The organism is Nocardia sp. NPDC050378, from assembly GCF_040655675.1.
GTDB classification, from domain to species: domain Bacteria; phylum Actinomycetota; class Actinomycetes; order Mycobacteriales; family Mycobacteriaceae; genus Nocardia; species Nocardia coubleae.
In genome coordinates this window covers 570,901-686,243 of record NZ_JBFAKI010000002.1, presented here as the reverse complement: position 1 = coordinate 686,243, position 115,343 = coordinate 570,901, and the positions used below count along the sequence as shown (strand labels likewise).

Annotated in this window: 89 protein-coding genes and 4 pseudogenes; 63 read left to right on the top strand and 30 right to left on the bottom strand. The window is 69.1% G+C overall.

Features of this window, described 5'->3' with window-relative positions:
- Positions 1-139 precede the first annotated feature (139 nt).
- Together AB0I35_RS07080 and AB0I35_RS07075 are read right to left on the bottom strand one after the other, a co-directional pair.
- The gene (locus AB0I35_RS07080) at positions 140-745 is read right to left on the bottom strand and encodes a hypothetical protein (RefSeq protein WP_357394862.1); all 606 of its coding nucleotides are present in this window, start codon (positions 743-745) and stop codon (positions 140-142) included.
- A 370-nt stretch (positions 746-1,115) separates the two neighbouring features.
- Positions 1,116-1,577, bottom strand: a complete 462-nt coding sequence (locus AB0I35_RS07075; protein ID WP_357394861.1) for a nuclear transport factor 2 family protein — start codon at positions 1,575-1,577, stop codon at positions 1,116-1,118.
- Between the two features lie 184 nt (positions 1,578-1,761).
- Between AB0I35_RS07075 and AB0I35_RS07070 the strand changes: the two genes are divergently transcribed.
- Positions 1,762-2,349, top strand: a complete 588-nt coding sequence (locus AB0I35_RS07070) for a hypothetical protein (RefSeq protein WP_357394860.1) — start codon at positions 1,762-1,764, stop codon at positions 2,347-2,349.
- A 316-nt stretch (positions 2,350-2,665) separates the two neighbouring features.
- Here the strand turns inward: AB0I35_RS07070 and AB0I35_RS07065 are convergent.
- Both AB0I35_RS07065 and AB0I35_RS07060 read right to left on the bottom strand, forming a co-directional pair.
- A pseudogene (locus tag AB0I35_RS07065) lies at positions 2,666-2,824 on the bottom strand (transcriptional regulator); the annotation flags it as partial.
- Between the two features lie 72 nt (positions 2,825-2,896).
- Positions 2,897-3,424 carry a hypothetical protein gene (locus tag AB0I35_RS07060; RefSeq protein ID WP_357394858.1) on the bottom strand — a complete coding sequence of 176 codons (528 nt, stop codon included), beginning with the start codon at positions 3,422-3,424 and terminating at the stop codon, positions 2,897-2,899.
- 403 nt (positions 3,425-3,827) lie between these two features.
- On the opposite strand from AB0I35_RS07060, the gene AB0I35_RS07055 reads away from it, so the two are divergent.
- On the top strand, positions 3,828-4,490 hold the full coding sequence (locus tag AB0I35_RS07055) for a hypothetical protein (protein ID WP_357395033.1): 663 nt from the start codon (positions 3,828-3,830) through the stop codon (positions 4,488-4,490).
- Here the strand turns inward: AB0I35_RS07055 and AB0I35_RS07050 are convergent.
- Positions 4,449-4,796: pseudogene (locus AB0I35_RS07050) on the bottom strand (Rid family hydrolase); the annotation flags it as partial. The gene AB0I35_RS07055 and the pseudogene AB0I35_RS07050 overlap by 42 nt on opposite strands.
- A gap of 78 nt (positions 4,797-4,874) precedes the next feature.
- Here AB0I35_RS07050 and AB0I35_RS07045 point away from each other — a divergent pair.
- The gene (locus AB0I35_RS07045; RefSeq protein ID WP_357394857.1) at positions 4,875-5,474 is read left to right on the top strand and encodes a DUF4126 domain-containing protein; all 600 of its coding nucleotides are present in this window, start codon (positions 4,875-4,877) and stop codon (positions 5,472-5,474) included.
- An 11-nt stretch (positions 5,475-5,485) separates the two neighbouring features.
- Here the strand turns inward: AB0I35_RS07045 and AB0I35_RS07040 are convergent, their stop codons facing one another.
- Positions 5,486-6,496, bottom strand: a complete 1,011-nt coding sequence (locus AB0I35_RS07040; RefSeq protein ID WP_357394855.1) for an Atu2307/SP_0267 family LLM class monooxygenase — start codon at positions 6,494-6,496, stop codon at positions 5,486-5,488.
- A gap of 80 nt (positions 6,497-6,576) precedes the next feature.
- Between AB0I35_RS07040 and AB0I35_RS07035 the strand changes: the two genes are divergently transcribed.
- The 3 genes from AB0I35_RS07035 to AB0I35_RS07025 are packed head-to-tail and all read left to right on the top strand — an operon-like array spanning position 6,577 to position 11,433.
- A complete protein-coding gene (locus AB0I35_RS07035; RefSeq protein WP_357394854.1) occupies positions 6,577-8,862 on the top strand; it encodes an FdhF/YdeP family oxidoreductase in 2,286 nt (761 codons plus the stop codon).
- A 13-nt stretch (positions 8,863-8,875) separates the two neighbouring features.
- On the top strand, positions 8,876-9,739 hold the full coding sequence (map, locus tag AB0I35_RS07030; RefSeq protein WP_181696858.1) for a type I methionyl aminopeptidase: 864 nt from the start codon (positions 8,876-8,878) through the stop codon (positions 9,737-9,739).
- Positions 9,736-11,433, top strand: coding sequence for a cobyric acid synthase (locus tag AB0I35_RS07025; RefSeq protein WP_357394853.1), 1,698 nt, complete (start codon positions 9,736-9,738; stop codon positions 11,431-11,433). The genes map and AB0I35_RS07025 overlap by 4 nt, the downstream gene beginning before the upstream one ends.
- Before the next feature lie 6 nt (positions 11,434-11,439).
- Here AB0I35_RS07025 and AB0I35_RS07020 read toward each other — a convergent pair whose 3' ends face one another.
- Positions 11,440-11,883 carry a hypothetical protein gene (locus AB0I35_RS07020; RefSeq protein WP_357394852.1) on the bottom strand — a complete coding sequence of 148 codons (444 nt, stop codon included), beginning with the start codon at positions 11,881-11,883 and terminating at the stop codon, positions 11,440-11,442.
- 248 nt (positions 11,884-12,131) lie between these two features.
- Between AB0I35_RS07020 and AB0I35_RS07015 the strand changes: the two genes are divergently transcribed.
- Positions 12,132-12,695 (top strand): alpha/beta hydrolase, encoded by a 564-nt coding sequence (locus AB0I35_RS07015; RefSeq protein ID WP_357394850.1) that lies wholly within the window; start codon positions 12,132-12,134, stop codon positions 12,693-12,695.
- A 7-nt stretch (positions 12,696-12,702) separates the two neighbouring features.
- Here AB0I35_RS07015 and AB0I35_RS07010 read toward each other — a convergent pair whose 3' ends face one another.
- Positions 12,703-13,734 carry an alpha/beta hydrolase gene (locus AB0I35_RS07010; protein ID WP_357394849.1) on the bottom strand — a complete coding sequence of 344 codons (1,032 nt, stop codon included), beginning with the start codon at positions 13,732-13,734 and terminating at the stop codon, positions 12,703-12,705.
- Between the two features lie 232 nt (positions 13,735-13,966).
- Here AB0I35_RS07010 and mqo point away from each other — a divergent pair, with 232 nt between their 5' ends.
- The 7 genes from mqo to AB0I35_RS06975 all read left to right on the top strand — a co-directional run bounded on the left by mqo (position 13,967) and on the right by AB0I35_RS06975 (position 23,335).
- Positions 13,967-15,499 (top strand): malate dehydrogenase (quinone), encoded by a 1,533-nt coding sequence (gene mqo, locus AB0I35_RS07005; RefSeq protein WP_357394847.1) that lies wholly within the window; start codon positions 13,967-13,969, stop codon positions 15,497-15,499.
- Between the two features lie 6 nt (positions 15,500-15,505).
- Positions 15,506-15,937 carry a GNAT family N-acetyltransferase gene (locus AB0I35_RS07000; RefSeq protein WP_357394846.1) on the top strand — a complete coding sequence of 144 codons (432 nt, stop codon included), beginning with the start codon at positions 15,506-15,508 and terminating at the stop codon, positions 15,935-15,937.
- Positions 15,938-16,298: 361 nt separating this feature from the next.
- Entirely contained in the window at positions 16,299-18,455 is a 2,157-nt protein-coding gene (locus AB0I35_RS06995; RefSeq protein ID WP_357395022.1) for a magnesium chelatase subunit D family protein, read from the top strand.
- A gap of 32 nt (positions 18,456-18,487) precedes the next feature.
- Positions 18,488-19,102: a cob(I)yrinic acid a,c-diamide adenosyltransferase gene (cobO, locus tag AB0I35_RS06990; RefSeq protein WP_357394844.1), complete on the top strand. Its 615-nt coding sequence runs from the start codon at positions 18,488-18,490 to the stop codon at positions 19,100-19,102.
- An 88-nt stretch (positions 19,103-19,190) separates the two neighbouring features.
- Positions 19,191-20,744, top strand: a complete 1,554-nt coding sequence (locus tag AB0I35_RS06985; protein ID WP_357394842.1) for a cobyrinate a,c-diamide synthase — start codon at positions 19,191-19,193, stop codon at positions 20,742-20,744.
- A gap of 260 nt (positions 20,745-21,004) precedes the next feature.
- On the top strand, positions 21,005-21,355 hold the full coding sequence (locus AB0I35_RS06980; RefSeq protein ID WP_357394840.1) for a cobalamin biosynthesis protein: 351 nt from the start codon (positions 21,005-21,007) through the stop codon (positions 21,353-21,355).
- A gap of 381 nt (positions 21,356-21,736) precedes the next feature.
- Entirely contained in the window at positions 21,737-23,335 is a 1,599-nt protein-coding gene (locus AB0I35_RS06975; RefSeq protein WP_357394839.1) for a TROVE domain-containing protein, read from the top strand.
- A gap of 84 nt (positions 23,336-23,419) precedes the next feature.
- Here AB0I35_RS06975 and AB0I35_RS06970 read toward each other — a convergent pair whose 3' ends face one another.
- Positions 23,420-24,511: a hypothetical protein gene (locus AB0I35_RS06970; RefSeq protein ID WP_357394837.1), complete on the bottom strand. Its 1,092-nt coding sequence runs from the start codon at positions 24,509-24,511 to the stop codon at positions 23,420-23,422.
- A gap of 14 nt (positions 24,512-24,525) precedes the next feature.
- Positions 24,526-25,656, bottom strand: a complete 1,131-nt coding sequence (locus tag AB0I35_RS06965; RefSeq protein ID WP_357394836.1) for a phosphotransferase family protein — start codon at positions 25,654-25,656, stop codon at positions 24,526-24,528.
- Positions 25,657-25,849: 193 nt separating this feature from the next.
- Here AB0I35_RS06965 and AB0I35_RS06960 point away from each other — a divergent pair, with 193 nt between their 5' ends.
- From AB0I35_RS06960 to AB0I35_RS06950, 3 genes are all read left to right on the top strand, one after another.
- Positions 25,850-27,193, top strand: a complete 1,344-nt coding sequence (locus AB0I35_RS06960; RefSeq protein ID WP_357394835.1) for a DoxX family protein — start codon at positions 25,850-25,852, stop codon at positions 27,191-27,193.
- A gap of 170 nt (positions 27,194-27,363) precedes the next feature.
- The gene (gene cobA / locus AB0I35_RS06955) at positions 27,364-28,620 is read left to right on the top strand and encodes a uroporphyrinogen-III C-methyltransferase (RefSeq protein ID WP_357394833.1); all 1,257 of its coding nucleotides are present in this window, start codon (positions 27,364-27,366) and stop codon (positions 28,618-28,620) included.
- A 117-nt stretch (positions 28,621-28,737) separates the two neighbouring features.
- Positions 28,738-30,225, top strand: coding sequence for an MFS transporter (locus tag AB0I35_RS06950; protein ID WP_357394832.1), 1,488 nt, complete (start codon positions 28,738-28,740; stop codon positions 30,223-30,225).
- Positions 30,226-30,227: 2 nt separating this feature from the next.
- On the opposite strand, the gene AB0I35_RS06945 is transcribed toward AB0I35_RS06950, so the two are convergent.
- Positions 30,228-30,641, bottom strand: a complete 414-nt coding sequence (locus AB0I35_RS06945; protein ID WP_357394830.1) for a PPOX class F420-dependent oxidoreductase — start codon at positions 30,639-30,641, stop codon at positions 30,228-30,230.
- A gap of 118 nt (positions 30,642-30,759) precedes the next feature.
- On the opposite strand from AB0I35_RS06945, the gene AB0I35_RS06940 reads away from it, so the two are divergent.
- On the top strand, positions 30,760-31,383 hold the full coding sequence (locus tag AB0I35_RS06940; protein ID WP_357394828.1) for a metal-dependent phosphohydrolase: 624 nt from the start codon (positions 30,760-30,762) through the stop codon (positions 31,381-31,383).
- On the opposite strand, the gene AB0I35_RS06935 is transcribed toward AB0I35_RS06940, so the two are convergent.
- Both AB0I35_RS06935 and AB0I35_RS06930 read right to left on the bottom strand, forming a co-directional pair.
- On the bottom strand, positions 31,380-32,024 hold the full coding sequence (locus tag AB0I35_RS06935; protein ID WP_357394826.1) for a LysE family translocator: 645 nt from the start codon (positions 32,022-32,024) through the stop codon (positions 31,380-31,382). The genes AB0I35_RS06940 and AB0I35_RS06935 overlap by 4 nt on opposite strands.
- A gap of 25 nt (positions 32,025-32,049) precedes the next feature.
- Positions 32,050-32,190, bottom strand: a complete 141-nt coding sequence (locus AB0I35_RS06930; protein WP_357394824.1) for a hypothetical protein — start codon at positions 32,188-32,190, stop codon at positions 32,050-32,052.
- Positions 32,191-32,387: 197 nt separating this feature from the next.
- Here AB0I35_RS06930 and AB0I35_RS06925 point away from each other — a divergent pair, with 197 nt between their 5' ends.
- From AB0I35_RS06925 to AB0I35_RS06915, 3 genes are all read left to right on the top strand, one after another.
- Positions 32,388-32,669, top strand: a complete 282-nt coding sequence (locus tag AB0I35_RS06925; RefSeq protein WP_357394823.1) for a helix-turn-helix domain-containing protein — start codon at positions 32,388-32,390, stop codon at positions 32,667-32,669.
- Entirely contained in the window at positions 32,669-33,061 is a 393-nt protein-coding gene (locus AB0I35_RS06920; RefSeq protein WP_357395021.1) for a VOC family protein, read from the top strand. Before AB0I35_RS06925 ends, AB0I35_RS06920 begins: the two co-directional genes overlap by 1 nt.
- A 66-nt stretch (positions 33,062-33,127) precedes the next feature.
- Positions 33,128-33,802: an NAD(P)-binding domain-containing protein gene (locus tag AB0I35_RS06915; RefSeq protein ID WP_357394822.1), complete on the top strand. Its 675-nt coding sequence runs from the start codon at positions 33,128-33,130 to the stop codon at positions 33,800-33,802.
- On the opposite strand, the gene AB0I35_RS06910 is transcribed toward AB0I35_RS06915, so the two are convergent.
- Positions 33,799-34,569 carry a hypothetical protein gene (locus tag AB0I35_RS06910; RefSeq protein WP_357394821.1) on the bottom strand — a complete coding sequence of 257 codons (771 nt, stop codon included), beginning with the start codon at positions 34,567-34,569 and terminating at the stop codon, positions 33,799-33,801. The genes AB0I35_RS06915 and AB0I35_RS06910 overlap by 4 nt on opposite strands.
- Positions 34,570-34,579: 10 nt before the next feature.
- Here AB0I35_RS06910 and AB0I35_RS06905 point away from each other — a divergent pair, with 10 nt between their 5' ends.
- Positions 34,580-34,999: a hypothetical protein gene (locus AB0I35_RS06905; RefSeq protein ID WP_357394820.1), complete on the top strand. Its 420-nt coding sequence runs from the start codon at positions 34,580-34,582 to the stop codon at positions 34,997-34,999.
- Between the two features lie 84 nt (positions 35,000-35,083).
- Here AB0I35_RS06905 and yaaA read toward each other — a convergent pair whose 3' ends face one another.
- On the bottom strand, positions 35,084-35,827 hold the full coding sequence (yaaA, locus tag AB0I35_RS06900) for a peroxide stress protein YaaA (protein WP_357395020.1): 744 nt from the start codon (positions 35,825-35,827) through the stop codon (positions 35,084-35,086).
- A gap of 260 nt (positions 35,828-36,087) precedes the next feature.
- On the opposite strand from yaaA, the gene AB0I35_RS06895 reads away from it, so the two are divergent.
- Together AB0I35_RS06895 and AB0I35_RS06890 are read left to right on the top strand one after the other, a co-directional pair.
- Positions 36,088-37,836 (top strand): proline--tRNA ligase, encoded by a 1,749-nt coding sequence (locus tag AB0I35_RS06895; RefSeq protein ID WP_357394819.1) that lies wholly within the window; start codon positions 36,088-36,090, stop codon positions 37,834-37,836.
- Positions 37,837-37,978: 142 nt separating this feature from the next.
- Positions 37,979-39,730, top strand: a complete 1,752-nt coding sequence (locus tag AB0I35_RS06890; protein ID WP_357394818.1) for an acyl-CoA dehydrogenase family protein — start codon at positions 37,979-37,981, stop codon at positions 39,728-39,730.
- Between the two features lie 98 nt (positions 39,731-39,828).
- On the opposite strand, the gene AB0I35_RS06885 is transcribed toward AB0I35_RS06890, so the two are convergent.
- Together AB0I35_RS06885 and AB0I35_RS06880 are read right to left on the bottom strand one after the other, a co-directional pair.
- A complete protein-coding gene (locus AB0I35_RS06885; RefSeq protein ID WP_357394817.1) occupies positions 39,829-40,260 on the bottom strand; it encodes a ferritin-like domain-containing protein in 432 nt (143 codons plus the stop codon).
- Positions 40,257-40,862 carry a hypothetical protein gene (locus AB0I35_RS06880; RefSeq protein ID WP_357394816.1) on the bottom strand — a complete coding sequence of 202 codons (606 nt, stop codon included), beginning with the start codon at positions 40,860-40,862 and terminating at the stop codon, positions 40,257-40,259. Before AB0I35_RS06880 ends, AB0I35_RS06885 begins: the two co-directional genes overlap by 4 nt.
- Before the next feature lie 229 nt (positions 40,863-41,091).
- Here AB0I35_RS06880 and rimP point away from each other — a divergent pair, with 229 nt between their 5' ends.
- The 9 genes from rimP (at position 41,092) to AB0I35_RS06835 (ending at position 51,223) form a co-directional block, all read left to right on the top strand.
- Positions 41,092-41,721, top strand: coding sequence for a ribosome maturation factor RimP (gene rimP / locus AB0I35_RS06875; RefSeq protein WP_357394815.1), 630 nt, complete (start codon positions 41,092-41,094; stop codon positions 41,719-41,721).
- Entirely contained in the window at positions 41,718-42,746 is a 1,029-nt protein-coding gene (nusA, locus tag AB0I35_RS06870) for a transcription termination factor NusA (protein ID WP_357394814.1), read from the top strand. Before rimP ends, nusA begins: the two co-directional genes overlap by 4 nt.
- Before the next feature lie 70 nt (positions 42,747-42,816).
- A complete protein-coding gene (locus tag AB0I35_RS06865; RefSeq protein ID WP_357394813.1) occupies positions 42,817-43,146 on the top strand; it encodes a YlxR family protein in 330 nt (109 codons plus the stop codon).
- A gap of 108 nt (positions 43,147-43,254) precedes the next feature.
- Positions 43,255-46,230: a translation initiation factor IF-2 gene (infB, locus tag AB0I35_RS06860; protein WP_357394812.1), complete on the top strand. Its 2,976-nt coding sequence runs from the start codon at positions 43,255-43,257 to the stop codon at positions 46,228-46,230.
- An 89-nt stretch (positions 46,231-46,319) separates the two neighbouring features.
- Entirely contained in the window at positions 46,320-46,613 is a 294-nt protein-coding gene (locus AB0I35_RS06855) for a DUF503 domain-containing protein (RefSeq protein WP_357395019.1), read from the top strand.
- Between the two features lie 54 nt (positions 46,614-46,667).
- Positions 46,668-47,114 (top strand): 30S ribosome-binding factor RbfA, encoded by a 447-nt coding sequence (gene rbfA / locus AB0I35_RS06850; RefSeq protein ID WP_357394811.1) that lies wholly within the window; start codon positions 46,668-46,670, stop codon positions 47,112-47,114.
- 9 nt (positions 47,115-47,123) lie between these two features.
- Positions 47,124-48,122, top strand: a complete 999-nt coding sequence (locus tag AB0I35_RS06845) for a bifunctional oligoribonuclease/PAP phosphatase NrnA (protein WP_357394810.1) — start codon at positions 47,124-47,126, stop codon at positions 48,120-48,122.
- A gap of 480 nt (positions 48,123-48,602) precedes the next feature.
- The gene (locus AB0I35_RS06840; protein WP_357394809.1) at positions 48,603-49,946 is read left to right on the top strand and encodes an MATE family efflux transporter; all 1,344 of its coding nucleotides are present in this window, start codon (positions 48,603-48,605) and stop codon (positions 49,944-49,946) included.
- Between the two features lie 122 nt (positions 49,947-50,068).
- The gene (locus tag AB0I35_RS06835) at positions 50,069-51,223 is read left to right on the top strand and encodes a lipase family protein (protein ID WP_357394808.1); all 1,155 of its coding nucleotides are present in this window, start codon (positions 50,069-50,071) and stop codon (positions 51,221-51,223) included.
- Positions 51,224-51,259: 36 nt separating this feature from the next.
- On the opposite strand, the gene AB0I35_RS06830 is transcribed toward AB0I35_RS06835, so the two are convergent.
- The gene (locus AB0I35_RS06830) at positions 51,260-52,150 is read right to left on the bottom strand and encodes a TerD family protein (RefSeq protein WP_357394807.1); all 891 of its coding nucleotides are present in this window, start codon (positions 52,148-52,150) and stop codon (positions 51,260-51,262) included.
- 151 nt (positions 52,151-52,301) lie between these two features.
- On the opposite strand from AB0I35_RS06830, the gene AB0I35_RS06825 reads away from it, so the two are divergent.
- From AB0I35_RS06825 to truB, 3 genes are all read left to right on the top strand, one after another.
- Positions 52,302-53,258: a metallophosphoesterase gene (locus AB0I35_RS06825; protein ID WP_357394806.1), complete on the top strand. Its 957-nt coding sequence runs from the start codon at positions 52,302-52,304 to the stop codon at positions 53,256-53,258.
- 158 nt (positions 53,259-53,416) lie between these two features.
- Complete coding sequence (gene npt / locus AB0I35_RS06820; RefSeq protein WP_357394805.1) at positions 53,417-54,088, top strand: 4'-phosphopantetheinyl transferase Npt; 672 nt, start codon at positions 53,417-53,419, stop codon at positions 54,086-54,088.
- Positions 54,088-55,014: a tRNA pseudouridine(55) synthase TruB gene (truB, locus tag AB0I35_RS06815; protein WP_357394804.1), complete on the top strand. Its 927-nt coding sequence runs from the start codon at positions 54,088-54,090 to the stop codon at positions 55,012-55,014. Before npt ends, truB begins: the two co-directional genes overlap by 1 nt.
- A 27-nt stretch (positions 55,015-55,041) precedes the next feature.
- On the opposite strand, the gene AB0I35_RS06810 is transcribed toward truB, so the two are convergent.
- Entirely contained in the window at positions 55,042-55,464 is a 423-nt protein-coding gene (locus tag AB0I35_RS06810; RefSeq protein ID WP_357394803.1) for a nitroreductase/quinone reductase family protein, read from the bottom strand.
- Between the two features lie 81 nt (positions 55,465-55,545).
- On the opposite strand from AB0I35_RS06810, the gene AB0I35_RS06805 reads away from it, so the two are divergent.
- Both AB0I35_RS06805 and AB0I35_RS06800 read left to right on the top strand, forming a co-directional pair.
- Positions 55,546-56,136 carry a TetR/AcrR family transcriptional regulator C-terminal ligand-binding domain-containing protein gene (locus tag AB0I35_RS06805; RefSeq protein WP_357394802.1) on the top strand — a complete coding sequence of 197 codons (591 nt, stop codon included), beginning with the start codon at positions 55,546-55,548 and terminating at the stop codon, positions 56,134-56,136.
- A gap of 169 nt (positions 56,137-56,305) precedes the next feature.
- On the top strand, positions 56,306-57,100 hold the full coding sequence (locus AB0I35_RS06800; RefSeq protein WP_357394801.1) for a hypothetical protein: 795 nt from the start codon (positions 56,306-56,308) through the stop codon (positions 57,098-57,100).
- Here AB0I35_RS06800 and AB0I35_RS06795 read toward each other — a convergent pair whose 3' ends face one another.
- Positions 57,101-57,829: a metal-dependent transcriptional regulator gene (locus AB0I35_RS06795; RefSeq protein WP_357394800.1), complete on the bottom strand. Its 729-nt coding sequence runs from the start codon at positions 57,827-57,829 to the stop codon at positions 57,101-57,103.
- Between the two features lie 89 nt (positions 57,830-57,918).
- On the opposite strand from AB0I35_RS06795, the gene AB0I35_RS06790 reads away from it, so the two are divergent.
- The 5 genes from AB0I35_RS06790 (at position 57,919) to AB0I35_RS06770 (ending at position 87,159) form a co-directional block, all read left to right on the top strand.
- Positions 57,919-58,887, top strand: coding sequence for a bifunctional riboflavin kinase/FAD synthetase (locus AB0I35_RS06790; protein WP_357394799.1), 969 nt, complete (start codon positions 57,919-57,921; stop codon positions 58,885-58,887).
- A 150-nt stretch (positions 58,888-59,037) separates the two neighbouring features.
- Complete coding sequence (gene rpsO / locus AB0I35_RS06785; RefSeq protein WP_067492627.1) at positions 59,038-59,307, top strand: 30S ribosomal protein S15; 270 nt, start codon at positions 59,038-59,040, stop codon at positions 59,305-59,307.
- 392 nt (positions 59,308-59,699) lie between these two features.
- Entirely contained in the window at positions 59,700-61,973 is a 2,274-nt protein-coding gene (locus AB0I35_RS06780; protein ID WP_357394798.1) for a polyribonucleotide nucleotidyltransferase, read from the top strand.
- Positions 61,974-62,555: 582 nt separating this feature from the next.
- Positions 62,556-85,691: a non-ribosomal peptide synthase/polyketide synthase gene (locus AB0I35_RS06775; protein WP_357394797.1), complete on the top strand. Its 23,136-nt coding sequence runs from the start codon at positions 62,556-62,558 to the stop codon at positions 85,689-85,691.
- Positions 85,692-85,827: 136 nt separating this feature from the next.
- The gene (locus AB0I35_RS06770; protein WP_357394796.1) at positions 85,828-87,159 is read left to right on the top strand and encodes a pitrilysin family protein; all 1,332 of its coding nucleotides are present in this window, start codon (positions 85,828-85,830) and stop codon (positions 87,157-87,159) included.
- Positions 87,160-87,550: 391 nt separating this feature from the next.
- On the opposite strand, the pseudogene AB0I35_RS06765 reads toward AB0I35_RS06770, so the two are convergent.
- Positions 87,551-88,003, bottom strand: a pseudogene (locus tag AB0I35_RS06765) (ATP-binding cassette domain-containing protein); the annotation flags it as partial.
- On the opposite strand from AB0I35_RS06765, the pseudogene AB0I35_RS06760 reads away from it, so the two are divergent.
- A pseudogene (locus tag AB0I35_RS06760) lies at positions 87,992-88,093 on the top strand (DNA-binding response regulator); the annotation flags it as partial. The pseudogenes AB0I35_RS06765 and AB0I35_RS06760 overlap by 12 nt on opposite strands.
- Positions 88,094-88,311: 218 nt before the next feature.
- Positions 88,312-89,814, top strand: a complete 1,503-nt coding sequence (locus AB0I35_RS06755) for a tetratricopeptide repeat protein (protein ID WP_357394795.1) — start codon at positions 88,312-88,314, stop codon at positions 89,812-89,814.
- A gap of 142 nt (positions 89,815-89,956) precedes the next feature.
- Here AB0I35_RS06755 and AB0I35_RS06750 read toward each other — a convergent pair whose 3' ends face one another.
- The gene (locus AB0I35_RS06750; protein ID WP_357394794.1) at positions 89,957-90,289 is read right to left on the bottom strand and encodes a helix-turn-helix domain-containing protein; all 333 of its coding nucleotides are present in this window, start codon (positions 90,287-90,289) and stop codon (positions 89,957-89,959) included.
- A 92-nt stretch (positions 90,290-90,381) separates the two neighbouring features.
- On the opposite strand from AB0I35_RS06750, the gene AB0I35_RS06745 reads away from it, so the two are divergent.
- Positions 90,382-91,581, top strand: coding sequence for an MFS transporter (locus tag AB0I35_RS06745; protein WP_357394793.1), 1,200 nt, complete (start codon positions 90,382-90,384; stop codon positions 91,579-91,581).
- Positions 91,582-91,630: 49 nt separating this feature from the next.
- Here the strand turns inward: AB0I35_RS06745 and AB0I35_RS06740 are convergent, their stop codons facing one another.
- Positions 91,631-92,026 (bottom strand): VOC family protein, encoded by a 396-nt coding sequence (locus AB0I35_RS06740; protein WP_067492972.1) that lies wholly within the window; start codon positions 92,024-92,026, stop codon positions 91,631-91,633.
- A gap of 135 nt (positions 92,027-92,161) precedes the next feature.
- Between AB0I35_RS06740 and AB0I35_RS06735 the strand changes: the two genes are divergently transcribed.
- The 8 genes from AB0I35_RS06735 to AB0I35_RS06700 all read left to right on the top strand — a co-directional run bounded on the left by AB0I35_RS06735 (position 92,162) and on the right by AB0I35_RS06700 (position 99,282).
- Positions 92,162-93,268: a zinc-binding dehydrogenase gene (locus AB0I35_RS06735; protein WP_357394792.1), complete on the top strand. Its 1,107-nt coding sequence runs from the start codon at positions 92,162-92,164 to the stop codon at positions 93,266-93,268.
- A 70-nt stretch (positions 93,269-93,338) separates the two neighbouring features.
- Positions 93,339-94,085: a 4-hydroxy-tetrahydrodipicolinate reductase gene (dapB, locus tag AB0I35_RS06730; RefSeq protein WP_357394791.1), complete on the top strand. Its 747-nt coding sequence runs from the start codon at positions 93,339-93,341 to the stop codon at positions 94,083-94,085.
- A complete protein-coding gene (locus AB0I35_RS06725) occupies positions 94,082-94,582 on the top strand; it encodes a hypothetical protein (protein ID WP_357394790.1) in 501 nt (166 codons plus the stop codon). The genes dapB and AB0I35_RS06725 overlap by 4 nt, the downstream gene beginning before the upstream one ends.
- Before the next feature lie 3 nt (positions 94,583-94,585).
- A complete protein-coding gene (locus tag AB0I35_RS06720) occupies positions 94,586-95,038 on the top strand; it encodes a flavodoxin family protein (protein WP_357394789.1) in 453 nt (150 codons plus the stop codon).
- 86 nt (positions 95,039-95,124) lie between these two features.
- Complete coding sequence (locus AB0I35_RS06715; RefSeq protein WP_357394788.1) at positions 95,125-95,817, top strand: response regulator transcription factor; 693 nt, start codon at positions 95,125-95,127, stop codon at positions 95,815-95,817.
- The gene (locus AB0I35_RS06710; protein ID WP_357394787.1) at positions 95,814-97,028 is read left to right on the top strand and encodes an ATP-binding protein; all 1,215 of its coding nucleotides are present in this window, start codon (positions 95,814-95,816) and stop codon (positions 97,026-97,028) included. The genes AB0I35_RS06715 and AB0I35_RS06710 overlap by 4 nt, the downstream gene beginning before the upstream one ends.
- The gene (locus AB0I35_RS06705; protein ID WP_357394786.1) at positions 97,021-98,046 is read left to right on the top strand and encodes a hypothetical protein; all 1,026 of its coding nucleotides are present in this window, start codon (positions 97,021-97,023) and stop codon (positions 98,044-98,046) included. Before AB0I35_RS06710 ends, AB0I35_RS06705 begins: the two co-directional genes overlap by 8 nt.
- A gap of 36 nt (positions 98,047-98,082) precedes the next feature.
- Positions 98,083-99,282 carry a crosslink repair DNA glycosylase YcaQ family protein gene (locus tag AB0I35_RS06700; RefSeq protein ID WP_357394785.1) on the top strand — a complete coding sequence of 400 codons (1,200 nt, stop codon included), beginning with the start codon at positions 98,083-98,085 and terminating at the stop codon, positions 99,280-99,282.
- A gap of 11 nt (positions 99,283-99,293) precedes the next feature.
- Here AB0I35_RS06700 and AB0I35_RS06695 read toward each other — a convergent pair whose 3' ends face one another.
- Positions 99,294-99,731 (bottom strand): hypothetical protein, encoded by a 438-nt coding sequence (locus AB0I35_RS06695; RefSeq protein ID WP_357394784.1) that lies wholly within the window; start codon positions 99,729-99,731, stop codon positions 99,294-99,296.
- A gap of 114 nt (positions 99,732-99,845) precedes the next feature.
- Between AB0I35_RS06695 and dapA the strand changes: the two genes are divergently transcribed.
- Together dapA and AB0I35_RS06685 are read left to right on the top strand one after the other, a co-directional pair.
- Positions 99,846-100,754, top strand: coding sequence for a 4-hydroxy-tetrahydrodipicolinate synthase (dapA, locus tag AB0I35_RS06690; RefSeq protein WP_357394782.1), 909 nt, complete (start codon positions 99,846-99,848; stop codon positions 100,752-100,754).
- Positions 100,751-102,826, top strand: coding sequence for a ribonuclease J (locus tag AB0I35_RS06685; protein WP_357394780.1), 2,076 nt, complete (start codon positions 100,751-100,753; stop codon positions 102,824-102,826). Before dapA ends, AB0I35_RS06685 begins: the two co-directional genes overlap by 4 nt.
- A 58-nt stretch (positions 102,827-102,884) precedes the next feature.
- Here AB0I35_RS06685 and AB0I35_RS06680 read toward each other — a convergent pair whose 3' ends face one another.
- Both AB0I35_RS06680 and AB0I35_RS06675 read right to left on the bottom strand, forming a co-directional pair.
- Positions 102,885-103,433: a hypothetical protein gene (locus tag AB0I35_RS06680; RefSeq protein ID WP_357394779.1), complete on the bottom strand. Its 549-nt coding sequence runs from the start codon at positions 103,431-103,433 to the stop codon at positions 102,885-102,887.
- A gap of 34 nt (positions 103,434-103,467) precedes the next feature.
- Complete coding sequence (locus tag AB0I35_RS06675; RefSeq protein WP_067492712.1) at positions 103,468-103,851, bottom strand: DUF4189 domain-containing protein; 384 nt, start codon at positions 103,849-103,851, stop codon at positions 103,468-103,470.
- A 293-nt stretch (positions 103,852-104,144) separates the two neighbouring features.
- Between AB0I35_RS06675 and AB0I35_RS06670 the strand changes: the two genes are divergently transcribed.
- Complete coding sequence (locus AB0I35_RS06670; RefSeq protein WP_357394778.1) at positions 104,145-106,682, top strand: DNA translocase FtsK; 2,538 nt, start codon at positions 104,145-104,147, stop codon at positions 106,680-106,682.
- Positions 106,683-107,096: 414 nt separating this feature from the next.
- Entirely contained in the window at positions 107,097-108,074 is a 978-nt protein-coding gene (locus AB0I35_RS06665) for a TerC family protein (protein WP_357145493.1), read from the top strand.
- Positions 108,075-108,128: 54 nt separating this feature from the next.
- Here the strand turns inward: AB0I35_RS06665 and AB0I35_RS06660 are convergent, their stop codons facing one another.
- Together AB0I35_RS06660 and AB0I35_RS06655 are read right to left on the bottom strand one after the other, a co-directional pair.
- Entirely contained in the window at positions 108,129-108,413 is a 285-nt protein-coding gene (locus tag AB0I35_RS06660; protein WP_357394777.1) for a YciI family protein, read from the bottom strand.
- A 38-nt stretch (positions 108,414-108,451) separates the two neighbouring features.
- The gene (locus AB0I35_RS06655) at positions 108,452-109,018 is read right to left on the bottom strand and encodes an amino-acid N-acetyltransferase (protein WP_357394776.1); all 567 of its coding nucleotides are present in this window, start codon (positions 109,016-109,018) and stop codon (positions 108,452-108,454) included.
- Positions 109,019-109,275: 257 nt separating this feature from the next.
- On the opposite strand from AB0I35_RS06655, the gene pgsA reads away from it, so the two are divergent.
- The 5 genes from pgsA to AB0I35_RS06630 all read left to right on the top strand — a co-directional run bounded on the left by pgsA (position 109,276) and on the right by AB0I35_RS06630 (position 112,948).
- Positions 109,276-109,914 (top strand): CDP-diacylglycerol--glycerol-3-phosphate 3-phosphatidyltransferase, encoded by a 639-nt coding sequence (gene pgsA / locus AB0I35_RS06650; RefSeq protein ID WP_357394775.1) that lies wholly within the window; start codon positions 109,276-109,278, stop codon positions 109,912-109,914.
- On the top strand, positions 109,911-110,420 hold the full coding sequence (locus AB0I35_RS06645; protein ID WP_357394773.1) for a CinA family protein: 510 nt from the start codon (positions 109,911-109,913) through the stop codon (positions 110,418-110,420). Before pgsA ends, AB0I35_RS06645 begins: the two co-directional genes overlap by 4 nt.
- A 92-nt stretch (positions 110,421-110,512) precedes the next feature.
- Complete coding sequence (locus AB0I35_RS06640; protein ID WP_357394772.1) at positions 110,513-110,938, top strand: helix-turn-helix transcriptional regulator; 426 nt, start codon at positions 110,513-110,515, stop codon at positions 110,936-110,938.
- 183 nt (positions 110,939-111,121) lie between these two features.
- Positions 111,122-111,943 carry a PspA/IM30 family protein gene (locus AB0I35_RS06635; protein ID WP_357394771.1) on the top strand — a complete coding sequence of 274 codons (822 nt, stop codon included), beginning with the start codon at positions 111,122-111,124 and terminating at the stop codon, positions 111,941-111,943.
- Between the two features lie 138 nt (positions 111,944-112,081).
- Positions 112,082-112,948 (top strand): hypothetical protein, encoded by an 867-nt coding sequence (locus AB0I35_RS06630; RefSeq protein WP_357394770.1) that lies wholly within the window; start codon positions 112,082-112,084, stop codon positions 112,946-112,948.
- A gap of 19 nt (positions 112,949-112,967) precedes the next feature.
- On the opposite strand, the gene AB0I35_RS06625 is transcribed toward AB0I35_RS06630, so the two are convergent.
- Complete coding sequence (locus tag AB0I35_RS06625) at positions 112,968-114,458, bottom strand: carboxylesterase family protein (protein ID WP_357394769.1); 1,491 nt, start codon at positions 114,456-114,458, stop codon at positions 112,968-112,970.
- A 56-nt stretch (positions 114,459-114,514) separates the two neighbouring features.
- Positions 114,515-115,210, bottom strand: coding sequence for a maleylpyruvate isomerase family mycothiol-dependent enzyme (locus AB0I35_RS06620; protein WP_357394768.1), 696 nt, complete (start codon positions 115,208-115,210; stop codon positions 114,515-114,517).
- Between the last annotated feature and the right edge of the window lie 133 nt (positions 115,211-115,343).

The following is a 115,343-nucleotide window of genomic DNA, read 5'->3' as shown; positions in this document are numbered from 1 at the left end:
CCATGCTTCATACCGATCACCGATCACGCTGGGCGAGTGTTACAGGAAGACTGTAGCGTCCAGGTTTTTGCGCCGGATCGACTGGCCGCGTTGGTCTTTCGCACTGTGCCTGCCGCACCGAAGAAATTGCCCGGGCAGTTCAACCGATCATCTGGCCTACCACCAGCCCTGGACCCAGGACTCGCACTACGGCATCCGCAATCGCCGGGCAAGGGTAGCGGCCTCCGCCGAGCTTGTAACCGACCGACACGAATGCTTGTACCGGGTGTGCAGGGCCGTCGTCCGGATCAGCGAGCGTATCGGCGAACAACGGCCGGTGTTGCGGGTGGGCGAGTGCGAAACAGGTCAACTGGATTCGACTGTCTTCCCATTGGAAATGGCTCTGGATCTCGTGATTGCTGAAGTCGAGCTGGTCGAAGACGATAGCGATGTCCTCTTGCCCGTACGGGGCGGCGGCGAGTGCGGTCGCGATATCCGCCGGGTTGCTTCCTGTAGCCAGCACCCGGCCCGACTCCTCGGGCTCACCCCACGGCGGCAATTGGTCCGCCTCCCATTCGATGCGTTCGGTTGCCCGCGCGCCGCCCACAGTCAGCGAACCGTCGCGGACACTCCATCGGATATCGCCGAGGATCCCGACACAGGGCAGTGCGGCATTGGCGGACAGTTCCCCCGCGACCAACGTCCAGGGCGCGCACGCCACACCGTGTCGAATCATGCCAGCTGACAGCTCGGCGAAGTCCGCCACCTGCGGCAGGTATGCCTCGTACGGGGCGAGGAATTGGTCCGTCCAGCTACCCATTCACAAGACCATGCCAGTCGCTGGGTTCCCGCGGAACTCGGCATTACAAGGTGCTCAGACCCACTCCCTGTAGCTATGTGGTTGAAGACCGATCCGCGGGCGCGATAGGTGACCTTGTAGTCGCTTTCCCGCAAGCGGACATTCTTGGGAGTACGTAATCAACATGTCGCCCCAGCCAGATGCGCACCCTGCGTAACTCACGTCGACTGAGCAGCGCAAAGAACAGTTCGGAATTTCTCGCTCAGCGACCACCGGAGCCGGTCAGCCGATCAGGGCTGGCGTACGGAGAGGCTGGCCGGTAACACGGTAGGCGGCATTACAGTGCGTCTGGCGCTTGAACCCGCGAGCAAGCGTCGGCGACAGCGGCGGTGTCCCAGTAGAACGGGCGAATCTCGCTGATCCGTCCAGCATCGACGGTGATCGTCTGCAAGATCGGGAAGTCGAGGTCGCGGCCGGTGCTGCGAGCGCGGGCTCGCACGTGTGTGAGAACAACGAGCGGACTCTCATCAGCCAGGAAGGTTTGCTCGGCCATCTCGAAGCGATCCCACACCTCACTCATCGCGAGGAAGAAGCGCTCCAAACCGTCGTGGCCGCGCCAGGTTCCGCCATAGGGAAGATTGTCGGCCTGGTACAGCACGACATCCGGTGCGAAGAATGGCGCCAGCAAGGAGAACGATGCCGAGCCGGGACCGCCGCTCGCGAGGTACGCCGCCTCGGCCACGTACATGTTTTGCAGGACGGACTTGGCTGTCGTTGCCGATGGAGTCATGACGGTCATGATGGTGCCGAGACCTTACCGTGTGCTGGCGGGAACCAGCCGTGGCGCTCGGTGCCCGTTTCGGTGCCGACGCCAGAAGTCCTCGACCTGTTGATTTTCCACGCGCCCGCCCTGGCCGGTTCGAAACGCGCGGGTCGCGGCATTACAGTGCGCGGCTGGTGATGCGAAGTCAGAGGTCGGCTGTATGGTCCGGTTCCTGTCTACGAGTATCAGTGTTTGTTTCATGGCCCGTGGTCTGGGTCCCGCTCAGGCGGATGCGGTGGCGGCGTTGTTCGGGCAAGTGGTGCGGGACGAGGGACTGCATTATGAGGTCGCGCTGGCGCGAAACAACAACGAAGACGGAACCGTCGACGTGGGAGTCAGCTCGCCGGAGCCGGTGAGCTTCAGCCGCTTCTATTCCTGGCGGGAGAGCTTCGAGGAGCGGTTGCAGGATCAGATAGCCGAGTTGGCGGCGGGTGCAACGGTGTCGTTCGAATGGGGCTTCCCCGATCAGGAAGCGGAGCAAGCCTCGGCTGCCGCTGCGGTGCCTGTCTCGGTGCCGGGGGACTGGGCGGAGTTCACCCCGCGGCTAGCGACGGTGTTGATCGGGATGCCCGAGGGCGCGGTCGTCACCTTGGCTGCTGGCGCGAATCAGTGCTTGCAGTTTCTGCAGGGATGGATCTGCTCTGTCGGTGGGTCGATGACTCCCGAGCAGGAGCGGTTGTTGGTGGCCGCAGGTTGGCATCCCCCCGTCGACAGCGCCGAATTGGCACTGCGAATTCCCGATCGGTAGGTCGGCCTGTGAGCAGACCGCGAGCCGTGCCACCGAGGTGATGCGAAATGTGCTGGGAATCAACTCGCCTTCGGAGTTGACCGTCGAGGTTTGGAACGATCAACTCGACGGCCGTAACCCCGAAGTGGCCGTCCTCGGTCTGAGCAGCCCTCCGATATGACAGCACCGGCCGGGCGCGTTGAGGCAGTGCACTCATCGGCGTTCAGGATGCTCAGACCGGCTCAGCGGTAGCGATGTGGTCGAAGACCGATTCGCGGGCGGAGAGAGAGATGATGTTGTCTCTCGTGCGGATTTGAGGAGTGCGTAACGAGCATCTCACCCCCGCCAGCATCGCGACCTCCTCGCGCCGCAACCCGGGCGTCCGCCGCCGCCCACCCACGGGCAACCCCACCTCACCGGGAGATATCCGCTCCCGCCGAGCCCGCAGAAACTCGCGCAATTGTTCTCGCCGCCGAACCGATGCCGCACCGACCATCACTCCAACGTAGTCACCTGCGCCGGTGCCGCGCTGACCGCGGAGCCGAGGTCGGACTGCGGGAGTGCGGTGTCATCTGAGGACGCGCACACACAACGTCGTTCTGCTGAAGGACGTCATCGGGCCGGTGTGATCGATGTGGATGACGGCGTCGGCGGTGGGAAAGTCCGGCTGGCATCCGAGGAACGAGGCGGTTCCCAAGACCTCGACCTGAGCTCTCGGATCGGTGCACGCGGCCGGTTGGAGGTCGGGGTTCGGGTCGTCGCCCCAGGTTTCGGACTTCGTGTTGTACACGCATTCCCCCGCCTTCGCGCTGCCCACCCACCACGCCGGTGGTGCCGAGGTCGTTGTCGGTCCGAGCGCCCATGCCGGAATGGGCTCTTTGGGTGGCGCGGGCAGCTGCGGATCGATACCGATCGTGATCGCCGAGATCACGAACGCCGTGACGGCGACCGGGACCGCGAAGCCGACGATCTGCCAGCGTCGATAGAGCGGTTTTCCCGGTGACATCGGCGGCCACGGATGATCCGCGGGTGCGTCGAGCGTACCGATCCTGATCCGGTGGTACAGATTCGCGAGCATCATGACCGGGTTGATCACCAACTAGTATTTGCCCCACCATCCGCGCCACAGACTGTCCGCAATGAGATCACGACAAGTGCTCACTCCACAGTCTCGGCAGAACGGACCGTCGACCTTGATGTTGTGCGACGCGAGGAGCATCCCGCGGTGCCCGCGTAGCGTGGCCCGCACAGCCGGAACCGCGCCGCAATGACGGCAGCGGATCGGCGGTTTGAGAAGTTGAAAACCGGTCGAGGGCAACGGGTCCCGATCTGAGAATGGCGAACTGGGTGTGCCGCGATGTGCACGGCCAGGCGATCCTAGCGTCACCTCTGTGTTGTCCGCGAGATCGAACCATGATCATCCGAGCGCTCGATCGACGGCGTCGCGAGAGGCGATTGCGCTGTGTGCCACGGAAGTATCGTCGCTGGAGGGGCAAGTTATGACATCGGAGAAGACCACCGACGGGGTCTACGCCGAATCGCCGGACAACAGCTGGCGATTCACCGACGGTGTGCTGCACACCGGAACCACGCGAGCAGTTGTTCCCGACGTCGATTGGTTCGAAAGGTGGACCTACGCCGAGTTTCTCGGCAACGACCAGCTCGTGCTCGCCTTGAATACCGGTCAGCCCTACGACGATTACGGTTCCCTCGGCAGCAGACAAGGATTTGTCATGGTGCTGCAACTGGACGCGCACCAGCGGTGGGAGCTTGTCGCCTTCGAGTGGGGGCTCAGCAGCCGTGACCACGATGAAGCTTTCGTGCCCGACGCGATCGTATGGCACCGGCGTGGAGTGCTGGCGTGGCTGTACAAGGGGAACCTCGAATGGCATGTCCGAAAGGCGGAGCAGGACGGGGCGATCCGCGTGGAACCGCTGTACCTCGGTGACCGCGACTTCGAGCTCGGTCTCACCGCGTATTCGGGTGAGCTGTACGACGTCGGGCATGAGATGTCGCTCGATGGCGGGCGGATACTCACTGTCGGTTGTGGTGAGGGAAACCGTCTGATCGACGTCGACGCGAAGGCGCAGTCCACCGACGGACACACCTGGACACCTATACATCATGTCCACCTCGAACAGCGCGTCCACGCCGATGAGTGAAGCGGGCGGCATCGGGTCCGGCAGGCCGATTTCAGTGGTGACCGATTCCACGCCGGACATGAAGGCGCTCGCCCTGTCTGGGGTCCATCCGGTGACGTAGAAGGTCAGGCGGAGCACGTCGGCGAAGGTGGCACCTGCTCCGGCCAGACCGACGGCGGTATTGCGGAAGGCTTGGGCGACCTGTCCGGCGAGGTCGCCCGGTGCGACGGGCGTTCCGTCGGCGAGACGGGCGACCTGCCCGCTGACGTGTACGCGCCGCGATCCGGTGCCCACAGCCACGTGGGGGTAGGGCGCGGGCTGCAGCATTCCGGCGGGGGTGAGGTGCTCTCGGCATGACCCTGCGGCGTCCCGGTCCGCCCCAGCGTATGGGCTTAGGCTGATGACGTGTCGGTGCTGCCTCTGATTTTCACCGCTGGCTGGGCCAGCGGGATCAACGCGTACGCGGTGGTGTTCCTGCTCGGCTTGTTCGGGCGGATCGGGTGGACCGACGACGTGCCCGCGGGCTTGGAGCGCACCGATGTGCTCGTCGCGGCGGGCGTGCTGTTCCTCATCGAAGCCGTGGCCGACAAGATCCCGTACCTGGATTCCTTCTGGGATGCGGTGCACACGGTCGTGCGTCCGGCCTCCGGTGCGGTGGTGTCGGCTCTGATCGCCGGACAAGACGATTCGCTGCCGACGCTGTTCGCCGCCGCCGTGGGCGGCACGACCGCGCTGGCCAGTCACATCGTCAAAGCTGGTACCCGGATGGCCATCAATACCTCACCGGAACCGGTCACCAATATCGCGATGAGTACCGCCGAGGACTTGAGCGTCGGCGGCATCATCACGCTCGCGGTGTTCTTTCCGGTCTTGGCGGCCGTCATCGCCGCGATCCTGCTGGCGATCGGGTTGTGGGTCGTGTACCTGTGCGCCAGCCGGATCCGCCGCTACCTGCGCCGGCGAAGAGAACGGCGCGAGACGCGGGCGGTCGACGGACTCGAGTAGGACCCCGCTGATCACCGCACCTGCGGCGCCACCTTCGAACCGAGCAGATCGATGGTGTGCAGCACCTTCTCCGGCGGTAGTGTGCCCACGCTGGTGTGCAGCATGAACCGGTCCAGGCCGAGGGTGTCGCGGACGTCGGCGATCTTGGCGCCCACGTAGTCGGGGGTGCCGACGAACAACGACCCGCTCTGGGAACGCAGCGCGTCGAACTGCTGGCGCGTCATCGGGCCCCAACCACGCTCGCGTCCGATCACCGACATCGCCATCGCGTACGGCTCGTAGAAATCGGCGACGGCCTGCTCGTCGGTGTCGGCGATGTACCCGTGCGCGTGCACCGCGACCGGCTGCTTCTCGTGCCCACCTTCGGCCAGCGCCCGGTGATACAGCTCCACCAGCGGCTTGAACCGCGCGGGCTGCCCCCCGATGATCGCGATCGCCAGCGGCAGGCCGAGCAGTCCGGCACGGATCACCGATTCGGGGCTACCGCCGACCGCGATCCACACCGGCAGCGGCCGGTCATCGGTGCGCGGGTAGACGGTGGCCTCGTGCAGCGGTGCGCGGAACCGGCCCGACCAGGTGACCGGCTCTTCCTCGCGCAGCCGAAGCAGCAGGCCGAGTTTCTCCTCGAAGAGCGCGTCGTAGTCGCCCAGGTCGTAACCGAACAGCGGGAAGGATTCGGTGAAAGACCCACGCCCGGCCATCAATTCGGCCCGCCCGTTCGACAGGCCGTCCAGTGTCGCGAAGTCCTGATACACGCGCACCGGGTCGTCGGAGCTGAGCACGGTCACCGCGCTGGTGAGCTGGATCCGTTCGGTGCGGGCAGCGGCCGCGGCCAGGACGACGGCGGGTGCGGAGGCGGCGAAATCCTGGCGGTGGTGCTCGCCGACGCCGTACACATCCAGACCGGCGGCCTCGGTGGCCACTGCCTCGTCGACCACCTGACGCAGCCGCTCGGCGGCCGTCGGCGCGGGCCGATCGCCCGTGGGGTACCGCTCGGCGAAGGTGGTGAGCCCCAGTTCCATGTGAACCTCGTTTCCAGGTCGCGTTCTGTTCCCAGTCCAAACGGACCGTGGTCCGATATCATTCCCGTTATGCTGGCCTCATGATCGAGGACCCCGCCGACGACCTGACGGTCACGCCACCGAAGCAGTGGGCGGTCGGTGTCCCCGCCGTGGCCAACGCGCTGAAGTACTCCCTGTCGCAGAGCACGCTGCCGCGCACCGCGCTCACCTTGCTGAACATCAATCAGACCGACGGTTTCGACTGTCCCGGTTGCGCGTGGCCGGAGCCGAAGCATCGGACCACCAACGAGTACTGCGAGAACGGCGCACGCCACATCGCCGACGAGTCGACCACACGTCGCGTCACCGCCGATTTCTTCCGCGAGCACCCGGTCGCCGAACTCGACACGATGTCGGACTACTGGCTCAACCAGCAGGGCCGCCTCACCGAACCGATGGTCAAACGACCCGGCGCCACCCATTACGAACCCATCGGCTGGGACGACGCCCTCGACCTCGTCGCCACCACCCTGCGCGGCCTCGACTCGCCGGACGAAGCCGTGTTCTACACCTCGGGCAGACTCGGCAACGAGGCCGCGTTCCTACTGCAACTGTTCGTGCGCGCCTACGGCACCAACAACCTGCCCGACTGCTCGAACATGTGCCACGAATCCAGCGGGTCGGCGCTCACCGAAACCCTCGGTGTCGGCAAGGGCAGCGTGTCGCTGGACGACATCTACCAGGCCGACCTGATCTTCGTCGTCGGCCAGAACCCCGGCACCAACCATCCGCGCATGCTCTCGGCGCTGGAGCAGACCAAACGCAACGGCGGCACGATCATCGCGGTCAACCCGCTGCCCGAGGCCGGACTCATCCGGTTCAAGAATCCGCAGAAGCCGCGCGGCGTGCTCGGGCGCGGCACCACCATCGCCGACCAGTTCCTCAAGATCCGCCCCGGCGGCGACCTCGCCCTGTTCCGCATGCTGAACCGGCTGCTGCTCGACGCCGAGGACGCCGCCCCCGGCACCGTGCTCGACCACGACTTCATCGCCGAGAACACGAGCGGTTTCGCGGAGTTCGCGGAGCAGGCGCGCGGAATCAGCTGGGACACCGCGCTCGCGGCCACCGGGCTCACCCGCGCGGAGATCGAGCAGGCGCACCAGCGCGTGCTGGCGAGCAAGAAGATCATCGTGTGCTGGGCGATGGGGCTCACCCAGCACAAACACGGCGTGCCGACCATCCGCGAGATCGTCGACTTCCTGTTGCTGCGCGGCAATATCGGCCGCCCCGGTGCGGGGGTGTGTCCGGTGCGCGGGCACAGCAACGTTCAGGGTGACCGCACGATGGGCATCTGGGAACGGCCGCCGCAGGCGTTCCTCGACGCGCTCGGCGCGGAGTTCGCCTTCACCCCACCCGCCGAGCACGGCTTGGATTCGGTCGGCGCCATCCGTGCCATGCGCGACGGGCAGGCGAAGGTATTCGTCGGTGTCGCAGGCAATTTCGTGCGCGCGACCCCCGACAGCGAGGTCACCGAGGCGGCATTGCGTCGCTGTGCGCTCACCGTGCAGATCTCCACCAAACTCAACCGCTCGCACACGGTGTGCGGCGACACCGCGCTGATCCTGCCGACGCTCGGCCGCAGCGACCGCGATATCCAGGCCACCGGCGAACAGTTCGTCACCGTCGAGGACTCGATGAGTGAGGTGCACGCCTCGCGCGGCCGCCTCGACCCGGCCTCACCGCATCTGCTCAGCGAGGTGGCCATCATCTCCCGGCTCGCGCGGCGCACACTGGTCGATTCGGCGATTCCGTGGGAGGAGTTCGTCGACGATTACGGCACCATCCGTGAGCGGATCTCGCGAGTGGTGCCCGGGTTCGAGAACTTCAACGAACGGGTGGCGCGACCGGGCGGGTTGCGGCTGGTCAACCCGGTCAACGAAGGTGTCTTCCGCACCGCGACGGGCAAAGCGCGGTTCACCCGCAACGAGGTGACCGCGCTCGATGTGCCACCGGGATATCTTGTGCTGCAATCACTCCGGTCCCACGACCAGTGGAACACCATCCCCTACGGCAACGACGACCGCTATCGCGGCATCCACAACGCGCGCCGGGTGGTCTTGGTCAACCCCGACGACCTCGCCGAACGCGGCCTGGCCGACGGCGACACCGTCGACATCGTCAGCGTGTGGCACGACGGCAGCGAACGGCGCGCCGAGCGGTTCGTCGTCGTCGCCTACCCGGCGAGCCGGGGTTCGGCAGCGGCCTACTACCCGGAGACCAACGTCCTGGTCCCCCTCGACAGCGTCGCCGACATCAGCAACACCCCGACCTCGAAGGGGATCGTCGTCCGCCTCGAACCCGTAGCGGCCGATCCCGACGTCGGCTAAGTACACTTCCGGTATGTCCGTGCGCACCCGTCAGCCACTCGTCCCCGGCACCCAATCGCCGATCCGGGATGTCCCGCGTTCCATCGAGCGCCCCGAATACGTGTGGAAACCGACGGTCAACGAGGGCAAAGAGCCGTGGGTGCAGACGGCCGAGACCATCGAGAAGATGCGGATCGCGGGCAAGATCGCCGCCCAGGCACTCGAGGAGGCGGGCAAGGCGGTGGCGCCCGGCGTCACCACCGACGAACTCGACCGCATCGCCCACGAATACATGTGCGACCACGGCGCCTACCCCTCCACCCTGGGCTACAAGGGCTTCCCCAAGTCCTGCTGCACCTCGCTCAACGAGGTGATCTGCCACGGCATCCCCGACTCCACCGTGATCGAGGACGGTGACATCGTCAATATCGACGTCACCGCCTACATCCACGGCGTGCACGGCGACACCAACAAGACCTACCTCGCCGGTGATGTCGACGAGGAGGTGCGCCTGCTGGTCGAGCGCACCGAGGAGGCGACCAACCGGGCCATCAAGGCGGTCAAGCCGGGCCGTGCGCTCAATGTCATCGGCCGTGTCATCGAGGCCTACGCCAACCGCTTCGGCTACGGCGTGGTCCGCGACTTCACCGGTCACGGTGTCGGCCCCACCTTCCACAGCGGCCTGGTGATCCTGCATTACGACCAGCCGAGCATCGACTCGGTCATCGAACCGGGCATGACCTTCACCATCGAGCCGATGATCAACCTCGGCGGCATCGACTACGACATCTGGGACGACGGCTGGACCGTGGTCACCAAGGACCGTAAGTGGACCGCGCAGTTCGAGCACACCCTGGTGGTCACCGAGACGGGCGCGGAAATCCTGACCCTGCCGTGAGCGGTGCGCTGCGCGGGGCACTGCTGATCGCCGGGACGACCTCCGACGCGGGCAAAAGCGTTGTGGTGGCGGGGATCTGCCGGATGCTGGCGCGGCGCGGGGTGCGGGTCGCGCCGTTCAAGGCGCAGAACATGTCGAACAATTCCGTCGTCACGCTCGACGGTGGGGAGATCGGGCGCGCCCAGGCTCTGCAGGCGCGCGCGTGTGGGCTCGAACCGAGTGTGCGGTTCAACCCCGTGCTGTTGAAGCCCGGCAGTGATCGCCGTTCCCAATTGGTGGTGCGTGGGAAGGCGATCGGAACAGTCGGTGCGCGAGACTATTTCACGCGTCGTCAGCAATTGCGTGAAGTGGTGGCGGACGAACTCGCCTCGCTGCGTGCGGAATTCGATGTGGTGATCTGTGAGGGCGCTGGATCTCCTGCCGAAATCAACCTGCGCGCGACCGATCTGGCGAACATGGGTCTGGCGCGTGCGGCGGATCTTCCGGTTCTCGTCGTCGGTGATATCGACCGGGGCGGAGTGCTCGCCCACCTGTTCGGCACCGTCGCCGTCCTGGAACCCGAAGACCAGCGACTCATCGCGGGGTTCGTCGTCAACAAATTCCGCGGCGATGTGACCCTGCTCCAGCCCGGCCTCGACCAGCTCACCGCCCTCACCGGCCGCCCCACCCTCGGCGTCCTGCCCTTCGCCGAGGACCTCTGGCTCGACGCCGAAGACTCCCTCGGCACCGTCGCCGGTACCCCCGTCGGCCGTCCCGCCCCACCCCACGGCACCGACTGGCTCACCGTCGCCGCCATCCGCCTGCCCCGCATCTCCAACTCCACCGACATCGAAGCCCTGGCCTGCGAACCCGGCGTCTCGGTCCACTGGGCCGACAGTCCCCACCAACTGACCACCGCCGACCTCGTGGTCGTCCCCGGTTCCAAGTCCACCGTCTCCGACCTGGAATGGTTGCGCGCCAAGGGAATCGACAAGGCACTGCGCACCCGTGCCGCCACCGGACGCCCCATCCTCGGCATCTGCGGCGGCTACCAAATGCTCGGCCGCCGCATCGTCGACGGAGTGGAATACGCGGGCGGAGGTCGCATTCCGTCGCCCACGGCTGCTGTTCCCGAGCGCGGCGCCGCCCCGGCAGGCTTGCCCGAGCGCGGTGTGGCTTCGGTGGGTGCGGCCGAGTTCGACGCTGCCCCGGGAGGTGCGCCTGCAGACGAGGGGATTCCGTCCGGGAGTCCCTGGGTGGGCGACGGCCTCGGGCTGTTCGACTTGGACATCGAGTTCGCGGAGCCGAAGATCGCACAGCAGGTAGCCGGGACCGCCGCAGGCATCCCTGTCCACGGCTACGAAATCCATCACGGCCGGGTGCGGCGTACCGGCGATCCTGCCTGGCTCAGCATCGGCGGTGCTCCGGAAGGCAGTGCACGAGAAGCGATCTGGGGCACGCACGTGCACGGCGTGCTCGAGTCCGACGAGTTCCGCCGCGCCTGGCTGACCGAAGTCGCCACTCGAGCGGGACGCACCGGCTTCACCGTCGCCCCCGACACGTCCGTCGCCGCCGTGCGGGAATCCCAGCTCGACCTACTCGCCGACCTGATCGAGAAGCACGTCGACATCCCCGCCCTGGAGGAACTGATAGCGCGCGGCGCGAACGGCCTCCCGATCATCCGAAGTGGAATCCTCGCCGTACCTGACGAGTAGGAGGGTTCACACCGTGGATTCGGCGGTGGTGTTGCCCGGTTTCGGTCGGCCACGGCCGAGCACGTATGCGGCGAAGCCGAACACGAGGGCCGGGGCGCCGAGTACGACGACGCCGAAGATCCAGATGTAGTCCTTGGCGGCGGTGGCAGGAGTGGTGTAGGCCCGGGTGTCTTTGCCGATATCGATGAGAACCATTCGAGCGTCGACTGTTTCGCCCGCGGTGACGTCGAAGAGTCGGACTCTGCGCCCGTCCTCGATGGTCGTTCCGACGCCCGCGTGGCCGCTGCTCATCCCCGAGGTGGAGCTTTCCTCGATTCGGACGGTGACGGTTTCACCGAAGCCGACGAGGTAGGCGGTGGCGTTGACCAGATAGACGACGCCCGTCAGTGCCCCTGCCCCGAAGACGACGGCGCCTGCCGCGCACAGCACAGCCTGAATGATCCTTTTCACATGCCCCCCATGATGTCGATAGAACTCGATGGCCATCCTATGGCGAGTGGCACGGCCGTGCCTCAGGTCGCGGGGCCGCGCGGGTGTGGGACCGATCTCGTCCTCACCGCAAAGGCGCTCCTCTTGTGACAGGTTTGGCAATTCGGTGGTTCCGGGCAGTGAAAGCCCAGTACACGGGCCTCGGCCGGGCGGAGCGCCGGAGCCGAACGGCAGGTGGTGTTCAGGGTGGGCGTGTACCGTAAACCGGCATGAAATCTCGGCAGATCACGGTCGGTGACCAGGCCTGGACAGTGCGGGTCGACGGGCCCTCCTCGCGGCACAATGTGCTGTTGCTTCCCGATGCGGACGACCCTGCTGACGTGTTCGACAAGGTGTGCGCGCGGCTGCACGAATCCGATCTGCAGACCGTCGTCGTGGAATCCGTCGCAGGGCTCGAGCCCGCGGGGGTGCACGCCATTCTCGACGAACTCGAACTGCCCTACGTGAACGTGGCCGGACGCGGTGCGGGGGCGGTGCTCGCGTGGCGGGTGTGCGCGGGCCGCTTCGGCCGGTTCATGAGTCTCGTCGTCGCCGACCACGGCCACCCCGCCGTGCCCGGCGCCGACGGCACGATCCCCGACCCGGCCTGTCCGCCCCTCGAACTCCCGGTGACGATGATGGTCACCAAGAGCCTGCCCCGCGCCACCGCCGACGCCTCCGGCCGCTTCGTCTACGGCGAATTCCGTGTGGTCCCTTTGGAAGTCGACAACATCGCCACCGAAGCGGGCCACGAACTCGCCACCGAGATCGTGTTGCGCACCAGCCTCTGGTGAACCGGGCTCAGGACTTGCGGTAGGCGGCGAGCCAGTCGAGCCAGCTGTCGGTCTCGGCGAACGCGACCGCGCGGACGGCCTCCGAGGACAGGAACACGTCGTGGCGGGCGCCGTCGATGGGAACGATGGTGGTGCGTTCGCCCAGGCAGCCGGCCCAGCGCTGGATCTGTTTGACGTCGAGCACGGCATCGGCCACGTCGACGGCGGCACTGTGCTGTCGCGCGAACTTGGTGACCCGCGAACGCAGGATCAGCGCGGGGACCCCGATGGTGAGCCCCTGCTGCAGCCGTGCCTGGCCCTGCCGGATCGCCCGCAACCAGCCCAGACGCACCGGTTCGCCGGTCAACGGCTTCCAGTCCAGGTTGTAGTCCCACTCGCCCGAGCGGGTGCGGTGCAGGCTGTCGCCGTAGGCGGTGCTCACACCCATGCCCGGGATCTGCGCGAACGCCCGGAACCGGCCGACGGCGTTGATGATGGGTGTGCCGACGGTGCGGTAGTACGACGGTCCCTGCAGGTCGAACCAGGGGCTGTTGAGCACCACACCAGCCACACCCGCCGCCGCACTGCCACCCGCGGCTTCGAGCCGGTCGAGCCACAGCGGCACGATGAGGCCACCGGTCGAATGCGCGACGACCAGCACATCGTTGCCGGTCTCCGCACGGGCGATCCGCAGCGCCTCGCTGAGTTCCGCGTCGTAGAGCGCCAGGTCGCTGACGTAGTGCGCGCTCTGCCCTTCGCGCCGCGAGCGGCCGCATTTGCGCAGGTCGAGCGCGTAGAAGCGGTGGCCGCGTGCGGCGAAATGCTCGGCCAGGTGCTCCTGGAAGAAGTAGTCGGTGAAGCCGTGCACGTAGAGCACGGTCGGCTCGTGTGCCGGGGCGGTGGCGTCGGGCAGGTAGCGAACCAGGGTGGCGACGATCTCGCCCTCGCCGTCGGGGTCGGTGCCGAGCGGCAGGGTTCGCTGCTGGTACGCCGTGCCGAGGATGTCGGCCTGCCACTGCTCGTCGGTCCGGTCGGCGATCCCTTGCGTTTCGTTCGTCACACACGCCAATCTATCGCGGGGTCACGGCGACGTGCAGGGTTGGTTTACATCACATTCGGCAGGTCGGGTGCAGTGAGGCGATCTGCTGAGGTGCACAATTGAGTTCAGGTGAACGACGGGTAACCTACCCCCGGCGATTCACTGCGAGTCGCATCAACACTGCCAAGCGCCCGCGCCAAGCGAACTCACCCGCCGGTGGTTAGCTGAGAAGGACAAGGAAGTCGATCTACCCGTGCCGAACGCTGCGAAGATTGAAAAGACCGATGTAGTTCTCATCGGCGCAGGCATCATGAGTGCCACGCTGGGCGCGCTGCTGCGGCAGCTGCAGCCGGACTGGACGGTTTCGGTGTTCGAACGGCTCGACGCCGCCGCCGCCGAGAGCAGCGACCCGTGGAACAACGCGGGTACCGGTCACTCGGCGCTGTGCGAGCTGAACTACAGCCCGCAGAACGCCGACGGCTCGGTCGATGTCAGCAAGGCGATCGACATCAACGAACGCTTCCAGGTCTCGCGCCAGTTCTGGGCGTCGGCGGTCGACGCGGGCGTTCTCGGTGACCCGTCGCGCTTCATCAACCCCATTCCGCACGTCAGCTTCGTGCACGGTGCCGACAACGTCGAGTACCTGCGTAAGCGCTACGAGGCGCTGGCGCCGCACCCGCTGTTCCGCGGCATGGAGTTCATCGACAGCCCCGACGAGTTCGCCGCGCGGCTGCCGCTGATGGCCAAGGGCCGTGACTTCTCCGACCCCATCGCGCTGAACTGGACCGACGGCGGCACCGATATCGACTTCGGCGCGCTCACCAAGCAGCTGCTGGCCTACGTCGGCTACTCCGGCGGCGAGATCGCCTTCGGCACCGAGGTCCGCGACCTCGACAAGCAGTCCGACGGCTCCTGGAATGTCACCGTGCGCAATCTGCGCACCTACCGGTCGCGCACGCTCAACGCGAAGTTCGTGTTCGTCGGCGCCGGTGGTGGCGCGCTGCCGCTGCTGCAGAAGTCGGGCATCAAGGAGGCCAAGGGCTTCGGCGGGTTCCCGATCAGCGGCCAGTTCCTGCGCTCGACCAACCCCGACCTGATCGCCGCGCACGAGGCCAAGGTGTACGGCAAGGCCGCCGTCGGCGCGCCGCCGATGTCGGTGCCGCACTTGGACACTCGCGTCATCAACGGCAAGAAGGGCCTGCTGTTCGGCCCCTACGCGGGCTGGACTCCCAAGTTCCTCAAGGACGGCTCCAACGCCGACCTGTTCAAGTCGATCAAGCCGAACAACATCGGTTCGCTCGTCGGCGTCGGTCTCACCGAGATGGGTCTCACCAAGTACCTGATCAGCGAGCTGTTGAAGTCGCAGAACGGCAAGGTGGGTGTGCTCGAGGAGTTCCTGCCGCGGGCCGACGGCCGCGACTGGGAGCTCATCACCGCCGGTCAGCGCGTGCAGGTGATCCGGCGCAAGGGTGCCGGTGGCGTGCTCGAGTTCGGTACCGCGGTCATCTCCGCCCAGGACGGCAGCATCGCCGGTCTGCTCGGTGCCTCGCCCGGCGCGTCGACCTGTGTCACCGCCATGCTCGATGTGATGCAGCGTTGCTTCCCGCGTGAATACGCCGAGTGGACCCCGCAGTTGCAGCAGATGATCCCCTCGCTCGGCCAGAAGCTGTCGGAGAACCAGGCCCTGTTCCAGGAAGTGTGGGACTGGACCAACAAGACGCTCAAGCTCGACGAGGTCAGCGCCACCACCCAGGAAGACGCGCTCGGCTTCGCCCAGGTGCGCTAGCCCGCCGTGCCGGTCGTGCTGAAACGGTCGTGGGCGGCGGACCTCGATTCCGCCACCCTGTACCGGCTGCTGACGTTGCGCGTCGCCGTGTTCGTCGTGGAGCAGGAATGCGCCTACCCCGAACTGGACGGGCGTGACCTGCTGCCCGGCACCCGGCACCTGTGGATCGATGACGACGGCGAGATCGCCGCGACGCTGCGCCTGCTCGAGGAACCGGACGGGTTCCGCATCGGCCGGGTCTGCGTCGCGGCGGATGCGCGCAAGCGCGGCTACACGACCCGGCTGATGCAGGCCGCGCTGGCCGAAACCGGTTCGGCGACAGTGCGATTGGATGCCCAATCGCATCTGGTCGACATGTACGCCAAGTTCGGCTTCACCGTCGACGGGCCGGAATACGACGACGACGGCATCATGCACGTGCCGATGCGTCGCGGCTGATCCTCCCGCAGTCGCGCGCGAGGCCAGGCGGTCGAGCCAACCGCGACACGAACCGGATCTCATCTGGCGCCGACTCGCCGACCATCAGGTGGCCGGGCGGCGACGTTCCCGATTTGCGCCGCCGGGTGCGTTCTGTGGCTTGTTCGCGAACAGTGTGTTGGCTCATGCCGCTGGCGGCGGCGGGCACGGTGCCGTTCTTCGTCGTATTCCGGTCCGTCGGGAGACGCGCGCGCCACTAGGGCGGGGCGCCGCTCGTCGGGCAGTGATGCCCGGGGATCAGGGGCGAACGGGCCGCGCATACAGTGGGGGCGTGCCTGGTTTTGCTGATGTTGCCGCTGGTCCGCACACCGCTGCGCGGGGAGTGGGTGAGGCGGGGTTCCCGTTCTCCGCTGTGGTGGGGCAGGAGCGGTTGCAGCTGGCGTTGATCTTGTCGGCGGTGCACCCGGGAATCGGCGGGGTGCTGGTGCGTGGCGAGAAGGGCACCGCGAAGTCGACTGTGGTGCGTGCGCTGGCGCAGTTGCTGCCGCCGGTGGTCGACGAGACCGGTGCGCGACCGGCCCGGCTGGTCGAGTTGCCGGTCGGCGCCACCGAGGACCGGGTGGTCGGTTCGCTGGATCTCGAGCGGGTGCTGCGCGACGGAGAGCAGGCGTTCCGTCCCGGCCTGCTGGCCGCGGCCCATCACGGCGTGCTCTACGTCGACGAAGTGAATCTGCTGCACGACCACCTGGTCGACGTGCTGCTCGATGCCGCCGCCATGGGCCGCGTGCACGTGGAACGCGACGGGGTGTCGCATTCGCATCCGGCGCGGTTCGTGCTCGTCGGCACCATGAATCCCGAAGAGGGAGAACTGCGCCCGCAGTTGCTCGACCGGTTCGGCCTCACCGTCGACGTGGCGGCCTCGCGTGACGTGTCGACCCGGATGGCCGTCGTGCGCCGCCGCCTCGACTACGAAGCCGATCCCGCCGCCTTCGCCGCCCGCTACTCCGGCGCCGATCAGGTTGTCGCCGAACGCATTCTGACCGCTCGCGACCGGCTGCCCGATGTGGTGCTCGACAATGCCGAGTTGCGCCGGATCGCGGCGCTGTGTGCGGCGTTCGATGTCGACGGGATGCGGGCGGACCTGGTCGTCGCCCGGACCGCGGCCGCGCATGCCGCCTGGCGTGGCCGCGACCGGGTCACCGAGGACGATGTGCGGATCGCCGCCGAGCTGGCCCTGCCGCATCGGCGGCGGCGCGATCCGTTCGACGAGCCGGGGATCAGTGAGCAACAGCTCGACGAGGCGATGCGGGCGGCGGCCGATGAGGTCGAAAACGCCCCCGACGACGACGAATTCGACGATTCGTTCGGGTCGGCCGATGACCGGGCGCCCGACGGGCGGAACGCGGACGGCCGCAACGACGAGCAGGCCGTCGATGATCGCGCGAGTGGCGAGTCGGGTGCTGATCCGGACGGCCCCATCGGCGACAGGTCCGAGGATCGGCTCGGAAGTGACAACGACCCGCGCGAGGACGGCCCTGACGACAGCGACGGGCCGGATGACGACGGCCCGGACGGTGGGCCGGGTGGCCCGAACGACAGTGGTCCGGACGGCGGGCCCGGTGGTGGCCCGAATGGCAACCGCCCGAACGATACCGGTTCGAACAACAGCGACCCCGGCGACAAAGGTTCTCGGCCGACCGCTGAAAGCCTTTCCGGCACACCAGGTTCCACTTCCAAGCCTGCCCCCCGCTGGGAAGTCCCCGGCATCGGTGAAGGCGCCCCCGGCCGCCGCTCCCGCGCCCAGACCCGCACCGGTCGCATGGTTCGCCCCCACACCGACACCTCCACCGGCCTGCACCTGCTCGGCACCGTCTTCGCCGCCGCACCGAAACAGGTCGAGCGCGGCCGCTTCGCCGGACCGCTCGCCCTGGCGATCGAAGACCTGCGTGGCGCGTATCGCGAAGGGCGCGAAGGCAATCTGGTCGTCTTCGTCGTCGACACCTCCGGTTCGATGGCCGCCCGCGACCGGCTCACCGCCGTCACCGGCGCCGTCGTCACCCTGCTGCGCGACGCCTACCAGCGCCGCGACAAAGTGGCGGTGATCAGCGTGCGCGGCAGCGAGGCCGAGCTGGTCCTGCCGCCGACCTCCTCGGTCGACATCGCCGTGCGCCGCCTGGCCGGTCTGCGCACCGGCGGCAAGACACCTCTCGCGGCCGGTTTGCTGAAGGCCCGCGAGGTGATCGCCCGCGAACACGTGCGCGACCCGCGCCGCCGCCCGATGCTCGTGCTGCTCACCGACGGCCGCGCCACCGGCGGCACCGACCCCCTCCCGCGTGCCCGCACCGCCGCCCGCCTCCTCGCGGGCGAAGGCCACACCACCATGGTCATCGACTGCGAAGGCGGCATGATCCGCCTCGGCCTCGCCGCCGAACTGGCCCGCGACCTGCGCGCCCGCTACCTGCGCCTCGACGAGCTCACCGGTGAATCCGTCGCCGACGTCGTCCGCGCGTCCGGCCACCCAACGAACCGCGCGGCCTGAGCATCAGCCGAGCGTGAAAGAAGGAGATTGCTGTGCCCAAGGGTGTTCCCGAGGTCGTCCCCGCGGACGGACTGACCACGCGGCAGCGGCGTAATCAGCCCGTGCTCGCCGTGCACACCGGGCCGGGCAAGGGGAAGTCGACGGCCGCGTTCGGGATGGCGTTGCGGGCCTGGAATCAGGGTTTCGACGTTGCCGTGTTCCAGTTCGTGAAGAGCGCGAAGTGGAAGGTCGGCGAGGAAGCGGCGTTTCGAACCCTCGGCACCCTGCACGAGGAGACCGGCGCGGGCGGCGCGGTGGAGTGGCACAAGATGGGGGAGGGGTGGTCGTGGACCCGCAAGCACGGGACCGAGGAAGACCACGCCGCCGCCGCCCTCGCGGGCTGGCAGGAGATCGCCCGGCGGCTCGCCGCCGAGCAGCACCGCTTCTACGTGCTCGACGAGTTCACCTACCCACTCAAGTGGGGCTGGGTCGATATCGACGAGGTCGTCGAGACACTCACCAACCGGCCGGGTAACCAGCACGTTGTCATCACCGGACGCGACGCACCGCAGGCGCTCGTCGACGCCGCCGACCTGGTCACCGAGATGACCAAGGTGAAGCACCCGATGGACGCGGGCCGCAAGGGTCAGCGCGGTATCGAATGGTGACTGGCTCGACAGCCGTGCGGAATCCGATGGGTATCGCCCAGGCGGCCGTGATGGATCGAACGGCGAGTGGCCCGTTAGTTGTGCGGAAGTGCCGGCTGTGAGCGCCCCGGCGATCGTGATCGCGGCGCCCGCGTCGGGTAGCGGTAAGACGACGCTGGCCACCGGGCTCATCGGCGCGTTGCGGCGGGCTGGGCACCAGGTGGCGCCGTTCAAGGTCGGCCCCGATTACATCGATCCCGGATATCACGGGCTCGCCGCCGGGCGCCCCGGCCGGAACCTCGATCCTGTTCTGGTCGGCGAGGATCGGGTGGTCCCGCTGTACCGGCACGGTGCCCACGGGTGCGATATCGCGGTGGTCGAGGGCGTGATGGGCTTGTTCGACGGTCGCATCGACGAGCATCGGGCGGATGCGGTGGCAGAGGGTTCCACTGCGCAGGTCGCGGGCCTGCTCGGCGCACCAGTCGTGCTGGTCGTCGACGCGCGGGGGCATTCGCAAAGCCTGGCCGCTCTGCTCCACGGCTTCGCCACCTTCGACTCCTCGGTGCGCCTGGGTGGGGTGATCCTCAACCGCGTCGGCAGCGAACGTCACGAACAGGTCCTGCGCTCGGCGTGTGACCGCGTGGGCATCCCCGTCCTCGGCGTGCTGCCCCGGATGACCGAATTGGAAGTCCCCTCACGCCATCTCGGCCTCATCCCCGCCGTCGAACACGGCACCGCCGCCACCCGCGCGGTCGACGCGATGACCACCCTGGTCGCCGCCCACGTCGACCTCCCGGCGATCGTCGCCCTGGCCGGTGGATCGGTGTGGGGCGCCGCCTGGGATCCGCTGACCGAACTGGCCGCAGCCACCTTGTCCGGCCGAGCGTTGCACTCGTCGACCGACCCCGGAGTGTCAGCAGGGATGGCCCAGCTCGCGCACGTCGCGGATCGGCCGGTCGAACCGGCGCCGCCTGTTGGAACCGGGCTGAGCACCACGATCACCGACGCGACCGCCGGCGAGCGCCCCGCCCGGAACGGGGGGCCCGTTATCGCGATGGCCGGCGGCGCTGCCTTCACATTCGGCTACGCCGAGCATCGGGAGCTGCTCCTGGCAGCGGGTGCACAGGTCGTGGTCTTCGATCCGCTGACCGACGAATTGCCCGAGGGCACAGCGGGTCTGGTGCTTCCCGGTGGCTTCCCGGAGGAACACGCCGCGCAGCTGTCGGCGAACGTACGCCTGCGCAGCGCGATCGCCGACGGCGCCACCCACGGCCTCCCGATCCACGCGGAGTGCGCCGGACTGCTCTACCTCACCCGCTCCCTCGACGGACACCCCATGGCGGGAGTGATCGACGCCGACGCCGAATTCGGCCCCCGCCTCACCCTCGGCTACCGCGACGCCGTCGCCCTGCACGACTCTGTGCTGTGGCAGGCGGGCGCCCGAGTACGCGGTCACGAATTCCACCGCACCCGGCTTATTCGTACAGAGGTGGCGAATGCCGCTTGGGGTTGGCGTACAACAGGTCCCGTCTCCGAGGGGGCTGTGACGGGCCAGCTCCATGCCTCCTATTTGCACACCCACCCCGCGGGCAACCCTGACGCGATCGGCCGGTTCGTCCATGCTGCGCAGAGATTCGCCCTGGCAGACCATGGCAGCAGATAGTCGGTCTCGCTCTATGCCCGCCGCGATGGAATGCTGTTCCGGTGTCGGCGGCCGATTCGTGGATGCCCGCAGATCCGCCGACCAGGCCGCCACAGTGGGATCGGCCTTCGGCGGCACGTCGCGTCCGGTGGCGGGCGAAGTTCACCGGATCGGCGCCGCATCGATCATGCTCCACCGCAGGGGGTTCGTATCCTGATGGCGGCCTGCTGATGACGGGAAGTGCGGAACAACCCGATGGCGAGGGTGTTGAACGAGCTGTCGTGGTCGGCATCGGCGTGCGGCCTGGTACCGCGGCGGACCGCATCGTGAGAGCCGTCGAAGGGGTTGTCGGCCGTCGCCGAATCACTGGCCTGGCGACACTCGACATCCGTGCAGCCGAACCAGGCGTACGGGTCGCCGCCGCCACACTCGGCGCCACGCTCCTCGGCTTCACTGCCGAACAATTGGCCACCGTGAAGGTCGCGCACAGCTCGCCACGCACTGTCGCCGCAGTCGGTACGCCCTCCGTCGCGGAGGCCGCGGCATCGCTTGCCGGAAGCGGCGAATTCATATGCGCCCGAACAATTGTCGACAGAATCGTCGTGGCAGTGGCGTACGCCGAGCCGAATTAATTCACTGGGCAAGTTCGGCCGCGCACAGTAACGTCTGGTCCAGCAGTCGTACGGCGGGCCGGCACTGATCGGTTACCTCTGGACCAAGCGGTCGCAGGTTCGAATCCTGCCCGCCACCGCGAGGTGGCGGTAGCTCAGTCTGGTAGAGCTCTCGGCGCGTCCGGTCGGGACACACACGCCCGCCGTGCGATTGCGACGGAGTAGGGCGGGCCGGATTCGGTCGGTTATCTGGTGACCTCGTAAGTCGAGCGGGTTCGAACCCCGCGGCGGAAAGCAATTTCCGTCTCCGGTCGAAAACACCACGCCTGCCCCATTCCGCGTACACGCCCCGTCGGGTCCGGGGCCGAATATCAACGCCAACGTGCGTATCGGAGGGGAACAATGAATATTCTGTCGCGGTTCAACCGTCGCAGCACACCGCAGTCCGCACCGGCCGACAATCGTCAGGTCGTGAACAACGCCGACGGCTACGTTTTCGACATCACGCCGCAGGCCCGGGTGCGCCGCTTCCTCACGCTCGGCACCGAATCGGGAACCTACTACGTGAGCCCCGCGGCGCTCACTGTCGACAACGCCGAGTTCGTCGTCGAGTACGCGGCCGAGCACACCGCCGACCTGGTGCGCGAGATCGTGGAGATCTCCACCTCCGGTCGCGCGCCGCGACAGAATCCCGCGCTGTTCGCGCTGGCCGCCGCCGCATCGGTCGGTGATGTCGACGGGCGTCGTGCCGCGCTGGCCGCGTTGCCGCAGGTCGCGCGCACCGGTACCCACCTGTTCCTGTTCGCCGGATACATCGAGCAGTTCCGTGGTTGGGGTCGCGGGCTGCGGCGGGCGGTCGCGAACTGGTACCTGGACAAGCCGGTCGACGCGCTCGCCTTCCAGGCGGTCAAGTACCGGCAGCGTGAAGGCTGGACGCACCGCGACCTGCTTCGCCTGTCGCACCCGGCGGCTACCGACGACGAACGGCGCAGGCTGTTCGACTGGATCTGCGGTCGCGCACCAGAACTCGACGGTCTCGCGGTCGTCGACGGCTTCCAGCGGGCGCAGACCGCACCGCTCGATCAGGTGCCCGCGCTGATTCGCGAGTACCGGCTCGGCTGGGAGATGCTGCCCGATGCCGCGCTGAACACGCCCGAGGTGTGGGAGGCGCTGCTGGACAACGGGATTCCGCAGACGGCGCTGCTGCGTCAGCTTCCGCGTCTTACCCGGCTCGGTCTGCTGGACCCGCTCGGCGCACGCACCGCCGCGGTCTGTGCCCAGCTCACCGATCCGGCGCGGCTGCGCGCGGCCCTGGTGCACCCGGTGTCGGTGCTGATCGCGTTGCGCACCTACGCTTCCGGGCGATCGGCGCGTGGCGCGGGGAGCTGGACGCCTTCGGCTCCGGTCGTCGACGCGCTCGACTCCGCGTTCTACGCGGCCTTCGAGCTGGTGAACCCGACCGGTCTGCGGCATCTGCTCGCACTCGACGTGTCCGGCTCGATGACCGCGCAGATCGGCGGTCTGCCGCTGTCGGCACGCGAGGCTTCGGCCGCGCTCGCCCTGGTCACCGCCCGCACCGAACCCCGGCACCAGATCGTCGGGTTCACCGGTGGCGGGAAGGGCTGGTCGGGGTCGAACGCGCTGTCGGAGCTGGCGGTCTCACCGCGTCAGCGCCTGGACGACGCCGTACGCGCGGTGTCGGGACTGCCGTTCGGCGGAACCGACTGCGCGCTGCCGATCCTGCACGCGCTGGACAAGGGCATCGAGGTCGACGTGTTCTCGGTTTTCACCGACAACGAAACATGGGCGGGTTCGGTGCACCCGCACCAGGCGCTGGCTCGCTACCGCCGCGAGGTGAACCCGCGAGCCAAGCTGGTGGTGGTCGGCATGACCGCGACGAACTTCAGCATCGCCGATCCCGACGACGCGGGCATGCTCGATGTCGCCGGTTTCGACGCCGCCGTGCCGTCGCTGCTTGCCGACTTCGCCACGGCCGCATAGAAATTCACACAGAGCAGAAACGGAGCCGCCGCGACCTCGTTGTCGCGGCGGCGCCTTTTCTTCTCGCACGGAAGTTCCTCACCCTCAGAGGGCGACCGAGGACCAATCGGCGAAACCGGTGGGGTCGTGGCGGCCCATGGAGGCGTGTTCGAACAGGCCCCAGCCCTCGGCGTCGCCACAGCGGGCGTGGCCGATGTGGTCGATCACGCCGTAGGGGACGCGGGCTCGGATGCCGGGGTCGGTGAGGTCGTAGGTGCTCGACAGCGACCAGTTCTCGCCCATCCAGCGGCCGTGGGTCCAGTCGGGGTCGGCGCCGTACCCGCAGCCCACGTGCAGGGCGATGCCGGGACGGGACTCGATCTCGACTTCGAGAGGCTTGCCGTCGGGGGTCGTCATGTCCAGGCGAACCGAGCGAGGGTGGCGGGTGCCCGGCTCGTAGACCCAGGTCATGCGCGGCCAGCCGAGTTGTTCCTTGCGGCCGTCGTTCCAGATGCGCACCGCGTTGTTGAGGGTGCGGGTGCCGTCGGGTTCCTCCTGCACGATCACCACGATGGCGAAATCGGGGAACCGCAGCGGCGCGTACAACCACCAGAAACCACCCATACCCGTCGGCCTGCCCGCCGGGTCGGGTTCACCGGAGGGGCGGATGCCCCAGGAGCGGTCGCGGCTGCCGGTCCACGCCGCCGGGTCGACGGTGTAGTCGCGCCCGTGCACCGCCAGAGTGCCTTCCCACGAACCCAATTGGGCGAAACGTGACGCCTCGATGATGGGCCGGGTGCCCGACAGGATCAGGTGCGGTTGTTCCTGCACCGCCGGTTGCGCACCGGTCCAGGTGAGGTCGAAACCGAGATCGTCGTGCTCGCACACCACCCGCAGCTTTTGCAGCGGCTCGAGCACCTCGATGCGGTAACCACCGACGCTCGTGTGCAGATCACGCGAGGTGAGCGCGTCGGAGAACCGCACGCTGTGCTGCGTGTCGCCTCGGCGCGCGCACGCGAACGCGTCGACGACCCCCAGGTTCGGGTACACGCCGAAACCGGTGATCAGCATGGTGTCACCGGCGGGGTCGAAGGCGTTGAAGTAGTAGCGGTCGTAGAAATTCCGGTCGCTGGTCGCCACCCGGGCCAGCGACAGCGGTGTCTGATGGACCGGGTACTCGTCCAGGGGGACGGGCATGATCGCGTTCATCGTCAGTCCCATTCGTAGGTGCCGTCGAGCAGCGCTTCGAGTCCGCGCCGGTGCATGATGTAGTCGTCGCGCTCGTCGGGCACGACGTCCTCGCCGAAATGGATCATCCGCCGCTTGATCCGCGCCATCACGATGGCGTGGCGCAGGGCCGCGTACACGATGTAGAAGTCCAGGTCGGTGACAGTGTGGCCGGTCAGTTTCTCGTACTCGGCGACCACGTCGTCGCGGCGCAGGAAGTCGGCCAGGCCCGGCTGGTCGAACTTGGTCGCGATGTCCTGGAAGAACCGGTGGATGAAGATCAGCCAGCCCAGGTCGAGCTCGCGGGGGCCGAGGGTGGCCATCTCCCAGTCCAACACGGCGGCCGGGGTGAAGCCGTCGAACAGGATGTTGCCGGGGCGCGCGTCACCCCAGTTGAGCACCTCGGTGCCGGTCTCGGCGGGCCAGTTGGCCTCCAGCCAGTCGAATGCCCGCTCGATCAGCGGGATCTCGACACCGTCGTCGGCCAGCGCCCACCGGTACCAGGCGCGCTGCGCCTCGAAATGCCTGCGCAGCGCGGACCCTTCGCCGTCGAGCGCCGGAAAGCGCTGTGCCGCTTCGTCGATCGCGTGCACCTGGGCGATCACCTTGACGGTCTCGGCGGTGATGCCCGCTCGCTCGGCGGGGGTGGCGTCGAACACCCAGCCGAAGAACACGTACGGCGGATTGTCGGCGACTACCTGGCCCTCGACTTTGTCCATAACGAAAAACGGTGTGCCGAACAGTGATTCGTCGGTCTCGAGCCACCGCAGGGCGGGCACGGGAACCTCCGACACCGCCGCGACACCCGACATCACCTGGTACTGCAACGGCAGGTCATAGGACTGGAACACCGGAAACGACGAGTCCTCGGGCGCCATCCGCGCGACGAACGAACCGCTCCCGGCGACCCCGTTCACCGACCATTCGGCATCGAACAGAACCGTGGTGCTCGACATACCGCCGGTGGCGGGCTTGCTGAGATTGCCGATCCTCGGCGGTGCGTCGGCGCCGACCTTGCCCGACAGCCACCCCGAAAGCCGCTCGCCGAATGCGTCGAGATCGAGCTCGGTGACGGTCAGCGACTGCTGCGCGGTGTGGTCCGTGTCGTCGGACATACGTGGGGTCCCCTGTCGGCGTGGTGAAACGTGTTCCGTACCGGCGTACCGGAAGACCGGCCGGAATGTAAGGCGGGCGTCGGTGAGCGGGATTCAGGGTTGACACCTCCAAGATCGGGGTTTCCCCCGATGCGCGCGCGAGTCGTCGTCGGTGAAGCTTGCCGGACAGCCGTTTTCGATAGGGAGGTACGTAGTGACCGCAGTCGTCGCGGAGCGCGCAGTCGAGGAGCCGGTGCGTGCACCGGAGCCCAGGTGGCACCCGCTCACCCTGATCGCGTTCCGGTTCTGCGTCGCCTACTTCGGCCTGTTCTGCCTGTGGATGGCACAGATCACCTACGTTTTTCTCGGCGTGATCGCCCTGCGGATCCCCGAGGACGCCATCGCCTGGCAGCTGATCGCCCTGGCGCCGGTGAGCGGCTGGATCGGCGAGCACGTGTTCGGGGTGGCCGCCGAACTCGAGATGAACGGCAGCGGTGACCAAGCCGCCATCTGGATCCAGTGCGGGCTGGTGCTGGTCCTGGCCCTCCTCGTCACCGTGGTGTGGTCGATTCTCCACCGCCGCAGGCGCGCCTACCCCCGGATGTGGAGCTGGTTCCTCACCGCGCTCCGACTGGCCGTCGGCGGGCAGATGCTGTTCTACGGGTTCGCCAAACTGATCCCGACCCAGATGCCCGAACCCGCCCTGAACACCCTGCTCACCCGGGTGGGCGACCTGACCCCGATGGCGATGCTGTGGACCCAGGTCGGTGCTTCCCCCGCGTACGAGATCGCGCTGGGTGCGGCCGAAGTGGTCGGCGGCCTGCTGCTGTTCTGGTCGCGCACCGCCACGCTCGGCGCCATGGTGAGCGTGATCAGCATGGCCCAGGTGTTCCTGCTCAACATGACCTATGACGTCCCGGTGAAGATGCTGTCGGGACACCTGCTGCTGATGAGTCTGGTGCTGCTCGCCCCGCAAGCGCGCCGGCTGGCGAATGTGCTTGTGCTGCAGCGCCCCTCGGAACCGATGACGCAACCACCGTTGTTCACCTCACCGCGGGCGAACCGGTGGGCGACCGTCGTGCAGATCGCGGCCGCGCTGTGGGTGGTGGCGGGATGCGTCTACCTCGGTGCGCAGAGCTGGCGTGAGTACGGTGGCGGCGTGCCGGAGCCGCAGCTGTACGGCATCTGGCAGGTCGAGGAGTTCACCGTCGCCCAGTCGCCGGTACCGCCGTTGACCACCGATCCCGCACGCTGGCAGCGCCTCGTCATCGACAAGGGCTCGGCGGGCTATCAGCGGATGGACGACACGATCGTGCCGGTTCTCGCCGCTGTCGACGGTCCGACGCTCACCCTCAGCACCGCGCCGGCCTCGCCCGGAGCCGCACCCACTCGCTACGCCACGCTTACCCACGAACGCCTCACCGACGACCGGCTGATTCTGCGCGGGGAACTGGCGGGCGCACCGACGACGGTCGTACTCACCCGCGTCGACCTCGACGGTTTCCCGTTGCGCGGCACCGGTTTCCGCTGGGTACAGAATCAGCCCTACTTCGAGTGATCGCCCTGCTGGGGCGACGGATCTGTCAGCGGCAGGGTCGGTGGTTCGCAACCACCGACCGCGCGAGGGCAGGGTGGTCCTGCCCCGCGGTGCCTTTGCGCCCGATGCGGAAACCGTGATCGGCCGGGTGCGTTCGGTGGACGACGGAGCAGGAACTAGGCTCGGAGCTTGTGCCGAACACCGCTGATACCGCATCGACCCAGCCCGCCGGGGACCCGAACTACCTGGTCGGGCTCGATCTGCGTGGACGCAGAGTGGTTGTCGTCGGCGGCGGCACCGTCGCCCAGCGCCGGCTCGGGCTGCTCGTGGCCGCGGGCGCGCGGGTGCACGTGATCAGCCGGGCCGTGACCCCCGCCGTGGAGGGCATGGCGACGGCGGGGCAACTCACCGTGGAACTGCGCGACTACCGCGACGGCGACCTCGACGAGGCCTGGTACGCGATGGCCTGCACCGACGAACCCGAGACCAATGCCGCCGTGGTCGCCGAGGCCACCGCCAAGCGGATCTTCTGCGTGCGCGCCGACATCGCCCGCGACGGCACCGCCGTCACCCCGGCGACCGCGCGCTACGACGGTCTCACCCTCGGCGTCCTCGCCGGTGGCGCGCACCGTCGCTCGGCCGCGGTCCGCAACGGCCTGCTCGAAGCACTGCAATCCGGTGTGGTGACCGATGATTCGGAACCTGTGACGCCCGGCGTCGCGCTCGTGGGTGGTGGACCGGGCGACCCGGACCTCATCACCGTGCGCGGCCGCCGCCTGCTCGCCCGCGCCGACCTGGTCGTCGCCGACCGGCTCGCACCGCCGGAACTGCTCGCCGAACTCGGCCCGCACGTCGAGGTCGTCGACGCGGCGAAGATCCCCTACGGCCGGTCCATGGCGCAGGAGGCGATCAACCTCGCCCTCGTCGAGGGCGTGAAGGCGGGCAAGTTCGTCGTCCGGCTCAAGGGCGGCGATCCGTACGTCTTCGGCCGCGGGTACGAGGAGCTCGAGGCGTGCGCCGAGGCGGGCATCCCCGTGACGGTGGTACCCGGCATCACCAGCCCGATCTCGGTGCCCGGTGCCGCCGGAATCCCGGTGACCCACCGCGGGGTCACCCACGAATTCGTGGTGGTGAGCGGGCACGTCGCGCCCGATCACCCGGACTCGCTGGTCGACTGGTCGGCGCTGGCCAAGCTGCGCGGCACCCTCGTGCTGATGATGGCCGTGGAACGCATCGACAAGTTCGCCGCCGCCCTGCTCGACGGCGGCAAGCCCGCCGACACCCCCGCCACCGTCATCCAGGAGGGCACCCTGCGCACCCAGCGGGTGGTGCGCGCCGACCTCGCCACGGTCGCGCAGCGAGTCAAGGACGAAGGCATCCGCCCGCCCGCGATCATCGTCATCGGGCCGACCGCCGCCTTCGGTGATCCGGCCGCCACCAGGCCCTGAGTCACCCGCTCGGTCGTCCGTGCGCCACCACCGCACCGCACCCGGTGGGACCGTCGTGCGCGGGCGCCGGACTCGACCCTCAGGTCGCGGACGGGGAGTCGTTTACAGTGGTCGACTGTGCTCGAAAAACCCGCTGCCTCGACGCAGTCCCCGGTGAAGCAGTCGGCCTTCGGGCTCGCGATCATCGTTCTCAGCGGCCTGCAGTTCATGGTCGTGCTCGACGGCACCGTCGTGATCTTCGCGCTGCCCCGCTTGCAGGACGAACTCGGCCTGTCCAGCTCGGGCGGCGCGTGGACGGTCACCGCCTACGGTCTCACCTTCGCGGGCATGATGCTGCTCGGCGGCCGCCTCGGTGACGTCTTCGGCCGCAAACGCATGCTCATCACCGGTGTCGGCCTGTTCACCGCCGCCTCGCTGGCCTGCGGTCTCGCCCAGGGCGAGCTGGCCCTGCTGATCGCGCGCGCCTTCCAGGGTGCGGGCGCGGCCATCGCGGCACCCACCGCGTTCGCGCTGGTCGCCACTACTTTCGCGCCGGGTAAGGCACGCAACCAGGCGGTGGCGGTCGTCGGATCGATGGCCGGGATCGGGTCGGTGAGCGGCCTGGTGATCGGTGGTCTGCTCACCGAGATGTCGTGGCGGATGATCTTCCTCATCAATGTGCCGATCGGCGCGCTGATCGTGGTCGGCGCGATGTACACGCTCTCCGACACCGCCCACCACCGGGCGCCCCTCGATGTGAAGGGCGCGGTGCTGGGCACTCTCGCCTGCGCGCTGGTCGTGTTCGGCGCCACCGAGGGACCGTCCTGGGGGTGGGGCAGCCCGGTCATCCTGACTTCGCTGATCGTCGGTGTCGTGCTGCTCGTGGCGTTCGTGCTCATCGAGCGCAACGAGGCCGACCCGCTGCTGCCGTGGTCGCTGTTCGACAGCCGCGACCGCAACTCGACCTTCCTGTTGATCTTCCTGGCGGGCGCGGTGCTCGGTGCGATGACGTTCTTCGTCGCGCAGATGCTGCAGAACTCGCTCGGCTACAGCCCGCTGCACGCCGGTATCGCCTGTATCCCGTTCACCATCGGCATCGGTGTCGGCGGCGCGCTGGCCTCCAAGGCGGCGTTGCTCGTGCCACCGCGTTGGCTGCTGACCGGCGCCGCGCTCGTGCTCTCGGGGGCGCTGTTGTTCGGGTCGACACTCGACCGCCACATCGGCTACCTCACCACCCTGCTGCCGCTGCTCGTCGTCATCGGGTTCGGGGTGGGTGTGGCGATGGTGCTCGCCCCGCTGTGTGTGCTGGTCGACGTGCCGCCGTCCGATATCGGTCCGCTCTCGGCGGTGGGGCAGATGTTCATGAACCTGGCGACGCCGATCGCGATCGGACTGCTCAGCCCGATCGCGGCGTCGCGCACCCTGTCGCTCGGCGGCAGCCCCGATACCAAGGTGTCGGCCATGACCGGACCCCAGCTCGACGCGCTCACCAGCGGCTACACCACGGTCCTGCTCGTCTGCTCGGGTCTGGCGCTGCTGGCCGCCGTGGTGGCGCTGACTTTGCGCTTCACGCCTGCTCAGCTGGCCCAGGCCCAGCACGCGCAGGAGGAAGCCCAACAGGCCTGAGGTCAGAGGCGGCCGGTCACCTTGTACGGCGTGATCCGTACCGTCACCCGTTCGGCGTCGTCTGCCGAGGCCGGGTTGAACTCGGCGTAAGGCAGACCTGTGTATTTCAGGGACAACTCGTCGGGCAGCAGACGATCGGGATCCGGGACGAGGGTGGCGGTGCCGCGGATGGCGGCGTAGACGAACGGGCGCTCGGGCGGGTTGACCATTACGGTGACGCGGGGGTCGCGGGCCAGGTTCTTGGCCTGCCGGCGGGCGACGGTGGTGGAGAAGAGCAGGTCGTCGCCGTCGCGTTTGATCCAGACGACAGTCAGATGCGGATGCCCGTCGGGGCCGAGGGTGGCGACGGTGGCATACGCCTTCTCGTTGTCGATATAGGTGGACAACTCTTCGGACAGCGCGATGGTTCGGGTCATACCGGTACGAACGCGGCGGTCGTGCACGGCATTCCGGCCCGTTGTGGCAGAACGGCATTCGGGTTCTCGTGGTGAAGACGGGGTTGCCCGACAGTTGACGCGGCATGAGACTGGAGGGATGTCTGTGCTCGCGGAGAACCTGCTCGACCGGTGGATCGCCTTGGCCGGGACCGACTCCGAAGCCATCGGGATCGGCATCATCGGTCGCTACGCCGAACCACACCGCCGCTACCACACCCTCACCCACCTGTCGGTGATGCACGCCGCAATCGACGAATTGGCCGATGCCGCAACCGATATCGACGCCGTGCGCTACGCGGCCTTCTTTCACGACGCGATCTACGCCGTCGACCGCGCCGACAACGAGGAACGCAGCGCCGATCTGGCTCGCGACGTGCTCGAATCACTCCGCGCCACACCCGAGCTGGTGCACGAGGTGATGCGCCTGGTGATCCTCACCCGCGGTCACAACCCGGAAGCCGGCGACGCCAACGGCGCGGTGCTCTGCGACGCCGACCTGGTCGTGCTCGGTGGGACAGCCCAGGAGTACGCCGCCTACGCGGCCGCGATCCGCGAGGAATACCGCCACGTCCCCGACGACCTGTTCCGCGCGGGCCGTGCCTCGGTGTTGCGCAACCTCGCCGAGCAACCGCGCCTGTTCCGCACGCCGCAGGCATATCAGCGGTACGAGGGGCTCGCTCGCGCCAACCTCGCGGCCGAACTCATCGGGTTGTCCGGCTAGTCCTTGCGTCCGGTCAGCGCGAGTGATGCGCCGAGGCCGATCATCACCAACCCGCCGGTCCCGCCGACCGCGGCCAGGCGTCGCGGTGACCGCGCGAACCAGGTTCTGGCCGAGCCGGCCGCCAGCGCCCACAGGGAATCGAACACGAGGCCGAACACGGGGATGCACAGGCCGAGGATCAACATCTGCTGCGCTACGCCACCGCGTGCGGGGTCGACGAACTGGGGGAGCAGCGCCGCGAAGAGGACGATGGTCTTCGGATTCGCCAGGCCGACGATGAATCCGTCGCGCACTGCCGCGACCGCGTCGTCGTCGCGACCGTCGGGCCCGATCCGCATGGCATCGTGCAGTTGGGTGCGGTGCCGGAAGGCTTGAATGCCCAGGTACACAAGGTAACCCGCGCCGACGAGCTTGATCGCGGTGAACACCGTCGCCGACGCCGTCACCACCGCCCCCACGCCACACGCGACGGCGACGACCTGGAGGTATACCCCGACAGCGTTGCCGACCACGTTCAGCAACGCGGTCCGCCGCCCGGCGGTGAGCGCCCGTCCGATGGTGAACAACACGCTCGGACCGGGCACGAGAACGATCAGCAACGCCAGTCCGGCGAACGACGCCAGCGCACCCCAGGAGACCATGACCGCCACGGTATCCGGGCCGCGCTCAGCGCGCGAGCGCGTTGTTCGATTCGATCGCGGTCACGATGAGGTCGGCCACGCCGCGCTGTCCGGCGGCTGCCCCGCTCGCCGGTTCGGCGTGCGCTCCGGGCGAGAGCAGTGCGGGCACCGAAACGGTCAGCCGCAACGAGAGCGCGCATGCGGTTGGTCATCGAACTTCCTGGAGATCGAGTGATCGTCGGCGTCGGGTCGGCCGAGTTCAGGCTAGGCGGCGGCGCACCCCGTTGTCTTTGTGCTGCGTCACGGTATCTGTCGGACGAGGCGATTGACAGGCAAGCTGCTACTTGCCTATGGTGGTCGCGGAAGAGACAAGGAGTGCTCGCCGTGAGCGATATCTTCACCGCCCTGGCGGACTCGACTCGACGCGCGCTGCTCGACGAACTGGCCGATCGTGACGGTCAGACCCTGTTCGAACTGTGCGGCCGGCTCGTGACCAAGTACGGCATCAGCTCCTCGCGGCAGGCGATCACCCAGCATCTCGGTGTGCTCGAGGCGGCGGGCCTGGTCCGCACGAGCCGCGTCGGCCGCTACAAATTCCACTACCGCGACTTCACCCCGCTGCGCGAGCTGACGGCGCGGTGGCCCATCCCCCAGGAGGACACATGATCCGCATCGGCGTCACCAGCGTCTTCGTCGACGACCAGGACAAGGCCGAGAAGTTCTACACCGAGGTGCTCGGTTTCCAGGTGAAACACAAAGTGCCCCTTGGCGAGTACTCGTGGCTGACCGTGGTCTCGCCCGCCGACCCCGACGGCATCGAACTGCTGCTCGAGCCCGATCAGCACCCTGCCGCGAAGGCCTACAAGACGGCCTTGAGCGCCGACGGTATTCCGATGATGATCTTCACCGTCGACGACATCGACGCCGAATATCGCCGCCTGACCGACCTGGGTGTCTTCTTCACCCAGCCGCCCCAGCCCATGGGCCAGGTGACCTCCGCCGTCTTCGACGACACCTGCGGCAATCTCATCTCCCTGAACTCGCCTGTCGGCCAATAGCGCACCGGGGCGTCGCCGAGTTTTCCACGGGGAACAATCGTGGCGCCCCGTCGGTTGACCCGGCACATGACGACACTCGGATTGATCGGTAGCGGATTCATCGGTTCCACCCTGGCCCGGCTCGCGGTCGACGCGGGTCACGACGTGGTGCTCAGCAATTCGCGTGGCCCGGAAACGCTGGCTGACCTGGTGGCCGAACTCGGCCCTCGCGCCCGCGCGGCCACCCCGGCCGAAGCGGCCGAGGCGGGTGACTACGTGGTGGTCACCGTACCGCTGAAGGCCTACCGCGAGGTCCCCGTCGAGCCGCTGGCGGGCAAGGTCGTGTTCGACACCAACAACTACTACCCCGAGCGTGACGGCGCGTTCCCCGAGCTCGACGCCGACGAGACCACCACCAGCGAACTCCTGCAGCGCCACCTGCCCGAGTCGAAGGTGGTCAAGGCGTTCAACAACATCGCCTACGCCAATCTCGCCGAACTCGCCCGGCCCGCGGGCGCCGCCGACCGTTCCGCCCTGCCGATCTTCGGTGACGACGCCCACGCCAAGAAGTTGGCCGCCGAGTTCGTCGACAGCCTCGGCTACGACGTTGTCGACGGTGGTGACCTCCCGGAAAGCCGCCGCTCCCAAAGGGATACGCCGGTCTACGTCCACCCGTACGCCGCCGACAGCAACTGGCCGCCCGCGTCGAAGCCCGCGAGTTCCGACGAGGTGCGCGCGGCCCTCGCGGCGGCGCGAATCTAACCCGTTCCCCATCTCCCCGCGGCCCGCAACCTGGCCAGCGTCGCCCGATCGGGGTGATGTTCGACCAGGAAGCGGGGCGGGAACAGGCCGGGCACGGCCCGAAGGCCGACTTCGCGATCCAGCACCTCCCACGGCACGTGGAACAGCGACGCGGTCGTCGGGTCGACCATGCTGACGACGTGTGCGCGCGGCAGCAGTGTCGGCACAGTATCGGTCCACGCGGCCACCGTTTCCTCGATTCCGTCGGCAGCCCGTACATGCAGCAGTTCGGCGGCGTGCTCGTCGAGTCGGCCTGCTTCGGCCTCGGCGTGCAGGCTCTGGTACTGCGCGGCATGCACCGGGGCGGAGAGCGCGGCCTCGGCGGACCGGATCGCCGCCCACGCGGGGTGGTCGATCGGCACAGTGAACGGCACCAGCCTGCCCATTTCCCGGCCGGCGGCGACCAGTTCGCAGACCCGCTCCGGTGAGCTGGCCACCCCGGCAAGGACGCCGAAACTACCCGGCACGAAGAACAGCGGCTGCGCGCCCGCTTTGTTGCCGAGCCCGGCCAGCCAGCCGTCGACCAGCGGCAGCGACCCCGCGTAGAGATCACCGTCGTCGTCCGGGAGGAACAGCACACCGTCCTCGGTGTCGAACAGCGACACGGTCTCCACCGCGAAGTCGATCATGTTGGCGCGGGCGGTGGCGAAGACGGTATCGGCATCCACACCCCACTCGACCAGATCGTCCGGGGACACCGTGCGCATCGAGGTCGGCAGGTCGATCACCACGCGCTCGGTGAGGCAGCAGCAGCGGCCGCCACAGCATGTGGTCGCCGATTCGTTTCCCCTGGAACTCGATCGTCAGGTCGCCGGCCGGTCGCAACACCGACCGCAGCGTCGGCGCGGCCGCCGCCCAGCCCGCGACGGGATCGGTGATCGCGGTTCTCGACGCCACCGATCGGCGCACATACTCGGCGAGCAGCTGGACCGCTTCCTCGCCGTCGAGGCCCTCGGCCAGCCGGAACGGTGTCCGCAGGCCGTACTGCTGTATCGCGCCGTCGGCGTAGACGACATCGACGTGGAACTCGGACGCATCGAACTCCGCCGAGACCACCTCGGGAAACGCCCGCAGGATGTCGACCGCCCACTTGCCGAAAATCGCGTCTCGCGAAGCAGATTCGCGACGCCGGAACAAACCCCTACCGAAACCCATTGAGCACTCTCTCGATCACGCATGCCCGGCCGGACGCGACCGAACCGCGGAACGTTACCGGCAACCGGTCCGGCGCGCACCCCGAGCTCAGGTGATGACGAGAAGTTCTGTGGGGGAGGCGATCTCGGCGCGCAAACCGGCTTTGGTCGCGACCCGGGCCACGCCGCGGATATCGGTGGGCTCGGCGCGGGTGAGGACGAGGGCGCGGGCGAGCAACCCCTTGTGCTGTTTGTTGAAGTGGCTCACCACGGTGCGGGAACCGTCCGGGTGCTCGGTGAGGACGTTGGCGGTGATCGCGTCGGGGACGCGGCCGAGCTGCTGGTAGGTGCCCGAGCGCAGGTCGATGACGAGTTCGCCCGCGGCCTCGGCGTAGAGGGCGTCGGGTAGGACGTCGCGCCACAGAGCCGACAGAGTGGGCAGGCCGGGGAGCTTCGTGCCGCCGGAGAGGCGGTAGGCGGGGATCGGGTCGCCGGCGCGGACGGCACCGAACAGGGCCGAACCGATCCCCAGCCGGGCATACGCCTTGGCCCGCTGCGCCTTGGTGAACGATTTCGCGTCCAGCGCGTCGTAGAGCACTCCGGTGTAGCGCTCGAGCGCGGGCCGGGTGGGGGAGGTGCGCAGGGTCGCGTTGCGGGCGATCTCCGCGTCGGCGCCCTTGCCCAGCCCGAGTACGGCGGCGGCGGTCGCCGGCTCGGCGGCCAGCTGAACCACCTCGGTCACCAGCTTGTCGCGGACCGCGCTGAGCTGCGGCATCGCCAGATCGTCGAGGTTCAGCGGCGCGCCCGAACCGCCGTCGGACTTGGTTTCGGAGGGAGGCAGCAGCACCAGCACGATCGTCAACGGTAATGGCGCCCCGATCCCCGGCGGGGTGCGGGTCAGCGCACCGCTTCGAGGAAGCACCAGCGCGAGCGAGCGGAAACGCGCGGCGGTACCGAGCGCCGGGGCCAGGACGAACGCGAGCCGCGCACCGGCGATGGTCCGGCATGATCGGCCTTGCGATCTCCGGCGCGGACCGGCGGCGGGATCCTTCCGCGCGCCCAGGTGGTAATCGGCTGTCGGCCCCACCGGACCAGGGACTACCCTGTGCATCCGTGATCACCCGCCTCTCCCGCCTGTTCCTGCGCACCCTGCGAGACGATCCCGCCGACGCCGAGGTGCCGAGCCACAAACTGCTGGTCCGTGCCGGCTATGTCCGCCGCGTCGCTCCTGGCGTGTACTCGTGGTTGCCGCTGGGTCTGCGCACGCTGCGCAAGATCGAGGACGTCGTGCGCCAGGAGATGGACGCCACCGGCGCCCAGGAGATCTCGCTGCCCGCGCTGCTGCCGCGCGAGCCCTACGAGACCACCAAGCGGTGGACCGAATACGGTGACGCGCTGTTCCGCCTCCAGGACCGCAAGGGCGGCGACTACCTGCTCGGCCCCACCCACGAAGAGCTGTTCGCGCTCACCGTGAAGGGTGAGTACAACTCCTACAAGGACCTGCCGGTCACGCTGTACCAGATCCAGGCCAAGTACCGCGACGAGGAACGCCCCCGTGCCGGCATCCTGCGCGGCCGCGAGTTCATCATGAAGGACTCCTACTCCTTCGACCTCGACGACGACGGTCTCGCCGCCAGCTACGCCACCCACCGCGCCGCCTACCAGCGCATCTTCGACCGGCTCGGCGTGAAGTACGTGATCGTGGCCGCCACCTCCGGCGCCATGGGCGGTAGCGCGTCCGAGGAATTCCTCGCCGAGAGCCCCGTGGGTGAGGACACCTACGTGCGCTGCGTGGAGTCCGGATACGCGGCCAACGTGGAAGCCGTGGTCACCCCCGCGCCCGCGCCGCTGCCCATCGACGGACTGCCCGCCGCCGTCGAACACGACACCCCGAACACGCCGACCATCGCCACCCTTGTCGACTGGGCCAACGAGGCGAAGGTGCTCGACCGCGCCGTGACCGCCGCCGACACGTTGAAGAACGTGATGGTGAAACTGCGCCACCCCGACGGCAAGACCGAGATCGTCGGCATCGGCATCCCCGGCGACCGCGAGGTCGACGACAAGCGCCTCGAGGCCGCTGTCGAACCCGCGACGGTGGAGTTGCTCACCGAGGCGGACTTCACCGCCAACCCGTTCCTGGTGAAGGGCTACATCGGCCCGAAGGGCTTGCAGGCCAACGGTGTCCGCTACCTGGTCGATCCCCGCGTCGTCGACGGCACCTCCTGGATCACCGGTGCCGACCGGCAGGGCAGGCACGTCGTCGGTCTGGTCGCCGGACGTGACTTCACCCCCGACGGCACCATCGAGGCCGCCGAGGTCCGCGACGGCGACCCCTCGCCCGACGGTGCCGGTCCGCTGGTGTCGGCGCGTGGCATCGAGATCGGCCACATCTTCCAGCTCGGCCGCAAATACACCGACGCCTTCGACGTGGACGTGCTCGGCGAGAACGGCAAGCCCGTGCGCCTCACCATGGGCTCCTACGGCATCGGCATCTCGCGCATGGTCGCGGTGATCGCCGAACAGCAGCACGACGAGAAGGGCCTGCGCTGGCCCGCCGAGGTCGCCCCCTTCGATGTGCACGTGGTGATCGCCAACAAGGACGCCGCCGCCCGCGACGGCGCCGAACACGTGGTCGCCGGGCTGAATGCCGAAGGCCTCGAGGTCCTCTTCGACGACCGCACCGCCTCGCCCGGCGTGAAGTTCAAGGACGCCGAGCTCCTCGGCATGCCCTGGATCCTGGTCATCGGCCGCGGCTGGGCCGAGGGCAAGGTGGAACTGCGCAACCGGCTCACCGGCGAAGCCGAGGAGATTCCGGCCGAAGACGCCGTCAGCGCGGTCACCGCCCGAGTCCGCGGCTGACCCGTCTGCCTCGAACGCGCTGTCCCGTCATTCGGGGCAGCGCGTTCGTCGTGTTCGGCGGCTGGTCGAACTTACGCTTACGTAGGGGAAACCTGCTGGTAGACGGGGTACCAGTGAGTAGCGCGCTGATAAGTTGGCACCCATGACGAGTTCGCCCAGCCTGTTGTTCAACCCCGCCACCTACGACCCGCAGCACTTCGATCCCGAGACCCGGCGGCTGTTGCGCGCCACCATCGAGTGGTTCGAGTCCAAGGGCAAGGCGCAGTTGCTGGCCGACGACCGGGACGCGGTGTGGGTGCAGGACTTCCTGGACTTCGTGGCGAAGGAGAAGCTGTTCGCCACCTTCCTGACGCCGGCCGCCTACGCCGACGGTGACCCGAACAAGCGCTGGGACGCCGCGCGCAACGCGGCGCTGTCGGAGATCTTCGGCTTCTACGGCCTGGCCTACTGGTACGCCGAGCAGGTGACCATCCTCGGCCTCGGCCCGATCTGGCAGAGCGACAACGAGATCGCCAAGCGCAAGGCCGCCGCCGACCTCGCCGACGGCCAGGTGATGGCGTTCGCGCTGTCGGAGCGCGACCACGGCGCCGACATCTACAACACCGACCTCGTCCTGACCCCCACCGAGCCGGGCAGCGCCGACGCCGAAGCGGGAATCCTGTTCCGCGCCAACGGCGAGAAGTACTACATCGGCAACGGCAATGTCGCCTCGATGGTCTCGGTGTTCTCCCGCCGCGCCGACATCGAGGGCGCTGACGGTTACGTCTGGTTCGCCGCCGACTCCCGCCACGACAACTACCACCTGGTCGAGAGCGTCATCGACGGTCAGATGTATGTGAGCCACTTCCGGCTCGAGAACTACCCGGTGACCGCCGCCGACGTGCTGCACGAAGGGCCCGAAGGGTTCTCGGCCGCGCTCAACACCGTCAACGTCGGCAAGTTCAACCTGTGCCACGGCAGCATCGGCATGGTGGAGCACTCGTTCTTCGAGGCCATCACCCACTCCAACAACCGCATCCTCTACGGCAAGCCGGTCACCGACTTCGCCCACGTGCGTGGCAATTTCGTCGACGCCTACGCCCGCCTGATCGCGATGAAGCTGTTCAGCGACCGGTCCGTCGACTACTTCCGCAGCGCCTCCCTCGAGGACCGCCGCTACCTGCTGTTCAACCCGATGACCAAGTCCAAGGTCACCTCCGAGGGCGAGGTCGCCATGACCCTGCTGCTGGATGTGCTGGCGGCCAAGGGCTTCGAGAAGAACACCTACTTCCACGAGGCCTCGCGCTACATCAACCACCTGCCCCGGCTCGAGGGCACGGTGCACGTGAACGTGGGCCAGATCCTGAAGTTCATGCCGAACTACCTGCTCAACCCGGCCGAGTACCCGGCCGTCCCGACCCGCCTCGAGGCGGGCGACGAGGAGTTCTTCTGGAAGCAGGGCCCGGCCCGCGGCGCGGGTAAGGTGCGCTTCGCCGACTGGACACCGCCCTACGAGGCGGCCGCCGACGTGCCGAACGTGGGCCGCTTCTACGAGCAGGCCAAGGCGCTGCGTGAGCTGCTGCTCACCGCCGCACCGGACGAGGCGCAGCAGAAGGACCTGGACTTCATGCTCACCGTCGGCCACCTCTTCTCCACGGTGGTCTACGGTCAGCTGATCCTCGAGCAGGCCGAACTCACCGGCCTCGACCGCGACGTGCTCGACCAGATCTTCGACTTCCAGATCCGCGACTTCAACACCCAGGCCACCGCGCTGCTCGGCAAGCCGTCGGTCACCGACGCGCAGCGCGACTGGGCTGTCGGTGCCCTGCGCACGCCGATCGCCGACGCCGAGCGGTTCGATCGGGTGTGGCAGCAGGTGGAGTCCTACGACGGCGCCTACGCGATGCGTCCGTAGCCGACAGCGACGGTCCGGCCTGTTCCGCGGGCCGGACCGTCGCTGTGCGTGGGCGGTATTCCACCACGGATGCGCGCGCGACCCGGGCGGCCTTCCGGCTATGTACGTCCGGGGAAGCTGACGGTGACCGGGTTCGTGCCGAGGATCGCCTGCCACCGGGCTCTGCGCATCGCCGCATCGGTGAGCGCTTCGACGGCGCTCGCACGGACGGCGGGTTCGGTGGCCTGTTCGACGACGGCGTACCACGCTGCGGCGCAATCGGATTCGACCGCTACGGCGAGGTGTGCGGCCGGGATCGGGTCGTCGACCGGGAACGGCGGGTTGTAGGCGGCATCGGGTGCCTCCGGTGCGGAGCCACCGGCTTCGAGCAGTTCGATCGTCGCGTCCCGGCGGGCGCGGTGGGCGGCACTGAACTCCGCGACCAGGCGCGACCGGTCGCTGTTGGCGTAGGCGGCGATCAGGCCGTAGGAGTACACGGCCGCGTACTCGGTGTCGAGGGCGCGTTGCAGCGCTTCGCGTTGATCGGTCATGAAAGCAGAACACCCGCCTCGGTGGCACAGGCCGCGCTGATCGAGGCCAGAAGCCCTGCGCGGTAACCGGATTCGGTGCGGGCCAGGCTCGCTGCGGCCTGCTGGGAATGCAGCAACCGGGCACGCAACTGCTCGACGCTGATCGGCTGCTGCGCCGCGGATACGAGGTCGGCGGCGGGCACCGGCGCACCGTCGGACCCCGGCACGGTGACGGCGCCGGTTCGGTGCACAGGAGTGGTTCCGTCGCCGTAGACGCCGATCACCCGGTCGATCTCGGCGCGCAGGGCATCAGCGTGCGCGGTGCGTTCGGTGGCGACGGTCGCCAGCGCGGCCTGCGCCTGCGGTGCGAGCGCGATCGCGGCAGTCGCGGCGGCGGCATCGGCGCGAGCCAGAACCTCGTGTGCGGCAAGGGGATCCGGCGCGTGCACGGTGTCGTCCTCGGCGCACGCCGCGAGCACGGCCACGGCAGGTACCGCGACGGCCCCCGCCCCGGCCATCCGGAGCATCGTGCGACGACGCCAGGTCCTCGGCTCCGCGGCGCGCGCGGAGACGGCCGTCGGCATGTCGAACCCGGTGGTCGGGGGGTGGAGATCGCGGCGCATGCCGGAAGGTCGCCCGGCACTCGGCGGGACGGTATGGCGGTGATGCACGTGGACCATCGTGCCAGATCTCGCGGCGACGGTTCGCCGCGCCGCGATCGCGCCGGGCACGCCGACACGGACCGGTGCGCACCGCCCGGTGGCTGGTCCTTTACACTCTCGTGGCGCGTTACGCTAGACCTTCGGCGTAGAAATTTCCGATCGCGTCACAACTGAACCAGGAGCCGCCCATATGCCGATGCCCACCGAGGAAAGGGTGAGCCAGCTCGTCGCTGAGCTCGTCGCACGCCGGGGTTTCGACCTCGAGGGCGTCGCGATCGCGGCCGCGGGCAAGGACGAACTGGCTCCGGTTCGGGTGAAGGTCACCGTGGACAGCGACGGTCCCGCCGACCTCGACAAGATCGCCGACCTGAGCCGCGAGATGTCCGAGTCGCTCGACGCGGCAGGTGATTTCGGCGAATCCGCCTACCTGCTCGAAGTGACCACCCCCGGCGTCGACCGGCCGTTGACCACCGACCGGCACTGGCGCCGGGCCCAGGGCCGCAAGGTGAAGGTCAGCCTGGCCGACGGCGCCGAACCCGTCGAGGGCAAGAAGAAGTTCGAGGCGCGCGTCGGCCGGCTCGCCGACGACGGCACCATCGCGCTCGTGCTCGGCGGCAGGAACAAGCCGCACCGGGTGCACGTGCCCCTCGCCGACATCGCCACCGCGGTCGTCCAGGTCGAATTCAACGCACCCGGCGCCGCCGAACTCGAACTCGCAGGCGGAATCGCCGCGGGCCGCCCCGTGCCGGGCGACGAACCCGCCGACCTCGCCGCAGCAGGCCAACACAGTGACACTCCCACCGAAGGGGTTGCGGAATGAACATCGAAATCGAAGCCTTGCGCGCGATCGTCGCCGACAAGGGCATCCCGATCGAGACCGTGATCTCGGCGATCGAGTCGGCGCTGCTCACCGCCTACCGGCACACCGAGGGGCATCAGCCCAACGCCTACATCGACATCAACCAGAAGACCGGTGTGGTCCGGGTGATGGCGCGCGAACTCGACGCCGAGGGCAACCTCGTCTCCGAATGGGACGACACCCCTGAGGGTTTCGGCCGCATCGCCGCGACCACCGCCCGTCAGGTGGTGCTGCAGCGGCTGCGTGACGCCGAGAACGAGAAGTCCTTCGGCGAGTTCTCCACCCACGAGGGCGACATCGTCGGCGGCGTCGTCCAGCGCGACGCCAGGGCCAACGCGCGCGGCATCGTCGTGGTGCGCATCGGCAGCGAGGCCAACGGCGCCGAGGGCCTGATCCCGCCCGCCGAGCAGGTGCCCGGCGAGACCTACGAGCACGGCGACCGCATCAAGTGCTACGTCTACGGTGTGTCGCGTGGTCCGCGTGGTCCGCAGATCCAGCTCTCGCGCACCCACCCCAACCTGGTGCGGCGGCTGTTCTCGCTGGAGGTGCCCGAGATCGCCGACGGCTCCGTCGAGATCGTCGCGGTGGCCCGCGAGTCGGGCCACCGCTCCAAGATCGCGGTCCGCTCCACCGTGCCCGGCGTGAACGCCAAGGGCGCCTGTATCGGCCCGATGGGGCAGCGGGTACGCAACGTGATGAGCGAACTGGCGGGCGAGAAGATCGACATCATCGACTACGCCGAGGATCCGGCGACCTTCGTCGGTAATGCGCTCTCGCCGTCGAAAGTGGTTTCGGTCACTGTCGTCGATCCGGAGGCGCGCGCCGCGCGGGTGATCGTGCCCGATTTCCAGCTCTCCCTCGCCATCGGCAAGGAGGGCCAGAATGCCCGCCTGGCTGCCCGCCTGACGGGCTGGCGCATCGATATCCGCAGCGACGCTGCCCCGGAAACCGACGACTCGGCACGCCCGCAGGCGCACCGGAGTTGACCCGGGCGCGTCGGAATATCGACCACCGGATGACAGGTTGATAACTTCGGAAGGGGAGGGGTTCGTCGTTATGACCGGGTCACCGGTAGAGTGGGTGAAGGACCGGCCCGCGCAATCCGTTCGAACCTGTATCGGATGCCGTCAGCGCGAGCCGTCTGCCGACCTGTTGCGGATCGTGACGCAGCCAAGGGAGGCGGGCAGTGCTACTGCCGCCCCCGTGGTCATCGTCCCCGACCCGCGGCGCAGACTTCCCGGACGGGGTGCCTGGTTGCACCCCGTCTCAGCTTGTCTGCGTTCCGCAGAGCGGCGCCGAGCATTCGGCAGAGCCCTACGAGTGTCCGGAAATCTGGATATCTCAGCCCTGGAGCAGTACCTCGAGAACAGGCACGAGCACTCATGAGCACACCGTGAAGCACCAACGATGAACGTCCATCGGAGATAACCCGAGGTCGTGCGGGCCCGCCTTACCTAGGCGGCGTCACTGCTCGACCTCTCAGTGAGGAGAGCAGTGGCAGGCAAGGCCCGCGTGCACGAGTTGGCCAAGGAACTCGGTGTCACAAGCAAGGAACTACTCGCGAAGCTCAAGGAGCAAGGCGAGTTCGTGAAGTCGGCGTCCTCGACGGTGGAAGCGCCCGTCGCACGTCGTCTGCGCGAATCACTCGCGTCGAAGTCCGCTCCGGCGGCCGACGCGAAGCCGGCGGCCCGTCCGGGTCCGTCGTCGGCGGCCCGTCCGGCCGCCAAGCCCACCCCCGGTGGTCCCCGTCCGGGCCCGCGTCCGGCTCCGGCGCCTGCCGCCGCCGCGACTCCCGCACCCGCTTCGGCGCCGGCGCCCGAGGTGAAGCCGGCTCCGGCCGCCAAGCCGACGCCCGCCGCCGCGCAGAGCGCACCGGCCAAGCCGGCCAACGCGCCCGCTCCCGGCCCCCGTCCGACCCCCGGCGCCCCGCGTCCGGGTCAGGCCGGTCAGGCGCCGCAGCAGCCGCGTCCCGGCACCCCCGCACCGGGTGCTCAGGCCCCGCGTCCGGCCGGTCCCGGCCCGAAGCCCGGCCCGAAGACCCCTCGCGTCGGCAACAACCCGTTCAGCTCGGCTCCCGATCGTGAGCGTCCGGCGCCGCGTCCCGCCCCGCAGGGCGGTCCTCGCCCGACGCCGGGTCAGGGCGGTCCCCGTCCGGCTCCCGGTCAGGGTGGCCCGCGTCCGGCTCCCGGTCAGGGTGGTCCCCGCCCCGGTCAGGGTCAGGGTGGTCCGCGTCCGGCCGCCGCGCAGGGCGGTGCCCCGCGTCCCGGTGGTCCGCGCCCCAACCCGGGCTCGATGCCGCCGCGTCCGAACCCCGGCGCCATGCCCGCTCGTTCCGCACGTCCCGGCCCCGCGGCCGGTGGCCGTCCGGGTCGTCCCGGCGGCGCTCCCGGTGGCGGCGCAGGCCGTCCCGGTGGTGGCGGCGGTGGCGGCTACCGCGGTGGCGGTGGCGGTGCCCCCGGCGCTCCCGGTGCCGGTGCTCCCGCGGCCGGTGGTTTCCGTGGTCGTCCCGGTGGTGGCGGCGGTCGTCCCGGTGGACCCGGTGGCCGTGGTGGTGCCGCAGGCGCCTTCGGTCGTCCCGGTGGTGCCGTGCGTCGTGGCCGTAAGTCGAAGCGGGCGAAGCGCGCCGAGTACGAGAACATGCAGGCTCCCGCCGTCGGCGGCGTGCGTCTGCCCCGTGGCAACGGCGAGATCATCCGTCTCGCCCGTGGCGCCTCGCTGTCGGACTTCGCCGAGAAGATCGACGCGAACCCGGCCGCTCTCGTGCAGGCCCTGTTCAACCTCGGCGAGATGGTCACCGCTACCCAGTCGGTGAACGACGAGACCCTCGAGCTGCTCGGCAGCGAGATGAACTACGTCGTCCACGTGGTCAGCCCGGAGGACGAGGACCGCGAGCTCCTCGAGTCGTTCGACCTCACCTACGGCGAGGACGCCGGCACCGAGGAAGACCTCGAGCAGCGTCCGCCGGTGGTGACCGTGATGGGTCACGTCGACCACGGTAAGACCCGACTGCTGGACACGATCCGTAAGGCCAACGTCCGTGAGGGCGAGGCCGGTGGCATCACCCAGCACATCGGTGCCTACCAGGTGCTGACGAACCTGAACGAGGAAGAGCGCCTGATCACCTTCATCGACACCCCGGGTCACGAGGCGTTCACCGCCATGCGTGCCCGTGGTGCGAAGGCCACCGATATCGCGATCCTCGTGGTCGCGGCCGACGACGGCGTCATGCCGCAGACGGTGGAAGCGATCAACCACGCCCAGGCGGCCGATGTGCCGATCGTCGTGGCGGTCAACAAGATCGACAAGGAAGGCGCGAACCCGGACAAGATCCGGCAGCAGCTGACCGAATACGGCCTGGTGACCGAGGAATACGGTGGCGACACCATGTTCGTCGACATCTCGGCCAAGCAGGGCACCAACATCGACGCGCTGCTCGAAGCGGTGCTGCTGACCGCGGATGCCTCGCTCGACCTGCGGGCCAACCCGGACATGGACGCCCAGGGTGTCGCCATCGAGGCGCACCTCGACCGCGGCCGTGGTCCGGTGGCCACCGTGCTCATCCAGCGCGGCACGCTCCGTGTCGGCGACTCGATCGTGGCGGGCGACGCCTACGGTCGCGTGCGCCGCATGGTCGACGAGCACGGCGAGGACGTCCACGCGGCGCTCCCGTCGCGCCCGGTGCAGGTCATCGGTTTCACCTCGGTGCCAGGCGCCGGTGACAACCTGATCGTGGTCGAGGAAGACCGCATCGCCCGCCAGATCGCCGACCGCCGCAACGCACGCAAGCGCAACGCCCTGGCCGCACGCAGCCGCAAGCGGATCAGCCTGGAAGATCTGGATGCCGCCCTGAAGGAGACTTCGGAGCTCAACCTGATCCTCAAGGGCGACAACTCCGGTACCGTCGAGGCCCTCGAAGAGGCCCTGCTCGGTATCGAGATCGACGACGAGGTGCGCCTGCGCGTCATCGACCGCGGTGTCGGTGGCGTCACCGAGACCAACGTCAACCTGGCGTCGGCCTCGAACGCGATCATCATCGGCTTCAACGTCCGTGCGGAGGGCAAGGCCACCGAGCTGGCCAACCGCGAGGGCGTCGACATCCGGTACTACTCGGTGATCTACCAGGCGATCGACGAGATCGAGAAGGCCCTCAAGGGCATGCTCAAGCCGATCTACGAAGAGGTCGAGCTGGGCCGGGCGGAGATCCGCGCGATCTTCCGTTCGTCGAAGGTCGGCAACATCGCCGGCTGCATGGTCACCAGCGGTTCGGTCAAGCGCAACGCCAAGGCGCGCCTGATGCGTGACGGCCGGGTGATCGCCGAGACGATGACCATCTCCTCGCTCAAGCGGGAGAAGGACGACGCCACCGAGGTGCGCGAAGGTTTCGAGTGCGGTATGACCGTGACCTACAGCGACATCAAGGACGGCGACATCATCGAGGCGTACGAGCTGCGCGAGAAGCCGCGCGACTGATAACGCACACCGTTCCGCACGCCGCACCCGAGCTTTCGGGTGCGGCGTGTGGTCATGCGTGCGAACCATCTACCAGGAGGTGAGCACCGCTGTACATCGGTGCGCTCGAATTCGATCTACTGCTCGGTGACGTGCATTCGCTCAAGGAGAAGCGGTCGGTGATCCGGCCGATCCTCGCCGAGCTGCAGAAACGCTTCGGCGTGAATGCCGCCGAGGCCGGTGATCAGGACCTGCACCGCCGTGCGCTGCTCGGGGTGGCCATGGTCAGTGCGGAAACGGGACATCTCACCGAGGTGCTCGACAAATGTGAGCGGCACGTTGCCGCGCGTCCGGAGATAGAGTTGCTGGCAGTACGCCGCCGGATCTTCGGACCCGAAGACTGACAGGCGCGGCCTGGGTGTCACAGCCCGGTGCCTGCCGATGAGAGGAGTGTCCCCATGGTGGATCAAGCCAGGGCTCGCCGACTCGCCAAGCGGATTTCCGCGATCGTGGCCACCGCGATCGAGTATGAGATCAAGGATCCGCGGCTGCGGTTCGTCACCGTCACCGACGCCAAGGTGACCGGCGATCTGCGCGAGGCGACGATTTACTACACGGTGATGGGCGAGACGCTCGATGCCGAACCCGATTACCCGGCGGCCGCCGCAGGTCTCGACGCGGCCAAGGGGGTACTGCGGTCCAAGGTCGGCGCGGGGACGGGCGTGAAGTTCACCCCGATCCTGTCGTTCAGCCTGGACAAGGTGCCCGACGCGGCGCGCGAGATGGAAGAGCTGCTGGCCAGGGCTCGCGCCATCGACGACGAGGTGGCCAAGGTGGCCGCCAACGCCAAGCATGCCGGTGACGCCGACCCGTACAAGCCCGAACGCGACGACGAGGACGAGTAGGGCACCCGCGTGACCAGTGTTCGGGACGGGACCGAGCTGGGCGCCGCCGTCGCGTTGCTGGCGGCCGCCCGTTCGGTGACCGTCCTGTGCCATGTGCAGCCCGATGCCGACACGGTCGGCAGCGGGCTGGCCTTGGCGCTGGCTCTCGACCGCCGTGGCGTGCCGGTGTGCGTGTCGTTCGCCGAACCGGCCGAACTGCCCGCCTCGCTGCGTACCCTGCCCGGCGGGCAGCATCTCGTCGCGCCCGCGCGGGTTCCGCACGAGGTGGACCTGCTGGTGGTCGTCGACTGCGGTGCCCGCAGCCGCCTCGGTGCGCTCGCCGACCGATTATCCGGTGCGGCAACGACTCTGGTGATCGACCATCACCGCGCCAACGACGGTTTCGGCACGGTGGATCTGATCGACGAGACGGCGGCCTCGACCACCGAGCTGGTCACCCGCCTGCTCGACGCGTGGGGCGTGCCGATCGACGCCGCCATCGCGCATTGCCTGTTCGCGGGCCTGGTCACCGACACCGGTTCGTTCCGCTGGGCCAGGCCGGGCAGTCACGCGTTGGCCGAGCGACTGCTCGCCACCGGCATCGACGGTTCCGAAATCACCCGGTCTTTGCTTGACACCCACCCCTTCACCTGGCTCCCCATGCTGTCGAAGGTGCTGTCCTCGGCCGTCGTCGTGCCCGGCACCGCGGGCGTGGGCTTGGTGTACGCGCTGGTCCGCGCGGCAGATACCCACGACGTGGGCCCCGAGGAAGTCGAAAGCGTCATCGACGTCATCCGAACCACCGCCGAGGCAGGCATCGCCGCCGTCTTCAAGGAAGCACGCGGCCAGAACAACCGCTGGACCGTCTCCCTACGCTCCCGAGACTCGGCCCCCGGCCGGTGCGACGGAATCGACGTAGCCGAGATCGCCGCGAGTTTCGGCGGTGGAGGTCATCGTTTCGCAGCCGGGTACACAACCTATGGAGATGCGGGCGAGGTCGTCCAGGCACTGCTCACGGCCCTCGAATAGCCGACATTCGGTGCCCCACCTGCCGCACTCCCAGCCCATGTGGAGTGACTCGAGTCCGCCACCTACCGCACTCGCAGCCGCGCGGAGCCACTCGAGTCCGCCACCTACCGCGCTCCCAGCCGCGTGGAGCCACTCGAGTCCGTCATGACCGCATTCCCAGCCCCGCCCGTCCCGACCTCGAGGAGGGACCGCCGCGAAGCGGCGTAGCGGCCCGGCCGCGAGTTAGGAGCCGTTGCGCATGCGCGCAGCGCGAGCAACGGCTCCTAACTCGCGGCCCTCCAGGGGCCGCGCTCGAGCGCGCCAGCGCTCCAAAAATACAGCCCAATACCTTTGTGGTGCACAAAACACCGAGGCAGTTCCGCACGACCCTAGCTCCGCAGGCTTCCCCAGATCATTCGACCGAACAACCCATGACAGCTCTGTCGGACCCCTGTGCCACCATCACCAGGTCGGGTGTCGAGGGGTCGGTGGAGGTCGTCAGTGTCCGAAAATGACGTAGTCGAACAAGCAGGCCCACGCAGAATTCTGGGCATCGCGGTACCGACCCTCGGCGTACTGGTCGCAGAACCTCTCTACCTCCTCTTCGATATCGCCGTCGTAGGCCGCCTCGGCGCCCTGGCACTGGCTGGCCTAGCGGTAGGCGGCGTCATCCTCGGTTCGGTGAGCACCCAACTCACCTTCCTGTCCTACGGCACCACAGCCCGCGCAGCCCGCCGCCACGGCTCGGGCGACCGGGCGGGTGCGGTGGAAGAAGGCGTGCAAGCCAGCTGGGTCGGCCTGGGTATCGGCCTGCTGATCGTCGCGGTGATCCAATTGTTCGCCGCGCCGCTATGTTCGGTCCTCGCCGGTGGTGGCGAAATCGCCGACGAGGCCCTCACCTGGGTGCGGATCGCCTTGTTCGGAGTGCCGCTGATCCTGCTGTCGATGGCAGGCAACGGATGGCTGCGCGGCGTCCAGGACGTTCGCCGACCACTGATGTATGTGGTTGCGGGCCTGGCTCTTTCGGCCGTATTGTGCCCGGTCCTGGTCTACGGCCTACTCGGGGCGCCACGCATGGAGCTGGCCGGTTCGGCCGTCGCCAACCTGGTCGGTCAAACGGTATCGGGCGCCTTGTTCGCATACGCCTTACTGCGCGAACGGGTTTCATTGCGCCCGCTACCGTCGGTGATGCGCGCCCAGCTGGTCCTCGGCCGCGACCTCATCGTGCGCAGCCTTTCCTTCCAGGTGTGTTTCGTTTCCGCGGCCGCCGTCGCCGCCAGGTTCGGCGCCGCTTCGGTCGCCGCCCATCAGTTGGTGCTGCAATTGTGGAATTTCCTTGCGCTCACCTTGGATTCGCTGGCCATCGCCGCCCAGACCCTGGTCGGTGCCGCCCTGGGAGCGGGCGACGTGACGGGCGCGAAGGGGATCGCCCGCCGTGTCACCACCTGGTCGGGGCTGTTCGCGCTGATCCTCGCCGCGATCTTCGCCGCCGGTGCCCCGTTCCTGCCGTTGCTGTTCACCGACGACGCGGCAGTGCTCGACCGCACCCACGTGATCTGGTGGTTCTTCGTCGCCATGATCCCGGTCGCGGGCGTCGTCTTCGGTCTCGACGGTGTACTCCTCGGTGCGGGCGACGCGGCCTTCCTGCGCACCGCCACCCTGGCGGCGGCCCTCGGCGGATTCCTGCCCCTGATCTGGTTGTCCCTGGTCTTCGACTGGGGCGTCGCGGGAATCTGGACCGGCTTGGTCGTCTTCATGCTCGCCCGCCTCCTCGCGGTCGTCGCCCGTGCCCGATCCGGACGCTGGGCCAAGGTCGGCGCCGAATTCCCACGCGAAGCCGCCTAGCCCGTCCGATCAGTCGAGCTGGGTCGGGGCGTTTCGACCCGAATTCGGGTTGGTCGGCGGAAATGCGGGTAGTGCCGGTTCGTCGCCGATGACCTACCGTCGGGTGGACGACTCGAGCAGACATGGGAGGCGAAACCGGAGTGCAGGAGTGGATTTCGAAGGCCGGGCGGGTGATCCTCGCGGTGGTCTTCGTACTGGTCGCGGTGGTCGTCGGGCTGCCCGCGTCGGCACAGGCGGCACCCGAGACACCGGGTCGGCTGGTGTCGCACACCGCTCAGCCCGCCGGGTGGGGCGAATGGTCGCGGGCTTCGATCGTCGAATACAGCACCGAGGCGGTCACCGGCGGAACCACGAATTCGGCAGGGCTGCTGCTGCTTCCGGATGGGCCCGCCCCGGAGGGCGGGTATCCGGTTGTCGCCTGGGACCACGGCACCAGTGGCCTCGCGCCGCACTGCGGGCTCACCACGTCCAAGGCGGCTCACGAACATGCGCTGCTGCAGTCGTTCCTCGACCGTGGCTGGGCCGTGGTCGCCCCCGACTACCTCGGACTGTCGGCCGGCGCCGACACCGTGCACCCCTACCTGCACACCCGCACCGAGGCGACCGCGACCATCGACCTGGTGCGTGCCGCGCAGGCTGCCGAACCCGCACTGTCGCGCAGCTGGGCCGTGGTCGGCGGCTCCCAGGGCGGACACGCCGCACTGGCCACCGGCAACCTCGCCACCGACTACGCCCCCGAACTCGACTTCCGGGGCACCGTCGCCCTGGCACCGGAATCCCATTTCGAGGAGATCCTGTCCCGGCTCGACTCGAATGTCCCGAACCTTCCGATCGTCGACCGGCTGGTCGGCCCGTTCGCGGGCATGCTCGCCGGACTGCGCGCCGCCCGCCCCGACCTCGACGTGAACGCCGCACTGAGCGCGCGCGGCCGCCAAGTGGTCGACGCGATCTCGACCAGCTGTGTGCGCGAATTCGATCGCGCGGCGGGCGGTGCCTCACTCGGATCGCTGCTGGCCCGGCCGATCACCGAGGGCGGCATCGGCGCGGCCCTGCGCGACTACATGGTGGTGCCGACCGTCGGCTACCGGCAGCCGATCCTCATCGCGCACGGCGCCACCGACATGGTCGTCCCGCTACCGATGACCCTCGCACTGCTGTCGCGCATGCGGGCGGCGGGTACCGTCGTGGAGTTCGCCCAGTACCCGGGCGGCCACGAGGAGATCGTCGTGGAATCGCGCGACCGGGTGCTCGACTTCGTCGACGAATTACTGGCCTGACCCGGTCCCGCCGGGTGAACCGGCGGGCCGCGAGAGCTAGTCGGGGTCTTTCATCAGTGAGCCCACGGCGATGGCGCCGCCGACCAGTGCGAGCGGGACCAGGCAGAGGAAGCCGACTATGTCGCCTCGCTCGTTGATGTCCTCCTGTTCGTCACGGTTGTGGCGGGCCGAGTTGTTGGTGACGCAGATGTCGTCGGCGTCCATGATCTCGGTGCCGCATCGCACGCCGGAATCGTCCTCGCTCAGACCCATGAAGGCGATACCGCCGAAGAACACCATGATCGCGATACCGATGACGAAACCCATCACCCGCATCGCCGGAGTCGACCTCTCGGCGGTGGCCGATGCACGCGCGACCGGGACAGGCGGCATCGGTGGCATCGGCTCGGCGTGCGGTCTCGGTGGCGTCGGCTCGGCCTGCGGTGCGGGCGTCAACGGCTCAGCGCGGGGCGCCGGCGGCAGCTCGAGTCCGATGTCCCGCGCGAGACCGGTGATCCCGTCTGCGTAGCCGTCACCGAGGTGGCGAAGTTTCCACCGACCCTGATGACGGTAGAGCTCCACCGTCCTGACCAGTGTCTCGGCCGTGAAGCCGCTGCTCACGGCGACGAACTCCGCGCCGTCGCCGCGCACGATGCTGCGCACCTCGGTGCCCGCGAATCCTTGCCTGCCCGTGGCCGCGGCCACGACGACCCGCGCGATACCGGCGTCGACCAGGGCAGGGTCGATTCGCACCGAACCCTCGGTGACTTCGACGGCCCCGTCAGCAGACGGGTCCGCGCCGGGAACCACCAGGTCGCGGCCGTCGCGGAGGCGACCGTTGGCGTCGAGACCTACCGCAAGCACGCGCGGCGGCGGGCCGTCGACCACACCGACCCGAACCTCGACACGCCCGCCGGACAGCACACAGTTGCCCCCTTTTGCCAACAACACCAGATCCCCCGAAGCTCTTGTGGCACAACGCCATGTGCGAAAAGCCTAACCGCTGCGCGCGGCGTCGGCAGGCTGTGTTCCGGAGAACCCGGACGCCGGTGACCGATGGGGATGGGCCGGTCGAGGGCCGATGTGTCACTGTGGACAGGTGAATCCGAAGTTGTGGGCGGTCAGCGATGTGCACGTGGGGCACCAGGGCAACAAGCCGATCGTCGAGCAGATCCGGCCCGACTCGCCGGAGGACTGGTTGATCGTCGCCGGTGACGTGGGGGAGAAGGCCGAAGAGGTGCGGTGGGCGCTCGAGTTGCTGCGCGCCCGCTTCGCCAAGGTGATCTGGGTGCCGGGCAACCACGAACTGTGGACCACGCCCAAGGACCCGGTGCAGATGCACGGCGCCGCCCGCTACGACTACCTGGTGGCGATGTGCCGCGATCTCGACGTCCTCACCCCGGAGGATCCGTTCCCGGTGTGGAACGGGCCGGGTGCGGAGAAGTTCGGCGGCAGCGTCACGCTCGCTCCGATGTTCCTGCTCTACGACTACTCGTGGCGGCCCGCCGGAACCAGTACCAAGGCCGAGGCGCTCGCGGTGGCACGGGAACGCAACGTGGTCGCCACCGACGAATTCCTGCTCCACCCGGACCCGTACCTCACCCGCGATGCCTGGTGCCACGCGCGCGTGCAGTACACCCAGCGCCGCCTCGACGCCTTGGCGCCGGAGACCCCGCTGGTGATGATCAACCACTTCCCCCTGGTCCGTCAGCCCACCGACATCCTCTTCTACCCCGAGTTCTCGCTGTGGTGCGGCACCGACCTCACCGCCGACTGGCACACCAGCTACAACGTGGTCTGCTCGGTGTACGGCCACCTCCACATCCCCCGCACCACCCATTACGACGGCGTCCGCTTCGAAGAGGTTTCCCTCGGCTACCCGCGCGAATGGAAACGCCGTGGCATGCCCGACCCGCTGCTTCGTCAGATCCTGCCCGAACCGGTGTACGCCGAGGGCGACCTCAATGCGTGGGGCGGTCACTTCACGGTCACCCCGGAAATGGAAGCGGCGGCGGAGGAGATGCGCGCGAAGGCCGACCGCCGTCGGGGCATCTGAACCGGGGAGTTCGGATTTGCGTAGAAGGTCCGCCACTGATTTGGTGATGCACATGGGTAACTCATCGGGTACGGGCGCACTCGCCGCTTCCGTCCCGCCAGCCGCCGAACCTGCCGGTCGACCACCCCGGTCCGGCCGTGAGACTCGGGGAGGCGGGCGTGCTTGAGAAACTGTTGCCGTCGGGGGTTGCTACCTCGGAACTGCTGGCGTATCCGGAGGACCTGAAGGCGCATCCCGCCGAAGAGCACCTCATCGCGAAGTCGGTGGAAAAGCGCCGTCGCGATTTCATCGGTGCTCGGCACTGCGCACGAGTGGCGCTCGAGGAACTCGGTGAGCCGCCGGTGGCGATCGGCAAGGGTGAGCGCGGTATGCCGCTGTTCCCGCGCGGTGTCGTCGGCAGCCTCACCCATTGCGACGGGTACCGTGCCGCCGCGCTGGCGCATGCGCTGCGGTTCCGCTCGGTCGGTATCGACGCCGAGCCGCACGGCCCGCTGCCCGAGGGGGTGCTCGACTCGGTGAGCCTGCCCGCCGAACGCGAGTGGCTAGCGGGCACACCCGATGACGGGCTGCACCTGGACCGGCTGCTGTTCTGCGCCAAGGAGGCGACCTACAAGGCCTGGTTCCCGCTGACCCTGCGCTGGCTCGGTTTCGAGGACGCCCACATCACCTTCGAGATCGATTCCCGCACAGCCGATGCCGCCACCGGGACGTTCCACACCAAGCTGCTCGTCCCCGGTCTCACCACCGACGGTGGAATCCCGCTCACCACGTTCGACGGACGCTGGATGATCGCCGACGGGCTGATCCTGACCGCGATCGCGCACGGCTGATGGCGGCGCGTACTCCGGCCGTCGACCCGCTCGGCGGATTGGTGATCGTGGACAAGGACGGCGGTTGGACCAGTCACGACGTGGTGGCGCGCAGCCGGAAACTGCTGCGCACCAAGAAGGTCGGCCATGCGGGCACTCTCGACCCGATGGCGACCGGGGTGCTTGTGCTCGGCGTCGAGCGGGCGACGAAACTGCTCGGTCAGCTGATCCTCACCTCCAAGGCGTACACGGCGACGATCCGCCTCGGTCAGTCGACGATCACCGACGACGCCGAAGGCGAGGTGGTCGCGACGACGCCCGCACTGCACGTCACCGACGCCGACATCGCCGCGGGGATCGCCGCGCTCACCGGCGACATCCAGCAGGTCCCTGCGACCGTCAGCGCCATCAAGATCGACGGCGAACGCGCCTACGCCCGCGCCCGTGCGGGCGAGGACGTGCAATTGGCCGCCCGCCCGGTGACCGTCTCCCGCTTCGACGTCCTCGCCCGCCGCGAAGCCGGCGACTTCGTCGACCTCGATGTGGAGGTCGACTGCTCCTCGGGTACCTATATCCGCGCCCTCGCCCGCGACCTCGGCGCCGCCCTCGGCGTCGGCGGCCACCTCACCGCGTTGCGCCGCACCAGGGTCGGCCCCTTCACCCTCGAACACGCCCGCACCCTCGACGAACTGGCCGCCGCGGCCGAAGCCGAGCAACCGCTGCTCAGCCTCGATATCGACACCGCCGTCCGCACCGCCTTCCCGCACCGCGACATCGACGAAGCCCAGGCCAACGACCTGCGCAACGGCCGCTGGCTCGACCCCGTCGGCATCAAGGGCGTTTACGCGGCCATCGACCCCACCGGCCGGGCCATCGCCCTCCTCGAGGAGAGCGGCAAACGCGCCGCCTCGGTCATGGTCGTCCGCCCCCAGGGCATCGGCGACTGATTCGGCGCTGTCGCCGCCGATGGGTGATCAGCGATCGGGCTCGCCGGTGGAGTCCAGGTCGATCCGGATGGTGAGCAGATTCGTACCGAGCAGGCGAACCATCGCACTGTTGACCCGGGGCAACTTCCGCAGCCGGGCTCGCGCGTCGTCGTCGGGGAGCAGTCGAGCTGTCCCCGCGTACCAGCGGGAACGTAGTTGGAGGCGCACACGGGGGTCGGCATCGATATTGCGGACGTAGGCCGAGGCGCGTCCATGATCGCTGACCATCCAGAACGTCGAGCCGACGAGACGTCCACCGATCGGCGTGCGCCTGGCCAGTCCTGAGCGACGGCCGGTTGTCTCCAGTAGTGCGTTGCCCGGAATGCGGCCGACCAGTGGTTTCGCTAACGGGTTGGCGAGATAGCGGTGAACCCATGTGACGATGTGGCGCTTGACCTGCGGATACGTCATGTTGCCTACTTTGTCGAGACGGAATGTCTAGACAATAGTGTTGTCGAGACTGCGCGTTCCGTCAACGGTAGAATCCTCGATGTGGTCTCGAAACCGTGTCGCGTGCACACCGGTCGCAAGCGCAATGACGCGGCGAGGCAGGCGATTCTGGATGCCGTGCCTGCTCTGCTGGCGGCCGCCGACGGCACCGACATCACCATGACCGAGATCGCCGCCGCGGCGGGTGTCGGCAAGCAGACGATCTACCGTTGGTGGCCTTCTCGCGGGGTGCTGCTGCTCGACGCGCTCACCGCGTGGGCGGGCGCCGAAGTTCCCGAACCGTCCGGCGAAACCCTGCTGGAGGACCTCGACACGTTTCTGCGAGCCACCTTCCTCGCCGCGTCGACGCCGCCCGCTCACCATCTGCTGTGCGCGATTCTTGCCGACGCACAACGTGATCCGGAGACGGCCCGGCTGCTCGCGGGCTTCGCCGAGACCCGGCGCGCCGCCCTGCGCCGCATCTTCGATCTTGCCCGCGTTCGCCGCGAACTCGCCGACGGCACCGATACGGAGCTGCTGATCGATCAGGCATTCGGAGTGCTCTGGTACCGGTTGGGTGTGCGCCGCGCGCCGCTGACGGCTGAATTGGCAGCCCAGCTCGCTGCCACCTTGGCCGCATGCGCCGCTGATTAGTTGTGCGGGATCGCACGGTCGTTCGGCGCCCTGACTGGTTCATAGTCTTGCGCCTCAGGGCCTCGGTGACTGATTTCGGCTGTGTCATGGCCTCTGGACGAGGACTAACGGGTCGACGACCTCGCTCGATAGCCTCGGTATATAGCCGACGGCGTCGTAGAGGTGGACCATGGGTGCGGTACGGAAAGCCTGGATCGGCGTTGTCGCCGGGGCGGTGGTCCTGCTTGCCGGATGTGCGTCCGACGAGCCTCGGGTGGTGAACTCTTCGCGCGTGCCGTCCACTCTGGCTCAGCCTCCGGTGGCGACGCCGCCCGATGCGGCGATCACCGTGCGGCCGATCGAGGCGACGACGGGGATGTCCGCCACGCGTACCACCGCTGCTCGGCCGAGTCCGCCGCCGACACCGGCGACGGGAACCATCGTGCTGCGCACCGAAACCGTGTCGGGTGTCGCGGTTCCTGATGTGCCGGTACATCTTTCACGTCAGGAACCGTGTGATCCGGCGGGCCACGACATTCCGGTGGGGGAGACGAGTGAGACCCAGCGGCTCGATGCCGTGACCGACGGCGACGGCCGCGCCGTCTTCACCGTGCCGGTGGGCTGCTACTACTTCGGCATGACCGCCCCCGCCGGGACGAATCCTGTTCCGGAGGGCATGCATTCGGCCTTCCTCACGACTGCCGGATCAACTGTCGAGGGCCTGCTGCGCTTCCAGGACACCGCGGGCTCCTGCCACCCCGACGGCATCTCCGCCGACCTCGGCATGCTCGACAACGCCGCCGTCATCGACTGCGACGGAACCTGGGCCGTCATCCGCTTCGCCACCCCCGGCGACAACCAGCGCATCATCCGCCGCGTCGACGGCACCTGGACCACCTACGTCCTGTTCCCCAACGAAACCTGCTGGAGCACCGCCGAATCCGACGGCGTCCCCGCCCGCCTCCGCCCCTACTTCACCTGCTGATCAGGCGGTCAGCCAGATGGCCTCGGCCGCAAGGGTTCCCAGTTCGGTGGGGGAGGCGGCGGTGGCGATGCGGACGGCGATGGTACCGGCGAAGTCGCGGCGTTCGGCTACCTCGATGGGGGTGTCGAGGGCGATGCCGACGGAGTCGAAATAGCGCAGCATCTCGGGGTCGGAGTCGGAGATGCGGGCGACGCGGCCGGATTCGCCCGCGGCGAAGTCGCTGAGACGGCGGGCCGGAGGTGTGGGGACGGCGCCGTCGACCGAGGGGATGGGGTCGCCGTGCGGATCACGGTCGGGATGGCCGAGTTTCGCGTCGATCCGGGAGACCAGCAGTTCCGACACCGCGTGCTCGAGGACCTCGGCCTCGTCGTGCACTTCGTCCCAGCCGTAGCCGAGTTCGTTCACCAGGAAGGTCTCGATGAGGCGGTGGCGGCGCACCATGGCCACGGCGGCACGACGGCCGTGGTCGGTCAACGTGATCGCACCGTAGCGGGCGTGCTCTACCAGGCCCTGGTCGGCGAGCTTGCGCACCGCCTCCGACACGGTCGAGGCCGACACGCCGATGCGCTCGGCGAGCAGCTTGGTGGACACCTTCTCCTGCGACCACTCCTGCGCGGTCCAGATGACCTTCAGATAGTCCTGTGCCACCGCCGACAGCTCGGGCGCGAGCGTAGCGGTGACCTCGAGTCCGGCCTCTCGTTTACCTGGCACGTTGTCAATGTTAGGCATCCCTGGCCCGAATCACACATCGGCGAACCGGCCACGATCGCATCACACCGGAATTCTGTTCGCGCACCGCTTTGCGTAGGCTTCGCTCTGTGCAGAGATGGCGAAGTCTCGACGACGTGCCCGCGGACTGGGGACGTTGCGTCCTCACGATCGGCGTGTTCGACGGGGTACATCGTGGACACGCGCAGCTCATCAGCCGTGCGGTGGCCGCGGCGAAAAAGCGTGGCGTGCCCGCGGTCCTGATGACGTTCGACCCGCACCCGATGGAAGTGGTGCGCCCCGGTTCGCATCCGGCCCAGCTCACCACCCTCACCCGGCGGGCCGAACTGGCCGAGGAACTCGGCATCGACGTGTTCTGCGTGATGCCGTTCACCCAGGAATTCATGAAGCTCACCCCCGCCGGTTACGTGCACGACCTGCTCGTGGAGCGGTTGCACGTCACCGAGGTCGTGGTCGGCGACAACTTCACCTTCGGCAAGAAGGCCGCGGGCACCGTCGACACCATGCGTGAGCTCGGTGCGCGTTTCGGTTTCGAGGTCGACGGGGTGACCCTGCTCGGTGAGCATGCCGTCACCTTCTCCTCCACCTACATCCGCGCCTGCGTCGACGCGGGCGACATGGCCGCGGCCGCCGAGGCGCTCGGCCGCCCGCACCGCGTGGAGGGCGTGGTCGTGCACGGCGACGGTCGTGGACGTGGACTCGGTTTCCCGACCGCCAACGTCGCCCCGCCGATGCACGCCGCGATCCCCGCCGACGGGGTGTACGCGGGCTGGTTCACCGTGCTCGGCGCCGGTCCGACGATCGGCACGGTCGAGGCGGGCGAGCGGGCGATGGCGGCGATCTCGGTGGGCACCAACCCCACCTTCTCCGGACGCTCGCGCACGGTCGAGGCCTATGTCCTCGACGGTGAGGCCGATCTGTACGGCCAGCACGTGGCGGTCGACTTCGTCGAACAGCTGCGCGGAATGCGTAAATTCGAGTCCATCGACGAGCTGGTCGAGGCCATGGGCCGCGACGTCGAGAATGCCCGCAAGGTCCTCACCGCTGTCGAGGCCTGACGATCGTTTGTCGGGTTGAGTCAGCCCGGAGTCAAGGTGGTACAACGGGTCAAGTAAACTGGCTCCTCGGGTTTGCTGCGGTCCGCGGTGGCGCCCATCCCGGGTGACCGGACATTCGAGCGCGGAACTGAAAAATAGGAGTCGAGCCACATGGCGCTGACCACTGAGCAGAAGTCGGCCATCCTGGCCGAGTACGGCCTGCACGAGAAGGACACCGGTTCGCCGGAGGCGCAGATCGCGCTGCTGTCGAAGCGGATCTCGGACCTGACCGAGCACCTCAAGCAGCACAAGCACGATCACCACACCCGCCACGGCCTGCTGGCCCTGATCGGTCGTCGTCGCCGCCTGTCGAAGTACCTGCAGGCCAAGGACATCAACCGCTACCGTTCGCTCATCGAGCGTCTCGGCCTGCGCCGCTGATCTGCTACGACACGCCTCCACGCTGAGGCGGTCGGCGAGTAGCCAACAGGAAGAAGTACACTTCTTTCTGTTGGCTATTCGTGTATTCGGAGACCATGGGGTTTCCGGGTGCACTACAACATGTGACAGCCGTGTGCATCCGTCCACGTGGCGTCGGTCTTCGGTAGTGGCCTTTCGGCAGGCGATGTTCTACCGCCGTCGGGCTTCGATCGATGACCGCCACCGCGTCGCCGCTTCCAAGGGGATACGGCCGGGTGCTGCGCGTGACAGCCAGGAGGGTTGTCGCGTGTCCGTGTCCGGTACGGCTGACGAAAAGCTGGTTCGCGCCCATCAGGCGAGTACGCCTGGCATCGGCCGCGCGAATCGGCGAGACGAGAGGTCGAGAGAGAAATATGACGCAGACAACTGAACGTGCATCGACTGCGGTCGAGGTAGAACCCGGTGTTTTCGAATCGGTCGCGCTGATCGACAACGGTAGCTTCGGCACCCGCACCATCCGCTTCGAAACCGGCCGTCTGGCCAAGCAGGCCGCCGGCTCCGTCGTCGCCTACCTGGACGACGAGACCATGCTGCTGTCGGCGACCACCGCCGGTAAGCACCCCAAGGACCAGTTCGACTTCTTCCCGCTGACGGTCGACGTCGAAGAGCGCATGTACGCCGCGGGCCGCATCCCCGGCTCGTTCTTCCGTCGCGAGGGCCGTCCCTCCACCGACGCGATCCTGACCTGCCGACTGATCGACCGTCCGCTGCGCCCGACCTTCATCGACGGTCTGCGCAACGAGATCCAGGTCGTGGTCACCGTGCTGAGCCTGGACCCCCAGGATCTCTACGACGTGCTGGCCATCAACGGCGCCTCGGCGTCCACCCAGCTGTCGGGCATCCCGTTCTCGGGTCCGATCGGTGGCGTGCGCGTGGCCCTGATCAGCGGCCAGTGGGTGGCGTTCCCGACCGTCGAGCAGCTCGAGGGTGCGGTGTTCGACATGGTCGTCGCGGGCCGTGTCACCGAGACCGGTGACGTCGCCATCATGATGGTCGAGGCCGAGGCCACCGACAAGGTGATCGCGCTGATCGAAGACGGTGCGCAGGCACCGACCGAGGCCGTGGTCGCCGAGGGCCTGGAAGCCGCCAAGCCGTTCATCGCGCGCCTGGTCCGCGCCCAGGCCGACCTGGCCGCGCTGGCCGCCAAGCCCACCCAGGAGTTCCCGCTCTTCCCGCCGTACGGCCCCGATGTGTTCGAGGCCGTCGAGGGCACCTCGAAGGTCGAGCTGAATCAGGCGCTGAGCATCGCCGACAAGCAGGCCCGCGAAGCCAAGATCGATGAGATCAAGGTCGAGGTGCTGTCGCGTCTCGGTGAGGACTTCGCCGGTCGCGAGAAGGAGCTGGGTGCCGCGTTCCGCTCGGTCACCAAGAAGCTGGTCCGCCAGCGCATCCTGACCGACGGTTTCCGCATCGACGGTCGCGGCCTCGCCGACATCCGTGAGCTGTCCGCCGAGGTCGACGTGATCCCCCGCGCCCACGGTTCGGCGCTGTTCGAGCGTGGCGAGACCCAGATCATGGGCGTCACCACCCTCGACATGGTGAAGATGGCTCAGCAGGTCGACTCGCTCGGCCCGGAGACCTCCAAGCGCTACATGCACCACTACAACTTCCCGCCGTTCTCCACCGGCGAGACCGGTCGCGTCGGTTCGCCGAAGCGTCGCGAGATCGGCCACGGCGCCCTGGCCGAGCGCGCGCTGATGCCGGTGCTGCCCTCGCAGGAGGAGTTCCCCTACGCCATCCGTCAGGTCTCGGAGGCGCTGGGTTCCAACGGCTCCACCTCGATGGGTTCGGTGTGCGCCTCGACCCTGTCGCTGCTCAACGCCGGTGTGCCGCTGAAGGCGCCGGTCGCGGGTATCGCCATGGGCCTGGTGTCGGACACCGTCACCAACGACCAGGGAGTCGAGGAGGTCCGCTACGTGGCCCTCACCGACATCCTCGGCGCCGAGGATGCCTTCGGCGACATGGACTTCAAGGTCGCCGGTACCCGTGACTTCGTCACCGCCCTGCAGCTCGACACCAAGCTCGACGGCATCCCCTCGCAGGTGCTGGCCGGTGCGCTGAACCAGGCGCACGACGCCCGCACCACCATCCTGGACGTGATGGCCGAGGCCATCGCCACCCCGGACGAGATGAGCCCGTACGCCCCGCGCGTCACCGCGATCAAGATCCCGGTCGACAAGATCGGTGAGGTCATCGGCCCCAAGGGCAAGATGATCAACCAGATCACCGAGGAAACCGGCGCCAACATCTCCATCGAGGATGACGGCACCGTGTTCGTCGGTGCGACCGACGGGCCGTCGGCCCAGGCCGCGATCGACATGATCAACGCCATCGCCAACCCGCAGCTGCCCAAGGTGGGCGAGCGCTTCCTCGGCACGGTCGTCAAGACCACCGCCTTCGGCGCGTTCGTCTCGCTGCTGCCGGGCCGCGACGGTCTGGTGCACATCTCCAAGCTGGGCAACGGCAAGCGCGTGGCCAAGGTCGAGGACGTGGTCAACGTCGGCGACAAGCTGCGCGTGGAGATCGCCGATATCGACAACCGCGGCAAGATCTCGCTGGTTCCGGTCGAGGACGAGGCCGCCGCGCCCGCCGAGTCGGCCGACACCGAGGACTCCGCCGCCGAGTAACCCCACCCACCGCGTAAGCCCCCCGCCGAGCACGATGGCGGGGGGCTTCGTCGTGTTCGGGGTGTAGTGGCGTGCATCACTCGAATGCAACGGTGATGCAACGTTGGCTCGCCTAGTGTGTCCTGACACAGTACGAATCTGTGGCGACGGCAGTGACGTAGCCCGTGGATGAACCGGGCGGTCGGCTGCCGGTTCGGCGTGTGCGGCCAGGTTGCCCGGCGCCGTCGCGTTCCGGCGAATTACTCCCGAGTACGAGATTTTGACGGAATCTGGTCCGGTTTATTATCGAAACGAATACGCTTCACCTCGTCTACGGGCGCGTGTGTCGGGTGTCGGGGTTGACGATGGAGGTCGGGAGATAACCGAGTCATTGCTGGTTGTGTGGCGACGAGCCGGAATGTCGCGATCGTGTCATAGCCGATCGCACTGAATTCCGGTGTGAGCGGGCGGATTTCGGGCAGGGTGCCCGGGGTTGGCCGTCCGCGCGCCGATCCCCGACCCGGTGCGAGCCGGGGGAGTTCCGAGAGTTTTTCGCGGCTGCGTGGCGTTACCCGCGGCCGGTAGATGGAAGGCAGTGTTGCGATGACCAACCCCACTCCGGCGTGCGCGCAGATCGATCAGGTGGCGGCGCTGGTGGCGACGGTCGCGGCGATGGAACCGGCACGGACCGCCGTCGGATTCGACGGCACCTCGGTGTCCTACGCGGAGCTGGATGCCCAGCTCACACTGATGGCGGAGCTCACCGGCGGGGCGCTCGATCCCGAGACGCTCGTGCAGGTGGTGCTCGCCGAGCTGTTCCCGGGGGTCGTCGACGCGGCCGAGGGCACCTTCGGGCGGTTGCTGAACGCGTTGGCCGCCGACGCGATGACCGTGCTCGGGATCGAGGCGCCTGCCGCCGGGGCGACGCTGGTCGACCGGTTCGCCGAGCAGCTGGCGCGCACCCCGGACCGGGTGGCGGTGCAGTTCGGTGACCAGACCCTGACCTATGCCGAATTCGATGCCAGGGTGCGGATGCTGGCAGATCGGTTGATCGGGCTCGGTGTCGGCCCGGAGTCGCTGGTCGGGTTGGCGATGCGGCGCAGTGTCGAGTTGATCGTCGCTGTGCACGCGATCGTGCGGGCGGGTGGGGCGTACGTGCCGCTGGACCCGGATCATCCGGTGGACCGGCTGCACTACGTGCTCGAGGTGGCACGGCCCGTGGTGGTGGTGACCCGGGCGTGCGACGAACCGGATCTGGGCGGCGCGACGGTGCTGCGCACCGACGACATCGACTGGTCCGCGGCACCGGCCGAGCTCGCGGTGAAAGCGCGGGCCGCAAACACGGCGTATGTCATCTTCACCTCCGGGTCGACCGGTCGGCCCAAGGGTGTCGCGGTGACCCACGGTGCGATCGTGGCGAACCTGGACTGGCGTCAGCGCAGCTATGCGATGACCGACGACGACGTGGTGTTGCAGAAGACCCCGTTCACCTTCGACGTGTCGGTGTGGGAGCTGTTCTGGCCCTTGCAGACCGGTGCCCGGCTGGTGGTCGCCGAACCGGGCCGCCACGGTGATCCCGCCTACCTGGCCGACCTGATCGCCCGGCACCGCGTGACGGTGACCCACTTCGTGCCGTCCATGCTGGCCGCCTTCGTCGGTGAGCTCGCCGAGGCCGCGACGGTCGCGGATCTGTCGTCGTTGCGGATGGTGTTCGCCTCCGGTGAGGCATTGCCCGCCGCGACCGCCGCGCGCCTGCGCAAGCTCTCGGCGACGGCCCTGCACAACCTCTACGGGCCGACCGAGGCGGCGGTCGACGTCACCGCGCACGAGGTGACCGAGGCCGACGCGGTGTCGGTGCCGATCGGTGGGCCCGCCGACGACACCGGGTTGCTCGTGCTCGACGAGAACCTCGACCAGGTGCCCGCCGGGGTGGTCGGCGAGCTGTATCTGTCCGGTGTGCAGCTGGCACGCGGCTACGTGGCTCGGCCCGGCCTGACTGCCGACCGGTTCGTCGCCAATCCTTACGGCGAGCCCGGTGCCCGCATGTATCGCACGGGTGATCTCGTGCGGCAGCTGCCCGGCGGTGCCGAGCTGGAATACCTGGGGCGCACGGACTTCCAGGTGAAGTTGCGAGGGCTGCGGATCGAACTCGGTGAGATCGAGGCGGTGCTCGCGGCGCACCCGCGTGTCGGCAATGCCGCGGTGGTGCTGCACCGGCACCCGGCTGGTGAGGCGCTGGTCGGGTATGTGGTGAGTGTCGACGGGGAGCCGCTCGACGAGGCCGAGCTGGTGGCGCATGCGAAGGCATCGATGCCGGAATACATGGTGCCCTCGCTGCTGGTGCAGTTGCCCGCGATGCCGATCAATGCGAGCGGCAAGCTGGACCGCAAAGCACTGCCCGAACCCGACTTCCGGGAGTCGGCGGCCGAGTTCCGTGCTCCGGTCACGGCTACCGAGCGTGCGGTGGCGGGGATGTTCGCCGAACTGCTCGAGGTGGAGACCGTCGGCTTGGACGACGACTTCTTCCGGCTCGGCGGCAACTCCCTGATCGCCACCCGTGCCATCGCTCGCCTGCACGCGAACCTCGGTGTGCGAGTGGATGTTCGAGACTTCTTCGACAGTCCCACTGTCGCGGTTCTCGCGTCGCTGATCGATGCGGGCTCTGCCGACGAGAGGCCGGCTCTCGTCGCAGGCCCCCGCCCCTCCGTTCTGCCCCTGTCACCCGCGCAACAACGCATGTGGTTCCTGAACCGCTTCGACCCGGCCACCGGCGCCTACAACATTCCGATCGCGGTTCGCCTCTCCGGTGCGCTCGACCATGCGGCCTTACGTGCGGCCGTCCGCGACCTGATCGCCCGGCACGAAGTGCTGCGGACCGTCTACCCCGAGGTGGACGGGGCCGGTACGCAGGTAGTGCTCGACCCCGCCGAGGCTTACAGGCTGCTCGTCGCCGAGTCGGCGGGCTGTGCACGTGCCGGGGCATCGGTCCCCGGCGGCGATGGCGCCGCGGATGCCGAGTCCGGGGCAGTCGCCGCTGGGGCCAGGGCTGGTGCTGTCGGGGCCGATGCTGTCGGTGGCGAAGGCGTTGGTGCGGCGCTGTTGGATCCGATTGTTGTTGCGGCGGACGAGCTGCGGGAGGTAATCGCCGGGGAGATCCTGCGCGGTTTCGATGTGACGGTGGCGCCGCCGGTACGGGTGCGGTTGTTCGAGGTCGACGGGGATCACGTGCTGGTGCTCGTGGTGCACCACATCGCCACCGACGGGTGGTCGGCGGGGCCGCTCGTGCGGGACACGATGGCCGCCTATCACGCGCGGACCGGCGGGGCGGCGCCTGCGTGGGAGCCGCTGGCGGTGCAGTACGCCGATTACACGCTGTGGCAGCGGACCGTGCTCGGCGAAGAGGACGACCCGGCTTCGCAGGCGGGGCGGGAGATCGCGTTCTGGCGGGCGGCGCTGGCCGGTCTGCCGGACGAGTCGGGATTGCCGACGGATCGGCCGCGCCCAGCGACCGCTTCGATGCGTGGGCAGCGGGTCGAGTTCAGTCTTGACGCCGAGTTGGTCACGGCACTGAATACTGTTGCCGCCGAACGCGGTGCGACGCTGTTCATGGTGCTGCACGCCGCGCTGTCGGTGCTCGTCGCCCGCCTGTCGGGCAATGCGGATGTGGCGATCGGCAGTCCCGTCGCGGGGCGCGGTGCCGCCGAACTCGATGATGTGATCGGCATGTTCGTCAACACCGCGGTGCTGCGCACCCAGGTGCGCGCCGGGGAACCGTTCGCCGACCTGCTCGGCCGCGTCCGGGCCGCCGACCTGGCCGCCTTCGAGCACACCACCCTGCCCTTCGAGCGGCTCGTCGAAGTGCTGGCGCCCGCTCGTTCGGCGGGTCGGCACCCCCTGTTCCAGATGGCGTTGTCGCTGCAGAACCTGCCCGTGACCACCTTCGAACTGCCCGGCCTGCGGGCAAGCGCGGTCGCCCTGCCCTACGACATCGAGAAGTTCGACCTGTCGGTGACGTTGCGCGACGCCGCAGCCGATGGTCTGTCCGGCGAATTCTCCTATGCCACAGATCTGTTCGACGCGTCGACGGTCGCTGCGATGGTGCGCCGTTTCACCGGCCTGCTCAGTGCGGTCGCCGCCGCACCGCATACTCCGGTAGCCGAGCTGCCGTTGCTGATCGACACCGAACTCGCCGAACTCACCACCCGCAGCGGCGGTGTCGTCGAGCCCGCACCTCTGCTGCCCGAAGTGCTGGCCCTTGCCGCCGCCGACCCGGCCGCCATCGCCATCCGCGACGGCGGACACGCTCTCACCTACGGCGAACTCGACGCCGCCTCCACCCGCATGGCCACCCGGCTGACCGGCAAAGGTGTCGGACCGGGTGATGTTGTCGCCGTGAGTATTCCGCGCTCGGCCGCGTCGGTGACCGCTGTGTGGGCCGTCGTCAAGTCGGGCGCCGCCTTCCTCCCGGTAGACCCGAACTACCCGGCCGACCGCATCACCCACATGCTCGCCGACTCCGGCGCCGCCGCGGGCATCACCACCGACGAACTCCGCGCCGACCTACCCGCTGCCGTGGACTGGCTGGTCGTCGACCTCGACACCGTGCACACGGACACGCACGCTGGTCCCGATGTCGCCGCGCCGAGGCTGGCTGAGGGCGATGGTGGCCGGATCAGCCTCGACGGGGTCGGAGCGTCGGGTAATGCTCATCGGCCGCATCCGCTCGACCCCGCCTATGTCATCTACACCTCCGGCACCACCGGTCTGCCCAAAGGCGTGGTGATTCCGCACGCCGCTGTCGCCGCCTACCTGCCGGTGCAGGCGGAGCGGTACCGGGCTGCGGCGGACGCGCGGGTCCTGCATGTGGCGTCGCCGTCGTTCGACATCTCGGTGGCCGAGCTGCTGCTCACCGTCAGCGCGGGAGCGACCATGGTCGTCGCGCCGAACGGGGTGTTCGGTGGGGCGGAGCTGGGTGAACTGTTGCGGGCCGAACGGGTGACCCATGTGGTCATCACGCCGTCGGCGCTCGCGACGGTCGATCCGGTGGGGCTCGACGATCTGCGGGTCGTCGTGGTGGGTGGTGAGGCGTGTCCGGCGAAGCTGGTGGCACGGTGGACGGCGGCGATCCCGGGGCTGGTGTTCCGCAACGGGTACGGGCCGACCGAAACCACGATCGTCACCAATATCAGCGAACCACTCGGCGCCACCACGCCGATCACTCTCGGCGGGCCCGTGGAGGGGACCACCGAATTGGTCCTCGACGAGCGGTTGCGCCCGGTGCCTGCCGGTGTCGTCGGTGAGCTCTACATCGCGGGCGCCCAGTTGGCGCGCGGCTACCATCGTCGGCCCGCGTTGACGGCGAGCCGGTTCGTCACCAATCCGTACGGCGCGCCGGGGGAGCGGATGTACCGCACCGGTGACACCGTCCGCTGGGTGCGTCGTGGCGATACCTATGACCTGGAATATCTGGGGCGCAACGACTTCCAGGTGAAGATGCGTGGGTTCCGGATCGAACTCGGTGAGATCGACGCCGTCCTCGCCAAGCACCCGGCGGTGCGTTTCGCCGTCACGATCGGGCACCGCACCGAGGCTGGTGCGACCCTGCTGGTGTCCTATGTGGCGCCGGTCGCCGAGGCCGCCGTCGACACCTCGGAGTTGCTCGCGTATTCCGCCGCGCACCTGCCCGCGCACATGGTGCCCGCCACCATCATGACTCTGGACGAGGTGCCGCTGACCCCGGTCGGCAAACTGGATCGTTCGGCACTGCCCGCTCCCGTGTTCGAGGCCGCCGTCTACCGCGCGCCCGTCACCCGTGCCGAACGGGTGGTCGCGGACGCTTTCGCCGAGGTTCTCGGCTTGGAGCAGGTCGGCCGCGACGACGACTTCTTCGAGCTCGGCGGCAACTCGCTGCTCGCCACCCGTGTGATGGCCCGCATCGGCACCGACCTCGGTATCCGCATCCCGGTGCGGCAACTGTTCGACACCGCCTCGGTCCGCACCCTGGCCGAGGCCGCCGACCGGCTGCGCGGCACCGGCGCCGGCCCGGCCCTCGTCGCGGGTGTGCGCCCCGACCCGCTGCCGCTGTCCCCGGCCCAGCAGCGCATGTGGTTCCTGAACCGCTTCGACCCCGGTTCATCGGCCGACAACATCCCGATGGCTGTGCGTCTCACCGGCGACCTCGACCTGCCTGCCCTCCGCGCGGCCCTCGTCGACGTCCTCGACCGCCACGAGGTCCTACGCACCCGCTACCCGGAACGCGACGGCCACGCGATCGCCGAAATTCTTCCCACCCACGGCCTTCTCCCCGACATCCACCCCGAGGTCCTGCCCACCGACGACCTTCCCGACGCGATCCGCACCTTCGCCACGACCGGCTTCGACCTCACCACCGACGCCCCCCTCCGCATCGCCCTGTTCCGCGTGCGCGACACCGGGGAAGCGCCGGGCAACGGGCACAGGTCGGCTGGCACGCCGGTGTGCTTCGACGAGGCCGCGCTGACCGACGATGGTGTGAGTGCCGCAACGACGCCGAGCGGCACGGAGGCGCAGTCGACCGGGCATGGGCTGCGGGGGACGTTCGGCGGGGACGTGATGGTCGGTGATGATGCGGCCTCCGGAGACGCACGGGAAGCTGCTGCGTCGGCCGACGGGGCAAGTGCGCAGTATGTACTCCTCATCGTGCTGCATCACATCGCGGCGGACGGGTTTTCGTTCGGGCCGTTGATTCGGGATGTGCTCACCGCGTACGGGGCGCGGGCGGAGGGGGAGGCTCCCGCGTGGGAGCCGCTGAGTGTGCAGTACGCCGACTACGCGGTGTGGCAGCATGCGGTGCTCGGCACGGCCGCCGACCCCGGATCGCTGGCTGCCCAGCAGCTTTCGTTCTGGCGTGAGACGCTGGACGGGTTGCCGGAGCAGTTGGAGTTGCCTGCCGATCGGCCCCGGCCCGCGGTCGCCTCGCGCAGGGGAGCGGTGCACGCGGTCGAGTTCGAGGCCGAAACGCACCGTGTGCTGGCCGAATTCGCTCGGGCGCACGGGGTGACGGTGTTCATGGCCGTGCACGCGGTGTTCGCGGTGTTGTTGGCGCGCTTGTCGGCGACCACCGATATCGCCATCGGTACGCCGGTGTCGGGACGTGGGCACCGCGCACTCGATGACCTGGTCGGCATGTTCGTCAACACCCTGGTGCTGCGCACCGAGGTGACGCCGGCGACGCCGTTCGCCGAGCTGGTCGCGCGGGTCCGTGACACCGACCTGGCGGCATTCGGGCACGCCGACGTGCCGTTCGAGCGGCTCGTCGAGGCGCTCGACCCGGTGCGTTCCACGGCCCGCAATCCGCTGTTCCAGGTGATGCTGTCGCTGAACGAGGACACCGCGCGCGAACTCGTCCTCCCCGGCCTGACGGTCGGTGGCGTCGACCTACCGAGCACGGTCGCCAAATTCGACCTGGAACTCACCCTCACCGAACGCCGCGACGAGAAAGGCGCTCCCGCAGGACTTTCCGGCGCGTTCATCTATGCCGCCGACTTGTTCGACGCGGCAACCGTCGCCGGATTCGCCACCCGCCTGCACCGCGCCCTCACCAGCGTCCTGACGGACCCCACGCGCCCGGTCGGCGACCTCGACCTCCTCGACGACACGGAACGCACGCGACTGCTCGCCATCGGGAACTCGGCCGCTGCGACCGGTTCGGCCCGGGTAACGCAGTTGGGCGACCACGTCTCGACCGACCATGCCACCCCTGTGCTCGCCGCGACTGCCACCCTGGCATCGCTGTTCGCCGACCAGGTCGCGGCCGGCCCCGGCGCGACAGCCGTCGTCCTCGACGCCGAGCCCATGGGAGCAGCACGCGGTGCGGATCCTGCGGAGACAGCGGTTGCGGCAGGGCATGGCAGTGGTGCCGACAGCGCGGTAGCGATGGGCGGTCCGGTGTCGGTGCGGCTCACGTATGCCGAGTTCGGTGTGAGGGTTGCTCGGCTGGCCCGGCATCTCATCGGGCTCGGTGCGGGGCCGGGTTCGCTGGTGGCGGTGGCGATGCGGCGTGGTGTCGAGCAGTTGGTCGCGGTGCACGCCGTGCTCGCGGCCGGGGCGGCGTATGTGCCTGTGGACCCGGATCATCCAGCTGACCGAACCGCGTATGTGCTCGCTCAGACGGCACCGGTGTGTGTGCTCACCGTCGCCGGGAGTGGCCTCGGCGTGGGTGAGTCGGTGATCGAGGTGGATACCCTCGATCTGTCGGCACTGTCGGGCGACCCGATCGCCGACGGAGAGCGCTGTGCCCCACTGCGTCCCGAGAACCTCGCCTATGTGCTGTTCACCTCCGGCTCGACCGGTCGGCCCAAGGGGGTGGCGGTTCCGCACCGTGCGGTGGTGAACCAGCTGCGGTGGTTGCAGAGCGCTTGTCCGCTCGGTGCCGACGACGTGGTGCTGCAGAAGACGCCGTTCACCTTCGACGCCTCCGTGTGGGAACTGTTGTGGCCCTTGCAGGTCGGTGCCCGATTGGTTCTCGCCGCCTCCGACGGGCATCGCGATCCGGCGTACCTGGCCGCCGTAACCGCCCGGCACAACGTGAGCGTGGTGCAGTACGTGCCTTCGGTGCTGGCCGCCGTGATGGCGGAAACGACCGGAACCGCAGGCGACCCGCACCACCGGTCCGGCGACGTTTCCCGCAGGCAGAGCGCGCTACGGCTGGTATTCGCCGGTGGTGAGGCGCTGACCACCGAACTGGCGCGCACCGTCCGCGAACGCACCGGCGCCACGGTGGTGAACCTGTACGGGCCAACCGAAACCGCCATCCAGGTGACCACCCACCGGTTCGCCGACGATCAGGGTGCGACCGTGCCCATCGGTTCCCCGGTTGCCGAAACCTCGGTGTACGTGCTCGATTCGCGCCTGCACCCGGTCCCGGCCGGTGTGCCCGGTGAACTGTACGTGGCCGGCGTCCAGCTCGCCGACGGCTACCACCGCCGTGCCGACCTCACCGCCGAGCGTTTCGTCGCGAACCCGTTCGGCACCGGCGAGCGCCTCTACCGCACCGGTGACCTCGTCACCTGGCGCACCACCGCAACCGGCCCTGCCCTGCACTACCTGGGTCGCACCGATTTTCAGGTGAAACTGCGTGGCCTGCGCATCGAACCCGCCGAGATCGAAGCCGCCCTCACCACGGTCCCCGGCGTAGGCCGCGCGGTGGTCGTCGTCCGCTCGGACGACGGCAAGCTCGACCAGCTCGTCGCCTACATCGTCCGCGACAACACCGAAGCCGAACCCGTCGCGGATGCCCGATCAGCCTCTCCCACAGTCGGTGTCGACGGCACAGTCTCGGGTGCACCCAACCGTGACGCCTGCACTCCGGCGGAACTCGACGCCGCTGTCTTCGCCACCCTGCCCGCCTACATGGTGCCCGGCGCCTACGTGTTCCTCGACGAATTGCCGCTCACGACCTCCGGCAAGCTGGACCGCCGCGCACTGCCCGCCCCACAGGCGCGCCGCACCGTTCACCGGGAGCCCGCGACTACGATCGAACGCATCGTCGCCGCCACCTTCGCCGGCGTGCTCGAACTGGACCGGGTGGGCGCCGACGACGACTTCTTCGCGCTCGGCGGCAACTCCCTGGTGGCCACCCAGGTGGCGGCACGCCTCGGAGCCGCGCTCGACGCGCGCGTCGCGGTCCGTGAACTGTTCGAGGCGAGCACCGTCAGCGGTTTGGCGCAGCGTCTGGACACCCTGCGTGGCACCGGGAGCAGGCGCGGACCGGTGGCGGGTCGACGCCCGCGACGGATTCCGTTGTCGCCCGCGCAGCAGCGGATGTGGTTCCTGCACCGCTTCGACCCGCGGTCCGCCGCCTATCACATCCCCGTGGCCATTCGCCTCAGCGGCGATCTCGACGTCGCCGCCCTGCGCGCCGCCCTGGGTGACCTGGTCGCCCGGCACGAGACCCTGCGCACCACCTACCCCGAATTCGACGGGCAGGCAACGCAACTCGTCGGCGAGCCGGTCGTTCCCGAGCTCACGGTCACCGGCGTTGCCGCCACCGACGTGTCCGGCGCCGTCGCGGAGGTGCTGTCGGGTGGTTTCGACATCACCACCGAGGTGCCGGTGCGCGTCGCCCTGCTGCGGGTGACGCCGACCGAGCACGTGCTGGTCCTCGTCGTGCACCACATCGCCGCCGACGGCTGGTCGATGGGCCCGCTCACCCGTGACCTGGTGGCCGCCTATGCCGCCCGCGCCACAGGCAGCGCGCCGCAACTGCCGCCGCTCACGGTGCATTACGCCGATTACGCGCTGTGGCAGACCGAGGGGCTCGGCAGTGTCGACGACCCGGACGCGCCGCTGGCGCGTCAGCTGGGCTACTGGCGGCACCGCCTGGCCGCGCTGCCCGATGTCATCACCCTGCCGACGGACCGCCGCAGGCCACTGATCGCCACGAATCGCGGGGCCACCTTCCGCACCGCCTTCGACGCGGATTTGCACCGGGGGATCGAGGAATTGGCTCGGGCGCGCCGGGCGACCACGTTCATGGTGCTGCACGCGGGCCTCGCGGTACTGCTGGCCCGGCTGTCGGCGGGGTCCGACATCGTGGTCGGCACCCCGGTGGCCGGGCGTGGTCATCGTGAACTCGACGACCTCGTCGGCATGTTCGTCAACACGCTCGTCCTGCGCGCCGAGGTGCGCGGCGAAACCGGGTTCGCCGACCTGCTCGACCAGGTCCGCGCCGACGACCTCGACGCCTTCGACAACGCCGACGTCCCGTTCGAAACCCTCGTCGACGCGGTGAACCCCGCACGCTCGCAAGGCTATTCGCCGCTGTATCAGGTGTCGCTCGCGCTGCAGAATCAGCGACGCGCCGCGTTCGAACTGCCCGGTCTCACCCTCTCGGGCCTCGAACTGCCGGACGCACCGATCGAAGTCGACCTGGACTTCACCTTCGTCGACCGGTTCGGCGCCGACGGCGAGCCCGACGGTCTCGATCTCGAACTACGCTACGCGACAGATCTTTTCGACGCCGAGACCGTCGCGGCGATGGCCACCATGCTCGAGCTCGTGCTCCGCGCGGCCGTGCGGGCTCCGGCGACGCCTGTCGGAGATCTGGAACTGCTCGCCGAACCGACCCGCGCCGAGCTGGTGGCCGGCCCGCACGGCGAAGTGATTCCGCTCGACGAGGAGCTGACCCAGCTTGGCATCGGCGCGCCGCTGGCCGCCCAGCTGCTCGATGCGGCGGCCGCGCGTGATCCGTGGGCGATCGCGGCCGTTTTCGAGGGCACCGAGATCACCTACGGTGTGCTCGCGGCCAGAGCCAATCGACTCGCGCGCAGGCTGATCGAGTGCGGTGTCGGGCCGGAAACCCCGGTCGCCATCGCTGTTCCGCGCGGGATCGAGCTGCTGGTCGTGCTGCACGGCGTGCTCGCCGCCGGTGGCGTGTACGTGCCGATCGACCCGGCCCAGCCCGCCGACCGCATCGGCCACGTACTGGCCACGGCGGCACCACGATTGGTCGTCGCGGCCGCGGCGAGCGACCTCGATCACGTGGACGCGGGCATCCGGTCCGCCACCGCCTCGGTGCATTTCGCGGCCGCCTCGCGGTCCGGGTTCCCGGTGCTCACCGTCGCCCAGCTCGAGGATCCCGCGCAGGTTCCGGTGCCGGGCACCCCGATCACCGATGCCGAACGCCTCGCACCGCTGCTGCCGGACCATCCGGCGTATGCCCTGTTCACCTCCGGTTCCACCGGTCTGCCCAAGGGCGTGCTCATCACCCACCGGGCGGTGGTGAACGAATTGTGCTGGCTGCGTGGCGAATACGCCATGACCGCCGATGATCGCCTGCTGCAGCGCGCCCCGCTGACCTTCGACGTGTCGCTGTGGGAACTGCTGGCCCCGGCGTTGCTCGGCGCCACCCTGGTGCTGCTGCGGCCCGGCGGCCACCTCGACCTCGCCTATCAGGCACGGGTGTTGCGCGAACAGCGCGTCACCGTGGTCGAGCTGGTGCCGTCGGTGCTGTCGGCGATGCTCGCCGAAGGGCTGGGCGACGCGCTGCGCGGCCTGCGGATGCTGCATGTGGGTGGTGAGGAACTGCCCGCCCCGCTCGCGGCGACGGTGCTGGCCACGCTCCCCGTCGAGCTGCACAACACCTACGGGCCGACCGAGGTGGCGATCACGAGCACCTTCCAGCAGATCACGGCACCGGTCGAACAGACCGAGATGCCCATCGGCAGGCCCACCTGGAATGTGCGCGCCTATGTCCTCGACGAGCGGCTGCACCCGGTGCCGACCGGTGTGACGGGTGAGCTGTACCTGGCGGGTGCCCAGCTGGCCCGTGGCTACCTGGGGCGGCCGGACCTGACCGCCGACCGCTTCGTCGCCGACCCGTTCGGCGCGAACGGTACCCGCATGTACCGCACCGGCGACCTGGTCCGCCGCGACCGCGACGGTGCCCTGATCTATCTGGGCCGCAACGACTTCCAGGTGAAGATCCGTGGCCTGCGGATCGAGCTCGGTGAGATCGAGGCCGCCCTCGGCGACGCACCAGGTGTCACCCACGCGACGGTTCTGCCCGCCACCGACGACGCGGGCCGCCAGTGCCTGGTCGGTTATGTGGCCGGTGCGGTCGACGCCGCGAATGTGCGCGATCAGGTGGCGAGCCGGGTGCCCGCCTACATGGTTCCCACGCATTTCGTCGTGCTGGACACGGTGCCGCTGAACTCGGCGGGCAAGCTCGACCGTGCCGCGCTGCCCGCTGCCGATCTGTCGGTCACCACCGCCTACGTGGCGCCACGTCCCGGCCGCCAGACCACGCTCGCCGAAGTGATCGCCGACCTGCTCGGCGTGGCCCGCATCGGTGCCGACGACGACTTCTTCGCCGTCGGCGGCAACTCGCTGCTGGCCATGCGGCTGGTCGCCCGCGCCAACGCGGCGCTCGGCAGCGCCCTCGACGTGCGCGACGTGTTCGAAGCACCCACCGTGGCCGGGCTGGCCGACCGCGCCACTGCCGGTGAACAGCTGCCGCCGCTGGTCGCGGTGCACCCACGCCCCGACCGAATCCCGTTGTCGCTGGCCCAGACCCGACTCTGGCTGCTGAACCGCATCGACCCCGACTCGGCCGTCTACACCTTGCCCATCGCCCTGCGTCTCACCGGTGACCTCGACATCGCCGCCCTGTGGGCCGCCCTCGCCGACGTCGTGGCTCGCCACGAGGCCCTGCGCACCGTCTTCCCCGAAGACGCGGACGGCCCCACCCAGGTGGTCCTTCCGGTCGACGAGGCCCTGCCCGACGCGGTTCTCGAGGAGGTCACCGAGCCGAACCTGGCCGCCGCTGTCCGCGCCGTCGTCGGCGCGGGCTTCGACCTCACCACCCGGCCGCCCCTGCGCGCAGCACTCCTGAGCACGATCGCGGCGTCGCCGGGCGACGGGGCGATCTCGACCGACGGTTCCGCGCGGGACCGTGCGTATGTCTTCGTGCTGGCCGTGCACCACATCGCCGCCGACGGTGTGTCCCTCACGCCGTTGGCGCGGGATCTCGTCGCCGCGTATGCCGCGCGGACGGCGGGGATCGCGCCGCAGTGGCAGCCGCTACCGGTGCAGTACCCGGACTTCACGCTGTGGCAGCGTGAGGTCCTCGGTGCAGCCGAGGATCCGCACTCGCGCCTGGCACGGCAGCTGGCGCACTGGCGTGACGAATTGGCCGGGCTGGCCCCGGCTCTGGAGTTGGCGACGGATCGGCCGCGTCCCGCTGTGCGCGGCGGGGAGGGCGCCGCCGTCGGGTTCGATGTGCCCACCGAGGTCGTCGCCGGCGTCGAGGCGCTGGCCCGCGGGCACGGGGTGTCCACGTTCATGGTGGTGCACGCGGCGTTCGCGGTGCTGCTGGCCCGGCACGGTGCGGGCGGCGATATCGCCATCGGCACTCCGGTCGCGGGACGGGCCGATGCGGCGCTCGACGATCTCGTCGGCATGTTCGTCAACACCCTGGTCCTGCGCACCCAGGTGGACGCGGGAGCGGCATTCGCCGACCTGCTCGCCACCGTGCGTGCGGCCGATCTGCGCGCCTTCGCGCACGCGGACCTGCCGTTCGAACGGCTCGTCGACGAACTGAACCCGGTGCGCTCCACCTCGTACGCGCCGATCGTGCAGGTGATGCTCGCGTTCGAGCACCGCGACGACACCACCGTCGAACTGCCGGGCCTGCGGATCGACGAATTCGCGCTGCCCGCGGCGACCACACAGTTCGACCTGTCGCTCGCCGTCAACGAAATCGCCGGGGCCAGTGGCGAACCGGGGATGCGTGGATGGCTTCGGTACGCCACCGACCTGTTCGACGCCGAGACCGTCGCCGCCCTCGGCGCGCGGTTCGTCCGGGTGCTGCGCGCCGTGGTCGCGGACGACACCGCGATCGTCGGTGAGATCGACCTGCTCGACGACACCGACCGGGCCCAGCTCGCGGCCTGGAACTCCGCCCACGCGCCGCTGGACACCGACGCCACGCTCGTATCGCTGTTCGCCGAACAGGCCCTTCGCGCCCCGGACGCCATCGCCCTCGACTTCGAGGGGCAGCGAATCACCTACGGCGAGTTCGCTGGTCGTGTGGCTCGTCTCGCGCGGCGGCTGATCGCGGAGCGGGTGGGACCCGGCGCCATCGTTGGTGTGGGGCTGCGCCGCGGAATCGATCTGCTCGTCGCGCTCTACGCGGTGCAGGCGGCCGGCGCGGCGTACCTGCCGCTCGACCCCGATCACCCGGCCGACCGGATCGCCGATGTGCTCACCACCGCGGCACCGGTCTGTGTCCTCGCCGCAGCCGGCTTCCCCGAAACCGGCACGCGCACCATCGATCCCGGAGAACTCGACCTCGACGGTTTCCACGCGCACCCGGTGACCGAGGCCGAGCGTCTACGCCCATTGCGCGGCGCCGACCTGGCATACGTGCTGTTCACGTCCGGATCGACCGGGAAGCCGAAGGGCGTGGCGGTGAGCCACACCGCCATCGTCAACCGTCTGGTCTGGATGCAGGACACCTACGGCCTCACACCGGCCGACACCGTGTTGCAGAAGACGCCCATCACCTTCGACGTGTCGGTGTGGGAACTGTTCTGGCCCTTGCAGATCGGCGCCACCTTGGTGATCGCCCGACCCGAGGGGCACCGTGACCCCGCCTACCTGGCCGAGGTCATCACCCGCACCGGAGTGGGTGTGGCGCACTTCGTTCCGTCGATGCTCGCGGCGTTCCTCGCCGAACCCCGCGCCGCTGAGTGCGCCTCGCTGCGTCAAGTCTTCGCCTCCGGTGAGGCACTGCCCGCCGCCGACGCGCAGCGCCTGCGCGCGCTGATTCCCGGTGTGGCCGTGCACAACCTGTACGGCCCGACCGAAGCCGCCGTCGATGTCACCTTCCACGAGGTCACCGACGCCGACACCGTGACCGTGCCGATCGGGGCGCCCGTCGCCAACACCGCCCTGCACGTCCTCGACGCCCGCCTGCGCCCCGTGCCCGTCGGCACACCAGGCGAGCTCTACCTGGCCGGTGTGCAGCTGGCTCGTGGCTACCTCGGCCGCCCGGATCTGTCGGCCGATCGCTTCGTCGCCAATCCCTACGGTGCCCCAGGCGAACGGATGTACCGCACCGGCGACCTCGTCGTGCGAACCCGCACCGGCGAGCTGGAGTACCTGGGCCGCACCGACTTCCAGGTGAAACTGCGCGGCCTGCGTATCGAACTCGGCGAGATCGAGGCGGTGCTCGGCGGTATCGACACTGTCGACCGCGCCGTGGTGACCGTCCGCGACGACGGCACCGGCCCCTACCTCGCCGCCTACCTGGTCCCGGCGCGCGCACAGCACCCGACGGCCTCGGCCGCGGCGCGCCGCCAGGAACCCGGACGGACGACCCGCGCCGGCCTCGCCGATGCCGACATCGCTGCCGGTATCGATCTCGCGGGCGTGAAAGCCCGTCTGCGGGAGGCGCTTCCGGCCTATATGGTGCCGAGCGCGTTCGTGGTCCTCGAGTCGCTACCGGTGAACGCCTCGGGCAAGCTCGATCGCCGGGCGCTGCCCGCCCCCGAGCTGACCGCGCGCGAGTTCCGTGCGCCCGCGACGGCAACAGAGGTGCTGGTGGCCGGGATCGTCGGGGAGGTGCTCGGGATCGACGAGGTCGGTGCCGACGACGACTTCTTCGATCTCGGTGGCAACTCACTGATCGCCACCCGGGTCGCGGCGCGGCTCGGGGCAGCACTGGACCGGCAGGTGCCGGTGGCCCGCGTCTTCGAGTCGCCGGTCGTGGCCGCGCTGGCCACCGCGCTCGATAGCGAGGCGGGCCCGGCCCGGCTCGCGCTGACGGCGGGGGAGCGGCCCCCCGTGGTTCCGCTCTCGCCTGCCCAGCAGCGCATGTGGTTCCTCAACCGGTTCGACCCGGATTCGGTGGGCTACAACGTGCCCATCGCCGTCCGCTTGCGCGGTGTGCTCGACACCGACGCGTTGGCTGCCGCCGTCGACGATCTGGTCGACCGGCACGAAGTGCTGCGCACCTACTACCCGGAGACCGCCGACGACCCGGTGCAGCGCATCCTGTCGGCAGCCGACGCCGGTGTCGCGCTAGAGATCCGCGACATCACCCCCGACGCGGTGACCGGCGCGGTGACGACACTGGCCGCGACCACCTTCGACGTGACCGCCGGGGTGCCGTGGCGTGTGGTGCTGTACCGCCTCGACGCCGACGACGCGGTGCTGGCCCTGGTCGTGCATCACATCAGCGCCGACGGGTCGTCGGTGCCGCCGCTGGTGCGCGACCTGATGACCGCCTACCTCGCCCGCCGGGACGGCACCGCCCCCGCGTGGGCGCCACTGCCGGTGCAGTACGCGGACTACGCGCTGTGGCAGCGGGCGGTACTCGGCGACGAGACCGAGCCGACCTCGGTGGCCGCCCGCCAGCTCGGCTTCTGGCGCACCGAACTCGCCGGTGTGCCCGACGAACTCGCGCTGCCCCTCGACCGGCCACGCCCGGCCGTGCGAACGCTGGCCGGCGGCAGCGTGCCGGTCACGCTCGACGCCGCCACCCACGCCAAGCTCACCGAGCTGGCTCGCGAGTGCGGTGCCACGCTGTTCATGGTGGTGCACACCGCCTTCGCCGCTCTCCTCGGACGGCTGTCGAACAGCACCGACGTGACCGTCGGTACCCCTGTCGCCGGGCGCGGTGAGGCCGCGCTCGAAGATCTCGTCGGCATGTTCGTGAACACACTGGTGTTCCGCACCCGGCTGCGGTCGGGAGAATCGTTCCGCCAGTTGCTGATCCGCCAGCGCGCCACCGACCTCGCGGTGTTCGCCAATGCCGACGTGCCGTTCGAACGACTCGTGGAGGTGCTCGACCCGGCGCGTTCCACCGCCCGGCACCCACTGTTCCAGGTCGGCTTCTCCTTCCAGAACTTCGAACGCGCCGAACTCGAGCTGCCCGGCATCACCGTGTCGGGTCTGGACACCGACGGGGAGCTGTCGCAGTTCGATCTGCACCTGATCGTCAGCGACGACTACACGAACGACGGTGCCGCAGCCGGTGTCTCGGGTGTACTCACCTACGCCACCGACGTATTCGACCCCGAAACCGCCGCCGCCGTCGCCACCCGCCTGGAACGGCTGCTCACCGCCCTCGCCGCGGAACCGCAGACTCCCGTGGACACCATCGACGTGCTCGATGTCGAGGAGCGCACCCGCATCCTCGACCACTGGAACGACACCGACCACGAGATCGACCGCACGGCAGACCTGCTCGCGCCGTACCGTCGCCAGGTCGCCGCGCGCCCCGACGCGACGGCCCTGATCTTCGAGGGCGAACAGCTCACCTACGGTGAGCTCGACGCCCGGGTCAACCGTCTGGCCCGCCACCTCATCACCGACGGCGTCGGCCCCGACACCCTGGTCGCCCTGGCCATGCGCCGCTCGGTCGACCTGGTCGTCGCCATGTACGCGGTCCTCACCGCAGGCGCCGCCTACGTTCCGATCGACCCCGACCACCCCACCGACCGCGTCACCCAGATCCTCACCACCGCCCGCCCCCACCTGGTCCTCACGACCAGCCGCGACCGCTTCGACATCGGCGCCATCACCTCGGCGACGGAGCCGGCCTTGTCCGCGTCGCCCAGTTCGGGTGCCGTCGGTACCGAGGCGAATTCGTCCGCCTCGGTACAGGCGGGCGCTGATCCAGCGAGGTCGTCGGATTCAGCGACGGTCGCGCCCTCGGGGCAAGCGAATGCACGGGGCGGTTCCTCGATCCACGGCCACGCCGTACCGTCGGCAGGTGCGGCGGGGATTCCCGTCGTCCGCATCGACCGGATCGACCTGGATCGTTACCCGGCACACACCGTCGGTGACGCGGAATTACCCGCGCCGCTGCGGGATTCGAACCTCGCCTATGCCCTGTTCACCTCCGGCTCGACCGGACGGCCCAAGGGTGTGGCGATGAGTCATGCGGGGGTGCGTAATCAGGTGGCGTGGATGATCGCGCAGTACCGGCTCGGTGCGGGGGATGTGTACCTGCAGAAGTCGGCCGCGACGTTCGACCTGTCGGTGTGGGGGTACTTCGTGCCGCTCGCGGCGGGGGCCACGCTCGTGCTCGCCGCGCCCGACGGGCATCGTGATCCGCTGTACCTCGCGGAACTGGTCGCGCGGCAGCGCATCACGGTGGCCGACTTCGTGCCGTCGATGCTGAGCATGTTCGCCGCGCACGCGGAAGCCGAACAGCTCACCAGCTTGCGGCTCGTGCTCACCATCGGTGAAGCCCTCACCCCGGACACCGTCACCGCTTTCCGAGCGAAATCCGCTGCGGCACTGCACAACCTGTACGGCCCCACCGAAGCGGCCGTTTCGGTGACAGCCTGGCCCGCCGACGACGCGACCGGGCCGACCGTGCCGATCGGGGTGCCCGAATGGAACACCCGTGTCTACGTGCTCGACGACCGGCTGCGCCCCGTCGCACCGGGTGTGGCAGGCGAGCTGTATCTCGCGGGTGACCAGCTGGCCCGCGGCTACCTCGGTCGCCCGGACCTGACCGCCGACCGGTTCGTCGCCGATCCGTTCACCGGGCCCGGCGAGCGCATGTACCGCACCGGCGACCTCGTGCGCTGGACCCGCGACGGTGTGCTCGTCTACCTCGACCGGCGCGACTTCCAGGTGAAGTTCCGTGGTCAACGCATCGAACTGGGCGACATCGAAGCGGCGCTGCGGGCTGTGCCCGGGGTGCGTCAGGCCGCGGCTGTCGTGTCGCCGAGCGCGATCGGCGACCGACTCGTCGGTTACGCGGTGCCGCAGCCGGATGCCGAGCTGGACCCGGCGGCCCTGCGTACCGCGGTAGGCAGTGCCCTGCCGTCGTACATGGTTCCGTCAGTCGTCGTGGTGTTGGCTGCGTTCCCGCTCAACACCTCCGGCAAGCTCGACCGGGCCGCACTGCCGACGCCGGAGTTCGTGGCCCGCCCGTTCCGCGCCCCGATCACTCCGGTGCAGCGGGCCGTGGCCCAGGTGTTCGCCGAGGTGCTCGGCCGCGAGCAGGTCGGCCTCGACGACGACTTCTTCGAACTCGGCGGCAACTCGCTCATCGCCACCCGCGTCGCCGCCCGCCTCGGCGCGGCACTGTCCACCCGGGTGCCGGTGCGCACGCTGTTCGAGACGACCACCGTCGCCGCACTGGCCGAGCTGCTCGCCTGCCACGCGGGCAGCGGCGCGGGCACCGCACTGGTGGCGGGTCCACGCCCGCAGCGGATCCCGCTGTCGGCCGCACAGCAGCGCATGTGGCTGCTCAACCGCCTCGACCCGGAATCGGCCGCCTACAATATCCCGATCGCGGTGCGGCTCACCGGCAATGTCGACGCCGAGGCCCTGGCCGCCGCCGTCACCGATGTGCTCGAGCGGCACGAGGTGCTGCGCACCGCCTACCCGGCTGTCGACGGCATCGGCCACCAGTCGGTGTGGGAGTTCGTACCCGCACCGGTGGTCGAAACCGTCGATCCGGTCGCGGTGCCGTCGATCGTGGCCGCCGAGATCGGCAGGGGATTCGACGTCACCGCCGCTCCGCCCGTGCGCGTACGCGTATTACGTTGCGCCACCGACGAAGTGGTGTTGGTCGTCGTGATCCACCACATCAGCGCCGACGGCTTCTCCGCCGGACCACTGCTGCGCGACACCACCGCCGCCTACCTGGCCCGTCGCGCGGGCACCGCACCGGACTGGGCACCGCTGGCGATCCAGTACGCCGACTACACCCTGTGGCAGCGCTCCGCGCTCGGCGACGAGCACGACCCCGAATCCCTGGCCGCCCGTCAGGTGCGGTTCTGGCGCACCGAACTCGACGGGCTCGCACCGCTGCTCGAACTGCCCACCGACCGGCCGCGCCCCGCCGTCGCCTCCCAGCGCGGCGCCAGCGTGGAAACCACTGTCCGGCAAGAAGTCTGGCAGCGTGTCACGACTGTGGCGCGACAGGCCGACGCGAGTGAGTTCATGGTCGCGCACGCGGCCCTCGCGGTACTGCTGGCCAGGCTCAGCGGGTCGGCCGACATCGCCATCGGCACCCCCGTCGCCGGACGCGGTGCCGCCGCGCTCGACGACCTGGTCGGCATGTTCGTCAACACCCTCGTCCTGCGCACCGGTGTCGACCCGGCCGCCTCCTTCACCGCGCTGCTGACGGACGCCAGGCGGGTCGACCTCGACGCGTTCGACAATGCCGATGTGCCCTTCGAACGCCTGGTCGACGTGCTCGACCCGGTTCGATCGGCCGGGCACAGCCCGCTGTTCCAGGTGATGCTCGCCTTCCAGAACCTGGGAGCCACACCCACCGAGGTAGTGCTGCCGGATCTCACCGTCGCCGGCCTCGACACCGACGCCGCGGTCGCCAAGTTCGACCTCGACCTCGTCCTGTCGGGCACCGACGACGGCCGCTGCTCGGTGCGGCTCACCTACGCCACCGACCTGTTCGACGCCGCCACCGCACATCGGATGGCCGAGGCGTACGTGCGGATCCTCGACGCTGTCACCGCCGACCCGGACATCGCCGTCGGTGATGTCGACCTGCTCACCGACGCCGACCACCGAATGCTCGACAGCTGGTGCGACACCGACCATCCGCTCGCACCGGAGACGTTGATCGACGGCTTCTACCGGCAGGTCGCCGCGACCCCCGCGGCGATCGCGTTCGTCGACGACACGACCGCTCTCACCTATGGCGAATTCGCGGACCGGGTGAACCGGCTCGCCCGGTACCTCCTGACGCTCGGCGTGGGCCCCGACACCGCCGTGGCGGTGGCAGCGCGCCGCTCGACAGACCTGCTGGTCGGCCTGTACGCGGTGATCGTCGCCGGTGGCACCTATGTGCCGATCGACCCCGACCATCCGGCCGAACGCATCGCGCGCGTCCTCGACATCGCCCGTCCCGCCTGCCTTCTCACCACCTCGCGCGACCGGGCCGACCTGCCGATCTCGGTGGGCCGGGGAATCGACGTGGTCGTGCTCGACGAGATCGAGACGGCAGAACTCTCCGGCCTACCCGTCGATGACGCCGAACGCACTCACCCGCTGCGCCCCGAGCACACCGCGTACGTGATCTTCACCTCCGGATCCACCGGCCTGCCCAAGGGTGTCGGGGTGCCGCACCGCGCGGTCGTCAACCAACTCGACTGGATGGCACAGGAATTCGGCTTCACCGCCGGTGACACGGTGCTGCACAAGACGCCGACCACTTTCGACGCCTCGATCTGGGAACTGTTCCTCGGCCCCCGCGTCGGTGCCCGCACCGTCATCGCCCGCCCCGGCGGCCACGGCGACCCGGCCTACCTGGCCGCCCTCATCGCCGAACACCGCATCGACACAGCGCAATTCGCGCCGACGCTGCTGGCCGCCTACCTCGCGCAGATCGACGGCGGAGTAGAGGTGGTCTCGCTGCGGCGGATCTTCGCCGGTGGTGAAGCGCTGCCCGCCGCACTCGCCCAGCAGGTGCGAGCGGTGACCGGCGCCGAGGTCGTCAACCTCTACGGGCCCACCGAGACCGCCGTGCAGGTGAGCACCCATGTCGTCACCGACGACGACGCTGTCACCGTGCCGATCGGCACACCGGTGTGGAACACCGGCCTGTACGTGCTCGATGCCCGGTTGCGTCCCGTGCCGCCCGGGGTGGTCGGTGAGCTGTACGTCGGCGGCGCCCAACTCGCCCATGGCTACGTGGGGGCGGGCGCGCTGACGGCCGAACGGTTCGTCCCCGATCCGTTCGGCGCAGCGGGCACCCGCATGTACCGCACCGGTGACCTCGTCCGATTGCGGGGCCGAAGGGCCGCCTTGGAATACGTCGGCCGATCCGACCTGCAGGTGAAACTCAACGGTCAGCGCATCGAACTCGGCGAGGTCGAAGCCGTGCTGGCACGGCAACCGGGCGTCGCGCAGGCCGCGGCCGCCGTGGTGCCGGGTACGGGCGCCGACCGGCTCGTCGGGTACGTCGTTCCCGCACGGGGGAGAAGCTCCGTCGGCTCGGCCGAGGATGTCGCCACTCCCGGAACGGTTGTCGCGCAGCGCGGCTCGGTGCTCGACACAGCGGCCCTCCGATCGGCGCTGGCCGACGAACTGCCCGGCTACCTCGTGCCGTCGGTGATCGTCGAACTCGACGAGTTCCCGGTGAACACCTCGGGCAAGCTCGATCGCGGCGCCCTCCCGGCCCCGCGCCTGCGCCAGGCCACCTACCGGGCACCCGTCACCGAGACCGAACAGCGGGTCGCCGCCGAATTCGCCAGGGTCCTCGACCTGGACCGAATCGGTATGGACGACAACTTCTTCGACCTCGGCGGCAACTCCCTCACCGCCGTCCAGCTGGCCTCGCGACTGAGCGAAACCCTCGGCACCCCGGTGCCGGTGGCCTGGTTCTTCACCGACCCGACCCCGGCCGTCGTCGTCGAACGCTTGCGCGGCGACGACGCGCAGGCCGACGCCTTCGCCGTCCTGCTGCCTCTGCGCACCGGCGGCACCGGGGCGCCGCTGTTCTGCGTCCACCCCGTCGGCGGCCTGTCCTGGTCGTTCGCCGGCCTGACCCGCCACCTCGACCCGCGACGCCCCATCTATGGTCTGCAGTCACCCGCGCTGACAGCCGACGAACCGGTGCCCGACAACATCGACGCCTGGGCGCGGCGCTACATCGACGCCATCCGGTCGGTGCAGCCCGAAGGGCCGTACCACCTGCTCGGCTGGTCGCTCGGCGGATTGCTCGCGCACGCGGTCGCCACCGGCCTACGGGCCGAGGGCGAACAGGTCGCGCGACTGGCCATGATGGACAGCTGGCTCGGCGACGGACCGGAGCAGACCCCGGCACCGACGGTCGGCGACCTGCTCGGCGGCTTGGCGGGCGAGGACCTCGACTTCGGCATCGACGGACTCACCGTCGCCGCCGCGAACCTCGGCGGACCGCTCGCCGGACTCGGCCGCGCCCGCATCGCCCGCATCATCGACGCCGCCCAGGCATCGCTGAGCATGGTCGACGACTACCGTCCCCGCCGCTTCGACGGTGACCTGGTGTACTTCGCGGCCACCGTCGACGACCCCACCGGAACACACGGAGCCGCCACCTGGGCGCCGGTCGTCGACGGTGCCGTGATCTGTCACCGCATCGAGGCCACCCACTGGGCGATGGCGAACGAGCACGCGCTCGCCCGCATCGCGCAGGTCCTCGACGCGCCCGGCCGTGGCGAACCGGCGCCGCGGCCACGGGCGACGACGAGGGTCGATGCACGGGCGGGGGCGGGCGGCGCATAGAATCGCTGAGCCGGCCGTCGTGCCTGCGGCCTGCTCCTGCGGCAGGCATCCGCGCACGTCGCCAGCCCCGTTTTCGAGAGGTCGAGAAAAGCATGCCAGTACAGCCGTCCGGTGGGATCGGGTGACCGAGCGACAGTTGAGTGAATCCGGAATCGGCACCGCCCAGGACGTGACCACCGATGGTGGAGTGCGGCGGACCGTGCTGCCCGGCGGGTTGCGCGTGGTCACCGAACACGTGCCCGGCGTGCGCTCGGCCTCGGTCGGCGTGTGGGTCGGCGTCGGCTCGCGCGACGAAGGTCCGACCGTGGCCGGTGCGGCGCACTTCCTCGAACACCTGCTGTTCAAGGCGACCCCCACCCGCACCGCGCTCGACATCGCCCAGACCATGGACGCCGTGGGCGGCGAACTCAACGCCTTCACCGCCAAGGAACAGACCTGCTATTACGCCCACGTCATCGACGAGGACCTGCCGCTGGCGGTCGAACTCGTCTCCGATGTGGTGCTCAACGGGCTGTGCCGGGCCGTCGACGTCGATGTGGAACGTCAGGTGGTGCTCGAGGAGATCGCCATGCGTGACGACGATCCCGAGGACCTCGTCGCCGACTGCTTCCTCACCGCCCTGTTCGGTGACCACCCGATCGGGCGTCCCGTGATCGGCACCGTCGAATCCATCGAAGGCATGCAGGCCGCCCAGCTGCGCGGCTTCCACCAGCGCCGCTACCGCCCCGAACGCATGGTCGTCGCGGTGGCGGGCAATGTCGAACACGAGCGGGTCGTCGAACTGGTCCGCCATGCCTTCGGCCCGCACCTCGACCCCGCCGCCGACCCGGCACCCCGCCGCGAGGGAAAGTTCCGCGCCCAGCGCGCACCGGGGCTCGTGCGGATCAACCGCGACAGCGAACAGACGCACCTCACCTTCGGTGTGCGCGCGTTCGGCAGGCACGAGGGGCAGCAGCGCTGGCCGCTGTCGGTGCTCAACACCGTGATCGGCGGCGGACTGAGTTCGCGCCTGTTCCAGCGCATCCGGGAGGAACGCGGTCTGGCGTACTCGGTGTACTCGAGCGTCGACACCTTCGCCGACACCGGCGCGTTCTCCGTGTCGCTCGGCTGCCAGCCCGAAAACCTCGCCCAGGTGGCGACTTTGGCGCGGTCTGTGCTCGACGAAGTCGCCGCCGAGGGCATCACCGACGCCGAATGCGCCCGCGCCAAGGGCTCGTTGCGCGGTGGCTTGGTGCTCGGACTCGAGGACTCCGCATCACGGATGAACCGCATCGGGCGCAGCGAACTCAGCTACGGCAACCACCGCAGCGTCTCGGCGACCCTGGCCCGCATCGACGCCGTCACCACCGACGAGGTCAACGCCATCGCCCGCACCCTGCTCGCTCGCCCCTACGCCGCCGCCGTCGCGGGCCCCTACCAGCGGACACGCGATCTACCCGCTTCGGTCCGCAGACTCGTCGAGAACTGAGCGATCCGGTCGGCTGCTTGCGAACGCGCCGGGCAGCATCGCGTCTCCTGCCTGCGCTGTTTCGGTTGAGGTGGCGGTCGTCGGCGGGTCAATCGCGCGCGGTGTCGCTACGCCCGTTGTGCAAGGGAAGTGACGCGGCGACAACGTACTTCGCGTCGCCCGCGCCTGCGCTGAAGGATCCGCCGAGCATCGTCGCGCGTTCGCGCATGCCGAGCAGTCCGTGGCCCGCCCCGGCGGCAGGCACCGTCGCACACGGATTGGCGACACGGATGTCGATGGCCTTCCCGGTCACCCCGCGCACGGTGCCGGTGTCGCCCCGGATCTCGATGCGGTCGCCGAGTATGGCGGCCAGCCGGGTCAGCTCGTCCCCGCGCACCCGCACCCTTGGTTCGGCATCGGCGACGAAGTCGGCGGTCGGCTCGTCGGCGACGATCTTGCCCCGGCTGATCACCAGCAGGTGATCGGCGACCAGTTCGGTCTCGCTCATCATGTGGCTCGACAGCAGCACCGTGCGGCCCTCGTCGGCCATGGCCCGCAGGGTCTGGCGGATCCAGCGGATGCCCTCGGTGTCCAAACCGTTGACGGGTTCGTCGAGGATCAGCACGGCAGGATCACCGAGCAGGGCGGCGGCCACGCCGAGGCGCTGGCGCATGCCGAGCGAGAAACCTTTCACCCGCATCCCGGCCACGTCGGCGAGCCCGACCCGCTCGAGCACCTCGTCGACCCGCGTGCGCGGGATGCCGTTGCTCGCCGCGAGGAAGGCCAGATGATAAGCGGCGGTGCGTGATCCGAGCACATCGCTCGCATCGAGCAGGGCGCCGACGGTGTGCAGGTGAAAACGCACGTCGGGCGGATCCTGGACAAACTGCAATTGCGCGACCGGACGCAAGCGGCGATCTACGCCTATGAGACCCGGCTGGTGAGCCCGTTGTAAGGCGGACGCCGACCTGCCCTTCCGTGCAGCTGATGTTGGCCGAAATCTGTTGGCGGCCAGGATGTATTCGGCCACATGGGTATCGGTGCTCGGCCGGATACGCGGCGGCGGTGGCCGCCAGGGCCGAACCTCGCCGGCGTCGTCCTCCGGACACGGGTCGTCGTGCAGGCGGTGCCGGCAGTAATGTGCGCCGGAGGAATCAAGGGGAGGGAAGTGTTGTGCCGGTACAGGCGGCGCTCGAACGCGCGCGAGTAGCTCTGGAGATCGGGCGGGCGGAGGAGGCTCGCGAGATACTCGGGAGGGCACTGCTGGCCGCCCCCGCCGACCCGCGCGTCTTGGTCGCGCTCGCCGAGCTCGCCCACCGACTCGACGAATACGACGACACCATCCGCTACGCCGGCCAAGCGATTCGAGCCGCCCCCGACGACGCGCGTGCCCACGAGCTCGCCTGCATGGGCTACGCGATGCGCGGCGAATGGGAACCCGCCTACCGTCATGGCCGGATCGCCGCGCGCCTGAGCCCTCACGATTACGCGGTGCTGCTGCTGACGGCGTGGTTGCACACCGCGGGCCCGCGCACGGATCATCCACGCGCGCGTGCGGCACTCGGCGAAGCCGTTGCGCTGGCGCCGGACAACGCCGACGTGCACTGCTCGGTGGCGGAAACCTATCAGCGCCTGTACGACTACGAAGCCGCCCGGAGCCACATCGCCGCCGGGTTGGTGATCGACCCCACCCACGTCGACCTGCTGCGGATGCAAGCGCGTACCGAGTTCGAACTCGGCGGTGGCGGCCGTCGCGAGCAGGCTGTCGCGACCCTGCGCGGCGTGCTCGCCGACGCACCGGCCGACGCCAAGGCCAGACGCCTGCTCGCGGAGGTGTATTGGCGTGCGCTGATCCGGCTCGCGACCTGGGTGTGGTTCTTCGCGGGAAGCTATGCGGCGGTGGCCATGTGGGCCCCGCAATGGGTGACGCGGCTGCTGTCGGGCGTCCTTTTCGCGGCGGTGCTGATCGCCTGGTTCCGGGTTTTCCGTAAGCTGCGCACGCAACTTCCGCCCGGGTACCTGCGTGCCAGGACCGTTCGGCCGAGGGTCTTGCTCGCTTTGTCGCTGGTGGCGCTGGCGGGGCTCGCCGTCGTAGCCGGTGCCGCCGCGATGCGTTCGGACTACATCGCGTTCGTCCGGCTGGGCTGCTGGCTGCTCGTTCTCGCCGCGCTCGGTGCCGCGTTCGGCCACCTGCTGCTGTTCACCGCGTGGCTGCGGCGTGGCATCGACGAGCCGGACCCGGCGGCCGGGGCAGACTTCGCGTTCGGTCAGATCGCGGTGCTCGTGGCGATCGCCGCGCCGGTAAGCCTGATCCTGTGGTTCACGCGCGGCTGGGCGCGCCAGCCCGCGGCGGCGGGCGTACTGCTCGTCGTGCTCGGCATCGCCTTGCTCACCCTCGTCGGTGAGGACGGGCTCGCGTCCTGGCGCAGCAGGCGCGACCCGTTTCAGCGGCTGTGGTTCATGCTGGCAGTCGCGGTGCTGGTGTCCGGTGCGGCAATGTGGTGGGGTGGCGGCGAGATCGCCGACGGTCGGATACGCGGGCGTGAGTTCATGGATGTGCCCGCGCCACCGACGTTCTCACCGCGCGAGTCACCGGTTCTCCCGACGCTGCGGGTTCCACCACTTGTCGTGCCACCGACTGCCACCGGGGCTCCGACGGTGACTCCCGCACGCTGACGGCGGCAAGTCGGTCGGGTTCGCGGACGCGGAAGTCGGTACCGGCGGAGTGTCGATCGCCGCGCACTCGGAGGGCCCGCTCGTCGGCGACGGGCTGGTTCGGCGGCAGACCCTGTGCACGGCCCGAGGTGACAGCCGTGCGTCAGTCCTCGACAGCGCTGTTGGCGGCAGCCACGATCGCGGGCAGCAGACCGGGAACGGCGGTCTCCACGTCCTCGGTGCGCAGGCGCTGATACGTCTGGCCGTCGAGAGTGAGGCGCTCGATGAGACCCGCTTCGCGCAGGATCTTGAAATGGTGCGTCGCGGTGGACTTGTTGATCGCGTCGTATAGCGCCGAGCAGCGCAGCGGACCGCCCGCATTGCTCAGGCGGCGCACCATTTCCAGGCGGACAGGATCGTGCAGCGCGCCGAGCACAGCGGGCAACTGCGCTACGGGCACGGCGGGCGCCACGGGGAGATCTTTAGCCTGTGTCATGATCTACCTCACTCCGGGGTTTGATAGTCATCATACTCGGCGTAGGGTCGGGCCCGTTCGATGGTTATCAAACTCACCTGATGGGGGCTGCGATGGCAGCGACAACGATGGTGCCGGTCGAAACCGGTCAGCGGTGGGCCTACGGTCTGGTGCTCGCGGCGACCGGTGTGGCACTCGGTGTCTCCGGGGCGCCCGCCCCGCTGTACGGAATCTACGAGACCGAATGGCACCTGTCGCCGTTCACCACGACGATGGTCTTCGCCGTGTACGCGGTGGCCGCGCTCGGCGCGGTGCTGGTGTCGGGTCGCGTGTCCGACGTGGTCGGGCGCAAGCCGGTGATCGTCGGCGCGTTCGCCACCATGATCCTCGGGCTGCTGGCCTTCCTGCTCGCCGACTCGGTGCCGATGCTGCTGCTGGCGCGAGCCCTGCACGGCGCGGCGGTCGGGGCAACCGTCGTGGCGGGTGCCGCCGCGCTGCTGGATCTGCGACCCGAGCGGGGCGCGCGGTCCGGTCAGCTCAGCGGGGTGGCGTTCAATGTGGGCATCGCGATCGCGGTGCTCGGTACCGCTGTGCTCGCCCAGTACGCGCCGTCGCCGCTGCGCACGCCGTACGTGGTGATCGCGGTGGTCTGCCTTACCGCCGCCGCGGGGGTCCTCGCTCTGCGCGAACCACACACCACCCGCGTGAAGGGCCGCATCACGATCGCGAAACCCGCTGTGCCGCAGGAGATCAGGGCTGATTTCTGGTTCTCCGCGATCGGTGTGATGGCCGCCTGGTCGGTGCTCGGTGTGCTGCTGTCGCTGTATCCGTCGCTGGCAGCCGCCGAGACGGGCGTGCACAACCTCGTCTTCGGTGGGGTGGTCGTCGCCTCGACCGCGTTGGCCGCGGCGATCGTCCAGCTGTTCGCCACCCGCATTCCGGCGCGCAGAGCGGCGATCATGGGTGACCTCGGCATGGCCGCCGCGCTGCTGGCCACCATTCCGGCGCTGGCCACGAAACAACCGGCCGCCGTGCTTGTCGCGGGGCTCGTGCTCGGTGCGACGTTCGGGCTCGGCTTCGGTGGTTCGTTGCGGCATCTGTCGGAAGTCGTGCCACCACATCGGCGCGGCGAAACAATGTCGGCGTATTACCTGCTCGCCTATTCGGCAATGGCCTTGCCGACGCTCGCGGCGGGCTGGGCGGCGACCACGTGGGGAATCGCGACGGTATTCCCGTGGTTCATCGTGATCGTCGCGGTGGCCTGTGTGCTGGCCGCCCTGCTCGGGCTGCGCGGCAGCCGGGCGAAAAGCTGAGGACGCACCCCGTCCGGCCGGTGTGAAACGGCCGGACGGGGTCGGGCATTTACGTGGGCCAACCGCCGTAGGGCACGGTGATCAGTTCCAGGAAATGGCCGTTGGGGTCGAGGAAGTACACGCCTCGGCCCCCGTCGTTGTGATTGATCTCGTTGACGCCGTGCTGCTGCGGATCGGCCCAATGGTCCAGCTTGTAGCGCTGGATCTTGGCGTAGGCCGCGTCGAACTCGGCTTCGGAGACCAGGAACGCGTAGTGCTGCGGCTGGATCTCGGAAACGAACGGCGGCACCTTCGCGAAATCGAACGTGACACCGTTGTCGAGCGGGATGGGAATGAACGGACCCCACTCTTTTCCTATGTCCAACCCGAGGATGTCCGCCCAGAATTCGGCGGTTTCCCTATTGTCCCGACATCCGACAATGGTGTGATTGAACTGTACTGACAGGGGATTTCTCCTTGGTTCGTGACGGCGCCGACCCTGGGCTCGGTACAAGGCGGCCGACAGGAGCACCGTCACCGGAAACGAGGTTAACGCCGAATCCCGGGTCCGGCAATGCCGATGGCGCGGTAGGTTCGCGCCATGAGGATTCGTGGAGCCGTTCTCGAACGTGTCGCCGATCCGGCACCGTTCGCGCAGTCGCGGCCGATCACCGTGTGCGAACTGGAGCTGGCCGAGCCGGGTGACGGCGAGTTGCTGGTGCGGATCGAGGCGGCCGGGTTGTGCCATTCGGACCTGTCGGTGGTCGACGGCAACCGGGTGCGCCCGGTACCGATGCTGCTCGGCCACGAGGCGGCGGGCATCGTCGAAGCGATCGGCGCCGGTGTCGACGATGTGACGGTGGGGCAGCGCGTGGTGATGACGTTCCTGCCGCGATGCGGCGACTGCGCAGGCTGTGCCAGCAACGGTCGCACACCCTGCGGGCCCGGCAGTGTGGCCAACAACGCGGGCGAGCTGCTCGGTGGTGGTCGGCGGCTGCGCCGCGACGGCGAGGATGTGCACCATCACCTCGGGGTTTCCGGGTTCGCCACGCATGCGGTGGTGGATCGGCGGTCGGTGGTCCCGGTCGACGACGACGTGCCACCGGAGGTGGCAGCAGTCCTGGGCTGCGCGGTACTCACCGGCGGTGGCGCGCTGCTCAACGCCGCGAAACCCGGTGCGGGAGACCGGATCATGGTGGTCGGCCTCGGTGGAGTCGGGATGGCGGCGGTGCTGGTCGCGGTGTCGCTCGGGCTCGGCGAGGTGATCGCCGTCGACACCGTGCCCGAAAAGCTGGCGCTGGCACGGGAATTCGGCGCCACCGCCGCCTTCACGCCCGCCGAGATCGTCGAGAAGGGGGTGAACGCCGACGTGGTGATCGAGGCGGCGGGCAATGTGCGCGCCTTCGAAACCGCGGTCGCCGCAACGGCGCCCGGTGGCGTCACGGTGACGGTCGGTCTCCCCGCGCCCGAGGCCACTGCCACGATCTCCCCGCTCGCCCTGGTCGCCCAGGGCCGCACCATCATCGGCAGCTACCTCGGCTCCGCCGTGCCCGCCCGAGACATCCCCGAGTACGTGCGGATGTGGCGCGCCGGGAAACTGCCGCTGGAACGACTCGTGTCGGCACGCATCGGACTCGACGCGGTGAACGAGGCCATGGACGAACTCGCCGCGGGCGCGGCGCTGCGGCAGGTGATCGTCTTCGGCTGACCTCGGCGTCCCCGGCCGGCCCCTGCTCGATAGGCTTGCGGACAAGCGGAAACGATGACGAGGAGATGCGGTGACCATTCGGGTCGGAGTGCTCGGAGCACGCGGCAAGGTCGGGCAGGCCATCTGCGCGGCGGCGGAGGCGGCGGCCGATCTGGAGCTGGTCGCCCAGGTCGACAAGGGTGACGCGCTGGAGACGTTCACCGAGACCGGCACCCAGGTCGTCGTCGACTTCACCCACCCCGATGTGGTGATGGGCAACCTGAAGTTCCTGATCGAGAACGGTATCCACGCCGTGGTCGGCACCACCGGCTTCGACGAGTCGCGGCTGGCCGAGGTGCGTGGGTGGTTGGCGCAGCGTCCCGAGGTCGGGGTGCTGATCGCGCCGAACTTCGCCATCGGCGCGGTGCTGTCGATGCGGTTCGCCGAGCAGGCGGCCCGGTTCTTCGAGTCGGTCGAGGTCATCGAACTGCACCACCCGAACAAGGCCGACGCGCCTTCGGGTACCGCCTATCGCACCGCCGCGCTCATCGCCGCCGCCCGCGACGAAGCCGGGGTCGGGCGCAGTCCCGACGCGACGACGGCCGAACTCGAGGGTGCGCGCGGCGCGGATGTCGACGGGGTGCGCGTGCACTCGGTGCGCCTGGCCGGGCTCGTCGCCCACCAGGAGGTGCTCTTCGGCACCCAGGGGGAGACGCTGACCATCCGCCACGACTCCATCGATCGCAGCTCGTTCGCCCCCGGCGTGCTGCTCGGGGTTCGTGAGATCGCCGGACGGCCGGGCCTGACCGTCGGGCTCGACCCGTTCCTCGACTTGTGAGCGCCGATCCGGTGACCAAGGCCGAGCCGAACCGTCAGGTCGTGAAAACCGTCGCGCTCGTCGCCTTCCTGGTGCTGGCGCTGGTGTTCTACTTCGTCCGCCTCGGTGGCCTTGCCATCGCCTACATCGCCGACGGCAAGCCGGCGGGCATCGCCATCGGCATCGGCATGCTCTTGCTGCCGATCGTCGGCGTGTGGATCGTGTGGACCACCTTGCAGGCCGCCCTCGATCATCAGCGCCTCGCCCGGCGCATCCACGACGAGGGCCGCGAGGTCGACACCTCCCACCTGCCGCGCCGCCCGTCCGGCCGCATCGAACGCGACGCGGCCGACGCCCTCTTCGCCGAGATCAAGGTCGAATGGGAAGCCGACCCGGACAACTGGCGCAGCTCCTACCGCCTGGCTCGCGCCTACGACTACGCCGGTGACCGCACCCGCGCCCGCGAGACCATGCGCCGCGCGGTGGCCCTCGAGAAACTGGAACGCGACGGAAAGTAGCTCATGGCCCGGTTGCTGATCGTCCACCACACCCCCTCGCCGCACACGCAGGCGATGTTCGAAGCGGTCCTGTCCGGTGCCACCGACCCGGAGATCGAGGGCGTGGAAGTGGTGCGCCGAGCCGCGTTGGCCGTCACCGCCGTCGACGTGCTGGAGGCCGACGGCTACCTGCTCGGCACTCCAGCCAACCTGGGCTACATGAGCGGCGCCCTCAAGCACGCCTTCGACACCATCTACTACCCGTGCCTGGACTCCACCCGCGGTCGTCCCTACGGGCTGTACCTGCACGGCAACGAGGGCACCGAGGGGGCCGAGGCGAGCGTCGAGCGGATCACCACCGGGCTCGGGTGGATGCGGGCGGCCGCGCCGGTGGTGGTGTCGGGGCCGCCGGGCAAGGCCGAACTGGAGCGCTGCTGGGAGCTCGGCGCCACCATCGCCGCAGGTCTGATGGGGTAAGCAGGCTTCGCCCCGAATTCTGGTGGCTGACATCCGCGTGGGCGATACGGTAGAACTCGACCCGACGTGTTGCGGGCTGGCCGCGGATGGGTGTTCGAGATGGGGAGTGGTCGGTGACCGAGGTGCAGACGGTGCGACGGATCGGGTTGGTCGAGGACCATGAATCGGTGGCGATCGGATTGGCCGCCATGCTCGGCCCCGAGCCCGACCTGGAGCTGGTCGCCACCGCCGAGACCGTCGCGGGCTTGCTCGCCGACACCGAGGACCTCGATCTGGTGGTGCTCGACCTGCGCCTGCCCGACGGATCGAGCCCCGAGGACAACGTCACCGCGCTGCGCGAGCGCGGTATCGAGGTACTGGTGTTCACCGGCGCCGACAACGCCTTCCTCGTCCGCTCGGCCGCCAAGGCGGGCGTGCTCGGCGTGCTGCGCAAATCCGAGGGCGCGGCCACCGTAGTGGACGCCGTGCGCCGCGCCGCCTCCGGCGAACAGGTGGTCACCACCGACTGGGCCGCCGCCATCGACGGCGACCCGCAGCTGTCGGACGTGGGTCTGAGCCCACGCCAAGAAGAAGTACTCATGCTCTACGCCTCGGGCGAGAAGGCCTCGCGCGTGGCCCGCCTGACGGGGCTGTCGGAACAGACCGTCAACGACTACCTCGGCCGCATCCGGCAGAAATACGCCGATGCGGGCAGGCCCGCGCCCACCAAGACCGACCTGTACAAACGGGCCGTGGAGGACGGGTGGCTGCCCGTGCCGGAGAGGCAGCAGCGCACGTGAGCACCGCGGTCGCCGCCGCGCCCGCACCCGTCGCCGAGATCGACCTGTCGCACGCGGCGACCGATCAGATCCTGCGCAGGCTCGGAGTGGTCATCGGGATCGGTGCGCTGATCGTGATGATGCTCGAATTGCCCGCGGTGCTGGTGCAGCCGGTCTACCTCGCCCGTTGGCCCGAGATCCACCTGGTGTCGGGTTACCTGATGTTCGCGGTGCTGGCGATCGTGTCGGCCCGCGGTCCGGTACGCGCGATCCGGCGCGCCGCCGGGACCGCCGCGGTGATCTACCTCGCCGCCGCGGCGGTGACGCCGGTGCTGTACTCGGTGACCTACATCGGCTCGTTCGCGTCCTGGCCCTACCGGGGACTGGCCGTCGGTGCGCTCGCGGCCGGTCTGGCATGGCCACGGCGGGTGGCTGCGGTCTTCGTCGCGCTGCTGGCGACGGTGGCCGCGATATCGAATGTGCTGGTGATTCCAGGTAGTTCGATGTGGACGCTGGTCGGTGACATCACCCGGGCGCTCGGTGTGGCCGCGCTGTTCCTGTGGTGCGTGGTGTACGCGCGGGCCGCCGCCGAACGAGTCGACCGGGAGGCGATCCGGCAGCGGGTGCGCGCCGCGACGGTAGCGGCGACCACCGCCCGCGAACGCGAAGGCGCCCGCTTCGCCGCACTCATCCACGACGCGGTGCTGTCGACCCTGCTCGAAGCCTCACGCAGTGCCGGGTCGACGCCGGTGCTACGCCGCCAGGCCGCGCGCACTCTCGAACAGCTCGAACAGTCACGCAACGCCCCCGAGATCGACCACTTCGACGCCGCCGCCACGGTCGAGTTCCTGCGCGACGCGGTGCGCGAAGTGGATCCCGAACTGCCCGTTCAGGTTTCCTCACGCGGTGCCGATTTGCGGCTGCCGGTCGAATCGGCGCGGGTGCTCGGCGCGGCGCTCATGGAGGCGGTGCGCAACAGCCTGCGCCATGCGGGTACACCCGGTCGCACCGTCCGGCGTGGCTTGTCGGTGACGATCGCGACCGGCGGCATCCGGGTGGTGCTCACCGACGACGGCGTCGGCTTCGACCCGGCCCGCGTTCCGGCCGACCGGATGGGTATCACCGGCAGCATCCTCGGCCGCATGCGCACCCTCGCGGGCGGCGCGGCGTTCGTCGAGTCCTCGCCCGGGGCGGGCACCGTGGTCACCCTGGTATGGGCCAGCGATGGCTGAGCGCGACCTGCCCTTCGGGATGCGCGACCTGTTCGGCCTCAGCGACGGAACCGCCTGGCTGTTCGTCGTCATCTTCGAAGCGACCATCGTGATGCACCTGCGGGTGAACTTCGGCATCGCCCCACTGCTGCCCGCCACGGCCGCGCTGCTGCTGATGGCGGCGGCCGCGCTGGTGGTGCTGGTGTTCCCGATGGATCCGCTGCCCTGGCCGCCGACGGTGTTCGTCGCGGCCGCCGGGCCGATGGCGATGGCGCTGACCGTGCCGTGGGTGCAGAACCCCTCGGGCTTCTCCAACCAGCTGTGGACGGCCTATCCCACCTCGTACCTGCTGGCCATGCTCGTCCTGCGCGGGCGGGTCGGTGCGGCCTGGCTCGGTGTGGCCGCGGCCGCGTCGGTGCTCATGACACTCGGGGTGTTCACCGACTGGCACGCGGAAACGGTGGTGCGCGCGTTGACCCCGATCGCGACCGTCGGCGCGGTGACGGTGTTCATGGCCATCGTGCGGCCCACCCAGCGCTCGCTGCGCGAGCTGGGGTCGCAGGCGAATCTGCGCGCCGCCACCGAGGCGGCCCTGCACGCGGCGACCGCCGAGCGGGACCGTCAGCTGGTCCGGCTCGACCAGGTGGCGGGCCCCATCCTGACCCGCATCGCCGAGGGCCGTGAACTCACCGACGACGAACGCGAACAGTGCAGGCTGCTCGAAGCCGAACTGCGCGACGGATTGCGCGCCCCCGAACTGGTCACCGAACGCCTCAGCGCCGCCGCCCGGGGCGCGCGGGCGCGCGGCGTGGAGGTGACACTGCTCGACGACGGCGGCTTCCGCGGTGTCCCGGAATGGGTGCGGCGCAACGTGATCGAGGCCGCCGTAGACGCACTCGACGCGGCCCGGGCGGGCACCGTGACCGTGCGGGTCCTGCCGATCGGCAGGCGCTGGGTGGCGACGGTGCTGGCCACCGGACCCGACGGTGACCGGCGCACCGAGATCGATACCGCCGGTGACGTGCGGGTTTCCACCTGACCCGAACCTGTCGTACCCCTGTGCCAGGGTGGTGGCATGCAGCGGATGAATGCGGCGGCGGCCCGGCGGATCGCGCTGGCCGCCCAGGGTTTCGGCAAACGCCGCCCGGCCAACCCCAAACGGCGGGCGATTCTCGATGTGGTGGCCAGAACCCGCCTGCTGCAACTGGATTCGGTCTCGGCGGTGGTCCGCGCCCACTACGCGCCGGTGTTCAGCCGGATCGGCCCCTACGACCGCACGCTGCTCGACGGCGCCGCCTGGAGCGACAGCCCACGTGCCAGGCGCGGTCTCGTCGAGTACTGGGCGCACGAGGCCGCGCTCATCCCGGTGGCCGACTGGCCGCTGATGCGATGGCGCATGGCCGAATACGAGCACGGCCGGTGGGCGGGCATGCGCAAGGCGGCCGAACGCAATCCGACGCTCGGCAAGGACATCCTCGACGTGGTCACCGAAGTCGGTGCGGCCAGCGCCCGCGAGATCGAACGACACCTCGAACTCGACAAACCACGCCCCAAGGGCACCTGGTGGAACCTCAGTGACACCAAACTGATCTGCGAACAGCTGTTCGCCGCGGGCGAGTTGTCCACCGCGCGCCGGGTCGGGTTCACCCGCCATTACGACCTCACCGAGCGCGTCGTCCCCGCCGACATCCGCGAGCGCGAGATCGCCGAAGCCGACGCGGTGCGGGAACTGGTGCGCCGCGCGAGCCGGGCGCTCGGCATCGCCACCGAACCCGACCTGCGCGACTACTACCGGCTGAACCGGCGCCAGAGCGCCCCGGCCATCGCCGAACTGGTCGACGCGGGCGAACTCCTACCGGTCGACGTCGACGGCTGGGACGCACCGGCCTACCTGCACCCGGAGGCGAGTATCCCGCGCCGGATCACCGGCGCGGCCCTGCTGTGCCCGTTCGACCCGCTCATCTTCTTCCGGCCCCGCACGCAGCGCGTGTTCGACTTCCACTACCGCATCGAGATCTACACGCCCGAACCCCAACGGGTGCACGGGTATTACGTCTTCCCGTTCCTGCTCGACGGCAAGCTCGTGGGCCGGGTCGACCTGCGCGCCGAACGCGCGACCGGGCGGCTGCTCGCGCCCGCCGCGTTCGCCGAACCCGGCCACGCCACCGCCGAGACCGCCCACGCCCTGCGCGGCGCGCTGCGGGAGATGGCGGACTGGCTCGAACTCGACGAGGTGGTGATCGGCGAGCGCGGCGACCTGGCCCCGCTGTTATGACCGGGTGCGCGTCACCACTTCTGTCCGCGCATCTGATCGCGCAGCGCGCCGGTGACCGCATTCGAGAGCCACGAGTTCAGTGACTGCCCGTTCTGCTGGGCGGCTTCCTCGGCGCGGGACTTGAGCTGTTCGACCAAACGCAGGGTGACGCGGCTGATGTCGCCGGTCATCTCCTCGAAGGTCGGGGGTTCGGCGTCGTCGCCGGACGTGTTCTTGCGCACGTCGGCCACGACGTCGGTGCCGTCGAGACGCACGTGCACGGTGCGGTCACCGAGCTCGGTGCTGATCTCGGCGGCCAGTTCCGACAGCGCCGACAGCAGCACCAGCCGGTGCGAGCTCTCCACCGCTGCGGCCAGTGCGGCGGCGGTGGCCTGCGTTTTCTCGTCGCCGAGAGCCGCGGCGGCGAGCAGTTCCTCGCGCAGCCGCGCGGTGTGAGCGTTCAGATCCATGACATCAGCATGACGTCACAGATGACATCACGCAAGGAAGGCGACCCCTACCGGCCGCGACTTCGGCCGCTAGGGTGTCGAGGCTCCCGAGCCGACCGGGTAGCCTTTCTGACCATGACGAACGGTGAATCGACGCCCACGGAGCTGCACGCATCCGGCACGGTAGGTGTCGCGATGGTGACCCCCTTCAGCGCTGCGGGCAAGCTCGACGTGGACGCCGGGGTGACGCTTGCCGCTCGCCTGGTCGATCGCGGCGTCGATCTGCTCGTCGTCTCGGGCACCACCGGCGAGTCGCCGACCACCACCGAGTCGGAGAAGGTCGACCTGCTGCGTGCCGTCGTCGACGCCGTCGGCGACCGCGCCACCATCATGGCCGGTGCCGGAACCTACGACACCGCGCATTCCATCGAGCTCTCGCGCGCCGCCGAGAACGCGGGCGCCCACGGTCTGCTCGTGGTGACCCCTTATTACTCCCGGCCGACGCAGGAGGGGCTGATCGCGCACTTCACCGCGGTCGCCGACGCCACGTCGCTGCCGGTGACGCTCTACGACATTCCACCGCGGTCGGTGGTGCCGATCGCCATCGACACGATCCGATATCTGTCCGAGCATCCGAACATCGTCGCCGTGAAGGACGCCAAGGGCGACCTCGTCTCCGGTGCCGATCTCATCTCGAGCACGGGACTGGCGTTCTACTCCGGTGACGACGGGCTCAATCTGCCCTGGCTCTCGGTGGGTGCTGTCGGATTCATCAGTGTGATCGGGCATCTGGTGCCCGAACGCCTGCGCGAGATCCACCAGGCCTACACGGCCGGTGAGGTGGCTCGGGCCAGGGAGCTCAACGCGACACTGCTGCCGCTGTACGCGGCCATGACCCGCCTGGGAGGTGTGGCGATGTGTAAGGGAGGACTTCAATTGCTCGGGATCGACGTGGGTGAACCACGGTTGCCCCAGCTGATGCCGACGCCGGCTCAGCTCGACGAGCTGGCGCTGGATCTGCAAGCCGCGGGGGTGACCGCGTGACCGAACCCACTGGTCGTAAGCCCCGTCGCCGGGCCGCGTCGCGTCCCGCGGGCGCGCCGGAACCCACCCCGGCCGAGACCGTGCGGGAGACGCAGCCGGTCGCCGCGCCGCCCGTGGCCGAGCAGCCGGTTGCCGCACCCGCCGCGGTCGAGCCGGTCGCCGAGATCGTCGCCGAGGCGGAACTGACGGCCGAGGCCGAATCGGCACCCGAGGCGCTCGAGATCGTTCAGGACCGCGCCCCCGCGAAGAAGGCGGCGTCACGTCGCGCCAAGGCCAAGCCCGCCGAACAGGCCGCCGCCCAGCAGCCGAACCGTCGCGGTGGCGGCGGCGGCAGGGGCAGGCAGGGTGGCCGGGGTCGCGGTGACGCGCAGGCCGAACCGCGCGAGAAGGCGGCTCAGGACAAACTCGGTCTGCCGCCCAAGCTGCCCAAGAACGGGTTGCGCGTGTTCGCGCTCGGCGGCATCGGCGAAATCGGCCGCAACATGACCGTTTTCGAATACAACGGCAAGTTGCTGATCGTCGACTGCGGTGTGCTGTTCCCCGAGGACCAGCAGCCCGGCGTCGACCTGATCCTGCCCGACTTCCGGCCCATCGAGGACCGGATGGACGACATCGAGGCGATCGTGCTCACGCACGGTCACGAGGACCACATCGGCGCGGTGCCGTTCCTGCTGCGCATGCGCCCCGACATCCCGGTGATCGGCGCCAAGTTCACCCTCGCCCTGGTCGCGGCGAAGGCCCGCGAGCACCGGCTGCAGCCCAAGCTGCGCGAGGTCGCCGAGGGGGAGACCACGGTGCACGGGCCGTTCGAGCTCGAGTACTTCGCGGTCAACCACTCCATCCCCGACGCGCTGGCCGTGGCCATCCGCACCCCGGCGGGCGTGGTGCTGCACACCGGTGACATCAAGCTCGACCAGCTGCCCCTGGACGGCCGCCTCACCGACCTGGCCGGCTTCTCCCGCCTGGGCGACGAGGGCGTCGACCTGTTCCTGGTCGACTCGACCAACGCCGAGGTCCCCGGCTTCGTCACTCCCGAACGCGAGATCGGTGGAGTGCTCGACAATGTGATCGGCAAGGCCCGCAACCGGGTGATCGTCGCGTCGTTCGCCAGCCACGTGCACCGCATCCAGCAGGTGGTGGACGTGGCCCAGAAGCACAACCGCAAGGTGTGTTTCGTCGGCCGCTCGATGGTGCGCAACATGCAGATCGCCCAGGACCTCGGCTACCTGTCGGTGCCCGACAACGTCGTGGTCGAAATGGATCAGGCCGCGAACCTGCCCGGCAACCGCCTGGTGCTGATCTCCACCGGCTCCCAGGGTGAGCCGCTCTCGGCGCTGGCACGGATGGCCCGCGGCGACCACCGCCAGATCAACATCCGCGCCGACGACCTCATCGTGCTCGCGTCCTCGCTGATCCCCGGCAACGAGAACTCGGTGTTCGCCGTGGTCAACGGCCTGGCCCGGCTCGGCGCCACCGTCATCACCCAGCAGAGCGCCAAGGTGCACGTCTCCGGACACGCCTCGGCCGGTGAGCTGCTGTACCTGTACAACGCGGTGCGCCCGACCAACGCCATGCCGGTGCACGGCGAATGGCGGCACCTGCGCGCCAACGCCGCGCTCGCGGTGGCTACCGGGGTGCCGGAGGAGCGGGTCGTGCTCGCCGAGGACGGCGTCGTGGTCGACCTGGTCGACGGCATCGCCTCCATCGTCGGCCGGGTCCCGGTCGGGCACGTCTATGTCGACGGCCTCTCCGTCGGTGACGTCGGCGAGTCGACGCTGTCGGACCGCCTGGTCCTCGGTGAGGGTGGCTTCATCTCGATCGCCATCGTCATCGACGCCACCACCGGCAAGGCGGTGAGCACCCCAGAGATCAACGGGCGCGGCTTCTCCGACGACCCCACCGCCCTCGACGGTGCGAACGAACTGGTCGAGGCGGAGCTGCTCCGACTGGCGGGCGAGGGCATCACCGACACCCACCGCATCGCCCAGGGCGTTCGCCGGGTCGTCGGCCGCTGGGTCGCCGACACCTACCGTCGCCGCCCGATGATCGTGCCGACAGTCATCGGCGTCTGACCTCACGGAAAACGAAAACCGCCGGGTGACGTTGTCGCCCGGCGGTTTTCGTCGTCTCTCAGGCTTGGCAGGCCGCGGAGTCGAGCTTGGCCGACTTCACGATGTTGCAGGCGAAGGTGTGCGACACCTTCCACGACTCGTCCTCGGCGACGAAGTCGATGAAGGCGTCCTGCACGGGCTGGCCGTCGATGGTGACATCGGCGTCGGCCTTGAGCTTGCCGTCGGCGGGCTCGCCCACATTGGTGATGGAGACCTTCACATTGTTCTTCTTCGCGGCGTCGACGAACTTGTCGACCAGCATCGGGTCCTGATCGGCGTCCTCGATGTAGGTCTTCTTCTCGTCGGCGGTGAGCTGGCCGCTCATCGCCTTGGTGAGCCGCGCGTTGAGCTCCTCGACGGTCGGCTTGGGCAGGTTCGGCGGGGTGGTCTCGGCGACGTCGCCGCCTTCTTCCTTGTCCTGCTTGGCTGTACCGGACTCGAACGCGGCCGCGGTGGTGGTGGCGCCCGCGCTGCTCGAGTCGGTGTCCGAAGAACCGCACGCGCTCAGCCCCAGCGACGCGACGAGCGCGACGAGCACGGCGGCGGTCTTGATCGGTCGGTTGTTCACTACAACTCCCATGATGGTGGTCGAAACGGTCGGGCTAGAGCTGGTAACCGCTGGTGCAGTTCCAGTGCTTGATCGAGGCATTGCCCGGATTGCGGTTCAGCGCTTCGCGTTTGGCGCCACCGATGGTCGAGGCCGAGCCGTAGCTCCACCAGCCACGCGAGATCGCGATGGCTCCGCAGCCGTTTCGATAGGAGACCTTCACGTCGCAACCGCCGCCGCCACCACCGCGCCGGCAGGCGGCCATGGCGCCCGCTTCGGCGTCGGCGTAGCTGCCGTAGTCGGTCGCGTACCCGTACACCCCCGATTTGACCGACGCCGCGATGGCGCCGTAGTAGCCCGACTGCGCCTGGGCCGGTGCGATGTGACCCGCGAACATGGTCGCGACGGTGGCACCGAGCACGGCCGCGCTGGTGAGCATTCTCTTCACTTGTTCCCCTTCATACACATGGGTCGACGACCCGATAGAGCGCAGTCAAAGTACCGAGCGGTGTGCTGCCCGCGCCACCGCTGGCAGCCCAGATCGGCCGAAATGCTGGAAATCGGCAAGGATTCGGTAAGCGACGGGCCGCGAAACGCCCTCGATCCGGGATTTCCGCGCGTTGACCGGCGGGCCCGCGACCTGCGGGTCCGACGCGTATCGGCGGTCACATCACCCGTGGGACCAGTGTTGCGGATGGTCTCGATGGTGTGCGAGCGGCTAGCCTGATCGTCATGGCAGGTAAGTCCCGCAGCACCACGACCTCTCGTGCGCGGGCGGGATCGAGCAGGGGGCAGACGCCGTCGGCGCGGTCTCGTTCGACGACACCGCGAGCGTCGTCGGCCGCGCGTGGGCGTACCACCCCCGCCCGCAGACCCGTCAAACGCGCCTCGAACACCGCCCCGCTGGCCGTCATCGGCCGGGGCGTCAACAGCGGCTGGACGATGCTCGCGCGCGGCCTCGGCGCCACCACCCGCACGCTGAGCCGCGCGGGCGAACTCGAGCACGGGCATCGGCGCGACGGCATCGGCTTGGCGCTCATCGCGTTGAGCGTGATCATCGCCGCCGCGGTGTGGTTGTCGGCGGGTGGTCCGGTGGGGCGTTTCCTCGAAGACATCGTGCGCGCGATCGCCGGGTCGGCGGCCGCGGTGGCGCCACTGCTGTTCGTGGCGATCGCGGTGGTGCTGATGCGCACCGAACCGCATCCGGAGATCCGGCCACGACTGGTGCTCGGTGGGCTGCTGGTGATCCTGCCCGCGCTCGGCATCTGGCATCTCGCGGCCGGGTCACCTACCGACGCGCACGGCCGTTCGCGTGCCGCGGGCGCGCTCGGCTACGCGATCGGTGGCCCGCTCGGCCAGGGGCTCACTCCGTGGCTGGCGATGCCGATTCTGTTGCTGGCCATGGTGTTCGGCGTGCTGTTGCTCACCGGGACCACGGTGCGCGAGGTGCCGACACGGTTGCGCGAATACTTCGGCCTCGGCGAATACGCCGACGACAGCGACCCTTACGACCCGGCCAACTACGACGCCGACGGATTCCCGGTGCACCGCAACCGGTCCCGTCGCGGCGCGGCTTCGGCGGCCGACGATTTCGCCGGATCCGACGCGGTCACCGAGTCGCTGGGCGAGCCGCCGCTGCGCGATGCCAAACCGATCGTCGACGAGCCGCCCGCTCCCGCGCCGAAACCGGCCCGCAAGCGCCCGGCCCCCGCACCTGTCGACCAGACACCGCCGCCACCACCGGAACCGGAGTTCGTCACCGACCGTGTGGTCGACGGCGACTACTCGCTGCCGCCGCTGAGCCTGCTGCTCGACGGCGACCCGCCCAAGAAGCGTTCGGCCGCCAACGAATCGATGATCGAGGCGATCACCGAGGTCCTGGTGCAGTTCAAGATCGACGCCGCGGTCACCGGATTCGTGCGCGGGCCGACCGTCACCCGGTACGAGGTGGAGCTCGGCCCCGGCGTGAAGGTCGAGAAGATCACCGCCCTGGCCCGCAACCTCGCCTACGCCGTGGCGACGGAGAACGTGCGTCTGCTCGCGCCCATCCCGGGCAAGTCGGCGGTGGGTATCGAGGTGCCCAACGCCGACCGCGAACTGGTCCGCCTGGCCGACGTGCTCAAGTCGCCGCACACCCGCAACGACCACCATCCGCTGGTGATCGGTCTCGGCAAGAACATCGAGGGCGAGTTCGTCTCGGCGAACCTGGCCAAGATGCCGCACCTGCTGGTGGCGGGTTCCACCGGTTCCGGTAAGTCCAGCTTCGTCAACTCGATGCTGATCTCGTTGCTGCACCGGGCCACCCCCGAAGAGGTCAGGATGATCCTGATCGACCCGAAGATGGTGGAACTCACACCCTACGAGGGCATTCCCCACCTGATCACGCCCATCATCACCCAGCCGAAGAAGGCCGCCGCCGCGCTGGCCTGGCTGGTGGAGGAGATGGAACAGCGCTACCAGGACATGCAGGCCAACAAGGTCCGTCACATCGACGACTTCAACAAGAACGTGCGCTCGGGCAAGATCACCGCCCCGCTCGGCAGCGAACGGGTCTACCGGCCCTACCCGTACATCCTCGCCATCGTCGACGAGCTCGCCGACCTGATGATGACCGCCCCCCGGGACGTCGAGGACGCGATCGTGCGGATCACCCAGAAGGCGCGCGCGGCGGGCATTCACCTGGTGCTGGCCACGCAGCGGCCCTCGGTGGACGTGGTGACCGGTCTGATCAAGACCAACGTGCCCTCGCGGCTGGCGTTCGCGACCTCCTCGCTCACCGACTCACGCGTCATCCTCGATCAGCCGGGCGCGGAGAAGCTGATCGGCATGGGCGACGGCTTGTTCCTGCCGATGGGTGCGGGTAAGCCGACGCGTCTGCAGGGGGCGTTCATCTCCGACGAGGAGATCCAGGCGGTCGTCGAGTTCAGCAAGACTCAGGCCGAACCGGAGTACCAGGAGGGCGTCACCGCCGCGAAGGCGGGCGAGACCAAGGACGTCGACCCCGATATCGGCGACGACATGGACGTGTTGCTGCAGGCGGTGGAACTGGTCGTCACCTCGCAGTTCGGCTCCACCTCCATGCTGCAGCGCAAACTGCGTGTCGGTTTCGCCAAGGCGGGCAGGCTGATGGACCTCATGGAGACCCGAGGTGTCGTCGGCCCGAGCGAAGGCTCCAAGGCACGCGACGTGCTGGTGAAGCCCGACGAACTAGACGGCCTGCTGTGGTCGATTCGTGGCGGTGATCCGGCGGATTCCGGGGACGGCGAATAGCGCACGGCTGGTTTGCTCTGACCGTGCCGTCAGCGAGCGGCGACGAACGAGGAGGGACCGGGGTGCGGAGTGCCGATCGCGGGGAGCGGCCGGAGGCGGGCTCGGGTCAGCCGGCGATGCCCACGCGCGACACGCGCTGCGGGCTCGCGGTGACCTCGGGCAGCCGTGACATCGCGGCGAGATGGTCGTATTCGACGGTCACGGCTGACTCCTCTCGCGGTACCGGTGTGTGGTCGATGTGTCGACGGTAGCAGCGGCGCTGACGAGGCGAAACGGGTTTTCGGCGGGTTACCGGGGTGGACGGGTCGGCGCGGCTGTGTGTGGAATCATGGCGGGCAATCGCTCCGCAAAGTTGGCTGAAACGGACATATTGGACATGATGGACGGCATGAACCTCATCGATCGGACCACTTCATGGATGTGACCACGCTCGAATGGGTGATCACCGGCTTGGTGATCCTCGGACTGTTCGTCTTCGACTTCTTCGCCCACGTGCGCACGCCGCATGAACCGACCTTCAAGGAATCGGGCATCTGGTCGGCCGTCTACATCGGCCTCGCCCTGCTGTTCGGCGGGTACGTCGCCTGGAAATGGGGCGGCACCTTCGCCGGGGAGTACTACGCCGGTTTCGTCACCGAGAAGGCGCTCTCGGTGGACAACCTGTTCATCTTCCTCATCATCATGACCACCTTCGCGGTGCCGCGGATGTACCAGCAGAAGGTGCTGCTCATCGGCATCGTGCTGGCCCTGGTGATGCGCGGTGTGTTCATCGCCGTCGGCGCGGCCGCGATCAGCGCCTTCAGCTGGGTGTTCTACCTGTTCGGCGCGTTCCTGATCTACACCGCGATCAAGCTGCTGCGCGAGAGCGGGCACGAGGCCGAGCACGAGGAGCAGCGCGACAGCCGCATCGTCGCGCTGGCCAAGCGGGTCCTGCCGACCACCGACCAGTACGACGGCGACAAGCTGATCACCAAGATCGACGGCAAACGAGTGGTCACCCCGCTGCTGCTGGCGCTGCTCGCCATCGGTTTCGCCGACCTGCTCTTCGCGCTGGACTCGATTCCGGCCATCTACGGCCTCACCGAGCAGCCGTACCTGGTCTTCACCGCCAACGCCTTCGCCCTGATGGGTCTGCGTCAGCTGTACTTCCTCATCGGTGGGTTGCTGGACCGGCTGGTGTACCTGTCCTACGGTCTGGCCGCCATCCTGGCGTTCATCGGTGTGAAGCTGGTGCTGCACGCCCTGCACGAGAACACGCTGGGCTTCATCAACGGCGGCGAGCACGTGAGCGTGCCGGAGATCTCCACGCCGGTGTCGCTGAGCGTGATCCTCGGGATCCTCGTGATCGCGACGGTGGCGAGCCTGCTGAAGACCCGCCGCACGTCTGTCTGACCGACGAGGAACAGCCCGGAACCCGTGGGGTTCCGGGCTGTTCGCCTGTGCGGGCTATGCGGAGAAGGCGCCCATCACGGGCAGCCACTCGACCACGCGCACGTCCTCGATCAGGCCGAGCTTCGCGAACGGGTCCTCGGTGAGCAGTTGCTCGAGCGAGGGCTTGTCCTCGGCCCGGAACAGCAGCAGGGCGCCCGAACCGTCCGCGTACGGGCCGCTGGTGAGCACGGTGCCCGCGTCGACCAAGGCGTTGAGCCAGCCCCGGTGCTCGGGCCGATTGGTGGTCCGCTCGGCGGCGGTGGCCTCGGTGTAGGTGTAGTGGACGGCGAAGATCGGCACGTCGATCAACTTTCTCGCGGTGGTATCCAAGTGGGTATCTACAGGGTGAGCAGCATGCGGGTGTTGCCGAGGGTGTTCGGCTTCACGAAACTCAGGTCGAGGAACTCGGCGACACCGGTGTCGTAGGAACGGCACATCTCCGCGTACACCTCGGCGGTCACCGGCGTGCCGTCGATCTCGACGAAACCGTGTCTGCCGAAGAAGTCGACCTCGAAGGTCAGCACGAACACCCGCTGCAACTGCAGCTCCCGCGCCACCTCGATCAGCCGGCGCACCACCGCCCCGCCCACCCCGCGGCCCTTGACCACCGGATCGACCGCGACCGTGCGTACCTCGCCCAGATCGGCCCACAGCACGTGCAGCGCGCCGCAGCCCACCACCCGGCCGTCGACCTCGGCAACCCAGAACTCCTGCACCGACTCGTACAGGGTGACCAGGTTCTTCTCCAGCAGGATCCGGCCGGCGTACTCGTCGACCAGACGTTTGATCTCGGGGACGTCCGAGGTTCGCGCTCGTCGCACGGTGACGTCTCGAACTGGCGCCACGGTAGGCGCGGACGGGTGCGCGTCGCTGGTCGGACCACCTGCTGGTCCCCGTGAAGTCATGGGGTGCACAGTAGTCGGCCCGGTTACCGATAGTCTGAACGTGTGCCGCACATCCTGTCGTTCCGCTCATCGCATCGCGCCGGGCCCGGCGACCGGGGAATACGGCACTGCACGCGTGAGCAAACATCGCGCGACACACCCGATATTCGGCGCAGTGCCGGTGAGTGCCGAGAGGGCGGGGGCATGAGAGGTCAGCGCCTGGCGGCGGAAGCGTGCGTGACCACGGAGGGCGCCCGATCATGCCGAGAAGACGCAGCATGAGCGTGCGACCCGAGGAGATCGAACGCGGGGCGGCCCGGCTGCCGGGGATGTCCGACCATCAGGTCCCGGTGGTCAATATCGCGAATGTGCTGACGGTGGCGCGCATCGTCCTGGTGCCGCTGTTCGTGCTCGCGCTGTTCGCCGACGGCGGGCACGACACCCGCTGGCGCGTGATCGCGGCGGCCGTGTTCGGCCTCGCCGCCATCACCGACCGATTCGACGGGCAACTCGCCCGCAAATACGGTCTGGTCACCGATTTCGGCAAGCTCGCCGACCCCATCGCCGACAAGGCGCTGATCGGCGCCGCCCTGATCGGGCTCTCGATCCTCGGTGACCTGCCCTGGTGGATCACCCTGGTCATCTGCGGCCGCGAACTCGGCATCACCCTGCTGCGGCTGGTCGTGGTGCGGCGCGGGGTGATCCCGGCCGGGCGCGGCGGCAAACTCAAGACACTCGTGCAATCGGTGGCCATCGCCCTGCTGGTGCTGCCGCTGTCCGGTGCGTTCGCCACCGCGGGCATGGTGCTGATGTACCTGGCCGTGGCACTCACCGTGATCACCGGCCTCGACTACGTGGGCCAGGCCGCGCGGGTGTGGGTGGCGGGTGGTCGCGCGCGCAACGAGTCGCGCGCGTGAGCGACCCCCTGGTCACCGGTGCGCCTGTCGCCGAGCTGGTCGCGGCACTCACGGCCGCGGGCCAGACCGTCGCCACCGCCGAATCGCTCACCGCGGGGCTGCTCGCCGCGACGATCGCCGGGGTGCCCGGTGCGAGTGTGGTGCTGCGCGGCGGGCTCATCGTGTACGCCACCGACCTCAAGCACCAGCTCGCGGGGGTGGACGAAGAGGTGCTGCGCGTCGAGGGCGCGGTCGCGGCGTCCACCGCCGAACAGCTCGCCGTGGGCGCGCGCGAACGCTGCGTGGCGGACTGGGGGATCGGTCTCACCGGGGTCGCTGGACCCGATTCCCAGGACGGGCATCCGGTCGGCACGGTATACCTCGGAGTAGCCGGACCCGATCACAGCGCGGTGAGCCGGTTGAAACTGCACGGTGACCGGTGGAACATCAGGATCGGTGCGGTGCACAACGCGATCGGGGAGTTATTGCGCTGTGTCGATGGGTACGGCGATGTGACGACGGACTAGCCGCGTCCGGGAACCCTGGGCCGCTGCTCGACGTTGTGTCAGGAAGAGGTGAGCACCGCCCGAGGCGGTGACCCGAGGTGGAGGAGAACGAGATGACGCTGCTGCGGGAGGCAATCGGGGACAGTCTGCGGCGTGCGCGTCTGGCCCAGCATCGGACGCTGCGCGAGGTGTCGACCTCGGCGCGCGTGAGCCTCGGCTACCTGTCGGAAGTGGAGCGCGGCCGCAAGGAAGCCTCCAGTGAACTGCTCGCCGCCATCTGCGAGGCACTCGACGTGCCGTTGTCGCGGGTGCTGTGGGACGTGAGCACCATCATGGCCGGAGCCGACAGCTCCGTGCCCCGCGAACCCGCGCTCGCCGAGCCCGTGGCCGATCCCGTCGCCGAACCGGTGCCCGCCGAGCCGTCGGCCACCGCGAGCGCGCAGGCCGACGTGGACGCGCGCATCGGGATCGCCGAGGACACCCGCATCGTCATCCCGGCCCCGCGGGCCGAGATGCTGGTATTGGTGAAAGGGATGTGACGCGGCGAACCCGCGTGACGCTGCGCACTACTGGTGAGAGCGGATAGATTCTCATCAGGCGTCGAGTGGGCCGGTCATATCGGTCCGGGTGCCGCATGGTGAAGGATAAGCACATATCTGGTGCGTGACGGTCGCGCACCACCAGTCGCACGAGCGACGCACAGATGGAGGCGGGATCAATCGATGGCTAATCCGTTCGTGAAGGCCTGGAAGTACATGATGGCCCTTTTCGACTCCAAGATCGAAGAGCATGCGGATCCGAAGGTCCAGATCCAGCAGGCGATCGAGGAGGCGCAGCGTCAGCATCAGGCGCTGTCGCAGCAGGCGGCGTCGGTGATCGGCAACCAGCGTCAGCTGGAGATGAAGCTGAACCGCCAGCTCGACGAGGTCGAAAAACTCAACGCCAACGCCCGGCAGGCCGTCACCCTCGCCGACCAGGCACAGGCCGCGGGCGACACCGAGAAGGCGATCCAGTACACCAACGCCGCCGAGGCGTTCGCCGCCCAGCTGGTCACCGCCGAGCAGTCGGTGGAAGACCTCAAGGTGCTGCACGACCAGTCCCTGCAGGCCGCCGCACAGGCCAAGAAGGCGGTCGAGCAGAACGCGATGATGCTGCAGCAGAAGGTCGCCGAGCGCACCAAACTGCTCAGCCAGCTCGAGCAGGCCAAGATGCAGGAGCAGGTCTCGGCCTCGCTGCAGCAGATGGACTCCACTCTGTCCGCGCCCGGTTCCACCCCCAGCCTCGACGCCGTGCGCGACAAGATCGAACGCCGCTACGCCAACGCCCTCGGATCGGCTGAGCTGGCCCAGAATTCGGTGCAGGGCCGGATGATGGAGGTGCAGCAGGCCAGCATCCAGATGGCCGGGCACAGCAAGCTCGAGCAGATCCGTGCCTCCATGCGCGGCGATGCCCTGCCCACCGGGAACAACGCGGCCCTCGACCCGGCCACCCAGCAGCCCGCGGCGCCACAGATCAACAAGGGTGGCCAGGCGGCTCAGCAGTAGTCACGCCACCTCGGGCCGTCGGCCGACGCTCGATACTCGCGCCCGGCGCGGGCGTCGAACGCCGACCGGCGGCCCGGCCCTGTTCGCAGGTGAGGTTGTCGTACCCGCGTGGCACTCTGGGTAGGTGGAAGGATCACGATGAGCGGGAGAACGCGGCGCGACCGCATCGAAGTCGCCGACCCGATGGCGGTTGCGCAGTCGACGACGAACGGCGGGGTTCCGGCGACACTGCGCGGAGTGGGCGAGCAGGCGCTCGTCGCGGTGCGGCGCTGGGCCGACCCGCGCGAGCGTGAGCTACGGCGTCGCCGCCGGATGCGCAGGCGTAGTTTCCAGCTGGGTACGGCCTCGGGGATCACCACGGTCGGCGCGGTGGGGCTGGCCGTGGTGTCGGCGCCTGCGTGGGCGGTGGTCGTCATCGGCGGTGGGGCAGTGGCTTTCGTGACCGGCGCCGCGGTGAACACGCGGCGGTACCTGCGCACCCGTGGTCAGCCGTTGCCGCAGGCGACCTTCGTGCCGCGCAAATCACCGGGACTGCGGTCCGCGGCCCGGCCGCCGATCCAGCGGCTGATCCGCGCCGAACGCGCGCTGCACGGGCTCGGCGCCCAGATCGCGCGCACCAGGCGCCTCCCCGAAGACGAGTTGCGCGACCTGCTCGCTACGGCGAGCTCCGGCGCGGCGGCCCTGCACGCGCTGGCCGCCGACGTGGTCGCCATGGAACAGGCCGCCGACACAGTGGGCCGGGCGAACCCGGAGACGGTGTCGGCATTGAAGACCACGGTGACCGCCGTGCTCGCGCGCCTGGAGACCGGCGTCGTGGAGTACGAACAGCTCGTCGCGGCGGCCGCCCGTATCCTGGCCGTCCCCGAGGACACGGTTGTCGCCTACCAGTTCAACGGCATCGTCGCCGATCTGCGCGAAGCCGCCGATCGCCTCGACGGCTGGGCCCAGGCTCTCACCGAAATGGCCGACGGCCCAGGGCTTTCCGCCCCGGATCTGCCGCGTTGACGAACGCCCGGCCGAGAGGTCAGGCGCGCGCGGCTTGTCGTAGGGCGGCCAGTTCGTCGGCACGCAACCCGGCGACGGTCGAGGACTCGGGAGAGTCGAAGACACGCACGTTCGGCTCCTCGGCGGTGAACGCGGACCAGCCCGTTGTGCCGTCGGTGGCGAAGGACACCCAGGCGGCGTGGATCTCATCGGCGAGCGCCTGCGGCGGCGTCGGCCCGGTGAGGGTGTGGGCTTGGTCGAGGGCGTCGAAGACGAACGGCACTTCCAGGACGTGGCACGCACCGAGCCCGGCGATGCCGGTGGGCCAGGCGAATTCGTACACGTGGGTCGGGGCGGTGCCCGCGTTGACCACCGCCAGATCCATGGTGCCCGCGCGGAAGCACCAGTCGGTGAGCACGGCGTTGAAGATCTGGTCGGGCGTGGCGTCGGGACGTCGCGCCGAATAGGTCCGGGCGACCACCGGATCGATGCCGTAGCGGGTGAGCACGAAGGGGAGCGTGTCCGCGGTGACGCCCGCGGCGATACCGGTGGGGACCGTGAAGAAGCGGAACTCGTCGGCGGTGGTGCCCGCGATGAGCGGAACCCGTCGTCGCGGGTGGGTTGCGAGTACCTCTGTCGGAGTGCCGTCGAGGATGTCACCGTCGATCACCGGGAAAAGGCTCATGATGCCGAGGCCGCGCTCGATCACCGAGGCGCCCCACCGCTGCGGATCGGGGTCGGTCATCAGCGCCAGCGCGACGGCGTTCTGCGCCGCGCGTAGGTCGTCGGGGCCTAAAGCGGCGAAATCCGTTGCGGTCGGTGTGATTCCGCGGGCATCGGCCAGCGCGGCCGAAACCAGGCGCGCGTCGTCGACCTCGGCGGCGACGGATCCGTTGCCGCTCTGCATGATCGCCCGGCGGAACAGTCCCGCCGACTGTGGCGCCGCCATCAGCGCGGCCACGCTCATACCGCCCGCGGACTCCCCGAAGATCGTCACATTGTCCGGGTCGCCACCGAACGCGGCGATGTTCTCCCGCACCCAGCGCAGCGCGCAGAGTTGGTCGTGCAGACCACGATTCGAGGGTGCGCCGTCGAGCACCGCGAACCCGGAGATCCCCAGGCGGTAGTTGATCGACACCATGACCACACCGTCACGCGCGAACGCGGTGCCGTCGTAGATCCGGCGTGCGTTGGATCCGCGCACGAACGCGCCGCCATGAATCCACACCAGCACCGGCAGGCCCGCACCGCCCACATCGGGTGTCCAGACGTTCACATTGAGGTAGTCGTCGCCGGGGATGCCGTCGCTGCCGATCAGGGCGTGGATCGGCGCGGGATACGGCGACTGCGCGCACGTCGGACCCATACTCGTCGCCTCGCGCACGCCCGCCCAGCGCTCCACCGGTTCGGGCAAACGGAACCTTCGCGGCCCCACCGGCGCCGCCGCGTACGGCACACCGAGGAACCGGGTGACGCCGCCTTCGGTCGTGCCCCGAATCGCGCCGCCGGTAATCGTGACGATCGGTTCCATCGGTCCTCCTCGCAGTCGAAGCCGATTATGGACGCTTGTCCGATTCGGTGGGGTGCTTATGGGACCAAGGGCCCGGTGAGGACGCGCAGCCCGGCGGCGCGGTCGCCGTCCCAGCGCAGACCCTGGTGCTCGGGCGGGATGCGGGCCCACAGCGCGAGCAGCAGATCCGACGCCGTACCCGCCAGCTCGGCCACCGGTTCGCCGGGACCGTAGGTCCAGCAGCGATCGGTGTCGGTGGTGCGAATGCGCAGCGCCACATCCGGTTCGGTCGCCAGACCGCGGTGGATCATCCGGGGTGCGAACAGCTCGAAGACCTCATCGATGCCGTCCTCGGCGATCGCGCGCTCGAACGGCTCGGCCTGCCCGAGCGCGTGCAGGCCGTCCCACCGGTGCATCAGCGTCTCGTGGGCGCGGCGACGGCGCCAGAAGCCGACCGTGCGCGGCATGGCACGGGTGAAGGTCCACGCTTCCTGGTCGGGATCGGTCGACAGGGTCGTGACGAGGGCGTCGGCGGACTCGTCGTACCACTCGCGCAGGGCCGCGGGATCTTTCGGCGCGGGCCGGCCGTCGTCGTCACCACGAAGCTCGGTGACGGCGGTGACCACCCACTGGTTACCCCGGCCCAGGTGCTCGACCAGATCGTAGAAGGTCCAGTCGCCGCAGGTGGTGACCGGTGCGGCGAGATCGACGTCGTCGGTGATCAGTTCGCCGAACGTGGTGAGTTCGGTACGCAGCAGAGCCAGGTAGTTCATGGATCGACGGTAGATGGCGACGGCGCCAGTCTCGGGGTGAACCCTGATCTCTACCCGGATATCCGTGCTGACCTGGTGATTCATCACCGTTGCGGTGGCAGCATCGAAGGTGTCGATCGCGGCTGTGCGGTCG

Bases quoted from the DNA above. Each gene is read 5' to 3' on its own strand.
- AB0I35_RS06965 (WP_357394836.1), bottom strand. From the start codon at position 25,656: ATGTCCGACGACACGGACCACACCGCGCAGCAGTCGCTGACCGTCACC.
- AB0I35_RS06705 (WP_357394786.1), top strand. From the start codon at position 97,021: ATGGCTGAGCGCGACCTGCCCTTCGGGATGCGCGACCTGTTCGGCCTC.
- AB0I35_RS07075 (WP_357394861.1), bottom strand. From the start codon at position 1,577: ATGACCGTCATGACTCCATCGGCAACGACAGCCAAGTCCGTCCTGCAA.
- AB0I35_RS06655 (WP_357394776.1), bottom strand. From the start codon at position 109,018: ATGACTTCACGGGGACCAGCAGGTGGTCCGACCAGCGACGCGCACCCG.
- AB0I35_RS06880 (WP_357394816.1), bottom strand. From the start codon at position 40,862: ATGCGCCGCGATCTCCACCCCCCGACCACCGGGTTCGACATGCCGACG.
- rbfA (WP_357394811.1), top strand. From the start codon at position 46,668: ATGGTGGATCAAGCCAGGGCTCGCCGACTCGCCAAGCGGATTTCCGCG.
- AB0I35_RS06800 (WP_357394801.1), top strand. From the start codon at position 56,306: ATGGGTGCGGTACGGAAAGCCTGGATCGGCGTTGTCGCCGGGGCGGTG.
- AB0I35_RS07040 (WP_357394855.1), bottom strand. From the start codon at position 6,496: ATGGAACTGGGGCTCACCACCTTCGCCGAGCGGTACCCCACGGGCGAT.
- AB0I35_RS06975 (WP_357394839.1), top strand. From the start codon at position 21,737: ATGAATATTCTGTCGCGGTTCAACCGTCGCAGCACACCGCAGTCCGCA.
- AB0I35_RS06945 (WP_357394830.1), bottom strand. From the start codon at position 30,641: ATGACCCGAACCATCGCGCTGTCCGAAGAGTTGTCCACCTATATCGAC.
- truB (WP_357394804.1), top strand. From the start codon at position 54,088: ATGGCGGCGCGTACTCCGGCCGTCGACCCGCTCGGCGGATTGGTGATC.
- pgsA (WP_357394775.1), top strand. From the start codon at position 109,276: ATGAGCGTGCGACCCGAGGAGATCGAACGCGGGGCGGCCCGGCTGCCG.
- AB0I35_RS06885 (WP_357394817.1), bottom strand. From the start codon at position 40,260: ATGACCGATCAACGCGAAGCGCTGCAACGCGCCCTCGACACCGAGTAC.
- AB0I35_RS06625 (WP_357394769.1), bottom strand. From the start codon at position 114,458: ATGGAACCGATCGTCACGATTACCGGCGGCGCGATTCGGGGCACGACC.
- AB0I35_RS06715 (WP_357394788.1), top strand. From the start codon at position 95,125: ATGGGTGTTCGAGATGGGGAGTGGTCGGTGACCGAGGTGCAGACGGTG.
- AB0I35_RS06935 (WP_357394826.1), bottom strand. From the start codon at position 32,024: ATGGTCTCCTGGGGTGCGCTGGCGTCGTTCGCCGGACTGGCGTTGCTG.
- AB0I35_RS06940 (WP_357394828.1), top strand. From the start codon at position 30,760: ATGTCTGTGCTCGCGGAGAACCTGCTCGACCGGTGGATCGCCTTGGCC.
- AB0I35_RS07035 (WP_357394854.1), top strand. From the start codon at position 6,577: ATGATCGAGGACCCCGCCGACGACCTGACGGTCACGCCACCGAAGCAG.
- AB0I35_RS06775 (WP_357394797.1), top strand. From the start codon at position 62,556: ATGACCAACCCCACTCCGGCGTGCGCGCAGATCGATCAGGTGGCGGCG.
- AB0I35_RS06745 (WP_357394793.1), top strand. From the start codon at position 90,382: ATGGCAGCGACAACGATGGTGCCGGTCGAAACCGGTCAGCGGTGGGCC.
- AB0I35_RS06670 (WP_357394778.1), top strand. From the start codon at position 104,145: ATGGCAGGTAAGTCCCGCAGCACCACGACCTCTCGTGCGCGGGCGGGA.
- AB0I35_RS06810 (WP_357394803.1), bottom strand. From the start codon at position 55,464: ATGACGTATCCGCAGGTCAAGCGCCACATCGTCACATGGGTTCACCGC.
- AB0I35_RS07055 (WP_357395033.1), top strand. From the start codon at position 3,828: ATGACATCGGAGAAGACCACCGACGGGGTCTACGCCGAATCGCCGGAC.
- AB0I35_RS06970 (WP_357394837.1), bottom strand. From the start codon at position 24,511: ATGCCCGTCCCCCTGGACGAGTACCCGGTCCATCAGACACCGCTGTCG.
- AB0I35_RS06865 (WP_357394813.1), top strand. From the start codon at position 42,817: ATGACCGGGTCACCGGTAGAGTGGGTGAAGGACCGGCCCGCGCAATCC.
- AB0I35_RS06835 (WP_357394808.1), top strand. From the start codon at position 50,069: ATGGGAGGCGAAACCGGAGTGCAGGAGTGGATTTCGAAGGCCGGGCGG.
- AB0I35_RS06665 (WP_357145493.1), top strand. From the start codon at position 107,097: ATGGATGTGACCACGCTCGAATGGGTGATCACCGGCTTGGTGATCCTC.
- rpsO (WP_067492627.1), top strand. From the start codon at position 59,038: ATGGCGCTGACCACTGAGCAGAAGTCGGCCATCCTGGCCGAGTACGGC.
- nusA (WP_357394814.1), top strand. From the start codon at position 41,718: ATGAACATCGAAATCGAAGCCTTGCGCGCGATCGTCGCCGACAAGGGC.
- AB0I35_RS07070 (WP_357394860.1), top strand. From the start codon at position 1,762: ATGGTCCGGTTCCTGTCTACGAGTATCAGTGTTTGTTTCATGGCCCGT.
- AB0I35_RS06750 (WP_357394794.1), bottom strand. From the start codon at position 90,289: ATGACACAGGCTAAAGATCTCCCCGTGGCGCCCGCCGTGCCCGTAGCG.
- AB0I35_RS06640 (WP_357394772.1), top strand. From the start codon at position 110,513: ATGACGCTGCTGCGGGAGGCAATCGGGGACAGTCTGCGGCGTGCGCGT.
- AB0I35_RS06915 (WP_357394822.1), top strand. From the start codon at position 33,128: ATGACGACACTCGGATTGATCGGTAGCGGATTCATCGGTTCCACCCTG.
- AB0I35_RS06635 (WP_357394771.1), top strand. From the start codon at position 111,122: ATGGCTAATCCGTTCGTGAAGGCCTGGAAGTACATGATGGCCCTTTTC.
- dapA (WP_357394782.1), top strand. From the start codon at position 99,846: ATGACGAACGGTGAATCGACGCCCACGGAGCTGCACGCATCCGGCACG.
- AB0I35_RS06780 (WP_357394798.1), top strand. From the start codon at position 59,700: ATGACGCAGACAACTGAACGTGCATCGACTGCGGTCGAGGTAGAACCC.
- AB0I35_RS06735 (WP_357394792.1), top strand. From the start codon at position 92,162: ATGAGGATTCGTGGAGCCGTTCTCGAACGTGTCGCCGATCCGGCACCG.
- AB0I35_RS06675 (WP_067492712.1), bottom strand. From the start codon at position 103,851: ATGCTCACCAGCGCGGCCGTGCTCGGTGCCACCGTCGCGACCATGTTC.
- map (WP_181696858.1), top strand. From the start codon at position 8,876: ATGTCCGTGCGCACCCGTCAGCCACTCGTCCCCGGCACCCAATCGCCG.
- AB0I35_RS06890 (WP_357394818.1), top strand. From the start codon at position 37,979: ATGACGAGTTCGCCCAGCCTGTTGTTCAACCCCGCCACCTACGACCCG.
- AB0I35_RS06720 (WP_357394789.1), top strand. From the start codon at position 94,586: ATGGCCCGGTTGCTGATCGTCCACCACACCCCCTCGCCGCACACGCAG.
- AB0I35_RS06620 (WP_357394768.1), bottom strand. From the start codon at position 115,210: ATGAACTACCTGGCTCTGCTGCGTACCGAACTCACCACGTTCGGCGAA.
- AB0I35_RS06695 (WP_357394784.1), bottom strand. From the start codon at position 99,731: ATGGATCTGAACGCTCACACCGCGCGGCTGCGCGAGGAACTGCTCGCC.
- AB0I35_RS06700 (WP_357394785.1), top strand. From the start codon at position 98,083: ATGCAGCGGATGAATGCGGCGGCGGCCCGGCGGATCGCGCTGGCCGCC.
- rimP (WP_357394815.1), top strand. From the start codon at position 41,092: ATGCCGATGCCCACCGAGGAAAGGGTGAGCCAGCTCGTCGCTGAGCTC.
- AB0I35_RS06795 (WP_357394800.1), bottom strand. From the start codon at position 57,829: ATGCCTAACATTGACAACGTGCCAGGTAAACGAGAGGCCGGACTCGAG.
- AB0I35_RS07015 (WP_357394850.1), top strand. From the start codon at position 12,132: ATGAAATCTCGGCAGATCACGGTCGGTGACCAGGCCTGGACAGTGCGG.
- AB0I35_RS06630 (WP_357394770.1), top strand. From the start codon at position 112,082: ATGAGCGGGAGAACGCGGCGCGACCGCATCGAAGTCGCCGACCCGATG.